This is a genomic window from Halopelagius longus (assembly GCF_900100875.1).
GTDB lineage: Archaea > Halobacteriota > Halobacteria > Halobacteriales > Haloferacaceae > Halopelagius > Halopelagius longus.
In genome coordinates this window covers 711,409-822,921 of the sequence record NZ_FNKQ01000003.1, presented here as the reverse complement: position 1 = coordinate 822,921, position 111,513 = coordinate 711,409, and the positions used below count along the sequence as shown (strand labels likewise).

General features: G+C 67.1%; 111 protein-coding genes, 1 tRNA gene and 1 pseudogene (2 of these 113 cut by a window edge). 54 read left to right on the top strand and 59 right to left on the bottom strand.

All coding sequences use genetic code 11. The annotated features are described in order from the left end of the window. From BLS11_RS14975 to BLS11_RS14955, 5 genes are all read right to left on the bottom strand, one after another. Positions 1-739 carry the 5' portion of a TrmB family transcriptional regulator gene (locus BLS11_RS14975; RefSeq protein ID WP_175454466.1) on the bottom strand. The gene continues 95 nt to the left of window position 1, outside the view, so the window shows 739 of its 834 coding nt (coding positions 1-739); the start codon lies at positions 737-739; its stop codon lies off the left edge, out of view. A 284-nt stretch (positions 740-1,023) separates the two neighbouring features. Continuing rightward, entirely contained in the window at positions 1,024-1,326 is a 303-nt protein-coding gene (locus tag BLS11_RS14970) for a DUF7344 domain-containing protein (RefSeq protein WP_139172805.1), read from the bottom strand. 128 nt (positions 1,327-1,454) lie between these two features. Beyond that, complete coding sequence (locus tag BLS11_RS14965; protein ID WP_092538538.1) at positions 1,455-1,694, bottom strand: DUF8001 family protein; 240 nt, start codon at positions 1,692-1,694, stop codon at positions 1,455-1,457. A 203-nt stretch (positions 1,695-1,897) separates the two neighbouring features. Then, a complete protein-coding gene (locus tag BLS11_RS14960; RefSeq protein WP_092538537.1) occupies positions 1,898-2,587 on the bottom strand; it encodes a DUF5828 family protein in 690 nt (229 codons plus the stop codon). A gap of 90 nt (positions 2,588-2,677) precedes the next feature. Then, on the bottom strand, positions 2,678-2,917 hold the full coding sequence (locus tag BLS11_RS14955) for a DUF8007 family protein (RefSeq protein WP_092538536.1): 240 nt from the start codon (positions 2,915-2,917) through the stop codon (positions 2,678-2,680). A 97-nt stretch (positions 2,918-3,014) separates the two neighbouring features. On the opposite strand from BLS11_RS14955, the gene BLS11_RS14950 reads away from it, so the two are divergent. Further along, entirely contained in the window at positions 3,015-3,392 is a 378-nt protein-coding gene (locus tag BLS11_RS14950; protein WP_092538535.1) for a cupin domain-containing protein, read from the top strand. Next, the gene (locus BLS11_RS14945; protein ID WP_092538534.1) at positions 3,389-4,054 is read left to right on the top strand and encodes a DUF8052 family protein; all 666 of its coding nucleotides are present in this window, start codon (positions 3,389-3,391) and stop codon (positions 4,052-4,054) included. The genes BLS11_RS14950 and BLS11_RS14945 overlap by 4 nt, the downstream gene beginning before the upstream one ends. 108 nt (positions 4,055-4,162) lie before the next feature. On the opposite strand, the gene BLS11_RS14940 is transcribed toward BLS11_RS14945, so the two are convergent. From BLS11_RS14940 to BLS11_RS14930, 3 genes are all read right to left on the bottom strand, one after another. Beyond that, a complete protein-coding gene (locus BLS11_RS14940; protein WP_092538533.1) occupies positions 4,163-6,001 on the bottom strand; it encodes a carbon starvation CstA family protein in 1,839 nt (612 codons plus the stop codon). Between the two features lie 137 nt (positions 6,002-6,138). After that, a complete protein-coding gene (locus BLS11_RS14935) occupies positions 6,139-7,107 on the bottom strand; it encodes an ArsA family ATPase (protein WP_092538532.1) in 969 nt (322 codons plus the stop codon). 1 nt (position 7,108) lies between these two features. Continuing rightward, on the bottom strand, positions 7,109-7,405 hold the full coding sequence (locus tag BLS11_RS14930; RefSeq protein WP_092538531.1) for a DUF7990 family protein: 297 nt from the start codon (positions 7,403-7,405) through the stop codon (positions 7,109-7,111). 98 nt (positions 7,406-7,503) lie between these two features. On the opposite strand from BLS11_RS14930, the gene BLS11_RS14925 reads away from it, so the two are divergent. After that, positions 7,504-8,841, top strand: a complete 1,338-nt coding sequence (locus BLS11_RS14925; protein WP_092538530.1) for a CobW family GTP-binding protein — start codon at positions 7,504-7,506, stop codon at positions 8,839-8,841. On the opposite strand, the gene BLS11_RS14920 is transcribed toward BLS11_RS14925, so the two are convergent. Both BLS11_RS14920 and BLS11_RS14915 read right to left on the bottom strand, forming a co-directional pair. Next, positions 8,842-9,249, bottom strand: coding sequence for an SRPBCC family protein (locus tag BLS11_RS14920; protein ID WP_092538529.1), 408 nt, complete (start codon positions 9,247-9,249; stop codon positions 8,842-8,844). Between the two features lie 20 nt (positions 9,250-9,269). Continuing rightward, positions 9,270-9,584, bottom strand: coding sequence for a hypothetical protein (locus BLS11_RS14915; protein ID WP_092538528.1), 315 nt, complete (start codon positions 9,582-9,584; stop codon positions 9,270-9,272). 61 nt (positions 9,585-9,645) lie between these two features. On the opposite strand from BLS11_RS14915, the gene BLS11_RS14910 reads away from it, so the two are divergent. The 3 genes from BLS11_RS14910 (at position 9,646) to BLS11_RS14900 (ending at position 10,934) form a co-directional block, all read left to right on the top strand. Continuing rightward, positions 9,646-9,828: a DUF8107 family protein gene (locus tag BLS11_RS14910; protein WP_092538527.1), complete on the top strand. Its 183-nt coding sequence runs from the start codon at positions 9,646-9,648 to the stop codon at positions 9,826-9,828. A gap of 117 nt (positions 9,829-9,945) precedes the next feature. Beyond that, positions 9,946-10,626 (top strand): uracil phosphoribosyltransferase, encoded by a 681-nt coding sequence (upp, locus tag BLS11_RS14905; protein ID WP_092538633.1) that lies wholly within the window; start codon positions 9,946-9,948, stop codon positions 10,624-10,626. Positions 10,627-10,715: 89 nt separating this feature from the next. Further along, a complete protein-coding gene (locus BLS11_RS14900) occupies positions 10,716-10,934 on the top strand; it encodes a DUF7569 family protein (RefSeq protein WP_092538526.1) in 219 nt (72 codons plus the stop codon). A 265-nt stretch (positions 10,935-11,199) separates the two neighbouring features. Here BLS11_RS14900 and BLS11_RS14890 read toward each other — a convergent pair whose 3' ends face one another. The 3 genes from BLS11_RS14890 to tenA form a co-directional block, all read right to left on the bottom strand. Further along, positions 11,200-12,501 (bottom strand): divalent metal cation transporter, encoded by a 1,302-nt coding sequence (locus BLS11_RS14890; protein WP_092538632.1) that lies wholly within the window; start codon positions 12,499-12,501, stop codon positions 11,200-11,202. 148 nt (positions 12,502-12,649) lie between these two features. Next, positions 12,650-14,191 (bottom strand): sodium:solute symporter family transporter, encoded by a 1,542-nt coding sequence (locus BLS11_RS14885; RefSeq protein ID WP_092538631.1) that lies wholly within the window; start codon positions 14,189-14,191, stop codon positions 12,650-12,652. Positions 14,192-14,298: 107 nt separating this feature from the next. Further along, a complete protein-coding gene (gene tenA / locus BLS11_RS14880; protein WP_092538524.1) occupies positions 14,299-14,964 on the bottom strand; it encodes a thiaminase II in 666 nt (221 codons plus the stop codon). Positions 14,965-15,100: 136 nt separating this feature from the next. On the opposite strand from tenA, the gene thiD reads away from it, so the two are divergent. Beyond that, positions 15,101-16,456, top strand: coding sequence for a bifunctional hydroxymethylpyrimidine kinase/phosphomethylpyrimidine kinase (thiD, locus tag BLS11_RS14875; protein WP_092538523.1), 1,356 nt, complete (start codon positions 15,101-15,103; stop codon positions 16,454-16,456). A 159-nt stretch (positions 16,457-16,615) separates the two neighbouring features. Here thiD and BLS11_RS14870 read toward each other — a convergent pair whose 3' ends face one another. Next, a complete protein-coding gene (locus BLS11_RS14870) occupies positions 16,616-18,739 on the bottom strand; it encodes a S9 family peptidase (protein ID WP_092538522.1) in 2,124 nt (707 codons plus the stop codon). Positions 18,740-18,903: 164 nt separating this feature from the next. Here BLS11_RS14870 and BLS11_RS14865 point away from each other — a divergent pair, with 164 nt between their 5' ends. Genes BLS11_RS14865 through BLS11_RS14855 form a run of 3 tightly spaced genes read left to right on the top strand, consistent with a single transcriptional unit; the run spans position 18,904 to position 23,392 of the window. Further along, positions 18,904-19,956, top strand: coding sequence for a TAXI family TRAP transporter solute-binding subunit (locus BLS11_RS14865; RefSeq protein WP_092538521.1), 1,053 nt, complete (start codon positions 18,904-18,906; stop codon positions 19,954-19,956). Between the two features lie 32 nt (positions 19,957-19,988). After that, the gene (locus tag BLS11_RS14860; RefSeq protein WP_092538520.1) at positions 19,989-20,489 is read left to right on the top strand and encodes a DUF1850 domain-containing protein; all 501 of its coding nucleotides are present in this window, start codon (positions 19,989-19,991) and stop codon (positions 20,487-20,489) included. Continuing rightward, a complete protein-coding gene (locus BLS11_RS14855) occupies positions 20,486-23,392 on the top strand; it encodes a TRAP transporter permease (RefSeq protein WP_092538519.1) in 2,907 nt (968 codons plus the stop codon). Before BLS11_RS14860 ends, BLS11_RS14855 begins: the two co-directional genes overlap by 4 nt. 3 nt (positions 23,393-23,395) lie before the next feature. Here BLS11_RS14855 and BLS11_RS14850 read toward each other — a convergent pair whose 3' ends face one another. The 4 genes from BLS11_RS14850 to BLS11_RS14835 all read right to left on the bottom strand — a co-directional run bounded on the left by BLS11_RS14850 (position 23,396) and on the right by BLS11_RS14835 (position 26,869). Beyond that, on the bottom strand, positions 23,396-24,532 hold the full coding sequence (locus BLS11_RS14850) for an NAD(P)/FAD-dependent oxidoreductase (RefSeq protein WP_092538630.1): 1,137 nt from the start codon (positions 24,530-24,532) through the stop codon (positions 23,396-23,398). Between the two features lie 62 nt (positions 24,533-24,594). After that, complete coding sequence (locus BLS11_RS14845) at positions 24,595-25,218, bottom strand: IMPACT family protein (RefSeq protein ID WP_092538518.1); 624 nt, start codon at positions 25,216-25,218, stop codon at positions 24,595-24,597. 71 nt (positions 25,219-25,289) lie between these two features. Further along, positions 25,290-26,291, bottom strand: a complete 1,002-nt coding sequence (locus tag BLS11_RS14840; RefSeq protein WP_092538517.1) for an arsenic resistance protein — start codon at positions 26,289-26,291, stop codon at positions 25,290-25,292. A 74-nt stretch (positions 26,292-26,365) separates the two neighbouring features. Next, complete coding sequence (locus BLS11_RS14835) at positions 26,366-26,869, bottom strand: TrpY family transcription regulator (RefSeq protein WP_092538516.1); 504 nt, start codon at positions 26,867-26,869, stop codon at positions 26,366-26,368. Positions 26,870-26,980: 111 nt separating this feature from the next. Here BLS11_RS14835 and BLS11_RS14830 point away from each other — a divergent pair, with 111 nt between their 5' ends. Continuing rightward, positions 26,981-27,727: a prolipoprotein diacylglyceryl transferase gene (locus tag BLS11_RS14830; RefSeq protein WP_092538515.1), complete on the top strand. Its 747-nt coding sequence runs from the start codon at positions 26,981-26,983 to the stop codon at positions 27,725-27,727. Positions 27,728-27,747: 20 nt separating this feature from the next. On the opposite strand, the gene hisB is transcribed toward BLS11_RS14830, so the two are convergent. Further along, entirely contained in the window at positions 27,748-28,344 is a 597-nt protein-coding gene (gene hisB / locus BLS11_RS14825) for an imidazoleglycerol-phosphate dehydratase HisB (RefSeq protein ID WP_092538514.1), read from the bottom strand. Positions 28,345-28,534: 190 nt separating this feature from the next. Between hisB and BLS11_RS14820 the strand changes: the two genes are divergently transcribed. Next, on the top strand, positions 28,535-28,741 hold the full coding sequence (locus BLS11_RS14820) for a hypothetical protein (protein WP_092538513.1): 207 nt from the start codon (positions 28,535-28,537) through the stop codon (positions 28,739-28,741). A 100-nt stretch (positions 28,742-28,841) separates the two neighbouring features. Then, the gene (locus BLS11_RS19510) at positions 28,842-29,012 is read left to right on the top strand and encodes a hypothetical protein (RefSeq protein ID WP_175454465.1); all 171 of its coding nucleotides are present in this window, start codon (positions 28,842-28,844) and stop codon (positions 29,010-29,012) included. Between the two features lie 27 nt (positions 29,013-29,039). Here the strand turns inward: BLS11_RS19510 and hisA are convergent, their stop codons facing one another. Beyond that, positions 29,040-29,780, bottom strand: a complete 741-nt coding sequence (gene hisA, locus BLS11_RS14815) for a 1-(5-phosphoribosyl)-5-[(5-phosphoribosylamino)methylideneamino]imidazole-4-carboxamide isomerase (protein WP_092538512.1) — start codon at positions 29,778-29,780, stop codon at positions 29,040-29,042. A gap of 210 nt (positions 29,781-29,990) precedes the next feature. Between hisA and glmM the strand changes: the two genes are divergently transcribed. Further along, positions 29,991-31,358: a phosphoglucosamine mutase gene (gene glmM, locus BLS11_RS14810; protein ID WP_092538511.1), complete on the top strand. Its 1,368-nt coding sequence runs from the start codon at positions 29,991-29,993 to the stop codon at positions 31,356-31,358. A 66-nt stretch (positions 31,359-31,424) separates the two neighbouring features. Here glmM and BLS11_RS14805 read toward each other — a convergent pair whose 3' ends face one another. The 5 genes from BLS11_RS14805 to BLS11_RS14785 are packed head-to-tail and all read right to left on the bottom strand — an operon-like array spanning position 31,425 to position 34,681. Then, a complete protein-coding gene (locus tag BLS11_RS14805; protein WP_092538510.1) occupies positions 31,425-31,673 on the bottom strand; it encodes a hypothetical protein in 249 nt (82 codons plus the stop codon). A 3-nt stretch (positions 31,674-31,676) separates the two neighbouring features. Further along, positions 31,677-32,843 (bottom strand): DUF7118 family protein, encoded by a 1,167-nt coding sequence (locus BLS11_RS14800; RefSeq protein ID WP_245698919.1) that lies wholly within the window; start codon positions 32,841-32,843, stop codon positions 31,677-31,679. 10 nt (positions 32,844-32,853) lie between these two features. Next, the gene (gene hisI, locus BLS11_RS14795; RefSeq protein WP_092538509.1) at positions 32,854-33,222 is read right to left on the bottom strand and encodes a phosphoribosyl-AMP cyclohydrolase; all 369 of its coding nucleotides are present in this window, start codon (positions 33,220-33,222) and stop codon (positions 32,854-32,856) included. A gap of 52 nt (positions 33,223-33,274) precedes the next feature. After that, complete coding sequence (locus BLS11_RS14790; RefSeq protein WP_245698917.1) at positions 33,275-33,628, bottom strand: hypothetical protein; 354 nt, start codon at positions 33,626-33,628, stop codon at positions 33,275-33,277. Between the two features lie 39 nt (positions 33,629-33,667). After that, positions 33,668-34,681, bottom strand: coding sequence for an A24 family peptidase (locus BLS11_RS14785; RefSeq protein ID WP_092538508.1), 1,014 nt, complete (start codon positions 34,679-34,681; stop codon positions 33,668-33,670). 253 nt (positions 34,682-34,934) lie between these two features. On the opposite strand from BLS11_RS14785, the gene BLS11_RS14780 reads away from it, so the two are divergent. The 3 genes from BLS11_RS14780 to BLS11_RS19505 all read left to right on the top strand — a co-directional run bounded on the left by BLS11_RS14780 (position 34,935) and on the right by BLS11_RS19505 (position 36,210). Next, positions 34,935-35,591 carry a helix-turn-helix domain-containing protein gene (locus BLS11_RS14780; RefSeq protein ID WP_092538507.1) on the top strand — a complete coding sequence of 219 codons (657 nt, stop codon included), beginning with the start codon at positions 34,935-34,937 and terminating at the stop codon, positions 35,589-35,591. 68 nt (positions 35,592-35,659) lie between these two features. Next, complete coding sequence (locus tag BLS11_RS14775; protein WP_092538506.1) at positions 35,660-36,070, top strand: DUF7344 domain-containing protein; 411 nt, start codon at positions 35,660-35,662, stop codon at positions 36,068-36,070. Then, a complete protein-coding gene (locus tag BLS11_RS19505; protein WP_175454464.1) occupies positions 36,058-36,210 on the top strand; it encodes a hypothetical protein in 153 nt (50 codons plus the stop codon). The genes BLS11_RS14775 and BLS11_RS19505 overlap by 13 nt, the downstream gene beginning before the upstream one ends. 200 nt (positions 36,211-36,410) lie before the next feature. On the opposite strand, the gene fer is transcribed toward BLS11_RS19505, so the two are convergent. The 6 genes from fer to BLS11_RS14745 form a co-directional block, all read right to left on the bottom strand. Continuing rightward, positions 36,411-36,800 carry a ferredoxin Fer gene (fer, locus tag BLS11_RS14770; protein ID WP_092538505.1) on the bottom strand — a complete coding sequence of 130 codons (390 nt, stop codon included), beginning with the start codon at positions 36,798-36,800 and terminating at the stop codon, positions 36,411-36,413. 113 nt (positions 36,801-36,913) lie between these two features. Beyond that, on the bottom strand, positions 36,914-38,071 hold the full coding sequence (locus tag BLS11_RS14765) for an inorganic phosphate transporter (protein WP_092538504.1): 1,158 nt from the start codon (positions 38,069-38,071) through the stop codon (positions 36,914-36,916). A gap of 107 nt (positions 38,072-38,178) precedes the next feature. Then, a complete protein-coding gene (locus BLS11_RS14760; RefSeq protein ID WP_092538503.1) occupies positions 38,179-39,486 on the bottom strand; it encodes an O-acetylhomoserine aminocarboxypropyltransferase/cysteine synthase family protein in 1,308 nt (435 codons plus the stop codon). Positions 39,487-39,584: 98 nt separating this feature from the next. Next, positions 39,585-39,935 carry a hypothetical protein gene (locus tag BLS11_RS14755; RefSeq protein ID WP_092538502.1) on the bottom strand — a complete coding sequence of 117 codons (351 nt, stop codon included), beginning with the start codon at positions 39,933-39,935 and terminating at the stop codon, positions 39,585-39,587. Between the two features lie 52 nt (positions 39,936-39,987). Further along, entirely contained in the window at positions 39,988-41,244 is a 1,257-nt protein-coding gene (gene metX, locus BLS11_RS14750; RefSeq protein ID WP_092538501.1) for a homoserine O-acetyltransferase MetX, read from the bottom strand. Between the two features lie 7 nt (positions 41,245-41,251). Further along, positions 41,252-42,541 (bottom strand): O-acetylhomoserine aminocarboxypropyltransferase/cysteine synthase family protein, encoded by a 1,290-nt coding sequence (locus BLS11_RS14745; protein WP_092538500.1) that lies wholly within the window; start codon positions 42,539-42,541, stop codon positions 41,252-41,254. A 137-nt stretch (positions 42,542-42,678) separates the two neighbouring features. On the opposite strand from BLS11_RS14745, the gene BLS11_RS14740 reads away from it, so the two are divergent. The 5 genes from BLS11_RS14740 to BLS11_RS14720 all read left to right on the top strand — a co-directional run bounded on the left by BLS11_RS14740 (position 42,679) and on the right by BLS11_RS14720 (position 50,742). Next, positions 42,679-45,123: a HEAT repeat domain-containing protein gene (locus tag BLS11_RS14740; RefSeq protein ID WP_092538499.1), complete on the top strand. Its 2,445-nt coding sequence runs from the start codon at positions 42,679-42,681 to the stop codon at positions 45,121-45,123. 86 nt (positions 45,124-45,209) lie between these two features. Next, positions 45,210-47,315 carry an NAD-dependent DNA ligase LigA gene (gene ligA, locus BLS11_RS14735; RefSeq protein ID WP_092538498.1) on the top strand — a complete coding sequence of 702 codons (2,106 nt, stop codon included), beginning with the start codon at positions 45,210-45,212 and terminating at the stop codon, positions 47,313-47,315. A gap of 326 nt (positions 47,316-47,641) precedes the next feature. After that, on the top strand, positions 47,642-48,865 hold the full coding sequence (locus BLS11_RS14730; protein ID WP_092538497.1) for a sulfotransferase family protein: 1,224 nt from the start codon (positions 47,642-47,644) through the stop codon (positions 48,863-48,865). A 245-nt stretch (positions 48,866-49,110) separates the two neighbouring features. Further along, positions 49,111-49,968 (top strand): adenylyl-sulfate kinase, encoded by an 858-nt coding sequence (cysC, locus tag BLS11_RS14725; RefSeq protein WP_092538496.1) that lies wholly within the window; start codon positions 49,111-49,113, stop codon positions 49,966-49,968. Between the two features lie 21 nt (positions 49,969-49,989). Then, positions 49,990-50,742: a YqcI/YcgG family protein gene (locus BLS11_RS14720; RefSeq protein ID WP_092538495.1), complete on the top strand. Its 753-nt coding sequence runs from the start codon at positions 49,990-49,992 to the stop codon at positions 50,740-50,742. Between the two features lie 180 nt (positions 50,743-50,922). Here BLS11_RS14720 and BLS11_RS14715 read toward each other — a convergent pair whose 3' ends face one another. The 3 genes from BLS11_RS14715 to BLS11_RS14705 form a co-directional block, all read right to left on the bottom strand. Then, positions 50,923-51,846: an ABC transporter permease gene (locus tag BLS11_RS14715; RefSeq protein ID WP_092538494.1), complete on the bottom strand. Its 924-nt coding sequence runs from the start codon at positions 51,844-51,846 to the stop codon at positions 50,923-50,925. Further along, complete coding sequence (locus BLS11_RS14710; RefSeq protein ID WP_092538493.1) at positions 51,843-52,781, bottom strand: ABC transporter ATP-binding protein; 939 nt, start codon at positions 52,779-52,781, stop codon at positions 51,843-51,845. Before BLS11_RS14710 ends, BLS11_RS14715 begins: the two co-directional genes overlap by 4 nt. A gap of 274 nt (positions 52,782-53,055) precedes the next feature. After that, the gene (locus BLS11_RS14705) at positions 53,056-53,340 is read right to left on the bottom strand and encodes a DUF7967 family protein (RefSeq protein ID WP_092538492.1); all 285 of its coding nucleotides are present in this window, start codon (positions 53,338-53,340) and stop codon (positions 53,056-53,058) included. Between the two features lie 120 nt (positions 53,341-53,460). Here BLS11_RS14705 and BLS11_RS14700 point away from each other — a divergent pair, with 120 nt between their 5' ends. The 5 genes from BLS11_RS14700 to BLS11_RS14680 all read left to right on the top strand — a co-directional run bounded on the left by BLS11_RS14700 (position 53,461) and on the right by BLS11_RS14680 (position 58,472). Next, positions 53,461-54,132, top strand: coding sequence for a DUF7344 domain-containing protein (locus BLS11_RS14700; RefSeq protein ID WP_092538491.1), 672 nt, complete (start codon positions 53,461-53,463; stop codon positions 54,130-54,132). Between the two features lie 77 nt (positions 54,133-54,209). Next, complete coding sequence (locus tag BLS11_RS14695; protein WP_092538490.1) at positions 54,210-55,943, top strand: excinuclease ABC subunit C; 1,734 nt, start codon at positions 54,210-54,212, stop codon at positions 55,941-55,943. A gap of 134 nt (positions 55,944-56,077) precedes the next feature. Then, positions 56,078-57,442: a COG1470 family protein gene (locus BLS11_RS14690; protein WP_175454463.1), complete on the top strand. Its 1,365-nt coding sequence runs from the start codon at positions 56,078-56,080 to the stop codon at positions 57,440-57,442. Positions 57,443-57,520: 78 nt separating this feature from the next. Next, positions 57,521-57,961, top strand: coding sequence for an FxLYD domain-containing protein (locus BLS11_RS14685; protein WP_092538489.1), 441 nt, complete (start codon positions 57,521-57,523; stop codon positions 57,959-57,961). Positions 57,962-58,064: 103 nt separating this feature from the next. Next, positions 58,065-58,472: a CBS domain-containing protein gene (locus BLS11_RS14680; RefSeq protein WP_092538488.1), complete on the top strand. Its 408-nt coding sequence runs from the start codon at positions 58,065-58,067 to the stop codon at positions 58,470-58,472. A gap of 9 nt (positions 58,473-58,481) precedes the next feature. Here the strand turns inward: BLS11_RS14680 and BLS11_RS14675 are convergent, their stop codons facing one another. Continuing rightward, on the bottom strand, positions 58,482-58,850 hold the full coding sequence (locus tag BLS11_RS14675) for a hypothetical protein (RefSeq protein ID WP_092538487.1): 369 nt from the start codon (positions 58,848-58,850) through the stop codon (positions 58,482-58,484). A 151-nt stretch (positions 58,851-59,001) separates the two neighbouring features. Between BLS11_RS14675 and BLS11_RS14670 the strand changes: the two genes are divergently transcribed. Beyond that, the gene (locus BLS11_RS14670) at positions 59,002-59,247 is read left to right on the top strand and encodes a hypothetical protein (RefSeq protein ID WP_092538486.1); all 246 of its coding nucleotides are present in this window, start codon (positions 59,002-59,004) and stop codon (positions 59,245-59,247) included. 38 nt (positions 59,248-59,285) lie between these two features. Here BLS11_RS14670 and mdh read toward each other — a convergent pair whose 3' ends face one another. After that, a complete protein-coding gene (gene mdh / locus BLS11_RS14665) occupies positions 59,286-60,200 on the bottom strand; it encodes a malate dehydrogenase (protein WP_092538485.1) in 915 nt (304 codons plus the stop codon). A 186-nt stretch (positions 60,201-60,386) separates the two neighbouring features. Here mdh and BLS11_RS14660 point away from each other — a divergent pair, with 186 nt between their 5' ends. Continuing rightward, positions 60,387-61,073 carry an Sjogren's syndrome/scleroderma autoantigen 1 family protein gene (locus BLS11_RS14660; RefSeq protein WP_092538484.1) on the top strand — a complete coding sequence of 229 codons (687 nt, stop codon included), beginning with the start codon at positions 60,387-60,389 and terminating at the stop codon, positions 61,071-61,073. Positions 61,074-61,244: 171 nt separating this feature from the next. Here BLS11_RS14660 and BLS11_RS14655 read toward each other — a convergent pair whose 3' ends face one another. The 4 genes from BLS11_RS14655 to BLS11_RS14645 form a co-directional block, all read right to left on the bottom strand. Then, on the bottom strand, positions 61,245-61,523 hold the full coding sequence (locus BLS11_RS14655; RefSeq protein WP_139172804.1) for a hypothetical protein: 279 nt from the start codon (positions 61,521-61,523) through the stop codon (positions 61,245-61,247). Positions 61,524-61,676: 153 nt separating this feature from the next. Further along, positions 61,677-64,193 carry a DEAD/DEAH box helicase gene (locus BLS11_RS14650; RefSeq protein ID WP_092538482.1) on the bottom strand — a complete coding sequence of 839 codons (2,517 nt, stop codon included), beginning with the start codon at positions 64,191-64,193 and terminating at the stop codon, positions 61,677-61,679. Between the two features lie 73 nt (positions 64,194-64,266). Next, entirely contained in the window at positions 64,267-64,413 is a 147-nt protein-coding gene (locus tag BLS11_RS19500) for a hypothetical protein (RefSeq protein ID WP_175454462.1), read from the bottom strand. Positions 64,414-64,477: 64 nt separating this feature from the next. Then, the gene (locus BLS11_RS14645) at positions 64,478-64,720 is read right to left on the bottom strand and encodes a ferredoxin (RefSeq protein ID WP_092538481.1); all 243 of its coding nucleotides are present in this window, start codon (positions 64,718-64,720) and stop codon (positions 64,478-64,480) included. A 26-nt stretch (positions 64,721-64,746) separates the two neighbouring features. On the opposite strand from BLS11_RS14645, the gene BLS11_RS14640 reads away from it, so the two are divergent. The 3 genes from BLS11_RS14640 (at position 64,747) to cgi121 (ending at position 69,137) form a co-directional block, all read left to right on the top strand. Further along, complete coding sequence (locus BLS11_RS14640; RefSeq protein WP_245698914.1) at positions 64,747-66,057, top strand: hypothetical protein; 1,311 nt, start codon at positions 64,747-64,749, stop codon at positions 66,055-66,057. A 72-nt stretch (positions 66,058-66,129) separates the two neighbouring features. After that, positions 66,130-68,640, top strand: a complete 2,511-nt coding sequence (locus tag BLS11_RS14635) for an ATP-dependent DNA helicase (RefSeq protein WP_092538480.1) — start codon at positions 66,130-66,132, stop codon at positions 68,638-68,640. Beyond that, entirely contained in the window at positions 68,637-69,137 is a 501-nt protein-coding gene (gene cgi121, locus BLS11_RS14630; RefSeq protein WP_092538479.1) for a KEOPS complex subunit Cgi121, read from the top strand. Before BLS11_RS14635 ends, cgi121 begins: the two co-directional genes overlap by 4 nt. A gap of 339 nt (positions 69,138-69,476) precedes the next feature. Here the strand turns inward: cgi121 and BLS11_RS14625 are convergent, their stop codons facing one another. Together BLS11_RS14625 and BLS11_RS14620 are read right to left on the bottom strand one after the other, a co-directional pair. Beyond that, positions 69,477-69,887: a DUF8048 family protein gene (locus BLS11_RS14625; protein WP_092538478.1), complete on the bottom strand. Its 411-nt coding sequence runs from the start codon at positions 69,885-69,887 to the stop codon at positions 69,477-69,479. A 68-nt stretch (positions 69,888-69,955) separates the two neighbouring features. Further along, the gene (locus tag BLS11_RS14620) at positions 69,956-70,705 is read right to left on the bottom strand and encodes a pirin family protein (RefSeq protein WP_092538477.1); all 750 of its coding nucleotides are present in this window, start codon (positions 70,703-70,705) and stop codon (positions 69,956-69,958) included. Between the two features lie 204 nt (positions 70,706-70,909). Here BLS11_RS14620 and sod point away from each other — a divergent pair, with 204 nt between their 5' ends. Next, on the top strand, positions 70,910-71,509 hold the full coding sequence (gene sod / locus BLS11_RS14615) for a superoxide dismutase (protein WP_092538626.1): 600 nt from the start codon (positions 70,910-70,912) through the stop codon (positions 71,507-71,509). 84 nt (positions 71,510-71,593) lie between these two features. Here sod and BLS11_RS14610 read toward each other — a convergent pair whose 3' ends face one another. Then, positions 71,594-71,986: a DoxX family protein gene (locus BLS11_RS14610; RefSeq protein ID WP_092538476.1), complete on the bottom strand. Its 393-nt coding sequence runs from the start codon at positions 71,984-71,986 to the stop codon at positions 71,594-71,596. A 146-nt stretch (positions 71,987-72,132) separates the two neighbouring features. Continuing rightward, a tRNA-Gln gene (locus BLS11_RS14605) sits at positions 72,133-72,205 on the bottom strand. Positions 72,206-72,338: 133 nt separating this feature from the next. On the opposite strand from BLS11_RS14605, the gene BLS11_RS14600 reads away from it, so the two are divergent. Next, positions 72,339-72,941, top strand: coding sequence for an IMP cyclohydrolase (locus BLS11_RS14600; protein WP_092538475.1), 603 nt, complete (start codon positions 72,339-72,341; stop codon positions 72,939-72,941). A 58-nt stretch (positions 72,942-72,999) separates the two neighbouring features. Then, a complete protein-coding gene (locus BLS11_RS14595; RefSeq protein WP_092538474.1) occupies positions 73,000-73,659 on the top strand; it encodes a metallophosphoesterase family protein in 660 nt (219 codons plus the stop codon). Between the two features lie 41 nt (positions 73,660-73,700). Here BLS11_RS14595 and BLS11_RS14590 read toward each other — a convergent pair whose 3' ends face one another. After that, positions 73,701-74,879, bottom strand: coding sequence for an aspartate kinase (locus BLS11_RS14590; protein ID WP_092538473.1), 1,179 nt, complete (start codon positions 74,877-74,879; stop codon positions 73,701-73,703). A 269-nt stretch (positions 74,880-75,148) separates the two neighbouring features. Here BLS11_RS14590 and BLS11_RS14585 point away from each other — a divergent pair, with 269 nt between their 5' ends. Then, on the top strand, positions 75,149-75,589 hold the full coding sequence (locus tag BLS11_RS14585) for a hypothetical protein (protein WP_092538472.1): 441 nt from the start codon (positions 75,149-75,151) through the stop codon (positions 75,587-75,589). A 30-nt stretch (positions 75,590-75,619) separates the two neighbouring features. Here BLS11_RS14585 and BLS11_RS14580 read toward each other — a convergent pair whose 3' ends face one another. Then, positions 75,620-77,194: a DNA-directed DNA polymerase II small subunit gene (locus BLS11_RS14580; protein WP_092538471.1), complete on the bottom strand. Its 1,575-nt coding sequence runs from the start codon at positions 77,192-77,194 to the stop codon at positions 75,620-75,622. 116 nt (positions 77,195-77,310) lie between these two features. Here BLS11_RS14580 and BLS11_RS19495 point away from each other — a divergent pair, with 116 nt between their 5' ends. Continuing rightward, positions 77,311-78,267 carry a S26 family signal peptidase gene (locus tag BLS11_RS19495; protein WP_175454461.1) on the top strand — a complete coding sequence of 319 codons (957 nt, stop codon included), beginning with the start codon at positions 77,311-77,313 and terminating at the stop codon, positions 78,265-78,267. Between the two features lie 52 nt (positions 78,268-78,319). On the opposite strand, the gene BLS11_RS14570 is transcribed toward BLS11_RS19495, so the two are convergent. Beyond that, positions 78,320-80,182: a Cdc6/Cdc18 family protein gene (locus BLS11_RS14570; RefSeq protein WP_092538470.1), complete on the bottom strand. Its 1,863-nt coding sequence runs from the start codon at positions 80,180-80,182 to the stop codon at positions 78,320-78,322. 1,707 nt (positions 80,183-81,889) lie between these two features. Between BLS11_RS14570 and BLS11_RS14565 the strand changes: the two genes are divergently transcribed. The 5 genes from BLS11_RS14565 to BLS11_RS14550 all read left to right on the top strand — a co-directional run bounded on the left by BLS11_RS14565 (position 81,890) and on the right by BLS11_RS14550 (position 85,239). After that, positions 81,890-82,531, top strand: coding sequence for an Era-like GTP-binding protein (locus BLS11_RS14565; protein ID WP_092538469.1), 642 nt, complete (start codon positions 81,890-81,892; stop codon positions 82,529-82,531). Positions 82,532-82,536: 5 nt separating this feature from the next. Next, positions 82,537-82,923, top strand: coding sequence for a DUF2073 domain-containing protein (locus BLS11_RS14560; protein ID WP_092538468.1), 387 nt, complete (start codon positions 82,537-82,539; stop codon positions 82,921-82,923). Positions 82,924-83,061: 138 nt separating this feature from the next. Next, positions 83,062-84,120, top strand: coding sequence for an OapC/ArvC family zinc-ribbon domain-containing protein (locus BLS11_RS14555; protein WP_092538467.1), 1,059 nt, complete (start codon positions 83,062-83,064; stop codon positions 84,118-84,120). A 141-nt stretch (positions 84,121-84,261) separates the two neighbouring features. Continuing rightward, positions 84,262-84,351: a hypothetical protein gene (locus BLS11_RS20100; protein ID WP_449404959.1), complete on the top strand. Its 90-nt coding sequence runs from the start codon at positions 84,262-84,264 to the stop codon at positions 84,349-84,351. Between the two features lie 27 nt (positions 84,352-84,378). After that, on the top strand, positions 84,379-85,239 hold the full coding sequence (locus tag BLS11_RS14550) for a DUF7089 family protein (protein ID WP_092538466.1): 861 nt from the start codon (positions 84,379-84,381) through the stop codon (positions 85,237-85,239). A gap of 73 nt (positions 85,240-85,312) precedes the next feature. Here the strand turns inward: BLS11_RS14550 and BLS11_RS14545 are convergent, their stop codons facing one another. Both BLS11_RS14545 and BLS11_RS14540 read right to left on the bottom strand, forming a co-directional pair. Continuing rightward, a complete protein-coding gene (locus BLS11_RS14545) occupies positions 85,313-85,891 on the bottom strand; it encodes a DUF7090 family protein (protein ID WP_092538465.1) in 579 nt (192 codons plus the stop codon). A gap of 106 nt (positions 85,892-85,997) precedes the next feature. Next, on the bottom strand, positions 85,998-86,456 hold the full coding sequence (locus tag BLS11_RS14540; protein WP_092538464.1) for a DUF2391 family protein: 459 nt from the start codon (positions 86,454-86,456) through the stop codon (positions 85,998-86,000). Positions 86,457-86,547: 91 nt separating this feature from the next. Here BLS11_RS14540 and BLS11_RS14535 point away from each other — a divergent pair, with 91 nt between their 5' ends. Further along, positions 86,548-87,228 carry a class I SAM-dependent methyltransferase gene (locus BLS11_RS14535; protein ID WP_092538463.1) on the top strand — a complete coding sequence of 227 codons (681 nt, stop codon included), beginning with the start codon at positions 86,548-86,550 and terminating at the stop codon, positions 87,226-87,228. A 23-nt stretch (positions 87,229-87,251) separates the two neighbouring features. On the opposite strand, the gene BLS11_RS14530 is transcribed toward BLS11_RS14535, so the two are convergent. From BLS11_RS14530 to BLS11_RS14520, 3 genes are read right to left on the bottom strand one after another with little or no spacing between them, the layout of a single operon-like run. Next, positions 87,252-88,484, bottom strand: a complete 1,233-nt coding sequence (locus BLS11_RS14530; RefSeq protein ID WP_092538462.1) for an ABC transporter ATP-binding protein — start codon at positions 88,482-88,484, stop codon at positions 87,252-87,254. Between the two features lie 52 nt (positions 88,485-88,536). Continuing rightward, entirely contained in the window at positions 88,537-90,264 is a 1,728-nt protein-coding gene (locus BLS11_RS14525) for an ABC transporter permease (RefSeq protein ID WP_092538461.1), read from the bottom strand. A gap of 1 nt (position 90,265) precedes the next feature. Continuing rightward, entirely contained in the window at positions 90,266-91,402 is a 1,137-nt protein-coding gene (locus BLS11_RS14520; RefSeq protein WP_092538460.1) for a thiamine ABC transporter substrate-binding protein, read from the bottom strand. Positions 91,403-91,545: 143 nt separating this feature from the next. Here BLS11_RS14520 and BLS11_RS14515 point away from each other — a divergent pair, with 143 nt between their 5' ends. Next, the gene (locus tag BLS11_RS14515) at positions 91,546-92,709 is read left to right on the top strand and encodes an AI-2E family transporter (RefSeq protein ID WP_092538459.1); all 1,164 of its coding nucleotides are present in this window, start codon (positions 91,546-91,548) and stop codon (positions 92,707-92,709) included. Positions 92,710-92,715: 6 nt separating this feature from the next. Here BLS11_RS14515 and BLS11_RS14510 read toward each other — a convergent pair whose 3' ends face one another. Then, positions 92,716-93,504: a sulfurtransferase gene (locus BLS11_RS14510; protein WP_092538458.1), complete on the bottom strand. Its 789-nt coding sequence runs from the start codon at positions 93,502-93,504 to the stop codon at positions 92,716-92,718. A 240-nt stretch (positions 93,505-93,744) separates the two neighbouring features. On the opposite strand from BLS11_RS14510, the gene BLS11_RS14505 reads away from it, so the two are divergent. Next, positions 93,745-94,614, top strand: a complete 870-nt coding sequence (locus tag BLS11_RS14505; RefSeq protein ID WP_092538457.1) for a sulfurtransferase — start codon at positions 93,745-93,747, stop codon at positions 94,612-94,614. Positions 94,615-94,770: 156 nt separating this feature from the next. On the opposite strand, the gene BLS11_RS14500 is transcribed toward BLS11_RS14505, so the two are convergent. Both BLS11_RS14500 and BLS11_RS14495 read right to left on the bottom strand, forming a co-directional pair. Continuing rightward, positions 94,771-95,037: a DdfA family disk-determining factor gene (locus tag BLS11_RS14500; protein ID WP_092538456.1), complete on the bottom strand. Its 267-nt coding sequence runs from the start codon at positions 95,035-95,037 to the stop codon at positions 94,771-94,773. Positions 95,038-95,238: 201 nt separating this feature from the next. Continuing rightward, complete coding sequence (locus tag BLS11_RS14495) at positions 95,239-98,676, bottom strand: MEDS domain-containing protein (protein ID WP_175454460.1); 3,438 nt, start codon at positions 98,674-98,676, stop codon at positions 95,239-95,241. A 283-nt stretch (positions 98,677-98,959) separates the two neighbouring features. Here BLS11_RS14495 and BLS11_RS14490 point away from each other — a divergent pair, with 283 nt between their 5' ends. Beyond that, positions 98,960-99,580, top strand: coding sequence for a transcription antitermination protein (locus BLS11_RS14490; protein ID WP_092538454.1), 621 nt, complete (start codon positions 98,960-98,962; stop codon positions 99,578-99,580). Between the two features lie 270 nt (positions 99,581-99,850). Here BLS11_RS14490 and BLS11_RS14485 read toward each other — a convergent pair whose 3' ends face one another. Then, a complete protein-coding gene (locus BLS11_RS14485; protein ID WP_092538453.1) occupies positions 99,851-100,120 on the bottom strand; it encodes a DUF7553 family protein in 270 nt (89 codons plus the stop codon). A gap of 168 nt (positions 100,121-100,288) precedes the next feature. On the opposite strand from BLS11_RS14485, the gene uvrB reads away from it, so the two are divergent. The 3 genes from uvrB (at position 100,289) to BLS11_RS14470 (ending at position 103,453) form a co-directional block, all read left to right on the top strand. Continuing rightward, the gene (uvrB, locus tag BLS11_RS14480; protein WP_092538452.1) at positions 100,289-102,379 is read left to right on the top strand and encodes an excinuclease ABC subunit UvrB; all 2,091 of its coding nucleotides are present in this window, start codon (positions 100,289-100,291) and stop codon (positions 102,377-102,379) included. 2 nt (positions 102,380-102,381) lie between these two features. Then, positions 102,382-102,765, top strand: coding sequence for an NUDIX hydrolase (locus BLS11_RS14475; protein ID WP_092538451.1), 384 nt, complete (start codon positions 102,382-102,384; stop codon positions 102,763-102,765). An 88-nt stretch (positions 102,766-102,853) separates the two neighbouring features. Beyond that, the gene (locus BLS11_RS14470; RefSeq protein ID WP_092538450.1) at positions 102,854-103,453 is read left to right on the top strand and encodes a flavodoxin domain-containing protein; all 600 of its coding nucleotides are present in this window, start codon (positions 102,854-102,856) and stop codon (positions 103,451-103,453) included. Position 103,454: 1 nt separating this feature from the next. Here BLS11_RS14470 and BLS11_RS14465 read toward each other — a convergent pair whose 3' ends face one another. Continuing rightward, positions 103,455-104,597 (bottom strand): SPFH domain-containing protein, encoded by a 1,143-nt coding sequence (locus tag BLS11_RS14465; protein WP_092538449.1) that lies wholly within the window; start codon positions 104,595-104,597, stop codon positions 103,455-103,457. A gap of 122 nt (positions 104,598-104,719) precedes the next feature. Here BLS11_RS14465 and BLS11_RS14460 point away from each other — a divergent pair, with 122 nt between their 5' ends. Both BLS11_RS14460 and BLS11_RS14455 read left to right on the top strand, forming a co-directional pair. Beyond that, the gene (locus BLS11_RS14460; RefSeq protein WP_092538448.1) at positions 104,720-105,574 is read left to right on the top strand and encodes a hypothetical protein; all 855 of its coding nucleotides are present in this window, start codon (positions 104,720-104,722) and stop codon (positions 105,572-105,574) included. Between the two features lie 43 nt (positions 105,575-105,617). Then, positions 105,618-106,118, top strand: coding sequence for a 2'-5' RNA ligase family protein (locus BLS11_RS14455; RefSeq protein ID WP_092538447.1), 501 nt, complete (start codon positions 105,618-105,620; stop codon positions 106,116-106,118). On the opposite strand, the gene BLS11_RS14450 is transcribed toward BLS11_RS14455, so the two are convergent. Both BLS11_RS14450 and BLS11_RS14445 read right to left on the bottom strand, forming a co-directional pair. After that, on the bottom strand, positions 106,115-107,482 hold the full coding sequence (locus BLS11_RS14450; RefSeq protein WP_092538446.1) for a cytochrome P450: 1,368 nt from the start codon (positions 107,480-107,482) through the stop codon (positions 106,115-106,117). The two genes, BLS11_RS14455 and BLS11_RS14450, sit on opposite strands and share 4 nt — an antisense overlap. A 75-nt stretch (positions 107,483-107,557) precedes the next feature. Continuing rightward, a complete protein-coding gene (locus tag BLS11_RS14445; RefSeq protein WP_092538625.1) occupies positions 107,558-109,714 on the bottom strand; it encodes an ATP-dependent DNA helicase in 2,157 nt (718 codons plus the stop codon). Positions 109,715-109,870: 156 nt separating this feature from the next. On the opposite strand from BLS11_RS14445, the gene BLS11_RS14440 reads away from it, so the two are divergent. From BLS11_RS14440 to BLS11_RS14430, 3 genes and pseudogenes are all read left to right on the top strand, one after another. Next, positions 109,871-110,710, top strand: coding sequence for a mechanosensitive ion channel family protein (locus tag BLS11_RS14440; protein WP_394327399.1), 840 nt, complete (start codon positions 109,871-109,873; stop codon positions 110,708-110,710). A 26-nt stretch (positions 110,711-110,736) separates the two neighbouring features. Next, positions 110,737-111,075, top strand: a pseudogene (locus BLS11_RS14435) (DUF6789 family protein); the annotation flags it as partial. A gap of 56 nt (positions 111,076-111,131) precedes the next feature. Next, a protein-coding gene (locus BLS11_RS14430; protein ID WP_139172803.1) for a DUF7537 family lipoprotein crosses the window boundary here: on the top strand, positions 111,132-111,513 show its 5' portion. The gene runs 362 nt beyond the window's last position; 382 of the gene's 744 nt are visible here — the first part of the coding sequence; the start codon lies at positions 111,132-111,134; its stop codon lies off the right edge, out of view.

The window sequence follows — 111,513 nt, the reverse complement described above, 5'->3', positions numbered from 1 at the left end:
CGAACACCGCTCGTTCGTACTCGACGGCCCCCGAATTGTCCTCCTCGACGGAACTGACGAGAATCGTGTTCCGGTCGACCAACAGCAGTCGGCTGATGGCCGTGTCGTCGGTGGGGTCGGCCGGAGAACTGTGTAGCCACGACAGTTCGGAGATGAACACCTTCGCGTCGGGAAGCGCCTCCGCTATCTGCTCGTGGAACTGCTCCGTGGTCGTTCCGACGAGGACGTCGACGCCGGACTCTTGAGCGCTCTGTAGCCGTTCGAGCAACTCGTCCGTGACCGTCCCTTCGCGCCCGAGGATGAGAACCACCTCCTCGTCGGCGTCGCCGACGAGTTGCAGTAGTCGGTTTCCGATGGCCGACTCCCCCGAGAGCGCCCACACTTCGTGGGTGACCTCTTCGTCGGAGTTGAGCGACGCCGACCCCATCGCTTCGAGCGCGTCGACCAGCGACTTCGTTCGAGACTCGTACTCCGCCCGAAGCGTCTCGGCCGCCTCCCCGATGGGGACGGACCGGAACTGCTGCGGGTTGCTGTGTTGAACCTCGACGAGTCCCTTCGTCTCTAAGACTCGAATCGCGTCGTAGACGCGAGTCCGAGGCACGTCCGACGTTTCGCTTATCTCCTTGGCCGTCGCCTTCGGTAGGCGCGACAGCGCCACGAAGCACTTCGCCTCGTACTCTTTCAATCCCAGTTTCTGAAGCAGTTCGACCGCCTCTTGATAGCTAGATAACTCTGACATGGGTCCCAACCATTCGACCGGCGCCTCCGGTACCGTCCGTAATAGCATGCGAGCCTTGATAAGTCACCGCCTCTCTCCCGCCCGTCGGCGACGACGCTCCGGGGCGACTCCCGAACGGCGAGCGTCGAACCGAGCCCGCGCCGCGAATTATGCCATTCACCCAGATAATCACAGTAGGGTTATACAGGGCCGGCCCGAATCGTCACTGGGCGTAGAGTACGGAGGGTCCCAACCAACCGCTAGTCTGCGCCTGACTGTCACCTCCCGGTGGCAGTTTCGAGCGACTAGTAACTGGTCTCGAAGCAGTCGTCGTACTCGTCCGTGAGATACCTCAACAGCGGTTCGATGTCCTCGAACCGAGTTCCCTCCGCGATGCGATCCGACTCCGGGTCCCAATCGATGAACTCCGCGGCGTCTAACTTCGGGAGGTGGACGTGCCTGAAGGCGATCTGCACCTTCCGTTGCCTCTCCGCGGAGACTTCACCCGTCGTTACCGGGAAGACGGAGTGCGGGTTCTCCTCCAACAAGGACGCCAGAATCCGCCGCCGGTGACCGTTCGCCAGTACCTCGAAATGATTGTCAGTCATCGATACCATATATAAGGAAATACAGTCCTGAGGGGATAACGTCCCGCGCTTTTCGATATTGTCTAACGTGTGAGTATCTGGGTGACTGTATTCGGAGCGACCGGTTCTCGACTCCGAAAACGCCGCCGTTACGCTTCCTTCGCGTACCCCATCTTCTCGATGCAGGTCCGCATCTCCTCGGCGTCGCTGTGCTTGTGAAGCGTCGTGGGCGTGTCGCAGTAGAACGTCGTGCCGTCGTGTCGGAGCGACAGTTGGCGCGTCTCGCCCATCATCTCCACCTCGACGAGGACGCGGCGGCCGTCGAGGAGGGCGTCGAGAATCTCCTCGGCGGACAGTTCGCCGGCCTCGACGCGGAGTGGTTCGGCCATACGACACCTTCGGACGCCCCGGATATGACTGTTGGCCGTGCGTGCGCCGCGTCTACGGCGTCTCGAAGAACAGAGCGTTGGCCGAAAAACCCGGCTCAGTTCGTCGTTTTACCGAAGTTCACGACGAGTGTTCGCCCGATAAACCCGGCTCAGTTCGTCGTTTTACCGAAGTTCACGACGAGTGTTCGCCCGATAAACCCGGCTCAGTTCGTCGTGAACTTCGACTCCTCTTCGGACTCGGGCGGTTCGACGCCCTCGGCGGCTTCCGCCGTCGCCGTCTCCTTCTCGGTGTCGACGTGCCAGCGGTCCACCTCGTCGTCGTACTGCCCGAGGCGGCGACTCACCTCCTCTTTCAGTTCGTCGTCGTTGACGTTCACCTCGAAGATGAACCGCGGTTCGTCGCTCTCGCCGCGCGTCGTCTTCTGGATGTTGGCGCTGACGAGTTCGCTGTCGAAGTAGTACGGCGCCAGTTGCGTCATCACCTTCTGGTAGACGGTGTCTTCGACCTTCCGGAGGGCCTTCCGACTGACCGAGTCCGCCGCGCGCGCGACGTACCCGATGGACTCGCTCCACCGTTCGACCGCACCGTCGTTGTCGCCCTCCTCTACCTTCTGGTACGACTCCGACAGTTTCTCTCCGGCGGTCTGGAGGTCCTCGTTCGGCTCTTTTCCGGCTTTCTCCCCCTCGCCCTCGCCGACGCTGGCCTGCTCTGCGGTCTTCTGACTCACGTCCTCGCCGAGGCGTTCGTGGGACTTCGGTCGCCACTCGTCCCACTGCTTGATCGCTTCCCTGTTCACGTCGGCGTCTCGCAGGGCTCGCGTGATGCGTTCGCCGTGCTCTACGACGTCGCCCCACGAACCACGGACTTTGAAGCCCGAAACGCTCTCTTCCATCGGCTTGGCCGAGGGTAGGAGTGGGCGGCTATAAAAGTCTATTCGCGTCTTACGCTACCTGACCGGTTCCGTGGATGTTTCCCGCGCGGTTCACCGACGCCCGTGGATGAAGGCCGCGGCGGCGTCGTCGAGGCGGGAGACGACGCCGGAGAACCACGCCGCGGGCGAGGCGGCGCGCACTTCCGACTCCGGGAGTTCGATGCGCCCGCCGTCCATCGGGTTCCGGGCGCTCGACTCCTCGTCGCCTCCGTCGGCGTCGCGCGCCGCCGCCGCGTCCACGACGGTGGACATCGCGCACCGACCGCAGCTCTCGGTTTTCTTCTCTGGCATGAGAACGACTCGCGCGAACTAGGAACCCTAACGATTAAATCCTTGTGTTCGGGGGTGCCCCGAGGCGCTTTTGTAGCCCTGCGAGGTGGAGACAGTCATGGGATACACCGTAGTCGACGCCGACGAGGTGGAGACGGAGGCGGACCGGCCCTGCGAGATGCGCCGTCTGAGCGAGGCGGCGGGTCTCTCGAAGATGGCGGTCAACCGCTTCCGCGCCGCGCCGGGCGAGGAGATTCCGCTGGCGTACCACTACCACGAGGAACAGGAGGAGGCGTTCTACGTCCTCTCGGGGACGCTGTTCGTCGAGACGCCGGAGGAGACGTACGAAATCGAGGAGGACGGCCTGTTCGCCGTTGAACCGAACAGTCCCCAACGGGCGCACAACCCCGCCGACGCCGACTCGGACGTGGTGGTTCTCGCCGTCGGCGCGCCGAACGTGGACGGCGACGTAGCGCCGTACGAACCCGACGAATGAGCGACGCCGAGGGCACAGACGGCGGCGAGGAGGGCGAGGGCGACCGGTTCGACCCGGAGGCCGTCGCCGCCGAGGCGGGCGTCGAACTCCCGGACGTGCCCGACTGGGACGACGAGTACCTCGATCGGGTGAGCGACCGGTTGATGTTCAACTACGACTTACAGAAGGACCGGCGCGTCCGCGGGGAACGGTTCGAGATGGTCGGGACGATGCGCGTCGAGAACCGCAAGCAGTTCTTCCACCCCGCGCTCAACTACGCGAACCACGAGATTCGAGAGTACGTCTTCGCGCGGCGCGCCCCGCGCGTGACCGTCGCCGAACTCGAACGAGTCGTCGAACTCGGACACGAACTGGCCGACGACGCCGAGTGGTTGGTCGCGGACGAGGAACACTACGGGACGGAGTTCACCTTCGTCGCCGTCGTCTCCGAACTGAGCGACGACGTTCGGGAGTTCGTCGCGTCGTTCTCCGACCGGACGCTCCTGAAGTTCGGCTACTACGGCCACTACGAGGTGAACCTCGCCGCCGTCGCCCCGGAGGCGCGGGAGGTGGTCGCGAGCGAGAACGCCGACGCGGCGCAGGCGTTCGCCATCTGGGACGACGTGCAACCGTCGGACGAGAGGGGACTCCTCGGCCGCATCGTGGACCGACTCCGCGGCTGAAACCGCCGCGACGCGTCGTCGCCGTCCCGTCGGGTCGAGACGGCTCTCTCCGGGCGAAAAAAACGGGAGAAGTCGGAGGGCTCGTGCGGGAAGAGCCGGGTCGGCGGTTCAGTCGTCTCCGGGCGTGAACTCGCCGGAACCGGGCTGTTCGCGGACCTTCTGAATGTTCTCGTACCCCAGCTTCACCAGCGACAGCGCGAGGTAGATGAGCGTGAACGCGATGACTATCTGCGCAACCGCGGACAGCATCGCGACCACGTCCGCGCTCGCCATCCACTGGGAGTCGAGGAACTTCGCGTAGATGTTGTCGTGGAGCGCGATCCAGAGCAGACCCAGCACCGTGATGGTCACCATGACGACCATCGGACCGCCGGTGCTGAGAAGCTGCTTGGCGTCGCTCCAGTTCGCGAGCCACACCGTGGCCGTCAGCAGCGCCAAGGCGGCCAGCAGTTGGTTCGCGCCGCCGAAGAGCGCCCACAGCGTCGTCCACGAACCGCTCGCGATGAGGACGTACGCGGCGAGACACTGCAGGCCGGCGTTGCCGTACCGGTCGGCCGCGAACGTCTCGACCGACGACTCGGGCGTGCCGACTATCTCCTCCATCATGTACCGTCCGAGGCGGACAGCCGTGTCGGTGGAGGTCAGAAGGAAGCTCACGAGCACCAGCGCCATGAACGGCGCGCCGAAGTCCGTCGGGATGCCGAAGCTCGTAAGCAGGATGCCGCCGCCCGTCGCGAACGTCGGAAGCGCGAGGCCGATGCCGCTCCCCACGTCGGGCGAGACGAGCGCGACGGTGATGAGCGCGACGGTGGCGAGCAGACCCTCGCCGAGCATGCCGCCGTAACCGATGGTCCGCGCGTCGGACTCCTTGTTCAACTGCTTCGACGTCGTCCCCGAGGAGACGAGCGAGTGGAAGCCGCTGATGGTCCCGCAGGCGATGGTGATGAACAGCATCGGGAACAGCGGGAGGCCGCCGCGTCCGATGAAGCCGTAGTACGGTTGGAGGTTGGTGACGAGCGGTTGGCTCGACGTTATCGCCGAGACGCCGAGGGCTCCGCCGACGGTGCCGACGATGACGGCGAGCAACGCGCCGCCGACGCCGGTGTACAGCAGGAACGACGAGAGGTAGTCGCGCGGTTGGAGCAGCACCCAGACCGGGAGGGCGCTCGCGAGGGCGCCGTACACGAGGATGACCGGAATCCACGCGGCGGCGTTCGCGCCGAACGCGCCCGCGGCCGGGAGCCACGACCCGTCCATCCCCAACAGGACGATGGTGCCGGCGGGGTAGGACGACCCCTCCGCCGCCGGGAGCAGAGCGAGGGGGTACTTGACGCCGACCCACACTCCGGCGAACATCGCCGCGACGAACGCGGCCGTACCGGGGATGAAGGGAAGGTCGAGTTGGTAGAGGTACGCGCCAAATAGCACGGCCAGCCCGATGTAGATCAGGCTCGCCGTCGCCGCCTGCGGGTAGGCGTCGAACACGATGGCGACGACGAGTGCGAACACGGCGACGACGAGGATGATGGTGATGAACGCGAACCAAAGGAGCATGTCCTTGCCCCGTTCGCCGACGTACTCGCCGATGATGTAGCCGATAGACTTCCCGTCGTGCCGCATGCTTGCGGACAGAGACGTGAAGTCGTGGACGCTCCCCATCAGGGGGTTCCCGATGGCTATCCACGCGAGGGCGGGCACCCATCCCCAGACGACGCCGGCCGTTATCGGGCCGACGATGGGCGCTCCGCCCGCGATGCTCGAGAAGTGATGCCCGAGTAGCACCGGCTTCTTCGCCGGTACGTACTCCTGTCCGTCCTCGTATTTGTGGGCCGGTGTGTCACGACTGTCGTCGAGTTCGACGAACTGCGCGAGGTACTTCGAGTACCCCAGATACCCCACGCTGAACAGCGCGAACACCGCCACGACGAGCCAAATTACTTGTACCATGGTGGCGTGCCTCATTGCATTTCATGAAAAACCGCCTATTAACCTTGTTGATTAATCCGGCCTTACCGAGGTGAAAAATGCAACACGCCGTCGGGCGAAAGCACCGTCGAGAGTCCGCATTCGGGCGGGAGGAGGCGCTACGCGTCAGCCTCGGGAGCGACGCCGATGTCGAGTTCCTCGGCCACCTCGCCGAGGAAGTCGCCCTTCACCTCCGCGACGCGGGTGGCGATCTCGGCGACGACCGGTTCGTCGAACTCCTCGCGCAGTTCCCGCAGGCGTTTTCGTTCCGTCTCCACCCTGTCGCGGAGGAAGCGCGCCCCGCGGCCCTCCTCGTGCGGTTCGGGTTCCGGCGTGAGGCGGTTGACCGCGAGTCCGCGCACGTCTAAGCCGTAGGAGTCCAGTTGCTCGACGGCGCGGCGCGTCTCTCGGACGGAGAGTTCGTCGGGGTTGACGACGAGGAAGAACGCCGCCCGTTCGCGCAACGCCTCGCCCGCGAACTCGAATCGCTCCTTTCGGGTCCGGAGGCGCGCGAGGATGGGGTCGCCGTCCATCACGCGCCGCGGTTCGTTGTTCCCGATGGCCGCCTTCTCGTAGAGGTCGATGGAGCGTTCGCGCTTGTGCGCGAGGCGGTCTATCCACCCCTCCAAGAGGTCCGGAAGCGAGAGGAGACGCAGGGTGCCGCCGGTGGGCGAGGTGTCGAAGACTACACGGTCGAACTCCTCGGACTCGCGCATCACCTCGATGAACCGGTCCATGAGGGCAGACTCGTACGCGCCGGGCGTCTGGTGGGCCATCTCTATCTGCCGGTCTATCTCGTTGACCATCGCCGAACTCACCTGGTCGCCCATCGCGCGTTTCGTCTCCATCAGATGCCGTTCCACCTCGGTGTCGGGGTCTACCTCCATCGCGTGGAGGTTCTCCTCGCCGGCGACGGCCGTCGGGTCGTCGCCGAACTGCTGGTCGAACACGTCCGAGGTGCTGTGGGCGGGGTCCGTGGAGACGACGAGCGTCTCCAACCCCTCGCGGGCGCACTTCAGCGCGTACGCGGCGGAGAGCGTCGTCTTGCCGACGCCCCCCTTGCCGCCGAAGAAGACGAACTTTCGCATCTTAGAAGTGGTACTGCTGGCCCTTTCGTTCGAGGAGCGACCCGCGGTTCCACATCCGCCGTTCCCACGCCTCGAACTCGTCTTCGAGGTAGGGGAGAAGCTCCGCGGTGTAGTACGACACCGGACTCGGGATGCCGAACGCCTCGGGGAAACACGCCAGCATGAAGGTGTCTTCGACGTCTTCGGCCTCCTTCTCTATCTTCTCGTACGCCGGGTGCGAAATCATCCCGTGGTACAGTCCGCGGAGCCACTCCGCGATGACCTTCCGGTACCGGTCGATTCGCTCCGCGAGTGTCATTCGTTCACGTCTCACCTTCCGTCGCTCAAAAGCGTGTCGCTCACGAACGTCCCGCCGGATTCCGTGCGTTGATATACCGTGACGCGCCATCTGCGGGCATGGGTCTGCGTTCGACGGACGAGACGCCGGTGACGGTGTTGAGCGGAAGCCTCGGCGCGGGCAAGACGACGCTTCTGAACCACCTGTTGCGGAACGCCGGCGACCGCTCTATCGCCGTCCTCGTCAACGACATGGGCGAGTTGAACGTGGACGCGGAACTCGTCAGCGAACGGTCGGAACTGTCCGTCGCCGACGGCACCGTCGCGGAACTGTCGAACGGGTGCATCTGCTGCGAACTCCGCGACGACTTGGAGACGGCCGTCGTCCGCCTCGCGCGGGAACGCGACTTCGACCACCTCGTCGTCGAACCGTCCGGAATCAGCGACCCCGCGCCCGTCGCCCGCCTCTTCACGGGCGGGTCGCCCGCCGCGGCGCGGTACCGCGTCGAGTCCGTCGTCGCCGTCGTAGACGCCCGCCTGTTCGCGGACACGTTCGACTCCGACGGCACGCCCTCGAAAACCGTCGCGGAAGGCGGCGAGGAGGGGACGCGCCCCATCTCGGACCTCCTCGTCGAACAGGTGGAGTTCGCCGACGCGGTGGTCCTCAACAAGTGCGACTTGGTGACCGAGGAGGAACGCGAACGCGTCGCGGGCGTCGTCAGAACCCTCCGCCCGGGCGCGGATATCATCCCGGCGACGTACGCCGAGGTTGACGTCGAAGGACTCCTCGGCGTCCAGCGATTCGACCCGCAGTCCGCCGCGGAGGCGGCGGGGTGGCGGCAGATGTTGAACGCGGCGGAGAGAGGGGACACAGAGAGCGCAGAAGGCGCGGAAGGCGGCCACGAAGCGGAACACGGACACGACGGCCACGAACACGACGGCCACGAACACGGCCACGGTGACCGCGCCGGCCACAGTCACCCGCAGGCCGCCTACGGCGTCGATTCGTTCACCTACCGGCGCAGGCGGCCGTTCCACCCCGGACGTATCGCCGCCCTCCTCTCTGACCTCCCCGAGAGCGTGATTCGGTCGAAGGGGGCGATGTGGGTCGCCGGGCGGGAGGAGACGCAACTGACGTACGGTCAGGCCGGCCCCTCGGCCTACGTGGAGGGGAGCGGTCGCTGGATAGCCAGCCTCCCCGACTTCGAACAGGACGCCTACCGGCGCAACCGCTCGGACCTCGGGTTCGAGTGGGACGACGAGTGGGGCGACAGGCGCACCGGACTCGTGTTCATCGGCCGCGAAATGGACGAGGAGGAACTGGTCGCGGCGCTAGACGACTGCCTCCTCACCGACGGAGAGATGGACGCAGACTGGGGCGACTTCGAGTCCGAGAACCCGTTCCCGGACGAACCGGGCGAGAGGACGGCGCTCTCGGAACCGACGCCGGAGGAGTAGTCAACAGTCCGCGGCGAGTGCGTCGAGGGCGCGTTCGAGTTCGCCGCGTCGCTTCCACGCGGCGACCCGGTCCGTCAGGGCGGGCGCGGGGAGGCCGAGACTCACCGACGACCGGGCGGTGACGGTCGACCCGCCCTCCGCCGGTTCGACGGCGACGACGGTCTCCATCGCGTCGAACGGCCCGGCCTCGCCCGCCTGTTCGTACCGCAGGCCATCGTCTGTCTCCTCGAACCGCAGGACGAACTCGACGCCGCCGCCCCCGACGGTAACGAGGGTGTCGCCGTCTCTCTCCCGCGCGTTCCGCACCTCGAAACTCCCCTCGTACTCGACCATCGCCTCGGGCGTCAGCATCCGGGCGACGGTGGGCGGCGACCGAGGGACGAACCGAGAGACCGTCACGTCGCGCATGCCCGGCGTTTCGCGTCGGGTCACAAAAGAGGCAGCGAGAGGAGACAGAAGAGGAGTCCGAGGGCGACCCCGGCGTACAGCATGCGCCGGAGTCGGAATTCGGGCGGAATCTCCGCGGTTCGGAGGGGCGTCCCGGTCCAGACCAGACGGTAGTACGCGCCCGCGGTCACGCCGACGGACGCCGCGGCCGAGGCGCAGACGGCGACGGTCCACGAGAGGCCGAGTGCCGCGACGTAGAGGGGGCCGAACGAGACGCAGAGCATCAGCCCCAACCCCGAGACGACGAGGAACGGAACGGGGTCTACGGCCTCTCCGCGGCGGTTTCGGAGTCGCATTCGGGGTTCGCTTGGGAGTGTATCGCAAAGAACCTAAGTGACGGAGGTCGGACGGGGAGGTATGGAACCCACCTCGCAGGGCGACCCGCGCGTGCTGTTCGCCATGAACCTCGTCCTCTCGACGGCCTTCGCGTCGGTCGTCATCTGGGGTCTGAGTTACATCGACGTGGTCCCGTTCACCCTCGTCAACGTCGCTTCGTTCGCCCTCGTGTTGATGGCGGTGACGTACGTCGTGACGCGGTGACCGAGGAGGGTCGAGTCGGATCCGGAGACTGACCGTGTGGCGTGAACCCACGGCAGGCGACGTGTGCGCGGCAATTCGTCGGACTTTATGTCCTCGGCGTTCCGCGTTTCGAACAAGATGCCCATCGAAGACCGAGACGACGCGTACCTCATCACCCACGCTCTCGCCAAGGACACACTGTTGCGCCTGCGAGACGTGGAGACGACGCAGGTCGCCTTCCGGAAAGGCCTCGTGAAACTCGGCCGCATCTGCGGCTACGAGATAATCGACGGCGCGATGGAGACGGAGTACGTCACCGTCCAGACGCCGTTGACCGAGACGACGGGCGAACGCGTCAAAGGACTCGACAACGTGGTTATCATCAACGTCCTCCGGGCGGCGACGCCGTTCGTGGAGGGACTGCTGAAGGCGTTCCCGCGGGCCAAGCAGGGCGTCATCAGCGCCGGCCGCGACGAGGAGGCCGGCATGGACGAGGAGGGCGAGTTCCCCATCACCATCGACTACGTGAAACTGCCCGAGATAACCGAGAAAGACACCGTCATCGTGGCGGATCCGATGCTCGCGACGGGTTCGACGATGTGCGCCGTCCTCGACCACGTCCTCTCGAACGCCGAGGCGGAACCGACGGACCTGTTCGTCCTCTCGGCCGTCTCCGCGCCCGACGGACTCCTCCGCGTCGGCGACCAGTTCCCCGAGGCCGACCTCCTGACCGTCTCCATCGACGACCACCTCGACGACGACGGCTACATCATCCCCGGTCTGGGCGACGCCGGCGACCGCGCCTTCCGGACGCAGTAGACCGACTCTCCTCTCTTTCGACCGCCTCGCTCTCTCCCTCGGCGGCGCAGAACAACGACTATACCGGAGCGTTACACACGTGAGGCCGTATGAGCGACGCCGACCCATGCGACGCCTGCGGCACGACCGTGGAGGACGCCCTCTCGCGGACGGTCCGTCTCAGCGTGGACCGCTCGGAAATCGACAGCCAGCGGCTCTGTCCGAACTGTTTCGCCGAGTGGATAGCCCGGTACCGCGAGGAGATGCAACCCGAATCGGAACGGGCACCCGTTCCGAAAGACGGCGACGCCGACATCATCGTGGACTGAGTCCGCGCCGTCGTCGGACCGAATCGCGGTCGTCGCGGACGAACGCCGGTCGTCGGGCCGAACGCCGTTCCGTCGGAGGCGGTGCCGACGGACGAGGAGCGACCGCGAATCCGCGGTTCGACGCCGGCTCCGAACCCCTTCGCTTCGGGTAGAGTTCGCCCGCGGTCGGGCGGTTTTCCTTCGAATCGAACCGAGTGGAAACGTACCACATACGTGCCCCGCGGGAACCATAGTCACGGGTGGCAGTACGGGACGCTACCGGCGACTACGCCTCGACTGCCGCGCCCGAACCGGCGAAGCGTTCTCGGAGGTACCGACCGACGAGCGCTATCGTCGCCGTGCCGACGAACAGCGAGAACGCCACCACGAACAGCGTCGTCGGATCCGCGAGTCCGCTCGCGATTTGTTCGCGGACGAACGACCCCGCCGTCGTCACCGCGACGACGAGGAGGGCGACGCCGCCGACGTTCGCGAGCGTCGAGTTCGACTCGGGGACGGCCTCGGAGTTCAGGAGGTAGAGGACGACGACGAGGACGAACGGCGTCCCGACGAGGCCGAACGCGAGGACGAGGACGAGGAGGGGGAAGAACGACCCGCCGACGAACGCGCCCGCCGCGGAGAGGAGCGCCACCGCCACCAACGCCGCGCGGTAGCGGCCGTCTTCGATGTCCGTCTCCCAGCCGAGTTTGTCCGCGACGAGGAACGGCGGGACGACGGTGTTACCGCCGAGCGTCGAGACGGCCGCCCCCCACAGGCCGAGCAGAAAGAGCCACTTCGCGTGCGGGCCGACGAGGGGGCCGAGCGTCTGCGCCGCGGCGACGGCGGTGAGTTCGTTCGCGGCGATAGTCGGGTCGTGGAGGACGCCCGCGGCGACGAGGAAGATGGCGACGCTGAACGCGCCGAACGCCCCGAGCATCGAGAGGCCCACGTCGAACGTTGCCAGCCCGTAGTCCGCCGTCGTCCACCCGCGGGAGCGCATCGTGTAGGAGTGCATGGTGACGAGGGTGATGTGAACCGCGCCCCCGAGGACGCCCGCGGCGACGAGAGCGCCGTCGACGCCCGCCGGAATCCGTGGGACGAGGCCCGAGGCGGCCGCGGCGGGGTCTATCGGCACGACCAGAAGCGACGCGAGGAACGCGAGGACGACGGCGGAGACGAGGAGTTTCGCGGCCGTCTCGACGAACCGGTAGCCCCGACCCGCGAGTCCGGCGGCGAGGACCACGGCCCACGCGACGCCCCAGACGCGGGCGTCGATACCGGTCGCCGCCGCGGACACGTCCGCCAAGCCCTTCATGATGACCAACTGCGCCAGACTCGCCGCGAGAACGGCGTCCACGACGAGTATCCACGCCCACGAGGGTCCGAGGTGGCGTTCGACGACGGAGACGATGCCGCCCTCGGTGAACAGGCCGAGTCGCATCGCGAGGTACTGCGCGAGTGCGCCCAGAACCGCCGAGAGGACGACTATCCACAGGAGTTGGTAGCCGAACGCCGCGCCCGCGGTGACGACGCTCGCCATCGTCGCCGGGCCCGCGGCCACCGCGCCGGCGACCCACGAAGGACCCATCTCCCGGACGTACGTTCCGAACTGTTCCGTATCGACGGCTGTGACGTTCGTCACGGCCTCGTCCGTGCGACCCATGGCCGGTCGGTGGCGGCACCGACGTAAGAAGTTTACCAAGTTGTAACACCGGAGAATACCCCCGGCGGGGGAGTCAGTCGTCGCTCTCTCGGTAGCCGACGGCCGAGTCGTCGAGGCTGTGGACGGCGTCGGCGAGGCGGCGGTGGTCGAACCGCGAGGACGAGGTCCGCACCGAGAGGGCGGTGACGAGTATCGAGACGACGGCGGTACCGACGAAGGCGGGGAGGAACGAAGGCGTCGGGAGGAGTTCGCCGACGACGGGGACGGTAGACAAGGGGCCGCGGACGAGCGGGTTCGGGAAGAAGGCGAGTCCGACGGCGAGACTCGACAGTCCGGCGGCGAGTGCGCCCCCGCCGGTGACGCGTTCGGAGTAGAGTCCCGACAGGAGGGGGACGGCGACGGCGACGCCGAAGAGGTCAGCCAAGAGGAACAGTTCGAGGACGCTCCGCGCGCGGAGGCTGACGTAGATGGCCGCGACGGCGACGACGACGGTGAGTACACGCGCGGACAGCGTCAGCGTCCGGTCGTCCGGGTCGTCGAGTACCCGCGGGAGGTCCGTCGTGACGAGGCTGGCGAGGGCGTTGAACAGGGTGTCGGCGGTGCTCATCACCAACAGCAGGGCGACGAGGACGACGGCGAGGGCGAACGTCTCGGAGAACGCCTCGGTGACGAGGACGAAGAAGGCGACGCTGGCGTTGTACTGGGCGCTCGCGGAGTCGGTCACGACGTTCACGTACCCGCGGGCGGCGACGCCGAACAGGCCCGCGACGAAGACGAGGACGAAGTTCACGAGGGCCGCGCGGTGGAAGCCCCGCCGGAGCGTCTCGGCGTCTTCGGCGGCGTAGATGCGCTGCCACCACGTCTGGTTGACGAGTTCCGCGCCGAGGACGGCGATTGCGACCCAGAAGCCGAACTGGAGGCCCGTCAGGAAGCCGGGGTCCAGAAGGGAGGGGTCGGCGGCGGCGACGTTCTGCTGGACCGCCGCGGGCCCGCCGAGGGCGACGAGGGCGGCGACGGCGCTCCCCAACAGGAGCGGAATCACGAGGACGGCCTGCACGGTGTCGGTGAAGATGCTCACGCGGAGGCCGCCGTAGCCCGTGTAGAGGAGGACGAACGCGCCGACGAGCACCGCCGTCTGCCAGCGCGGCACCTCTGCGACGAGTTGGAGGGCGCTCGTGATTCCGGTCAACTCCGCGGCGAGGAAGATGAACATGTAGGTGACGCTGACGACGAACACGAGGAGGTAGACGGCGGGGCCGTACCGGACGAGGGCGTACTCGGTCAGCGAGTGCCCTTCGGGCAGGAGTTCGCGGATGCGCGGGCCGAGGCGGGCGTACGCGAGCATCGGAATCGCCTCGCCGACGGCGTAGCCCGCGACGGCGGTGACGCCGCCGAACGCCGCGCCCGCCTCCGCCGGACTGAGCAGAATCCAGACGCCCATGACGGAGGCGACGAGCGTCGCCGTCATCGACCTCGACCCGACGCTGTTTCGCGCGGTGAGGAAGTCCTCGACGCTCCGGACGCGCCCTCGCCCCCGGGAGTACCAGAATCCCAGCGCAGTGAACGCCGAGAGCGTCAGGACGGTGAGTCCGAGCGCCACCGTCGTACTCACCACGCGCACCACCCCGCTCTCTCCGCGGCCGAACGTGGAACGTGTCGATTCACGTGCGTCGATACGCGAGATGAGGGTGATAAAACTTGGTAGTACAACCGGATATTATCCTACACCTGCCACGTCTCTCGCCGCCACGCGGCGTCCCAGAAGCGGTACTCGTACCGCGCGGAGGTGAGGAACCGCTCCCGGTACCGTTCCCTGTCGGTCGGCGCGGACTCGCGCGCCACCTCGTCCATCAGGTCGAGACACCACTCCGTGAGTTCGGTGAACTCCTCGCCCTCGTACATCTCTATCCACGCCGCGTACTGGTCGTGGTCCGGGACGCCGTCGGCGGCGAGTCTGCGCGCCGTCTCGTTGAACCCCCACATGCACGGGAGGATGGCCGCCACCGTCTCGCCGAACGTCTCCACCGACGCCGTCCGGACGAGAAAGTCCGTGTACGCCCGCGTCGTCGGCGAGGGGTCGGTCGCCTCCAGTTCCTCCTCGGTGATGCCGAACTCGGCGGCGTACGACCGGTGGAGGTCCATCTCCGTGTTCAACGTCGAGTGGAGGAGTTCCGCGAACGTCCCCATCCGGTCGAGACGCCGCGCCGAGGACGCCGCGAGGGCGAACGTCCGACTGTACTCCCGCAGGTAGTAGTAGTCCTGTCTGACCCACTCGCGGAACGGACCCTCGTCTAAGGTTCCCTCGCCCAACCGTCGGACCATCGGGTGTTCGACGATGGCGGTCCAGATTTCGTCGGCCTCCGGTTCGAGTTCGTCGGTGAACGCCATACCTCGGGGACGGAGGCGAGACACAAAATTATTACCGAGTAGTACAACCTTCAACTATGGCAGAACGCGCTCGTCTCTCCTTCCCCCTCCCGCACCGCGCGACAGACGACGGCCTCTCCGCGCGAGGTGAGACGTAATGCGGACGCCCGCGCCCGACGTGCGGCCCGTCGCACTCACCGTCGCCGGAAGCGACTCCGGGGGCGGGGCGGGCATCCAAGCGGACCTGAAGACGATGGAGGCGTCCGGCGTCTTCGGGACGAGCGTTATCACGAGCGTCACCGCCCAGAACACCCGCGGCGTCTCCTCGATACATCCCGTCCCGACCGAGGAGGTGCGGGCGCAGTACGAGGCGGTGACCGAGGACTTCGAGGTGGGCGCGGCGAAGACGGGGATGCTCGGCACCGCGGAGATGGTCGAGACGGTCACCGACTGCGTCGCCGAGGCGCCGTTCCCCGTCGTCGTGGACCCGGTGATGGTCGCCACCTCGGGCGACAGACTGCTCGACAGGGACGCCGAACGCGCCTACGAGGACCTTATCGCGGAGTCCGCGGTGGTGACGCCGAACGCCGACGAGGCCGCCGTCCTCACGGGCACCGAACCGACCGACGAGTCCGCGGCGCGAGAGGCGGGCGAAGCGTTGGTCGAGATGGGTGCGGAGGCCGCACTCGTGAAAGGCGGTCACGCTCCCGGCGAGGAAGTCGTCGACGTTCTCGTCACCGAGAAGTCGCGCGTCTCCTTCGCCCACGAACGCGTCGACACCGACGCGACGCACGGGTCGGGATGTACGCTGTCGAGCGCGATAGCCGCGAACCTCGCGCGGGGGATGGACGCCACCGCCGCGGTGGACTCGGCCGTGGCGTTCCTCCAACGCGCCATCCGCTACCCCCTCGACGTCGGCGAAGGGCCGGGGTCGGTCCACCACCTCGCGGAGATGCGCGACCGGGCGGGCCGCACGGAGACGGTCGAAGCGGTGGAGGGCGTCGTGGACAAACTCGTCAGCGCGGGCGCGCGCGCACTCGTCCCCGAAGTCGGCCTGAACGTCGTCGGGGCGACGCCGTACGCGGAACGCCCGGACGAACTCGCGGCGGTCGAGGGTCGAATCGCGCGGACGAAGTCGGGCGTGCGGCCGAACCGGGGCGTCCGCGTCGGCGCGTCGAGTCACCTCTCCGAGTTCCTCCTCGCCGTCCGCGAAGTCGATTCGACCGCCCGGTTCGCGGCGAACTGCCGGTTCGACGACGACGTGGCGGACGCGATGGACGCCCTCGGGTGGTCGGTCGCCCGCGTCGAATCCGCGGGCGAGGACGGTGACGGCGGCGAGAGCGTCTCGCGGGCGGCTGTGCGGAGAGCGGTCGAACCGCCGACGGAGACGCCCGCGGCGGTCGTAGACGGCGGCGCGGTCGGCAGAGAACCGTTGGCGCGCGTCGTCGCCGCCGACGCGGACACCCTCGCGGGACGACTGACGTCGCTGGCCGCCGAACTCGACTCGGCGTAGTTCGAGCCGACGCGAACCCCTTCGCTTCGGGTCGAAAAACGGGACACGGGGGCGAAGTTGGGGGTCGAGCCGATGCGGACGAAACGTACCCCCGAGGGGGTACCGAGACCGCTATAGATTCGGGAGGCGGGCGATTTCCGCGGCGTCTGCGATTCTCCGTCAGTCGTCGCCGTCGTCCTCGCCGCTCCCGTCCTCGTCGTTTTCGGCCGCCGAGAGGCCGTCGTCGCCGCGTTCGAGGGCCTTCGGAGCGTCGTGGTGGTCGGAGTAGCCGTCGAACCAGCGAACGGTGCGTTCGAGTCGGTCCACTACGTGCGCCGGTTCGCCCGACCGGGAGAGTTCGTGCCCCTCGCGGGGGTAGCGCACGAGGCGCGTCTCGACGCCGTTCTTCCGCAGGAACAGGTAGAACATCTCGCCGTTGTTGACCGGGACGCGGAAGTCGTTCTCGGCGTGCATCACCAGCGTCGGCGTCGACACGTCGGCGGCGCGGGCGACGGGCGACTGTTCCCAGAGGAACTCCGGTTCGTCCCACGGCGTCGTGTCGAAGTCGCCCTCGATCAGTTTGAACGCGTCCGTCGACCCGTAGAACGACGAGAGGTCGTAGACGCCGCGTTGGGCCACCGCGCCGCGGAAGAAGTCCGTCTCGCCGACCATCCACCCGGTCATGAACCCGCCGAAGGAACCGCCGGTGAGGAAGGCGTTCTCCTCGTCCACGTAGTCGCGTTCGCAGACGAGTTCGACGCCCGCCATCACGTCCGTCATCGTCACCTCGCCCCAGTTTCGCTCGATGGCGGTGGCGAACTCCTCGCCGTACCCGGTGGAACCGCGCGGGTTCGACCAGAAGACGACGTACCCGCGGGCCGCCAGCAGTTGGAACTCGTGCCACATGGTGCCCGTCGGAGACCACATCGCGTGCGGGCCGCCGTGCACCTCGACGGCGAGGGGGTACGTCTCCTCGGGGTCGAACTCCGGCGGAGTCAGCACCCACCCTTGTAGCTCGACACCATCGTCGGATTCGAACCGTATCTCCTCGGGTTCCTGCACGTCAACGCCTTCGAGGTAGTCGGCGTTGACGTTCGTGAGGCGGCGTTCCTCGCCCTCTCGCAGGCAGAACACGTCGCCGCGGTGGTCCCACTCGCTCTTTGCGACGGCGACCACCGGGTCGTCGGCCGGTCCGCCGACGGACACCGCCGTGGCGTGGCCCTCGCCGACGAGGACGTCCGGTTCGCCGGACGCGTCGCCCGGAACCCGGCGCGCCACGTAGTCGCCCTCGTCGGGCGTCAGGAAGTAGACGCGTTCCTCGTTCGGCCCCCACGAGAGGCCGCCTTGAAGGGCGATATCGCGGTCCAAGTTCTCCGTCGGGACGTACTCCTCGTCGGCCTCCCGGTCGTACACCACCACGTCGGACTGCCGCATCGAGATCTGCTCTTCGGGCGTCCGACCGAACGCGAGACGGCCGTCCGCAGTCGCGTCGAGGACGAGGCCCCACGCCGTCGTCCGCGTCACGTCCTCCGTCTCGCCCGTCGAGAGGTCGTGGGCCACGATGTCGATGACGGCGCTGTCGTCGGGTTCCGTGTCGCCCTGCTGGCGCTTGACGCCGAAGTAGAGCGTCTCCGAGTCGCCCCACGCGGGCGAGACGTGGCCGTACTCGCCGTCGGTGAGTCGTTCGACGCGGGGGGCGTCGGCGTTCGCGTTCTCGCCCGCGTCCGCCTCCGCGCCGCCTCCGTCCCCCGCCTCGTCGAGGTGGACGACGTAGACGTGCGGTTCCGCGCCGTCCTTGTACCGGCCGTGCTGACGGTAGACGAGTCGGTCCACGACGCGGGGGTCCGGCGCCTCGCGTTCGTACTCCTCGTCGCCGAGGTCGGTATCGAGGCCCTCCTCGCGTTCCTCGGCCGTCGTGGACTGCTGGAAGGCTATCTTCGACCCGTCGGGACTCCACGCGACGTTGCCGACGCCGCCGGGAACGTCCGTGACGCGTTCGGCCTCGCCGCCGGCGACGGGGAGAACCCAGAGTTGCGGCCGGTCGTCGTCCGCGCCCCGCGTGGAGACGAACGCGAGTCGGTCGCCGGAGGGACTCCACCGCGGTTGGGAGTCGACGCCCTCCGAGACGGTGAACCGTCGAGCCTCCCCCTTGCCGTCCGTCGGGACGAGGTAGACCGTCTGTTCGTACGATTCGTCGTCGGTCGGCACCTTTCGGACGAACGCGACGCGGTCGCCGTCGGGCGACACCCGCGGGTCTTCGACCTGTGCGATGTCGCGATAGTCGGTCGCGGAGACGCGAGTCATAGTCGGCCTTGACCGCCGTCACTGATAGAGTTACGTCACCCGGCGGAGAAATCCGGGACGTACGTCAACAGACGGCACGGATAATTTGTTAGAACGTTATCTCTTCCGGAATGTTCTGGACATAATTAGTAATAGTATTATGTGTGGATATTCATCTCACGGTTATGTCTCGAAAACTGAATCGACGTAACTTCGTTGCGGCCGCAGGCCTCGCTGGCATCGCCGGCCTCGCCGGATGTTCCGGCGGCGGCGGTGGCGGCGAAGGCACCGAGGGCGAAGAGACGACCGGTGGCGAGGGAACCACCGCCGGTGAGGAGACGACGGCGGGCGAGGAGACGACCGAAGGCGAGGGCGGCGACGGCGGCAGTTCGCGCCTCTCGTGGCACGCCGGCGGCACGGGCGGGACGTACTTCCCCCTCTCGAACGAGTTCAAGTCGGTCGTCGAGGAGAACACCGACTACAAACTGCAGGTCCAGTCCACCGGCGCGTCCGTCGAGAACGTCGGCAGTCTGGCCCGCGGCGACGCCGACTTCGCCCTCATCCAGAACGACATCGCCTACTTCGCGGCCAACGGCGAGGGCATCGACGCCTTCCAAGGGAGTCCCGTCAAGAACCTCCGCGGCGTCGCGACGCTGTACCCCGAAACCATCCACATCGTCACGCTGGCGAACACGGGCATCGAACAGCCCTCGGACCTCTCGGGTGCGACCATCAACACCGGTGACCTCGGGTCGGGCACGCAGGTGAACGCGGTCCAGATCCTCGAAGCCCTCGGCATCAGCGACTACTCCGAGCAGAACACCGGCTTCTCGCAGGCGTCCGACCAACTCCGCAACGGCGACATCGACGCCGCGTTCGTCGTCGGCGGGTGGCCCGTCGGCGCCATCGAGGAACTCTCCGCGACGAACGACGTGCGCATCGTCCCCATCGAGGGCGAGAACCGACAAGCCGTCATGGACTCCGCGCCGTTCTACGCAGAAGACGAGATTCCGTCCGGCACGTACGGCCTCGAGTCGGCCGCGCCGACGGTGTCCGTCCAAGCGATGATCGCGACGAACGCCGAACAGCCCGAACAGACCGTCCAAGAGGTCACGGCGGCCATCTTCGACAACGTGGACCAACTCTCCATCAAGACGGACTTCATCAGCAAGGAGTCGGCACAGGACGGCATGTCCATCGACCTCCACCCCGGGGCGCAGGCGTACTTCGGTAAGTAATTCCCCACGCTCCACCGTCTATCGCCCGGACAATGAACGGACGAACGCTCGGCCGGTTCGCTGCTATCTTTCTCGTACTCGTCCTGACGGTGGGGGCGAGCGCGGCGGTACCGGGAGGTAACGTACTCGTCGTCAGCGACGCCGAAACCGGCGAAGACCTGCTGACCGTCCCCGTCTCGGAGGGAACGACCGTCGCGATAGAGTACACTCACAGCGTCGAGAAGACGCAGGTGATAGACGAGTACACCGTCCGCGGCGACGAACTGGAGATGACGCGGATGGTGTTTCACTCGTTCGGCGCCGGCCTCCCCGCCCGCGCGGACGTCCGCCACGTGAACGGGTCGTACGTCTTCGACCCGCCGGGGTCCTACGAGGAGTTCTACGTCAAGCCCGGCCACGTCGCCGGCCACGAACTCCGCGTCGGCGACGAGACGTACGACCTCGTCGCCCTCTCCGACGCGCGGAGCGTTCGCCTCAGTATCGAGCAACGGTCGCTTCTGGACCGGGCCCTCCCCGCCTTCACACGACAATGACTGACTCACACGACGACGGTCGGTCCGCCGACCGACACGACGACCGAGAGTGCGCGAGCGACTGCCGTTCGGACGAGCGTTCCGACGCCTCGACGCCGGACGCGGGGACGGAGCGGTCGTATCTGACCGACGGCGGACGAGATACAGACGATACGAACGCCGAGGACGTGGACGCGGCGCCCGCGGGCGCGGCCACAGACGAGGTGGACGAGGAGATGTCCGAGGAGGAGGCCCAAGAGCTCATAGAGGAGATAGAGCGGAAGCGCTCCTTCGCCGGACCGGCCGCGATTCTCGTCTCCGCCATCGCCATCGCCTTCTCGCTGTTTCAGGTGTGGCTGGCCGCCCGCGGATTCGAGTTCCAAGCCGAACTGCCGTTCGTCGGCGAAGTCGGATTCGGCGCGCTCCAACTCCTGCAGGTCAACGCCGTCCACGTCGCCTTCGGTCTCGTCTTGGCGTTTCTCCTCTTCCCGCCGACCACCGGCGACGGCGCGATAGCGCGCAGGCTCGCCGCCGTCGTCCCCGCACTGGGGGACAGACTGGGCGACGACAACCCCGTCACCCGCGCGGCCGTCGGCGCGCGCCGCGTCGTCCGGTGGCTCGCGGTCGACCCCGAGCGAGAGCGCGTTACGCCGATAGACGCGGTGTTCGTCGTCTGCGCCGCGGCGACGGCGGCGTACATGGTGTTCGAGTTCGACGAGATTCAACAACTGCGCGTCCTCGGCCTCGAAGCCGGCCGGAGCGTCGCGCAGTATCTCGGCCCGCAAGGCCCGTTCGCGGCGGCGACGAACGTGATTCCGCTCGGCGAGATAGTGGGCGTCCTGCCGTTCTCGGACGTCGCCTACGCCTACGTCCTCGGCGTCGTCGGCGTCCTCCTCGTCCTCGAAGCGACGCGGCGGTCGCTGGGCGTCTACCTGATGCTCATCGTCGCGTCGTTCATCGTCTACGCGCGGTACGGCTACCTCATCCCGGGAAGCGCGCCCCTCGTCGGCGTCCTCTCCATCCCGGAGGGGTCGTGGGCGAACATCGTCCAGAACCTCTGGTACAACACCGAAAACGGGGTGTTCGGCATCCCGGTGACCGTCTCGGTGCAGTTCATCTACATCTTCATCCTCTTCGGGGCGTTCCTGGAGATGTCCGGCGCGGGGCAGTGGTTCATCGACCTCGCGTACGCGGCGACGGGGACGCGACGCGGCGGTCCCGCGAAGGCGTCCATCCTCGCGTCGGGGTTCATGGGGACGATATCGGGGTCGTCCATCGCGAACACCGTCACCACCGGCGCGTTCACCATCCCCCTGATGAAGAAGTCGGGCTACCGCCCCGAGTTCGCGGGCGGCGTGGAAGCCTCGGCGTCCTCGGGCGGGCAGATTCTCCCGCCAGTGATGGGCGCGGCGGCGTTCCTGATGATAGAGTTCATCGGCGTGCCGTTCTCCGACATCATCATCGCCGCCACCATCCCGGCCGTCGTGTTCTTCTTCGGCGTCTGGGTGATGGTCCACCTCGAAGCCGTGCGCGCCGACATCGGCGGACTCGACGCCAGCGACGTCGTCGCCGTGCCGAAACACCTCCGGAAGGGGTGGTTCTACCTCGTCCCCATCCTGCTTCTGCTGTACTTCCTCCTCGTCGAGCGCCTGACGGTCGCTCGCTCGGCGTGGTACACGCTGGTCGCCATCATGGCGCTCATCGCCGGCGTCGCCGCGTACAACCGGCGGACGCGCGTCCCCCTCGTCGGGAGCATCGCGGCGCTTCTGCTCGCGCAGTTCGTCTCGTTCCTCCTGACGGGCGTCGGCGTCGTAGACGCCGCGACGGGCGGCGCGGAGGGCGGCATGGCCCCCGCCGCCGCCGCCTCGGCCGCCGCGGGTGACCTCGGAACCGTCGTCGTCCTCGTGAGCCTCGCGTTCCTCGTCGTCCGCCGGCAGACGGAGTCGCCGCTCATGGACCTCGACCCGGCGGTGGACGAGACGAGCGAGCGACTTTCCGGGGCCGTGGGCCTCCCCCGACTGGCCGACCTGAGCGCCACCCGGTACGCGGCGTTCCTCGGCAAGTCGCTCGACTCGGGCGCGCGGACGGCGACGGAAGTCGTCATCGCCGTCGCCGCCGCCGGCATCATCCCCGGCGTCGTCAGCGCGACGGGCCTCGGCCCGAACCTGACGGCCCTCATCAAAGCCGTCGCCGCGGGCTCTATCGTCCTGCTGCTTCTGTTCACCGCCATCGCCTCCATCATCCTCGGGATGGGGATGCCGACGACGGTGACGTACATCATCCTCGTGTCGCTTCTCGGCCCCGCCATCGCCCAGTCGAGCGACATTCCGCTCCTGGCGGCGCACCTGTTCATCCTCTACTTCGGCGTCATCGCCGACATCACGCCGCCGGTGGCCGTGGCGGCGTACGCGGCGTCCGGCATCGCCCGCTCGGACCCGTTCAAGACCGGCATCGAGGCGTTCTCGCTGTCGCTCAACAAGGCCATCGTGCCGTTCGCCTTCGCGCTCACCCCCGGCATCCTCCTGCTCCGCGGGCGCGGCGCGGACGCGCGCGTCATCACGTTCGCGGACGTGGCCGACGTGGGCTGGTTCGTCCCGGAGGTGGTGATTCCCGTCGCGGGCGTGTTCGTCGGCGTCGTCGGCCTCGGCGTCACCGTCATCGGCCACCTGTACGGACCCGCCGACCGCTCGGACCGCGCCCTGTTCGCGGCGTCGGCGTTCCTGCTGATGGCTCCGATGCTGGTTCTCAACGCCTTCACCGACCTCACCGGCGCGGTGGGCCTCTTGGAGAACTTCGGCGACCCGGTGGTCGTGGACGTGGCGATGCGGTTCGTCGGCGGCGCTCTCTTCGGCGCGCTCGTCCTCCAGAACCGTCGGAGCGCCGACGAGGAGGCCGAGGCGACGGCCGTCTCGGCGAGCGACTGACTCTCAGAACCGTCCGATTCCGAACTGCGAGATGTCGGTGTCGGGCGTCTCGCCCCGAACCGCCTGCGCGAGTAGTTTTCCGCTGTACGGGCCGAGTTGGAGACCGGTCGGTCCGTGTCCGGTGGCGACGTACGCGCCGGAGACGCCGGGAACCTCGCCCAAGACGGGGTGGCCGTCCTCGCTCAGCGGTCTGAGCCCGACGCGCAACGTTCGGAGCGACGCGTCCGACAGTCCCGGCGCGACGCGGAGCACTTCCTCGAACACCTCGCGCAGGCCCGCGACGGTGGTGTGCGGTGCGAACCCCGCACCCGTCTCCCGCGTCGCGCCCGCGGCGACGCGCCCGTCGTCCCACGACACCATGTAGTGACCCTCGAACGGACTGACGATGGGCCACCCCTCGGTGTCTTCGTCCACGTCGAGGTGGACTATCTGCCCGCGTTGCGGTTCGACGGGCACCTCGACGCCCAACTGCGATTCGAACGCCGCCGACCACGCGCCGCCCGCGACGACGACGTTCTCGGCGTCGATTTCGCTCCCGTCTTCGAGCGTGACGCCGCGAACCTCACCGCCGTCGAGGCGTATCTCCGCGACGCTCGCCTCGCGTTCGGTCAGGCCGTGCGTCCGCCCGGCGCGCCTGAGGGCCGCCTCGAACGTCCGCCCGTCCACGCGGGCGGCGGCGTCGTAGTAGAACGCGCGTTCCGTCTCCGCGAGCGGCGGGAACCGCGATTTCGCCTCCTCGGCGTCGAGTTCGCGAATCGTCCCCGGCGCGGGCGTCCCGTATCGCTCCCGCCGTTTTCGGACGAGTTCGAGCGTCCGGTCGTACGCGTCGGCCTCCGCGTCGTCGACGGCGACGGAGAGCAGTCCGCGCTCCGCGTACCCGTGGGGGCCGTCCTGTTCGGCTTCGAGCGCCGACACCAACTCGTCGTAGTAGTCGACGGCTTCGACGGCGAAGCGGACCCACGTTTCGTCGTCTCTACTCGTCGTCGCCGGCGAGAGGATGCCCGCGCCGGCGTCCGTCGCGCGGCCCTCGTCGCGGCGGTCCGCGAGGAGGGCGTCGGTGCCCTCGCGAGCGAGGTGGTAGGCGACGGACGACCCGACGATGCCGCCGCCGACCACTACCGCATCGTAGCTGTCTGTCACGAACGGGGCGAGGGAATCCGGCGACGTGAGTGTACCGCTCCCGGCGGTTCGGGCGGGCTCCGTCACTCGATGTCGGCCCGACCGCTGGTGGCGCTTCGAATCTCGTCTCTGAGCGCCGCACCCTCCTCGGTCGGCGCTCGAACGTCGAAGGAGACGTCCGCCTCGTAGGCCGCGTCGAACTCGACGCCCGCGCTCTCCAACAGGCCGCGGACGGTCCCGGAGTCGTCGTACTCGACGGCGACGGAGAACGTCTCGTGGGGGAGTTCCTCGACGACGCCCGCGTCGTCGATGGCCTCCTTGACGCCGCGGGAGTACGCCCGCGCGAGTCCGCCGACGCCGAGGTTCGTCCCGCCGTAGTAGCGCGTGACGACGGCCACGACGTTCCGAATCTCCCGTTGGACGAGGACGTTCAGGGCGGGGTTGCCCGAGGAGCCGGACGGTTCGCCGTCGTCCGAGGAGTACTCTCGGAGCATCGTCCCCGCGCCCGCCGACTCGCCCCCCGCGGGGACGCGGTAGGCGGGGACGTTGTGCGTCGCGTCGGGGTGTCGCTCGTTTATCTCGGCGACGAACGCCTCCGCCTCCTCGACGGAGTTTGCGGGCGCGACGTAGCCGATGAACTCCGACCCCCGAACCTCGAATGCGGCCTCGCCGCGTCCGGCGACGGTGCGGTAGGCGTCGTCGCTCATGCGACGGGGTAGGGCCGCCATCGGCCAAAAGGTTCGCGCCTCGGGTCGCGGAACCGCGCCGCTCCGGAGCCTCACTCGCCCTTCGAGAGGCGAGGGAGCGACACCGGTCCGGGGGCGTCCGGTACGAGCCACGCCGGGACGACGCGTGTGAGAACGACCATCCCCGTCAGTTCGACGAGCGTCTGGGTCACGACGACGGCCGGAGCCAACTCGTAGCCCGCCGGGAGGGCCAACGCGAGGGGAAGGACGACGAGCGAGTTTCGCGTGACGGACGTGAACACGAGCGCGCGCCCCTCGCCGACGTCCATCCGGAGCAGTCCGGCCGCCACCCGCCCGAGCAGCGGGAGTATCACGAGAAACGCCGCGTACACCGGAACGACGGCCGCGATTTGGCCGGTGGAGTCTCGCACCCGCGGGAGTTGGGAGGCGACGACGACGAACAGCGTCGCGCCGAGCATCGGAACGGGCAGAAGCCCCATCCGCCCCTGCCACCGGTCGCCGGTCGCCGACCGCTCGGCCCACGCTTCGGTCGCCCACGCCAGCGTCAACGGGAGGGCGATGATGAACAGAAACGCCTCGACGAACGGTTCGGGTTCGATGACCGCCGCGACCCGTCGGCCCATGAACAGCCAGAGGTACGCCGGGAGCAACAGGAGTTGAACGAGCATCAGGGCGGGCGTGGTGGCGGTGACCTGTTCGGCGTCGCCGCCCGCGAGTTCGGTGAACGTTATCACGTAGTCGATGCACGGCGTCAGGAGAACCATGAACGCGCCGACGAGGACGACCGGGTCGGCGGGGAGAAACCGGGTGAGCGCCCAGACGACGGCGGGGACGACGAGGAAGTTCATCCCGAGGGCCGCCGCGAGAAAGCGTCCGTTCGCGAACGCGCGGCGGAGTCGAACGAACGGGATTTCGAGGAACGTCACGTAGAGCAGGACGACCAACGCGGGGTCGATGAACCGCTCGAAGGACGCCGCCGCGTCCGGACGAGCGACGCCGAGCCAAATCGCGGCCGCCACGGCGACTGCGTAGACGGCGACCTGATTCCGGCGGAGTCGAGTCCCGACGTCCATCTACGCGTCGTTCGGGAGTGAGACCGAAACCGTTGGCGCTCCGAGGTGGACGAGGGATGCGCGCGAGGGGCGACTCAGGCGATGGATATCTTCCGGACGAACTCCAAGGCGGAGAGTTCGTTCAACAGGTCCCCCGGAAGGGGTTCGTCGGTGACGATGTACAGCTTCGGGTCGTCGGTGAACTCGGGGTCCTCGCTTATCGTCTGCCGGATGGAGATGTCGCGCGCCGCGATTCGAGACGTAACTTCGGCGACGATTCCGGGTTCGTCGGCGTCGCCGGGTTCGACGGTGAGCACCGAGAGGTCCAACACGGGCGCGAGGTCCATCAGACTCGGGATGGAGGAGATGTTCTGGAAGATGCGGCGGAGTTCCTCGTCTTCGAGAATCGCGCTCGTCGTGGAGTCCACGACGCGCCGGTCGACGTCTATCTCGCGCGCGATGCCGGTGTTCGGAATCTCGATACCGCCGGAGACGACGCGCCCCTCGTCGTTCACCGAGAACCCGCGTTCGAGGAGGAGTCGGATGACAGCCTGTTGGCTGGGACTCCCCTCGAACTTCTGCATGATTTCGTCGAACATCCGTCGCCGGACGTTCGCGGCGGGCGGCTTTAATTCTGTACCACCGAGAGCGGGCGACGCCCCGTCTGCCGGGGGTTTAATCAGTCCGACGGCGAGAGGTGGCACGTGCCTATGCGCGAACTTCGCTCCTGCGACTTCTGCGGTGCCGACGCCGACGGCATCTACGAAGTGCTGCCACCCGAACTGTCCCCCGCCGAGGACGAACAGCGTCGCGTCGTCCTCTGCGGCGACTGCGCTTCGACGCTCGAAACCGTCCTCGAACCGCTCCTCGACCGTCTCGGCGTCGAGAGCGGTAGCGGCGGCGACGCCGGACGAGGCCAACAGGGGGGCGTCGAACGCGGACGCGACGACCCGACCGACTCGCTCGGGTCGAACTCCCCGATGGTGGCCGGGAGAGACGCCGCCGACGAACTCTCCGCGGCGGCGTCCGATGCCGACGCTTCGCCGGTCGAACCCGAGACGGCGGGCGACGCCGACTCCGGCGACGCGACGGTGGACGCCGAGACGACCGGCATCGCCGACGCGACGGACGAGGAGGCGGGCGAACCTCTTCAAGCGGCGGCCGCCGAAGACGCGGGCGAACGCGAGGCGACGGAGACGGACGCCGAACGGACGGACGAGAGCGCCGAAGACGAGAGCGCGGACTCGGACGCCGCCCCCGCGGGCGAGGAACCGCCGCAGTTCCGGAAGGTGATGCGCCTGTTGAACAACCGCGAGTTCCCCGTCGAACGGGCCGAAGTCGAGGAACTCGCCGCCGGGGCGTACGACTTAGACGACGACCACGTCCGCGACATCATCGACTACGCCGTCGAACGCGGCGTCCTCGCGGACGACGGCGGTACGTTGAGAAAGGCCTGACCGCTCCGTTTCGATCGTCGCTACAGTTCGCCCTTCGTGCTCGGCGTGTCGCTCCGCCGGGGGTCGACGCGCGTCGCGTCGTCAAGCGAACGCGCGAGCGCTTTGAACAGGGCTTCGACCTCGTGGTGGGCGTTGACGCCCGACACCTCCGCGTGGAGCGTCAGTCCGGCGTTCATCGCCAGCGAGTACGCGAAGTGCCGGGCCATGTCGCTCGCGAACTCGCCGATGCGGTCCTGCGAGAACTCGCCTTCGAACGCGAAGTACGGCCGACCGCTCACGTCCACGACGACGCCCGCGACGGCCTCGTCTAAGGGTACCTTCCGGTCGGCGTAGCGGACGATGCCGCGCTTCTCGCCGAGGGCCTCCGCGAACGCCTCTCCGAGGACGATGGCCACGTCTTCTACGGTGTGGTGGTCGTCGACGTGCAGGTCGCCGTCGCACTGGACCGTCAGGTCGAACAGGCCGTGTTTGGCGAACGCTTCGAGCATGTGGTCGAAGAAACCGAGGCCGGTGTCCACGACGGCGTCGCCGTCACCGTCCACGGCGAGCGTCAGGTCTATCGTCGTCTCCGCCGTCTCCCGCGAGACGGCCGCCGTGCGTTCCGCGTCGTCGCTCATGGCTCCCAGTTCTCGCCCTCCCGTATGACGATTGCGCTCGCGGCACTCGGTTTTTCGAGAGGTTCGTCGCTCGAACGCCGGAAGAAAACGTGACACGTCCGATTCCGGGCGTTATCCCTCCAGTAAGCACCTACCATCGTCAGACGGCTGTCTGCCGGAGATTAATTGGGGACGCGTACAGAGGGGCGGTATGGCCATGCGCTGGAAGGGGGCGGCGGTGGCGTTGTACACGCTCTGTCTCGGGAGTCTGCTGCTGTTCTCCCGGTCGGGCACGGAGACGGCGTTAGGTGTCGCGCTCATCGTCATCGCGTCCGCCGCCGTGGTGACCGCAGTGACGTACCGGTCCGCGGACGGAGTGCGACGCGACGGGCACAACCGCGGGACGCGGCGGGAGTGAACCCCTCCGTTTCCGGTCGAACGACCGGTCGCGCGAGCGTCGCGTCCGACCGAGGCGCGTCTGACGTAGATTGATACGAGGGCGGAGAGAGCGGTCGGATATGGGCCCGAAGCGGGCGGTGTTGACGGCGATATCGTTGCTCGTGAGCGTTCCGTACGTCACCTCTCCGACGCTCTCGGACGTGGGCGTCGGCCTCGTCGTCGCCGGCGCGGGCGTCTACGCGACGGCGGAGTACGTCGCCCGCCGCCTCTCGGCGTGGATTTCGCTGTGACCGCCCGCCCGCGGACGACGCCGACGCTTACTCCGACTCCTCCGCGGCGGCCGCCGCCTCGCGGAGCGTGAACGTCCCTTCGTAGAGCGCAGTCCCGACGACGACGGCGGCGGCCCCGGCGTCCCGCAGGGCGCGAACGTCGTCGAGGGAGGCGACGCCGCCCGACGCGACCACCGGGATATCCACCGCCTCGACGACGCGCCTCGTCACGTCCGTCTGGACGCCCTCCATCCGCCCTTCGACGTCCACGTCGGTGAACAGAATCGCGCCCGCGCCGAGTTCTTCGTACCGACTCGCCGCCTCCGCGGGGTCGAGGCCGGTGCTCTCCGTCCACCCCGAGACGAGCACTTCGCCGTCCTTCGCGTCGAGACTCACCACCACGCGGCCGGGGTAGTCGTCGCTTATCTCCTCGACCAGTTCGGGGTTCTCCACCGCCGCGGTGCCGAGGATGACGCGTTCGACGCCCCGTTCGAGGAGGTTCGACGCGTCGTCGGCCGTCCGGATGCCGCCGCCGAGTTGCACCGGCACGTCCACGGCGTCTACGACCGCCGCCACCGCGTCTGCGTTCTTCCGTTCGCCCTCGAACGCGCCGTCCAAATCGACGAGGTGGAGCGTCTCCGCGCCCTCGCGGACCCACCGTTTCGCGGCCTCGACCGGGTCGCCGTAGCGCTTCTCGGTGCCCCGTTCGCCCTGCACTAACTGCACTACCTCGCCGTCCTGCATGTCCACCGCGGGGACGACTTCGAACGACGGAAACGCGTCTGCCATGTGAACTCGTCCTCGTGCGCCGCGCCTAAAGGCTCCGGAGGCGGCGATTCCGAGTCGGCGTCGGCGGTAGGCCCTCGTCCACTTTTTCGCGCCGACGGTCCGCTCTCGTCCGCCGGAACGCCGACCGGTCGGACGAACCGATAACTCGGAATCGAAAGAGGTCGCTGTGGTTCGGAACGGCTTTGTCGCCGGGCGAACCAGTACCCCACGATGAAACTGTTCGGTTCGAGTGGGACGAGAGGGGTGGTCGGCGACGGCCTCTCCCCGGAGTTCGTCCTCCGGGTGGCGAAGGCGGCAGGGACCGTCTGGGACACCGACCGCGTGGTGGTGGCCCGCGACACCCGGACGACGGGGGAGATGCTGTCGAACGCCGCCGAGAGCGGACTGGCCAGCGTCGGGGTGGACGTCGACCAACTCGGCGTCGTCCCGACGCCGGGCGTCGTCCGCTACTGCGAAGTCGAGGAGGTGCCGGCCGTCGTCATCACCGCCTCGCACAACCCGCCGGAGTACAACGGCATCAAGTTAGTCGGGTCCGACGGCGTCGAACTGTCCGTCGCCGAACTCGAACGCATCGAGAACCACATCCTCTCGGAGGAGTTCGCGACGGCGACGTGGGAGGACGTCGGGCGCGTCCGAACCGTCGAGTCGGCCAACCGCGACTACGTCGCGGACCTCCTCTCGGCGGTGGACCGAGAGACGATAGCCGAGGCGGATCTGACCGTCGCCCTCGACCCGGGCCACGGCGCGGGCGCACTCACGAGTCCGCAGTTCTTCCGCGAACTGGGCTGTGAGGTCGTCACGGTCAACGCCACGCCGGACGGCACCTTCCCGGGGCGCAACTCCGAACCGGTCGGGAGCGAACTGGAGGACCTCTGTCGCCTCGTGACGGCCGCGGACGCCGACGTGGGTATCGCCCACGACGGCGACGCCGACAGGGCCGTCTTCGTGGACGAGAACGGCGAGTTCATCCCCGGGGAGTCGTCGCTCGCGGCTCTGGCCGCCGAGAACCTCTCTGAGGGCGACACGACGGTGGCCGCCGTCAACGTCTCGCAACGACTCGTGGACGTCTGCGACGAGGTGGGCGCGGACCTCGAACTGACGCCCATCGGCGCGACGAACATCATCACGCGCATCCAGGAACTGTGGGCGCGCGGGGAGTCGGTCCCCATCGCGGGCGAGGGCAACGGGGGCGTCTTCTTCCCGAACTTCCGCCTCGTCCGCGACGGCGCGTTCGTCGGCGCGAAGTTCCTCGAACTCGTCGCCGACACCCCGGCGAGCGAACTCGCCGCGCCGTACGCCGACTACCACAACGTCCGCGTGAATCTGGAGTACGAGACGGAGGCGGAACTGGAGGCGATGCTCGACGCCGCCCGCGAGTACGCCGAGAACTCCTCGGCGACGCCGAACACCACGGACGGCTACCGCCTCGACTACGGCGACGCGTGGGTTCTCGTCCGTCCCTCGGGAACCGAACCGAAGGTGCGCGTCTACGCCGAGTCCAGCGACCTCGAACGGGCGCAGGAACTCGCGGACGGGGCCGAATCCGCGCTTCGCGTCGCTCTCGACGACGCGCGCTGACTTCGGTCGCAGAGCGGACCCCCTCGACTTCTCTTCTCGCCGTCTCCCGTCGCCATCGAGCCTCGGTCAGAGACTGATGATGCCGAACAGAAAGCAGAGCAGGCCGAGAAACAGGAGCACCGCTCCGCGCTCTATCGAGATATCCTCGACGGGGTCGTCGGGGGCCTCCTCGCGTTCGTCGGGGGGGAGGAGCCACGCCGTGGGGTCCTCCTCGACGTCGAGGCGGGCGGCCGCCCGGCGCGTCCGGAGTGCTCTCGCCGCGTAGAACAGACAGATTGCGCCCACGACGAACGCGGTGGCGGCGACGACGACCATGCGTCAGTCCTCGTCCGTCTCGTCGAGGACCGCCGCGAGGCGGTCCCGTGACTCCCGGACGGCTTCGAGTTCCGCCTCGACCGCCCCCGACCGGAGACGGGAGAGTTGTTCGTCGGTCACTTCGCTGCGGGCGCGGGCGGCAGTCCGGAGGCGGGCGTAGTCGTCGCGGTACGTCAGGTCCCGCACGCGGCGCAGGGTGGCGACGGTGTCCTCGGAGGCGAACCGATCGAGGAGCGAGATTATCTCGTCGGCCCGGCGGCGGAGAACCTCCGCTTGCGGCGGCGGCCACGAGACGACGAGGGGGTCGGCGTCGAGTCGTTCGAGGTACGTCCGGTGGACGGCGACGGACGTCTGAAGCGCCGCCGCGTCGTCGACGTAGTGGTCGAGTTTCGACCCGGAGTAGCCGGTGTACTCGAGCAGTTTCGGTATCGGGTGGTCGCCGCCGGGGTTCTCGCGCACGTAGTCGAGAACGTCCCGCGGCGGCGACTGGAACTCGACTAACGGGTACGACTCCGCCGTCGCCGGCAGGTCGAGTACCTCCCGGGCGGGAGCCTCCTCCTTCCACGTCCGAAACTCCTCGCGGACCGCCTCGGCGTACGCCTCGATCGGCTCTTCGAGGCGTTCGACCGGCGCGTCCAAGTCCGCCTCGCCGAGGGAGACCAGATCCGCGAGTTCGTCCGCTCGCTCGTCTAACTCCTTCAGTCGGAGGGTGGCGTCGCGGCGCACCGCTTCGAGTTCCTCGCCGGCCTCCGCGCGCCGGTCGAGGAGTCGTTTGAGGTCCGCCGCCGGTTGGAGGTCCTCGCGCGCTCCGTCGAAGTCGCGTTCGCGGAGTCGCCTGCGGTCCATGCGCTCTGCGGCGTCCTCGAACGCCTCGCGGGCGGGGGCGTCCTCGGGGAGGTCCTCGACGAGGCCGAGGAACTCGTCTTGGAACTCGACGTACGCCTGGAAGTCGCCCGTCCCCGTCGCGGAGTCCTCGTAGTTGTCGAGGAGCGCCGTCGCTCGTCGGTACGCGCCGACCGCGCGGTTCACCGCGTCTTCGCCGTGGTCTTCGATGGCGGACTCGACGTCGTCGACGGCCGCTCTCGCCTCGCGGAGTCGGGCCACGAGGCCCGAAACGTCGGGGTGGGTCGCCTCGTTCTCGCCGACGTCCGCCGTTGTGGCGTCTGTCATCGTCTGTCGATCAGTCGTACACCTCGTCGGGGTCGAAGACGCGTTCGCCGACCGTCTCGCCGTCGACGGTGCGGTGGAAACACGAGCGGTGACCGGTGTGGCACGCGCCGCCGGTCTGTTCGACGACGTACAGGAGGGCGTCGGCGTCGCAGTCGACGCGCACCTCCCGAACGGTCTGGGTGTGTCCGCTCGTCGCGCCCTTCTCCCACAGTTCGTCCCGGCTCCGGGAGTAGTAGTGCGCCCGTCCGGTTTCGCGCGTCCGCTCTAAGGCCTCCGGCGAGACGTACGCGAGCATCAGCACCTCCCCGGAGTCGGCGTCCTGCGCGACTGCGGGGACGAGTCCACTCTCGCCGAACGCCACCTCCACGTCCTCGGTCATCGCGTCGAACCATGCGGTGCCGGCCGATATGTCTTTTGTACCGGCGGAGGAGTCAGTCGGCCGCCGTCCGTCGGCCGAAGCGGACGCCGGCGTTGGTACAGACCAAGAGTCCCCCGGCCGCGAGGACGACGAGCGCTATCCGCAGTCCGCCGTCGATGGGGAGTCCGTCGTGGACGCCGAAGATACCGAGCAGGAGCAACACGACCGCCGGAATCGCGTTTTCGAGGCCGCCCTCGTTCGGGCCGCCGGTCCACGCCTCCCCCTCCGCGACGGTCAGGCCCCCGCCGACGCCCCAGAGCGCCGCGTTGGTCGCCGCGAGGAGGGCGTCCGGAAACAGCAGGTACGCGACGGTCCCGCCGAGGACGGCGGCGACGACGCCGACGCCGACGGGTCGGTTCAGGGTCACGGGCGGGCGTTTCGTCGCCCGAAGAGAAAAAACGACGGCTCAGACGATACCGAGGGCACCGACGGCGCCGAACAGTACGTCGCCGTAGGTGAACGCGACGACGGTGCCGAAGAACATCGGGACGAGGAACGGGATGCCCGGCGAGATCCACACTTCGTCGGTCGTCGTCACGACGTCGAGGCCGCCCCGGAGTTTCTCCGGCGTCGTCCCGTACGCCGACCCTTCGATGGAGTCGAGGAACGCCTCCGCGCCCCACGGGTCCTCGGCGTCGACGATAGCCGCCGCGGCGGCGTGAGCATCGGCGTCCGACCCCGCGTCGGCGGCGACTCCACCGTCGGTAGCGACGCCGTCGCCGACTGCGCCGTCGGTGGGGTCGTACGTCTGCGAGATGCTGGCCGGGTCGCGGTGGCCCTCGGGGTCGTCTCTGAGTGCCGCGAGCGTCGTCCCGCGCCACCGCAGGTACATCCGGAGGGCGTCGATGTCGAGTCCGTTGCGGGTGTAGCCGTCGGGCGTCTCGAACAGGCGGCCGTGCGCCGTCGAGAGGTCGGCGGTGGCGATGCGCCGACCGAAGAACAGGAGCGGAATCTCCGTGTCGCCGTCGAGGACGTTCCGGACGGCCATCGCCAGCGGATAGCCGACGGCGAAGATGACCGTGTTCGTGAGGATGGTCATCGAGAACACGCCGAGCGTCGTCGCCTCCGCGGGCAGGGCGATTCCGGGCAGGTAGTACGTCGGAAACGTCGGCAGCAGTATCGAGAAGGTGATGAGCGCCTTCGCGTCGGCGCCGCCGAACCCGCCGAGATACCAGAAGGCGTACGAAAGCGGTGCGACGAACAGCAGGCTCACGCCGACGCGGACGAAGAACAGTCGGTCGGCTAACGTCGCGAACGAGAGGTGTCCGAGGGCGTCCCACGCGAGGAGGACGACGCCGAGTGCGACGAGCGGATACCAGGTGACGCTCGGAACGCGACGCGTCTCCACGTCACGCCAAGCCGCCCACCCCAACACCGGGACGACGAGGAGTCGGAGCAGGTCGGGTACGGTGGCGAACATACGGGCACACTGCACCGGGGGGAGTTATCGTTTTGGTATCCTGAAAGTCGAGAAACACGACGGGACGTCGGAGGCGCGAAGGCTCAAACAGCGGTAAATGCGCCGCTCAGAGGCGTCTCAGTCGGGGGCTCGCCGCGAACGCCTCTTCGGGACCGACGAGACGGGAAGCAGCGACGTGGGTGACCCGTTCTCTACCGCCGCCCCGTTCGTACTGTCAGCAGTCCTTTACTGATAGGGAGCGACGATTCGGAGTATGGCTACCGAGGCGACGTTTACGGTCCCGTCCAACAAGTTTCCGCTGGGAACCGTGTTCGAACGGTTGCCGGGGGTGACGGTCGAACTGGAGCGGATCATTCCCGCACGAGACGTGGTGATCCCGTACTTCTGGGTTCGGGGCGTGGAAACCGACGACATCGAGGGAGCGTTTTCCGAGCATTCGGGGGTGAAGCAGATCCAGTTCGTCGACGCCGTCGCCGACGAGTATCTGTTGCGTGTCGAGTGGGCGCTCGACTACGACGACGTGCTCACCATACTGACGGAGACGAAGATCGCACTGATCGAGGCCGTCGGCACGAACAAGCAGTGGACGTTCGACATCCGCGGAGACGATAGACAGGACATCGCGGAGTTCCAACACCGCTGCCGGGAGTTAGAGATACCGATCGCGCTCACCAAACTACACGCGCTCACGCCGATCGAGTCGGAAACCGAAGCCGCGCTCACCGACGCACAGCAAGAGGCACTGGTGCTCGCGTACGAGCGGGGATACTTCAACACGCCGCGCGACGTGACGATGGAGAATCTCGGCGACGAACTCGGAATCTCCCAGCAAGCGGTCGCGTCCCGGCTTCGTCGGGGAATCAGTTCGGTCCTCGGGAGTACGCTGCCCCAAACACGCCCTCCGGAGTAGACGAGTTTATAAATACCTTGTATACCCAAAAGAAGGGGTGAACTACGTAAGTCATCTACAAGAATATAATGAGCAGGAGTTTCTCCGAGTTCGATACGATTCTCACTCTCTGTGAAGACGAGCATCGCCGTCTCGTCCTCGCAGTCTTCGCAGAACAGCAGCGGTCGTTGACGGTTGACGACCTCACCAAACTGATCGTCAGACACGACCACCCCGCGCCACTGACAGAGGTTTCCGGCGAGATAGTAACGCGAATCAAGATCGGCCTGCATCACGCTCATATCCCGAAGTTAGAAGCGGCCGGACTCGTCGAGTACGACTCCGAACGGCAGTTAGTCGAACCGACAGCGGAGTTCGACCGGATAGAGCCCCACATTTCGGCGATTCTCGGTGCCGACCCCGAGCTTGCAACACCGCTGTGGAACGAACGGTCGGCCCGCGTTACCGAGTCGAACGAGGAAGGAGAATGGACCTACTGATGTGCCGGTCGTGCGGCGAGTTCACGGAGGCGGTCGAAGAAGACAGACGGTTGGTTCCCACGAAAGACGGATGTCCGCACTGCGGTGAGGTGGAGTTCAAGAACACCGGTACCGGAAATACAGTTCAACTCGGCGAGTAGCACGGCAACCGTAACGAGCGGTATCTCTCGAACACGGTTCGAGGACGGGTCGTGCGCCCTCTCCTGCTCAGATAGTTCTGGTCACTCCCCTACGAGACAGAGAGTGTGCGACAGATCCCACGAGGAAGACGCGACGCGGGCGATGAGTTCGGTTCGATAAAGAGAGTGTAATTGCGCGCACCTACTCGGGCGCTGCCGGGTTAGATGACGCGGTTCTGGAGGTAGTCGAGATGCTTCGCGTTGTAGACGATTTTGACCTCTTCGGCCTCGGGGGAACCGATGCAGGTCAGGCGGACGTTCTTCTCGGAGACTTCCTCGTCCGAGAGAATCTGCTGCATGTCCATCTCGATTTCGCCCTCGAAGAGGATGGCCGCGCAGTTCGCGCAGGCGCCGGCGCGGCACGAGAAGGGCCAGTCGTAGCCCTGCGCCTCGGCGGCTTCGAGGATGTACTCGCCCTGATTGACGTCGAGCGAACCGTAATCCTCGTCGCCGAGGTCGGCGTCGGCGGCCTTCTCGAAGAGGTCGTCGTCGTCCATGTCCCAGCCGTTGTCGTCGAGTACTTCGTAGTTGAGGTATTCTACCGTGGGCATCACGCCACGGTTGGAAACCCACACCATTAGACTTTGCTGTTCCTCGCGCTCAATGACGGCACAACCCCGCCGCCGTCACCGGACGCGCGTCCACCGTGTCCAAGCGAATATGACTAAAACGAAGTCAGCGCGAACAGCACGTACGACGCCGCGGCCGACAGCGAGGGGGTGAGGAGCCAAAAGAAGATGACTCGGCCGGTCGTCCCCGGGTCGAACAGGTTCCGGCCCGCGAGGTCGGTCTCGGACTCCTCGCCGACGGCGGGGACGTTCTCGTCCGTCTCGGCCGTCAGGGCGTTGACGGACATCCCCGGCGACTTGCCGCCGAGAGCCTCGCCGATGGTGACGGAGCGAGTCGCCCGCCCCCACCCGAGGCCGACGATGCACATCGTCGCGGAGACGGCCAGACTGGCGGGAATTCCCAGCCACGACAGCATGGCGATGAGCGACGCCGACACCGTCTCGACGACGAGGGCCGCCAGAATCGGCAGTTCGGTCAGGTCGTTGCCGACCGTATCCAGCGTCCGGCGCGCGATGGTGAACGCGCCGAGGCCGATAGCCCCCGCCGCAAGCAGGATGGCGGCGTCGATGCCGACTGCGCCGTTGCCGACCAACGGCGCGACGGCGTTTGCGGCGTTCGACGCGCCCGCGGAGAACGCCATGTAGCAGGCGATGACGACGACGAGGACGATGCTTCCGAGTTCTCTGGGCGTCGTGTTCGGCCCGTACGTCGGGCGGGGGACGGCCCCGGACCGGTCGAGCGTCAAGAGCGGACCCGGCGAACGGTCGAGTTTCAGCTTCGCGTCGAGATACGGGTAGACGTACCGCCCGACGACGGCGCAGATCCAGAAGGCGATGACCGGCGCGACGATCCACCACGAGATGATTTCGAGCATGACCTCGGCGTTGAGCGTCCCGGTGGCGACGCCGAGGCCGGCGATGGCGCCGACGGCAGTCATAGACGTGGAAGCGGGGACGCCGAAGGTGTTCGAGATGAGAAGCGCGAGGCCGACGAAGAACAGGACCGCCACGCTCGCCGCCAGCGTGAACTGACTCTCCGGGACGATCTGGCCGCCCATGGTCTCGATGACGTTTCGCCCGGCGGTCCACGCGCCGAGGAAGGCGAACCCGGTCATCAACGCCGCGGCGGCGAGTTTCGACACGATGTCGCTCCCGACGGCCGGGCCGAACGCGACGCCGGTCGACGAACCGCCGATGTTGAACCCGACGAACGCGGCGACGACGAGTCCGATAACGAGGAGTACTTCGACCACGTACGGGTACTCGAAAGCGGATGATTAAATTCCGACGGTTCTCGAAGGACCGAACCGCCGGACGCGGCGTCCGATTCGGGCCTCCTCGGGTCGGACGCCGGCGCGACTCAGTTCGTCGCCGCCTCGATGGCCTGTTCTAAGTCCGCGACGATGTCGTCTACGTCCTCGACGCCGACGGAGAGGCGCACCATGTCGGGGGTGACGCCCGCGGCCGCCTGTTCCTCTTCGGTGAGTTGCTGGTGCGTCGTCGAGGCGGGGTGGATGACCAGCGTCTTCGCGTCCCCGACGTTCGCGAGTAGGGAGGCGAGTTCGACCTCGTTGACGGTGCCTTTCGCCGCCTCGTACCCCTCCTCCAAGCCGAACGTTATCATGCCGCCGTAGCCGCCGTTTAAGTACTTCGACGCCTCCTCGTGGGTCTCGTGGCCCTCCAGTCCGGGGTAGTTGACCCACGAGACTTCGTCGTGGTCCTCCAAGAACTCCGCGACGGCCATCGCGTTCTCGCAGTGGCGGTCCATCCGCATCGGGAGCGACTCCAGTTTCTCGATGGTCGTCCACGCGTCGAACGGCGACTGGGCCCCGCCCAAGTCGCGCAGGCCGCGGGCGATGGCGGCGTACGTGAACGCCGCGTCGCCGAACGTCTCCGCGAAGTTGACGCCGTGGTAGGCGGGGTTGTTCTGCGCTATCTCGGGGTACTTCTCGGCGTGGTCGGCCCACGGGAAGGTGCCGCCGTCGACGAGGACGCCGCCGACGGTGGTGCCCGCGCCGTGGATCCACTTCGTCGTGGAGTTCCACACGATGTCCGCGCCGTGTTCGATGGGGCGACAGAGGTACGGCGTCGCGAACGTGTTGTCCACGAACAGGGGGACGCCGTTGTCGTGGGCGATGTCGGCGATTCGCTCGATGTCCGGCGTCACGAGGGCGGGATTGCCGATGGTTTCGAGGTGGACGTACGCGGTGTCGTCGTCGATGGCCTCCTCGTAGGCGTCGTAATCGAGCGTATCGACGAACTTCGTCGTCACGCCGCGGCGTTCGACGGTGTGGGTCAGGTACGTGTACGTCCCGCCGTACAGCGACGAGGCGGAGACGACGTTGTCGCCCGCCGACGCCAGGAGGAAGTTCGCCAGGTCGAACGCCGCCATCCCCGACGCCGTCGCCGCCGCGCCGACGCCGCCTTCGAGGGAGGCCAGACGCTCCTGCAACGTGGCGACGGTCGGGTTCATCAACCGCGAGTAGATGTACCCCTCCTTCTCCAAGGCGAACTGACTCGCCGCGTCGTCGGCGTCCTCGAAGACGTACGACGTGGTCTGGTAGATGGGCGGTGCCCGCGCGCCCGTCGCCGAGTCGGGTTCCTGTCCGGCGTGCAGGCTTCGCGTGTCGAATCCGAACTGCCTCTCCTCGCCGTTCTCGTCGGACATAGCGACCAGATTCGTCCCGGCGTGTGGTAAACACCCTCATCCTCACAAAATACGCCGGTGGCTCGGACGGGGAGAGAGGCGAGCGGGGACGAGGGGGTTCAAACCGCGCGCGCGTCGGCGACGGACGCCCCCGCGAAGAGGAGGACCAGACCGACTGCGCCGACGGCGAGTCCGACGAACGGCGTGAGGGACAGAAGCGGCGTCGAGAGGACGACGATGGCGGCGACGGCCAGTAAGCCGCCGAACGAGACGCCGATGGTTCGCGCGCCTAATCCGTCCGGGATGAGGGCGATATACGTCGCGCCGAGGGCGACGACGAGAGCGGCCGCCCCGACGGCAGTGACGCCGCCGACGGCGACGGCGTCCGTGAGCAGGAGGTACGCGACGTAGTACGCCGGAATAGCGACAAGGAGCGCCGCGATTCGGCCGGCCAGTCGGAGCAGAGGCATACCCGAGGCGTCGTCCGAGACGGACAAATTCCTTCGGGTCGAAGACGGCCGCTTACCCCGAAAACAGGCTGTTGTGGACGGGCGCGAACTGCTGGCCGTCGTCTACCTCCTCTTCCTCGTCGGTGTCGTGAATCGCCCGGCCCGAGACGCCCGAATCGAGGAAGTCCCGGAGGGGCGGGCCGACCTTCTCCGGTTCCACGAGGAAGGCGTCGTGGCCGTGGTCGGACTCGACGACGTGGTGGGCGACGGGCACCTCGGCGTCGCGGAACGACTCCGCGAGGGCCTCCGACTGCTCGGTGGTGAAGTGCCAGTCGCCGGTAAAGGACATCAGGAGCGCTTCGCCCTCGTAGGCGGCGACGGCGCGCGTGTCGTCCTCGTACCCCTCCGAGAGGTCGTAGTCGTCCATCGCGCGGGTGAGGTAGAGGTAGGAGTTCGCGTCGAACCGTTCGACGAACTTCTCCGCTTGGTAGTCGAGGTACGACTCCACGTCGCGGTACGGGAAGAAGGAGGCGGCGGGGTCCGTCGGGAACGCGTCGCGGGTGGCGTCCCGTCCCGCCGCCCGGCGGCCGAACTTCTGCTCCATCGAGGACTTCGAGAGGTACATGACGTGGCCGAGTTGCCGCGCGAGGGCGAGGCCGTTCGTCGGCCCCTGCGCGCCGTCCGAGGGGTTCCGCGACTCGTCGCCCTCGCCGCCCTCGCCGGAAGTGTCGTAGTAGTCGCCGCCGTTCCAGTTCGGGTCGGTGGTGATGGCGCGGCGGGCGATGGCGTCGAGGGCGAGACACTGCGGGTCGAGGCGCGGGGCGGCGGCGACGGAGGCGACGCGGCGCACGTCGTCGGGGTAGCGCTTCGCCCAGTCGAGGGCGTTCATGCCGCCGACGCTCCCGCCGACGACGGCGTGCAGGCGGCCGACGCCGAGTTCGTCCAAGAGCAAGCGCTGAGAACGCGTCCAGTCGCCGACGGTGACCGGCGGGAAGTCCGTCCCGTACGGTTCGCCGTCGGGGCCGCCGCTCGGCGGGCCGGAGGTGCCGTAACACGACCCGGGGACGTTCGCGCAGACGACGAAGTAGTCGTTCGTGTCGACGGCCTTGCCGGGGCCGACGATGTCGTTCCACCACGCGCGGGCCTGTCCGGTCGTCTCGGAGCCGTACCCCGCGACGTTCTGACTGCCGGTGAGGGCGTGGCAGACGAGGACGGCGTTGTCGCCGTCGAACTCGCCGTAGGACTCGTAGGCGACGCGAAGGTTCGGTATCTCCTCGCCACACTCGAAGTCGAACGCCCCCACGTCGATGGTTCCGCTGTCGGTCTTCATGGTGTCCTCACGCCCCCGTCGCCTCGTCCGTCGCGCGCCGAATCGCCTCGTCTAAGTCGGCGATGACGTCGCTCGCGTCCTCGATGCCCACCGAGAGGCGGAGCATGTCCGGACCGACGCCCGCGGCGCGTTGTTCCTCGGCGCTCAACTGCGCGTGCGTGGTGGAGGCGGGGTGGATGATGAGCGTCTTCGCGTCGCCGATGTTCGCGAGGAAGGAGGCGAGTTCGACGTTCTCGCAGGTGCCCTTCGCCGCCTCGAAGCCGGCTTCGAGGCCGAACGTCACCATGCCGCCGTAGCCGCCGTCCAGGTACTCTGCGGCCACCTCGTGCGTCTCGTGGTCCTCGAAGCCGGGGTACGACACCCACGCGACGTCCTCGTGGTGGCGGAGGAACGTCGCCACCTCGCGGGCGTTCTCGCAGTGTCTCTGCATCCGAAGCGGGAGGGTCTCCAACCCCTGAATCGTCTGCCACGCGTCGAACGGCGACTGCTGGTTGCCGAGCGTCCGGAGCGAACGCTGGCGGGCGGCGACGGCGAACGCCGCGTCGCCGAACCGTTCGACGAAGTTCACGCCGAAGGCGGGGTTCTCGCCGGAGAGTTCGTCGTAGTCGGCGTGCTCCCACGGGAAGGTGCCGCCGTCGACGAGGACGCCGCCGACGGTGGTGCCGGAGCCGTGAATCCACTTCGTCGTGGACTCCCAGACGACGTCCGCGCCGTGTTCGATGGGGCGACAGAGGTACGGCGTCGCGAACGTGTTGTCCACGACCAACGGGGCTTTCGCCTCGTGTGCGATGTCGGCCAAACGCTCGAAGTCGGGCGTCTTCAGGGAGGGGTTGGCGATGGTCTCGGCGTGGACGAACGCGGTGTTCTCGTCCACCGCGTCCGCGTAGGCGTCGTAATCGAGGGTGTCCACGACGCGGATGTCCACGCCGCGTCGGGTCGCCATCTTCGTGAAGTACGTGGAGGTACCGCCGTACATATCGGCGCTGGCGACGATGTTGTCGCCCGAACGGGCGAGGATGCTCGTCGCGGCGTCGAGTGCCGCCATCCCGGACGCGGTGGCGACTGCGCCGACGCCCGCCTCCAACGTCGCCAGCCTGTCTTCGAGGATTCGCGTCGTCGGGTTCGAGATGCGGGAGTAGACGTCGCCCTCGGCGTCGAGGGCGTACAGGTCCGCGGCGCGGTCCGCGTCCTCGAAGGCGTACGACGTGGTCTGATAGAGGGGCGGCGCGCGGGCACCGGTCGCCGAGTCCGGTTCCTGCCCGGCGTGCAGACTCCGGGTGTGGAAACCGTCGTTCATGTATCACACGCATATTCCCGCGTGTTCTTATAACCGGCGGTTACGGCATTCCGACGCGGACGCGGCGACGGCGCGCCGAAACCGCGGGCGGCGACCGCACCGAAGTGTTTTTTCCGGACTACGGTCGTCTCAGATGCATGTCGAAGGGGTCGGGAGAGACGGACGTGCGCGTCACCGTCGCGTACGATGCTACGGTGTACGACCGCATCCGCGGCGGGGACGCGGACCCGCCGGCGGACGTTCGCCTCGTCGTCGGGGGGCGAGAGGTCGGTCGCGGGAGAGACCACCTCCGGTGGCACCTCGACCAACTGCTCGCGGCGGTTTCGAGCGTCCTCGACGGCGAGTCGGGGGTCGTGGAGTTCTTCGAGGAACGCCTCGAGTTCCACTTCGAACCCGCGGGCGACGGCGTGGCGACGCGGTTCGTCTCCGACGAGTCCGGATCCGAGTCGGAGTTGGCGTTCCCCGACGGGACGACGCCCGAACCGGCGGACGCGGACGACGGCGACGAGACGGACGGATCAGACGACGAGACGGACGGTGCGGCGTCCGAACCGGACGAAACTGAACCGGACGGTACCGCACCGGGCGACACCGAACGCGTCGTCGTCGACCGGCGCGCACTCGTCGAGGAGGTGCTCTCGACCGTCGAGACGTTCTGTACCGCGGTGGTCGAGACGAACCCGGAACTCGCCGAGAGCGTCGCCGGCCTCCGCGCCGAGATGCGGTCGCTCCAACTCGCGGCCGCGGAGTTCGGCGAGTGGGGCCTCCCGGTCCGCCTCCTCGATTCGGGGGGCCAACGGGGGTCGCCGCCCCGAGAGGCGGAGTCCGACGCCGCCGAGCGACGTTCGACCGCGCGCCGGGCGGAGTCCGGGGGCGTCTCGGCCGCCGGTCGAGAGGCGGAGCGACGCCGAACCGTCGTCGCGGCCGGCGGCGCGCGCGTCGGCGTCTCCGACCCGGACGACCGGGCGGAGGCGGCCGAACGCGGGTCGCGCGCCGTCGCCCGTCTGTGGCTCTCCGATCCCTCGGTCGAACCGGTCCGCGGGGGCGATGCCGCCGTCGGAATCGACCCCGGGTCGGACGCGTTCGACGGGAGCGGAACCCGCTTCCGCGGCGAGGTGGTCGCCGTCGCCGACGGACGCGCCCTCCTCGACGTGGGCGAGGGAACCGTGGCGTTCGACCCGGCGGAACTCGGCGTCGGCGAGGAGACGCCGTCGGCCCGCGGGACCGCGGCCGGACGGGCCGCCGTCGGCGACAGACTCGCCGTCCGCGCCGGCCGAACGGAGCTCCGCGGCCTCGACGTGGTGGCCGAGCCCTCGGTCTGCGACTGGTCCGAGGAGCGACTCCGCGGGGCGTTGGCCGACGCCGACCGCCGCGCGGAGGCGGCCGCCGAACTGGCGCGACGCGGCGTCCGAACCGCCGTTCCGACCCTCGTCGAGACGCTTGAGGGCGACCGATCCGCGCCGGACCGCCGGGCCGTCGTCAGAGCGTTGGACGTGCTCGCGGACCCGAGAGGGGTGGACGCCCTCGTCTCGCGACTCGCGGACGACGACGACGCGGTTCGGCGGGCCGCCGCGACGGCCCTCGCCACCGTCGGCGACCCCGAGGCGTTGGACGCCCTCCTCGGGGCCGCAAAAGCGGAGGACGACGAGACGACGCGGTACGCGATGATCCGCGCCGCGCGCGACGTGGACCCGACGACGGCGATGGACCGCTTCGCGCACCTCCTCCGGACCGGCGACGACCCGGCGGTCAGAGAGACGGTGGTGCGCGTCCTCCGCGTCACGAACGGGGAACGCGCGCGCGGACTCGTCCTCGAAGCGTTGGACGACTCCGACCCGTCGGTCGCCCGCGAGGCCATCGCGGCGGTTCGCTGGGCGGACGACGAACGCGCCGTTCCCGCACTCCTCCGCCGGTTGAACGACGACGACGCCCTCGTCCGACAGGAGGCCGCGGGGGCGTTCGCCGAACTCGGCGCGCGCGCAGACGAGTTCCGCGACGGCGAGGAACTGTCAGATTCGACGCGCGAACGCGTCGTCGGAGCGCTCATCGACCGGTTGGACGACCCCGTCGCCGCCGTCCGGTCGTGGGTGATAGAGGCCCTCGGCGCGCAGTCGCACCCGCGAGCCGTCGGTCCCCTCTGTGACGCTTACGACGAGGAGTCCGAACTCCGGTGGAACGTCGTCGCCGCCCTCGGCCGAATCCGCGACCCGCGGGCGATTCCGACGGTGGTGGCCGCTCTCGACGACGACGACCCGAGCGTCCGGCGGCGGGCGTGCCGCGCCAGCGCGCAGTTGGGGACGGCCGCCGCGGTGTCGCCCCTCTGCGACCGGGCGACGTCGGACCCGAACGCGGACGTCCGCCGCGAGGCGATCGACGCCCTCGGCCGCCTCGGCGAGAACCCGGCGCGCGTCGCCGAGACGATGGCGTCGGTGCTGGAGGACGACCGGACGGCGCTTCGGCGCGCGGCGGTGACGGCACTCGGGCGAGTCGGCGGGTCGGAGGCGCGCCGACTCCTCCGGGAGACGGCAGAGAACGACCCGCACGAGGCCGTCCGCGAACACGCGCGGTCGACGCTGGAGTAGGCGAGACGTCCGAGACGGAGCGTCCGTCGCCGCTCGATCCCCGCGCACCCGTGGATTTTACCCCCCGGCGTACTCACCGGCGAACGATGAGCGAACAGTCGCCCGGCGACGCGGAGTTCGAGACGGCCTACGCCGACGCCGACAACCCGTACCTCGTCGAACCCGACACCGACTTCGAACCGGTCGAGGAACTCTCGCGCGAGGAGGCCGAGAGACAGGTGTCGCTCCTGCGCGACGCCGTGCGCGAACACGACTACCGCTACTACGTCGAGGCGGACCCCCTCGTCGCGGACCGGACGTACGACGCGCTGTTCGCCCGCCTGCAGGACCTCGAAGCGGCGTTCGGCTTCGACGACGAGACGAGTCCGACCGGCCGCGTCGGCGGGGAACCGCTGGACGAACTGGATACGGTCGAACACGTCGCGCCGATGCTCTCCATCGACCAGTCGGTCGAAGCCGAGGACGTCCGCGAGTTCGACCGCCGGGTCCGAGACGAAGTGGGCGAGGTCAACTACGTCTGCGAACCGAAGTTCGACGGCCTGTCGGTCGAAGTCGTCTACCGCGACGGCGAGTTCGAACGCGCGGCCACCCGCGGCGACGGCGTTCGCGGCGACGACGTGTCCCGACAGGTGCGGACGATACGCTCCGTGCCGCTGAAACTCCGCGGCGACTACCTCGACTCTCTCGCCGTCCGCGGCGAGGTGTACATGCCGCGCGACGCCTTCCGCGAGCACAACCGCGAACGCGTCGAGGAGGGGAAGGAGCCGTTCGCCAACCCGCGGAACGCCGCCGTCGGGACGCTTCGCCAACTCGACCCCTCGATTACCGCGGAGCGACCGCTCGCGGTGTTCTTCTACGACGTTCTCGACGCGACGGATGCGCCCGACACGCAGTGGGAGACGCTCGACCGACTCGACGCGTGGGGCCTCCCGACGAACGAGCGAATCGAGCGCGACGACGACATCGAGGGCGCGATGGCGTACCGGGACGCGTTGTTGGCCGACCGCGAGGACCTGAACTACGAGATAGACGGGACGGTCATCAAGGTGGACGCCCGCGAGAAACGGGAGCGACTGGGCGCGACGAACCGGTCCGTCCGGTGGGCGTTCGCCTACAAGTTCCCCGCCCGGTCGGAGGTGACGACGGTCACCGACGTGGTAGTGCAGGTCGGTCGGACGGGGCGTCTCACGCCCGTCGCCCTGTTGGACCCCGTGGACGTCGGCGGCGTCACCGTCTCGCGGGCGTCGCTTCACAACCCCGAGGAGATAGCGCGCCTCGGCGTGAACGTCGGCGACGAGGTGCGCATCAAGCGCGCGGGCGACGTGATTCCCGACGTGGCGGGAGTCGTGGAGGACCGCTCGGAGGGCACCTACGAGTTTCCCGACTCCTGCCCCGTCTGCGGCAGTCCGGTCGAACGCGACGGCCCCATCGCCTACTGCACCGGCGGACTCGACTGCGGCGCGCAACTCGTCCGCGCCGTCGGCCACTACGGGAGCAGAGGCGCGTTGGACATCGAAGGACTCGGGGAGGAACGCGTCGAACAACTCGTCGAGACGGGCCTCGTCTCGGAACTCGCCGACCTCTACCGCCTCGAACCCGAGGAACTCGCGGAACTCGACGGGTGGGGGAAGAAGAGCGCCGAGAACCTCGTCGCCGAGATAGACGACACGCGGACCCCGACGCTCTCGAACTTCCTCACCGCCCTCGGCGTCCCCGAGGTGGGCGAGGCGACGGCGCGGAACCTCGCCCGCGAGTTCGGTAGTCTCGACGCCGTGATGGACGCGACGGAGGAGGAACTGCGGGCGGTGGACGACGTGGGACCGACCGTCGCGGAGCGAATCCGGGAGTTCTTCGCGAACGACCGGAACCGGAGCGCCGTCGAGGCACTCCGCGAGGAGGGCGTCGAACCGGAGGCGCGGGCGGCCGAGTCCGGCGGCGACGAACTCGACGGACTCACGTTCGTCTTCACCGGGTCGCTGTCCGTGACGCGGAGCGAAGCGCAGGAACTGGTCGAACGCCACGGCGCGACGGCGACGGGAAGCGTCTCCGGCAACACGGACTACCTCGTCGTCGGCGAGGGCGCGGGACAACGGAAGCGAGACGACGCCGAGGAGAACGACGTGCCCGAGCTGGACGAGGAGGGATTCGCGGCGTTCTTGGACGAACGCGGTATCGACTACCCGCCGGAGTGAGGTTCGCGGTCAGATATCTTCTGGCGGACGAAGCATCTCGCGAGAGCGCGGTTACAGCCGTCGCCGTCCGATAATTCGCTGAGTAGCCGGTTCGAGTACCGGATCCGGATCGTTATGGCGGGAAGGGGCGTGCGCGACTAACTACGTCGCACGCTTCAGAGAGAAGGGAACCATCAGCTCGCTTCGTCCCCTCGGCGACTGCGACCGGGATTTCAATCACACGCCAGAATCGTTTTCGTGTCACTCGATATACTTCAAATCGTTATGGACTCGTCGGAGATCCGTCCCAGAACAGACAGGGTCGAGACGCCGGGAGGTGACAACCGGTGAGTGTCGAAGAGTCGTCAGTCGCTCTCCGAGAGCGAGCCAAGCAGAACTACGAACGCGTGAAAAACGAGGTTATCTCGGAGGAGAAGCGGTCGGTTCTGTCGGAGTACCGGGCCGACGACTTCGACGGCGTACTGCTCATCGCGACGGCACCGAGAGGGGGTAGCAGCCTCCTTTTCGATATCCTTCGTCACCACGAGGGAACGTGTAGTCTCGACGGAGAACACGACAGGTGGTTCACTCTACACGGGATCGGTTACCCCGCGCTGGAGTCCGACGTCGTTCCGGCCGACTTCGAGTCGTTCGATAGGGAGAGGCTCCTGACTGACCTCCTCGCCGAGGTCGGTGCGACCGACCGGCCCGGCGACCGAACGCACCGCGTGGATAACACGCTCGTCCGTCTTCCGTTGCAGTTCCCCGAGCGAGAACTCCCCTACGAGCAGATAGGCGAACAACTGCTCGAGGGAGCGTCGCTCGACGAGATACTCGAAGGGTTCGGAATCCCCCCGTTGCAGTACGATGAGTACGCGGAGCGAGATGCGAGCAGTCCGTTCGAGGCCGAAACGATCGAGGACCGACCGTTCGTCTCCTCGCATCGGTACAAGCGGGGACTGACGGCGGACGACTTCGATCGGACGCTCGTCCTGAAAGCGAGTGGCGACGCGTACCGGCTCCCGTGGATCCGCGAGCAGTTATTCCCCGAGACCGACGTCAAAGTCGTCCATCTCACGCGCAACCCGGCGGCGTCGATCAACGGGCTCTACGACGGGTGGCAGCTGAACAGGGGGTTCCAGACGTACGACGTGGGAGATCTGGATATCGACGGATACGACGGCTCGCTGTGGTGCTACGACCTCCCACCGGGTTGGGTCCGCGAGGGGGACCTCGTCGACGTCTGTCTGATGCAGTGGGCGCAAGCCCATCGCCACATCCTCGATACTCGCGACGCGTTCGACGGCGTCCTTCGAGTCCGGTTCGAGGATCTTCTGACCGACACCCGCTCGACCGTCGAGGAGATCGTCGATTTCGCCGACCTCGGCGCGTCGGAACTGCTCTCCGAGAACGTCGGAAACCCCAACAAGGTGATGACGACGAAAGAGCCGAGACACGCTCGCTGGCGAGATAGAGAAGAGTTTGTCAAGAGTGCGCTCGCGGAGGCCGACGAGCCGTATACCGAGGTCGTCCGGGAGTTGGGCTACACGGAGGAATCGGAGTGGATCTGAGAAACACGGCGAAGGACGAGACAGTAGCACGGCGAGTCGCGTCGTTCGCGGAGACGACGACCGTCGAGACCGATTGCGAGGAAGCCCACATCCCCAGTAAACGAGGCGAGATCCATGTCTAACGAGACGTCGAATACCGAATCGATACCGACCCGTGCGCACAGTATCGAAATCACCGCAGTCGGCGGAATTCAGAACAGCGTGGACGGACGCTGCCGTGTTTCGCTTGCGGGGGAGGTCGACTGATGTCCGGAGAGACGATATGGCTTTTCGGACTGCCGTGTTCCGGAAAGACGACCCTCGCCGAGGGATTGGTCGGTCCGAGCACGGTCCATCTGGACGGAGATTATCTCCGAAACACCCTCAATTCCGACCTCGGTTTCTCCAAGGAAGACCGAACCGAGAACCTCAGGCGAGCTGCCGGAGTCGCACAGGCGTTGAACGACCAAGGGTTCGACGTCGTCGCGTCGTTCATCACTCCGTACCGCTCTCAGCGAGAACTGATCGCCGAGAAGGTCGAGGACGTCTCGTTCGTCCACGTCGACGCACCCCTCGAAGTGTGCGAGGAACGCGATGTGAAGGGGATGTACGAACAGGCACGTAACGGAGAGATCGAGGGTTTCACCGGTATCGACGCGCCGTTCGAGGAGCCGGCGGAAGAGGGGGTAGAACTCGCGGTTCGGACGGCGAGGCGTTCAGAGGAAGAGAGTATCAAGGAGATCAACGGAGAACTGGGGTTCAAATTCGACCCGAGCCACATCTTCATCGGTCGCTGGCAGCCACTCCACGACGGACACCGGACGATCATCGATTCAGCCGCCGATAACGGAAAAGACGTCGTTATCGCCATCCGAGACACCGAACTCAGCGAGAAGAATCCGCTCACCGCACAGGAGCGCCGAGAACTGATCGAGGGCGTGTACGAGGACCATCCGAACGTGGAGACCATGATCATCCCGGACGTAGACACGGTCGCCATCGGACGGGACGTCGGGTATTCGGTCGTCTCGGTACCGGAAGAGGTCGCTGAGATCAGCGGAACCGAGACGCGCAAGCAATACGAGAAGAGCGAACTTCTCGCCGGACAGCATCTCGAGAAATGATTCGCCATCATCGCCTCGCTCATGGATAAGACAGCGCTGCTGTTCGACCGGTCCGAGTTACAGAACGCGATAGAGGCGGAGGAGCTCGCCGCGTGGAAGAAAAAGAGATATACTGCGTTCAGAGAGACGATGCGAGAGACCCGCTACCCGTGTCACTTCGCGGTGAACGCTGAACGGAACGATACCGCTCGTTACCTCTTCGTCGGGAGTCCTCGCGACCGTGATGCGCTCTTCAAACTAAAAGCGGGGTTGCAAGGATATCTCGAACAGCACCAGTCGATAGCCGACCGAACGACCTTGGTGGTGTTTTTCGAACCTCCCGACGAAGAGCGAAGCGAGCAGGAGTACCGTGATCGATTCTGGAGGGCGCTCGAGTTCCTAAACGAACGGGATCCGAAACCATGGCCTAGCGACGTTCCCGAGGACCCGAACGACCCGGAGTGGGAATTTTGTTTCTGTGGAGAGTCGATGTTCATCGTCGGGCGCGCTCCGTTCTATACGGATCGGAAGAGCAGATACACACCGTACGGACTAGAGATAACGATCCAACCACGGAGAGTTCTCGACGACATCAGCGGAGATACGGCGGAAGGCCGGCGCGCCCGCTCGATCATCAGAGAGCGACTGGATGAGTACGACGACGTTTCTCCTCATCCGGACATCGGTGACTACGGCGACCCTGACACGCGAGAGTGGAAGCAGTACTTGCTCCCGACGTCCAACGATGAAAGCCTCAGCGAGTTCCCCATCGAGATAGAAACTGAGGGGTCGTAGTGAGTATCCCGCTGTCCTGTCGGCACCAAGCGACGAACGCCTCCGTGTACTCGTCGGACGATAGCTCGTGCGTCCCGTACCGACGCCGCGAGTCAGAGACTCGACGGTACGGATAGAACGTGTGCGGCGTGCGAATTCGAGTGTGCCGGAGGCGCGGCGAGGACCGCGTGAGGCCGGTGTTTACAGGTCGCGCTTCTCGAAGACGTAGTAGCCGAGAGCGACCGGAGCGACCACCCACGCCAACAGCACGAGCATGAGGAACCAGCCGGTGAAGTAGAACGGCATGCCCTCTTGGAACACCGGGCCGAGAGCGACCTGTTCGCCGAAGGCGGCGGAGACGAGGCGGGCCTGTCCCGCGCCGTAGTACACCTGCGCCGCGAGCGTCTCGTACGTCTTCAGCGGGTTGACGTACTTCAGGAACAGGCCGATTTTGACCCGCGTGAGGTTCTCTAACGGCGAGACGAAGGGGGCCTGCTCGGCGACGTAGTTGATGAGTTTCGGAATCCCCTCCGCGATGGACGACCAGAGGATGCCGAAGATGAGGTACAGACCCAACGTCGCAAGCGTCGCCTCGCGATTGGAGTCGGCGGCGGCGGAGATGCCGAGGCCGATGGAGACGAAGGCGACGCCGAGGATGACCGTCAGGGCGACGTGCGGGACGAACGCGCCGTAATCGACGGAAGTTCCCGTCGCGAGGAAGCCGACGAACGCCGCGAGGAAGCCCGCCAGGAGGGCGACGGCGACGACGGCGCTCCGACCGAGGAGCTTACCGACGACGACGTCGCGCCGGGAGTTCGGGAGCGACAGCATCAGCTTCAGCGACCCGGACTCGCGCTCGTCGATTATCGCGCCGTACGAGGTGGAGAGACCGATGAATCCGAGGATGAGCGCCAACAGACCGGGGAACGAGAGGCTGAAGACGCCGAGGTTCGCGAAGAACCCGAACAGGTTCGACGCGTCGCGGGCGTCCGGCGGCAGGAGCATCCCGAAGAACAGGGCGGTGGCCCCGCCGACGAACAGGACGAAGAAGGCCGTCGCGCCGAACAGCCACCGCGACCGGATGGCGTCCCGGAAGTCCTTCTCCGCGACTGCGCGCCACGTCATGCGCGTACCTCCGCTTCGTCGGCACCTTCGTCGTCCCGACCGGTGTAGGCCAAGAAGAGGTCTTCGAGCGACGCCTCGCGCGTCTCGAAGTCGGTCACCTCGATACCTTGCGACTCGAGTTCGCCGATGACGGCCGTCTTCGCGTCGCCGTCGCAGGAGACGAGAAGCGTTTCGCCGTCGGTGGAGACGGAACTGACGCCGTCGAGGGCGGTGAGGGCGTCGGTGTCGGGGACGGCGTCGCCCGCGGTGGTGACGCGGAGCGTCGATTCCGTGCCGACGGCCTCGCGGAGGCCCTCGATAGTGTCTTCGGCGACGAGTTCGCCCTCGCGCATGATGCCGACGCGGTCGCAGACCGCCTCGACCTGTTCGAGGACGTGGCTGGAGAAGAACACCGTCGTCCCGCGTTCGGCCTCCTGCAGGACGATTTCGCGCATCTCCTTCGCTCCCGCGGGGTCGAGACCCGAGGAGGGTTCGTCCAAGATGAGGAGGTCCGGGTCGCCGATGAGGGCCATCCCGAGTGCGAGACGCTGACGCATCCCTTTCGAGTAGCCTCCCGCCTTCCTGTCCGCCGCGTCGGCGATGCCGACGCGTTCGAGGATCGCGTCGGGGTCACCCTCGACGCCCTTCGAGTCCATGGCGAACTCGATGTGGGCGCGTCCGGTGAGGCGGTCGTACACGTCGAATCCCTCCGGGAGGACGCCGGTCCGCGACCGGACGGCGACGCTCTCTCTGTGGGCGTCGTGTCCGAGGACGCGAACCGCGCCCTCCGTCGCGCGGACGAAATCCAGGAGGATGTTGATAGTGGTCGATTTCCCCGCTCCGTTCGGCCCGAGAAAGCCGAACACCTCCCCTTCTTCGACCGTAAGGGAGAGCTCCGAGACGGCGGTGACGTCTTCGTACCGCTTCGTCACCCCGTCCAGTTCGATGGCGGCCATGCCCGTGGGTAGTCAGGTCATCCGATAAAGGGTTTGGTGCGAGAATCAGGGCTGAGACTGAGACGCCCACCGCCGTCCGGCGGTTTCATATCAGACCGATATCACTCTTCGTCGGTTGGTGTACAGCCTGCATCCGCGAGCGAAGCGAGCGGTTCTCCGGCGGCGAGCGGCCAAAAGCCGCGACGTCGCCGGCATTTTTCCTCCAGATCTTTGCGGGGAGGGTTCCCCACAGCGCCCCGAAGGCGCGCGAGGACCCCCTCGAAAAAGGTGGGTGTTACACCTCGTCGTCCGGGTCGTGTTGCTCGCGCATCCGCGTCGCCTCCGCGGCGTACCGGTCGCGCGTCTCCGCGTCCGTCACCTCGTCTAAGTCCTCGGGGTCTACGTCCACGGCGGCGGTGGCGGAGATGCCGCGTTGGTGCATCACCGTCGCCGCCATTTCCTTCCGGCGGGCGCGTTCGCCGTCGGGCGTCGCGTACACGAGGATGATGAGGCCGCGGTCGTCGTACGTTCGGTCGACGAGCCACGCGCGAACGGCGTCGTCGGCGTCGGCGTCGGTCATAGTCGGCGTTCGGCCAGGCGCGGTTTGTACCTACCGACCGCGGTCGAAATGATAAAATAACAGACATACTCTTCGAATGCGAATAAAAATTAAGCGTCGGCAGAAATAGTCGGAAGTAGAATGGTCCCCTCCACTTGTGATACCCTCCACGAACTGCTCGCCGCCCGACGGCGACGCGACACCCTCGCCGCCGTGGTCGAGGCGAATCGACCGCTGACGCGGCGGGAAATCGCTCGTCGCGTCGCCGCCCGAACCGAAGACGGACTCCGCGGGCCGGACGACCACCCGGACCGGGAGATAAACGAACTGGAGGTGGAACTGCGCCACCGCCACCTCCCGCCGTTGCTCGACGCGGATGCGGTCACGAGAAGCGAGAGCGACCGCTTCGCCGCGACGACGTTGGGCCACGACCTCTACCGGGCCGAACGCGCGTTCCGTGCGGTGGTCGGCGACTCGGCCGAGGAACCCGCGGTACGCGGCCGGGCGTCGACGAACGGCGTCGACGAACGGCGTTCGTCGGGCCGTCGGGCGAACTCCGGAAACGTTGCCGGTGGGACCCCGGCGAGCAGTCAGGCTTCGCCTGACGACGTCGGCGAACGGAGTTCGGCGGGCCGCGCAACGAAAGTTCGCGGCGTCGCCGACGAGAACGGCACCGACGACGAACTCGTCCTCTCCGTCAGTTGGGCCGCCGTCGAGGCCATCGACTACCTCGTCGCGTCGGACGACCGGTGGTCGACGCACCCCGGGTACGACGAGGCCATCCGAACGGCCGTCCTCGAAGCGTCGAAGTAACGGGCGACGGCGGCGGGCGACGACCCCCGGACCCGTCGCGTCAGCCTCAAAGCCCGTCGGAACGTACCCGGGGGTAGATGGACGAAAGCGGCGTCAGAGCGCGCGCCAAGGACCTTCCGACGGAGCCCGGCGTCTACCAGTTCTACCGGGACGACACCGTCCTCTACGTCGGAAAGGCCGTGAACATCCGCGACCGGGTGCGGTCGTACGCCGACCCGCGCGGGGCGCGCATCCGTCAGATGGTCGAACGCGCCGACCGAATCGACTTCGCCGTCACGGACACCGAGACGCAGGCACTCCTCCTCGAAGCGAACCTCATCAAGCGCCACCAACCGCGGTACAACGTCCGCCTGAAGGACGACAAGTCCTATCCGCTGGTCCAGTTGACGGACCACCCCGTGCCGCGCATCGAGGTGACGCGCGACCCCGAGGAGGGCGCGACGGTGTTCGGCCCGTTCACCGACAAGGGACGGGTCGAGACGGTGGTGAAGGCACTCCGAGAGACGTACGGCGTCCGCGGGTGTTCCGACCACAAGTACGCCAACCGCGACCGGCCGTGCCTCGACTACGAGATGGGCCTCTGTACCGCCCCCTGCACGGGCGAGATTTCGGAGGCGGACTACCGCGAGGACGTGGCGTCGGTCGTCCGGTTCTTCGAGGGCGAGACGGGCGTCCTCGCGGACCCCCTGCGGCGGGCGATGGAGTCCGCCGCCCAAGAGGAGAACTTCGAACGCGCGGCGAACCTCCGGGACAAACTCGACGCGGTGGAGTCGTTCCACGGCGCGGGCGAGGAGGCGGTGGCCGCGCGGACGGACGAACGCGCCGTGGACGTTCTCGGCGTCGCCGTCGAGGGCGACGCGGCGACGGTGGCCCGCCTCCACAGCGAACGCGGACAACTCGTCGACCGGTCGAGTCACCGCCTCGACGCGCCCGAGGGCGGCGACAAGAGCGCCGCCGTCCTCTCGGCGTTTCTCACGCAGTACTACGCCGAACGGACGCTTCCGGACGCCGTGTTGCTCTCGGAACGCCCCGACGACGACGACGTGACGGCGTGGTTGAACGCCGAGGGCGTCGCCGTCCGCGTCCCCGGCGCGGGCCGGGAGGCGAGACTGGTCGAGCTCGCCCTGAAGAACGCCAGACGCGGGCCGGGTCGAAACGACGAACTCGGCGCTCTCGCGGACGCACTCGGCCTGCCGCCGATATCCCGCATCGAGGGGTTCGACGTGAGTCACGCCCAAGGCACCGCCGTCGTCGGGAGCGACGTCTGCTTCGTCGAGGGGTCCGCCGAGAAGTCCGACTACCGGCGGAAGAAACTCCCCGACCGGAACGACGACTACGCGAACATGCGCGAACTCGTGCGCTGGCGGGCGGAACGCGCCGTCGAGGGGCGCGACGACAGACCCGACCCGGACCTCCTCCTCGTCGACGGCGGCGACGGCCAACTCGGCGCGGCCTTAGACGCCCTCGCGGAAGTCGGGTGGGACGTACCCGCCGTCGCCCTCGCGAAGGAGGAGGAACTCGTCATCACGGAAGACGGGGTGCGCGACTGGCCGAACGACGCGCCGCACCTGCACGTCCTCCAACGGGTGCGCGACGAGGCGCACCGCTTCGCCGTCCAGTACCACCAGACCCTCCGCGACGAGGTGAAGACGGTGTTGGACGACGTGCCCGGCGTCGGCCCGAAGACGCGGCGGGCCCTCCTCCGGCGGTTCGGGAGCGTCGAGAACGTCCGCGGGGCGTCGGTGGGCGACCTGACGGACGTACCGGGCGTCGGCGAGGGGACGGCCGAGACGCTGAAAGAACGCCTCTGAGTCGGTCGTCCGGTCCGCCAGCCGAACGTATCATTCGAAAATTATTTCTACTCGTTAACATATTCGTCACACGTAGTACGCCCTCCGGCCGCCAGCCCTCCATCGCTGTGCGCGAGTGGCGGCTACGAAACACCATGAGAAAGGAAGTCCTGATCGCGGCACTGGTAGTGTTGAGTACGCTCCCGGTCGCCGCGGCACACAGTCAGTCGAACAGCCTCGACGCTCCGAACGTCGATACCGGCGCGGCGGCGCAGACGACGGACGTCGCTTCGAGTTCCGCGAGCGGTTCCGGATCGTCCGCCGCCGACGACGCGGAGTGGAACTACACGAAACTGTACGTCGATGCCGATAACGGGTACCTCGACCTGAAACCGGGCGAGAGCGAGACGTTCACCGTCACCGTCGGAAACGAGGAGGAGAGTGCGGTGACCGTGAACCCGCACCTGTACGTGCCGCCGACGACCCGAGACAAACTCGACGAATCGTGGGTCGAAATCGACGGCGAGACCGAAATCGCGCCCGGCGAGGAGTCCGAGTTCACGGTCACGGTGTCGGTCCCCGACGACGCCGAAATCGCCCGTTACAACGGAATGATAGCGTTCACCGACGAGCGGATAACCTACCCCGGTAGGCCCCCGCGTCCGGTGCACGCCGCCCACGTGGGCGTCGAAGTGTGGAAGGAACCGACCGTCGAGATAGTCTCCGATAACTACGTCCGCGGGCAGGTCGAAGCCGGCGACAGCGTCACCAGCCAGATAGTCGTGAAGAACACCGGCGACTCGGCGGTGCCGCTGAGTCCCGAACTCAAGCGAGAGCGCGGACACTGCGCCGGAAGCGGTTGTCCCCTCACGCTCGACCCGTCGTGGATAGACATCGACGCGCCGAGCGAAATCGCGCCCGGCGAGACGGCGACCGTGACGGTCACGATGTCGCCCGCCGAGGACGCCGAACGCGGTCGGTACGACACGCGGATCGACCTCGGTCTCAAGGACCCCGCCCGCGCCGACGACAGTAGCCACTGGCAGGAGGTCGACCTGAACTACGTCGTCTGGAAACAGCCCTCCGAACCGTTCGAGACGACCGTCGACGTGAGCGAGCGAGCGGACAACCTCACGCTCACCCTCTCCCCGCAGTCGTCGTACCGTTCGAACGCCGACAGCGACGGGGAGTCCGCGAGCTTCGACGTGGAGTTCGTCAGCCCCGACGGCGAGACGATCGAGGCCGAACGCGTCCGCGTGAGCGACGGCGGCCACGTCAACCTCGGGCGGAGTCGGCGCGGCGCGACGAGAGACGGCGAGTACGCCATCCGCGACGGCGGAAGCGAGTACGTCTACCGCCTCGACGACCCCGAGGCGGGCGAGTGGAACGTCCGGATTACGCCGCACAACGCCATCAGCTTCCGCTACGAGTTCGTCCGCGAGGAGTCGAGCGAATCCGTCACCGCCGGCGGGGCCGCCACGACGAACGACTCCACCGCGACGAGCGAATCGGCCGCTTAATTCCCCCACGACCACCCATTTTTCGCCCGACTTCGTCGGCTTCGGAACGTTTACCCGGAGCCATTGCGAGGGGCGCGTATGCGCCGCCGAGCCCTCCTAACTAGCCTCAGTGCCGCCGCCGTCGTCGGACTCGCCGGGTGTTCCAGGTCGGACGCCGACGAGGAGCGAACGCCAGAGGGAACCGAACCGACGACGACCACAGAGACGGACGCGACGGCCGCCGCACCCGCGTCCGTGACGCTCGCGGACCGCCGTCTCGTTCGCTCCAACCGCGATACGACGGACGAACTCGTCAGCGTCGTCGGCACCGCACGGAACGACGGGGAGTCGGCCCTCGCGGACCTCTCCGCCGTCGCTCGGTTCCTGAACGCCGACGGCGAGGAGGTAGGGACCGCAGACGCCGAACTGAACGAACTCGCGCCCGGAAAGCGCTGGCAGTTCTCGCTCGTCTTCCCCGGAAGCGGCGAGAAAGCCCGCTCCGTCGAGCGGTACCGCCTCCGGATAGACGCCGGCGAGTGAGTCGCGGGGCGGAGAGCGTCGGCGGGAGAACGGTGATCGACCCCACCGGCGCGAGAGTTCCTGAACGGCAATCGTTATGTTCTGACGGCCGGTAGCAAGTAGCATGGACGACATATTCGTCGCGCGACTCATGTCCTCGCCCGTGAAGACAGTCTCCCCCGACACCTTGGTCGAGACGGCCGCACAGTCGATGCTCGACGCGGAAATCGGGTCGGTGGTCGTCACCGACGAGGAGGGGAAACTGCTCGGGATACTCACCTCGACGGACTTCGTCAGAATCGTCGCCGAACGCCACCCGAAGGACGAGACGCCCGTCTCGGAGTACATGAGCACGGACGTCGTCGTGACGACGGCGCAGGAACCCATCACCGCCGCGGCGGACACGATGATAGAACGCGGCGTCCACCACGTGCCCGTCGTGGACGACGACGACGACACCGTCATCGGGATGATAACGACGACGGACCTCACCGCGTACCTCTCGCACGTCGAGAAGCCGACTCCCTCCTGAACTCGACTCTCAAACCGACGTTCGCGCCCACTCCACCGCCGCCGACGCCGTCTCGGGGGTCTTCACCGTCACGTCCGTCTCCGCGAGGCGGCCCCGAAGCGCGTTCCGTTTCACCGGCGGCGCGACGACGGCGACGCCGTCGAGTTCGTACTCGTCGATTCTCGTCAGGAGGTCGTCGAATCGCTCGAAGAACCAGGTGCTGAGGCCTCCGTCCTCGGCGAAGACGAGGACCGCCGCGGTCACGTCCGACCGAGCGATGGCGGCCTCGAACGCCTCGAAGAACTCCTGTAAGAGCAGTCCGCCGTTGACCGAAAACTCCGTGAGGTCGAAGACGGCGACACCCGCGTCGATCTCGTACCGGTAGATGTCGGCTGCCATCACTTGCTAGTGGAGCGAGACAGTCGTAACCGCTGGACCTAATCTATTAGGCGAGCGTCTGAGACGGGCGTTCGCTCCGTCTCCGGCCGAGGGGTCGCCGCCGAGGCGAGAGGCGCAGAAGGCATATATCGGTCCCCCGGGAGGCGAGTCCGTGAGGACGAAACGGCGTCTCCTCGCTCTGACTGCCCTCGTATTCCTCTCGGTCGGCGGCGTCGGACTCGCCGGCCCGCCCGGACTCTTCGGATTCGCCGCGACGGAGTGCGGCGGAGGCGGCGACTGCGCGAATCAGATGGCTCCGGTGATCCTGAGTCTCCTCTCCGCTCTCGTCGGCGGGTTGCTCGCGCTTTCGGTCGTCCGGTCGGTCGGCGCGGAACGGTGGCGAGAGACCCGAGCGTGACCGTCGGTCGAAAGAAAGAGGGGTTCGAGGCGGCGCGCTTACGCTATCTTCTCGTACTGGTCGCGGAGTTTCTCGGCGGCGTCGTCCATGAGGCCCTGTTCGTACTCGTCGAGGTCCCACTCGACGACTTCCTCGACGCCGTCGGAGCCGAGTTTGACGGGGACGCCGAAGGCGGTGTCCTGGTAGCCGAACTCGCCGTCGAGTTTGATGGATCCGGGCAGGACCGCGCCGGTGTCGTGGAGGACCGCTTCGACCATGTGGGCGACGCCGGTGGCGGGACCCCACTGGGTCGCGCCCTTGCGTTCGATGACGTCCATCGCGGACTCCTGTAAGTCCGAGAGGATCTCGTCTTTCTCGTCGTCGTCGAAGGAGAGGTCCCGGCCGTTCACGCGGACCTTCGAGAAGACGGGCACCTGCGCGTCGCCGTGTTCCCCGAGGATGGTCCCCTCGACGTTCTTCACGGGCGCGTCGAAACGCTGGCTGAGGACGTAGCGGAAGCGCGCGGAGTCGAGTCGGCCGCCGAAGCCGATGACCTTGTGTCGGTCCCGGTCGCCCGCCTCGTACAGGTGGCGGTTCAACAGGTCCACCGGGTTCGAGGTGGTGATAGAGACGAAGTCGTCGTTGTGCTCCGCCAGCGAGGAGCCGATGTCCTCCATGATGGGGGCGTTGTCGCCCGCGAGGTCGATGCGGGTCTGCCCCGGCGACCGCGGGATGCCCGCGGTGATGACGACGACGTCCGACCCGGCGGTGTCCTCGTAGCCGCCCTGATACACCTCCGTGTTCGAGTCGTACGCGACGCCGTGGTTCGTGTCGGCCGCCTGACCGACCGTCTCGTCCTCCTTGTCCGGGATGTCTACGAACACGAGTTCGTCGGCGATGTCCCGGAGTGCGATGTTGTACCCCGCGGCGGCGCCGACCGTCCCGGCAGCACCTACCACGCTAACTTTCGTCATACCACGTAAAACGAGGCACCGGATTCCGATTAAACGCTTCGGAACGTCCGTTTCTCGCCGTTTACGTCGAATTACGGTTCGTCGTTCGTCGAATCCGTCGGGGGACGGCGCAGGGGTCATCGGCGGGCGAACGCCGGGGAGAGCGGTCCCGGAGGCTTTTTCGACGCACGTCGCTTCCGTTGGGGTATGAGCGACTTCGACAAGGAAGCGGAGCGACGGCGACTCCGCGAGAAGTACGAACAGGACGACTCCCGCCGTCAGGAGACGGCGCGGATGAGCGAACTCCTGTTGAAGGGCGCGACGATGACGAACAGACACTGCGACGACTGCGGCGCCCCCATCTTCCGCTATCAGGAGCAGGAGTTCTGTCCGAACTGTCAGGGCGGCGGGTCACGAGACGCGAAGGCCGCCGACGCGGACGCGGCGAACGGCGACGCCGCCGGAGATGCGGAGTCGACCGCCGCGGACGCCTCGACCGCCGCAAACGCCACGGACGCCGCGGCGTCGAACGGCGTCCGAAGCGACCGTCAGGCGGAGGCGGGCGGCGAGACGACGCCGGCCGAGAACGGGGTCGAAACCGGACGGGGGTCGGCCGCGTCGCCGGAAACCGACGAGACGGTCACTTCGACGGGTACCGCCGGGCACTCGGGCGCGTCCGCCCGGCCGTCTTCGTCTCGGGGGTCGCCCTCGCCGTCGCCCGACTCCGCACAGAGCGACCGAACCGGGACCGTCACGGAGGCCAGAGAAGCGCTCCTCCGGGCGGTCACGACGCACGCGACGCGCGGCGAGTCGGCGGACGACCCGCGCCGCGCCCGCGAACATCTCGCCGCCGCGCGAGAGGCCGCCGAGGCACTCTCCGCACTCGACCGGTAACCGCCGGAACTCCCGTCACTCTCTTCTCTGACCGTCGGATTCGTCTCGCAACTCTCCGAGTCGAGAGGCCGAAATTGGAAAAAGGGGGAATGGGGCCGACGACCACTCGCCGGGTGGGGGAGTGGCGGGGGCGGGCCGACCGGGGGAGGGTCGGCGCCGGGTCGTCGGGTGTTACGCTGTCTGAGGGCCCACTATCGGGCCGACGCCGACCGTCGAGGAGTGGTCGTCCTCCTCGTCGTCCGCATCGACGCTGAAATGCTCGAACGACGTGAACAGGTCACGCTCCCGGGGAGGTTCGTCCTCCTCCACGTCGAACATCTCGCGGTAGGGGTCGTCGGGGGCGTCCGTCTCGTGTTGGGGGGCACCGTAGCGAACCCGCTGCGGGGGTTCCTCGGCGTCCGAACCATCACGGCTGACGGACGTTTCGTATTCCGCAGATGAGGTACTCATCTTCGAGTTACAGGTCTCGGCGCGACACATATAGCCGTTTCTCCTAAATCAAAGAAATGCGGAATGAACGCGTCCGATTCGAGAACTGTTCATAAATTCGGAGTGGGAGAATCGGACGTATGTTCAAAATGAAACGTGGAGCGGAGGAGGCGCTTACTCGTACGCCGACCCGACAACTTCGCGGATGCGAGCGGCCGTCACCTCGCCGACGCCCGGCACGTCGAGGAGGTCGTCCTCGCGGGCGGTCATGACCGCTTCGACGGTGCCGAACTCTTCGAGGAGATTCTGGGCGGTGACGGGGCCGATGTCGGCGATGGCCGAGACGACGTACTCCTGCTGTTCGGCCAGCGTCTTCGCGCTCTTGCCGCCGTGGACGCTGACTGAGCGTTCGCGTTCGGTCTGTTCGCGCGAGGCGATGGTGTCGAGCAGTTCGGCGGTGTCGTCCTCGCCTCTGGTCTGAAGGACGCTCACGTCGAAGTCAACGGCGAGAGACGCGAGTGCGCCGCGAATCGCGCCGGGGTGGATGTTGCGCTCCTCGTAGAGGCCCTCGCCTTCGAGGATGAGGATGGGCCGGGCGTACGCCCGCGAGAGGTCGCCTATCTGCTCGAATATCGACCGCTCCTCGCCGACGAGGGTGTCGAGGAAGTCGGCGACGGACTTCCGCTCGACGGCGACGCGGTCCGAGAGGACGTAGTCGCCGACGGCCAACGTCTCCAACCGCGTCTCGATGCCGTCGCGCGTCGAGAGGTCCTTGGCGATGGAGGAGTCCAGTTCTCGCTGGTCCACGACGATTTCGACCGTCTCGTCGTCGCGTCCGGCGGTGGCGACGACGCCTTCGTCGCCGTCTCCCGCGTCGTCCGTCTCTTCGCTCTCGCCGTCGGCCTCCCCCTCGGCGCGGGCAATCTCCTCGTCCGTCGCGCCGAAGTCGGTCAGCCCGACTTGGCCGTCCGATTCGTCCCCTGCGTCGCCGTTTTCGGAGGTGTCGTCGGCGGACGCGTCCGCCGACTCGCCGTCGTCGGCCGTCGCGCCGTTCTCGGCCGGGGGTGCGGCGGCGTCCGCCGTCGTATCGCCCTCCGCGGCGGAGAACGCTTCGAGCCCGGTCTGTGCGTCGTCCAGTTCGTCCTCCACCTCCTCGGCGACGCCCTTCAACTCACGCAACTCGGACTCCATCTCCTTCTCGCGGCGGCGCGATATCCAGAAGTACGCCTCGTCGCGGGTGTCCTCCGCGAGCAGGACGACGACGCGGCCCTTCGCCTGTCTGCCGGTCCGACCCTTCCGCTGGATGGAGCGAATCGCCGTCGGGACGGGTTCGAAGAAGAGCACCAAATCGACTTCGGGCACGTCGAGACCCTCCTCGGCGACGGAGGTGGAGACGAGCACCTCGAACTCGCCGTTTCTGAACTCGTCTAACGTCTCCTGTTGCTCCTTTTGGGTCATGCCCTCGGACCCGTCGGCGTCGCCCTGTCCGACGAACCGGTGCGTGTCGAAGCTCTCGCCGAGGAACTCCGTCAACGCCTCCGCGGTGTCTCTGGACTCGGTGAAGACGATGACGCGTTCGCCGTCCTCGATGCCGAGCGTCTGCGCAAGCAGGATGCGCGCGCGGGAGAACTTCGGGTGGATGCCGTCGAACGATTCGGCCTTCCGCATCGCCTCCCGAACCTTGGGTTCGGCGACGAGTCTCTGACTCGCCTTCGACGCGCCCGAGGACCGCGCGGCGTTTCGCTGGCGTTCGAAGTACCGGCGGACGGACTCGACGGACTGCGTCTCGACGAGTTCGACGGCGCGCCGGAGTTTCATCACCTCGGCGTGGGTGGACATCCCCTTGTACCCCTCCGATTTGTCGGCGTTCATCAGTTTCTGGAGTTCGGCGCGCATCCCGTTCAACTGCTTTTGGGAGACGTCGGGTTGGGTGGTGTTGGCGACGCCGAGGGACTTCAACATCTCCAGGCGGTCTTTGATGACCTCGTTGAGGGCGTCCCGCATCTCCAGAATCTCGTCGGGCAGGTCGATTCGCTCCCACTCCACGTCGGTGTCGTGGGTGTACTCGTCGACGTCGGCGTCCTCCTCGGTCATCACCTCGACTTCGGTGATGCCGAGGTTCTCGCACACTTCGAGGATGGCCTCCTGGTCGCCGCCGGGGGACGCGCTCATCCCCGTCACGAGGGGGTTCTCGGCGTCGTCGTGGTAGCGTTCCGCGATGTAGACGTACGCGTAGTCGCCCGAGGCGCGGTGGCACTCGTCGAAGGTGAGATGCGTCACGTCGCGCAGGGAGACGCGGTTGCCGATGAGGTCGTTCTCCACGACTTGCGGCGTGGCGATGACTATCCGCGCGTCCTCCCAGAGGGCCGCCCTGTCGTCCGGGCGGACGTCGCCGGTGAAGACGACTATCTCGTCGTCGGGTATCGAAAGCGCCTCGCGGTAGAAGTCCGCGTGCTGTTGCACCAGCGGTTTCGTCGGCGCGAGGAACAGGGCTTTGCCGCCGACGTCGTGGAGTCTGTCGGCGGTGACTAAGAGACTCACCGTCGTCTTACCGAGACCCGTCGGCAGGCAGACGAGGGTGTGCGCCTCGCGCGCGGAACCCGCGAGCCGAATCTGGTAGAGTCGGCGTTCGATGAACTCGGGAGTCAGGAGGGGGTGGTCGACGTATGCGGGGTCGTCGGTGGCCGCCATCGTACACGCTTCGGCGTCGTCGCGAATAAGGCTTAGCGAACCGCGGTGTAACTGAAAGCCGCCGTGTCGGCGGTCAGTTCGGGTGTCCGCGCTCTCCGTCTCTGCGGACGTCGGCCGCCTCGCGCGTCGCGTCCTCGGACTCCTCTCCGAGCGAATCCGGGAGCGACGCTCCGACGAGGTCGGCCCACTCCGAGAGGCGAGTGCGGTGGCTTCGGCCCATAGTCCTCCTTAGACGGTAGAGTCTCAACGGACGTACATAACGATTTTGCCCGGAGAGCGACGTATCAGACGACCTGTTCGCCGTCGTCGTCGTACAGTTCGATGGCGTCGACCGGGCAGACTCGGGCGGCGAACTCCGCCTCGAACTCCTCGCCCTCGGGAACTTCGAGGACGAACACGCCGTCTTCGGTCTCCTCCGCGCCCGCGAGGTCGGCCTTCCCGTCGTCTACGTTCTTCTCGAACGCCTCCCACTCGTCGACGCACTGGAACATGCCGATGCACGTGTCCCGGTCGTACTCGATTCGCATGCTCGCACTTGGTGGGTCCCTCACATATGCGTGACGACGACGGTCGGACGGCCCCGGCACTTTACGACCGCGCGGCCGTCCTACGCGACGTGGACCGAACAGCGTCTGACTCCGCCGCGGACGGAGCGAGCGAGCCCGTATCTCGGGAGGGCGGCGAGACGGTCGACGCCGGCGTGTTCGTCTCGCACTCGCCGTCGGCGGACGCGGACTCGCTACGGGCCTTCGGCGACAGGATGACCGCGGACGCGCGAGGCGAACTCCGGCGGGCGACCGGCGTCGAGTGGAAGTTCTACGAGGAGGACCCGAACCGCCTCAGCGACGGGGGCGCGCGCCGTCCGTCGGACTTTCTGGAGGAGGCGACGCTCAGGATGGTCGACGGCCCGTACGACGTGATGGTCGTCGTGACCGACGCGCCCCTCGTCTCGACGCGAAAGCGCGTCGTTCCGGGGTTGGCGTCGCCGGTCGGACGCGTCGTCGTCGTCTCGACGCGACGACTCGTCACGTCGCCGCGGGACCAACCGGTTCGCTCGCTCGACTCCGAATCCGTGCGCTGGAACGCCGCGCACCTCCTCCTCCACCTCCTCGGCCACGTACTCGACGCCGACCACGACGCCGGAGGCGGGGTGATGCGGCCGTTCAGGTTCGACCCCGAGCGTCGGAGCGCCGGGGAGTTCGGGTCGGCGGCCGAACGACGCCTCCGTCGAACCGGGCCCGACATCCCCGACACCGAGGACGTCGATACCGTCCGGAATCCGCTCGGCCGGGTCGCGTTCCACGCGAAGAGCGCCGCGTCGAACGCCGGCTACGTCGTCCGCTCTCTGGTTCGGAACCGCGCGCCACTGCTCTCCCTCTCGCTTCCGGGGTTGACCACCGCCGCCGTCGCGCCGACGCTGGTGCTGGTGTTCAGCGCAGAGACGTGGGACGTGGGCGTACACATGGGCGACGCGACGGCGGCGGGGTTCGCGGCGATGAGCATCGTCGCGGCGACGCTGTATCTGACGTTCGCGCAGAACCTGTTTTTCCCCCGCGACCCCCACCGGGTGGTCACCGAGCACATGGCGCTCTTGAACGTCGTCGTGTTGGCGACGGTGTTCGTCGCGGTCCTCGGCCTGTTCGCCTTGGTCGGACTGTTGATGCTCGGCATCGAACTGCTCGTCTTCCCGCAGGACCTCATCAGCACGTGGCCCTCCTTGGAGGACCCGGTGGTGACCTCGTGGGACCTCGTCCGGACGGCCGCGTTCGTCAGCACTATCGGCGTCGTCACCGGCGCGATAGCCGGCGGGTTGGAGAGTCGGACGGTCGTCCGCCACCTCGCGCTGTTCTTGAATCGCCCCTGAGTCGGCGACCGAGGGGGCGACGCGGGGGCGCGACCCGACAGTTTAAATCGGGTGACGCGCCAACCAAACACGATGAAGACAGCGGACCTCGCGGGACTCCCGCCGGGCGTCCCCGAGCATCTCCGCGACGAGGGTATCGAGGAGCTGTACCCGCCGCAGGCCGAGGCCGTCGAGGCCGGCGTGACGGCGGGCGAGAGCCTCGTCGCGAGCGTTCCGACGGCGAGCGGTAAGACGCTCGTCGCCGAGTTAGCGATGCTCTCGGCGGTCGAACGCGGCGGGAAGGCCCTGTACATCGTCCCCCTTCGCGCGCTGGCCTCCGAGAAGAAGGCCGAGTTCGAACGCTGGGAGGAGTACGGCATCGACGTGGGCGTCTCCACGGGAAACTACGACTCCAGCGGCGAGTGGTTGGCCTCGCAGGACATCATCGTCGCCACCTCGGAGAAGGTGGATTCGCTCGTGCGCAACAACGCGCCGTGGGTGGACGACCTCTCCTGCGTCGTCGCCGACGAGGTGCACCTCGTGGACGACAGCCACCGCGGCCCGACGCTCGAAGTCACCCTCGGCAAACTGCGGAAGATAAACCCCGGACTGCAGGTCGTCGCCCTCTCGGCGACGGTGGGCAACCCCGAGGACATCGCCGAGTGGTTGGACGCCGAACTCGTCGAGTCCGAGTGGCGACCCATCGACCTGAAGATGGGCGTCCACTACGGCAACGCCATCACCTTCGACGACGGGAGCCAACGGGAGGTTCGCGTCGGCAAGGGCGACAGGCAGACGCCCGCACTCGTCGCGGACATCTTAGACGACGACGGCGACGGGGAGGACGACGACGGCGGCGGGTCGAGCCTCGTGTTCGTCAACTCCCGGCGCAACGCCGAGGCGTCCGCGAAGCGACTCGCCGACGTGACGGAGAAGCGACTCACGAGCGAAGAGCGCGGCGAACTCGCGGAAATCGCCCAAGAGATTCGCGACGTGTCGGACACCGAGACGAGCGACACACTCGCGAACTGCGTGGCGAAGGGCGCGGCGTTCCACCACGCCGGCCTCGCCGCCGACCACCGCAGTCTCGTCGAGGACGCGTTCCGCGAGAGGCTGATAAAGGTCATCAGCGCGACGCCGACGCTGGCGGCGGGCGTCAACACGCCGAGTCGGCGCGTCATCGTCCGCGACTGGCAGCGCTACGACGGCGACTTCGGCGGCATGAAACCGCTCGACGTACTCGAAGTCCACCAGATGATGGGACGGGCCGGACGCCCCGGACTGGACCCCTACGGCGAGGCGGTCCTCTTGGCGAAGAACGCGGACACGCGCGACGAACTGTTCGAGCGGTACATCTGGGCGGACGCCGAACCCGTCCGGTCGAAACTCGCCGCCGAACCCGCGCTTCGGACTCACCTGCTGGCGACGGTAGCCTCCGGGTTCGCACACACCCGCGAGGGACTGCTGGAGTTCCTCGACCAGACCCTCTACGCGACGCAGACGGACGAACCCGGACGCCTCGAACGGGTGACCGACAACGTCCTCGACTACTTGGAGGCGAACGGCTTCGTCGAACGCGACGGCGACGGCGTCACCGCGACGAGCGTCGGCCACACCGTCTCGCGACTCTACCTCGACCCGATGAGCGCAGCCGAAATCATCGACGGCCTGCGGTGGGCGAGCGACCACCGCGAGGAGAAACTGCGCGAACTCGAAGGCGAGGCGGACGGCTCGGCGCGCGAGAACCGCGCCGACGCGGAGGTGGACGCGGACGCGGGGTTCCAACGCGCCAGCGAGATGGTGCCCGAGGAGGGAACCGACGCGGACGGCGACGGAGGCGGCGACGCCGAGAGCGACGACGACGTCGAGTTCGAGACGGACCGCACGTACCCGACTGCGCTCGGCCTGTTCCACCTCGTCTGCCGCACGCCGGACATGTACCAACTGTACCTGAAGTCGGGCGACAGGGAGGAGTACACCGAACTCTGCTACGAACGCGAACCCGAACTGCTCGGGAACACCCCCTCGGAGTACGAGGACGTGCGCTTCGAGGAGTGGCTCTCGGCTTTGAAGACGGCGCGTCTGCTCGAAGACTGGGCCGACGAGGTGGACGAGGACCGAATCACCGAACGCTACGGCGTCGGGCCGGGCGACATCCGCGGGAAAGTCGAGACGGCGGAGTGGTTGCTCGGCGCGGCCGAGCAACTGGCGGGCGAAATCGACGCCTCCGCCACCGTCCCCGTGCGCGAGGCGAAGATGCGCGTCCAGTACGGCGTCCGCGACGAACTCATCGACCTCGCGGGTATCCGCGGCGTCGGTCGGAAGCGCGCCCGCCGCCTGTTCGAGGCGGGCATCCAGACGCGCGCTGACCTCAGAGAGGCCGACAAGTCCGTCGTCCTCGCGGCCCTCCGCGGGCGGCGGAAGACGGCCGAGAACGTCTTGGAAGCCGCCGGTCGCAAGGACCCCTCGATGGACGACGTTCGGGAGGCCGACGCCGAGGACCTCCCCGAGGCGACGTTCGAGACTGCGAAGGACCGCCGCGAAGACGGCGACGGGGAGGCGGACGACCCCGAAGAGCAGGCCAGCCTGGGTGATTTCGGATGAGACTCCTGGAAGGCGTCGCGTCCGTCGCCGACGTGGGCGAGTTCGTGGCGACGGTGGGCGACATCTCGGAGGAGACGGAGACGACCGTACAGGCGTTCGACGCGCGGTACGTCGTGAGCGAAGCCCACCTCCGGCGCGCGGTGGAACTCGCCGACCGGTCGTTCGAGAGAGGCGAGAACGTCGCGCGCGACAGGGCCGTCGAGATACTGCTGTACGCCGCCGGCCGCAGGCAGATAGACGACGCCCTCGCGATGGGCGTCTCGCCGGGGGAGACGCCCGTCGTCGTCCTCGTAGAGGGGTCCGAGGCGGGCGAGGACGCCGCCGCCGCGGCAGTCGCGGAGCGACTCGACTTCGAACCGGCGGAGACGCTCGGCGACTACGACGAATCGCTCGTCAGGGAGTTCTTCGACGTCGGTGACGCGGAGTTAGCCACCGTGGACGGCGATTTGGAGTCGCTCGTCCTCGAACGGGTGGCGCTCCTCGTCGTCGAGAAGTGACGGCCGGAACCCCTTCGTTTCGTGTCCAGAGTCGGACCTGTTCGAGCACTGCCCATCCCCATCGTTTCGACTGGAAACCGGGAGCCGGCGCGTCGACGGGGCCGAAATACCCTCCAGTCGAAGCGGACCCCCGAATCCGCGCGCGGCGTACGAGAGCGGCGTCGGACGAGAACGGCGAGAGAAGTAGTCCCGTCGGGACTACCGGTGACTTCCTCGTAGCGGGTCGTCGGTTGAATACCTTACGATAGCGAGCACGGACGCCCGAGCGGAGTTCGGACGCGAAGACGGCGGGAGCGTGGGATAGCGGCGGGATTCGAGCGCGCTCCGGACGCCCCGCGCCTACACGGAGAACCCCTGTCCGAACCGCGGCGGTCCCTCTCCGTCGTTCTCCACGACGAGGGGTTCGTTCCCCTCCTCGAACATCTCTTCGAGGGAGTCCCGCCTGTCGCGTTCCGCCGCGGAATCGACCATCGCCCCGCGGTGAACGGCGCGGGCCGCGGCGAGGTTCTCCTCCGAGAGCGAGAGTTGCTCCCGGAGCGTCGTCCAGATGCCGTCCCCGTAGAGGTAGTAGGCGTCGTCGTCGTGCCACCCGTAGTTGTGTTGCGAAGAGAACTCGTAGGTGTCGTCGGTGCGTTCGAGCGCCTCCTGTACGCGTTCGAGCGTCTCCGCTACCTCCGCTTCCGACACGTCGTGCTCGTCCGCCGCGTCCGCGACTCGGTCGGACGAAAACGGGTGCTGGTGGTCTGTCACGGGTATCGAACTGGTTCACGCGGCACCCATAGAGAGTTAACGGCGACTCCGCGGTTTCGGGGCGACTCCTAGCGCACGACGGGGCCCCGCAGGCGAATCGGCTCCCCGTGCGGTCGTCCGGAGACGGCGACGGCGCGGAGGGTCGTCTCGGTCCGAAGTTCGACGTCTCGGGCGTCCGAAACGGGGAGCACGTCGCCCTCGCCGAAGGCGTCCCCGTCGGCGGTTCCCTCGCCGGAGACGCCGTAGAGGAAGCCCGACCACCCGTCCGGAACCGACCACGTCCACGCGTCGGCGACGCGGGCGTCGAGGTACTCCATCGGCGTGCGGAGTTCGAGGGGCGAACCGTCGCCGACGACGGTGGTCACCGTCGCGCCGTCCGACTCTTCCGTCGGGAGTTCCTCGGCCGACGCGTCCGCGTAGTCCGCGTCGGCGTCCTTCTCCGCGCGCGGGAGGTTCACCCACAGTTGCAGGCCGTTACAGGCGTCACCGTCCGCGGAGAACTCGGAGTGCTGGATGCCGCCCCCGGCCGTGATCTGCATCCCGTCGCCCGCGTAGGCGGTGTGTTCGACGCCGAGGGAGTCCTCGTGGTCCATCCCGCCCTCGAGCATGTAGGAGACTATCTCGAATCCCTCGTGGCGGTGCATCGGGAACCCGGCGTTCGGGTCGATGTAGAAGCGTTCGAAGAGGACGAACGGGTCCAGGTGCGCCGGGTACGCGTTCGTCGGGAACGCTCGATTCGAGTTCACTCCGCTCCCGTGTCGAACCGTCTCGCCCGAAACCGGGTCGGTCCGACTCGTCGCCGTCTCGTCTGTGTCCATACCGTCTCCGAGCGGTCGCCGACGGATAAGCGCCGAGTAAGCGGAAACCGAAACCGGTCGTCCATCGGACATACGCGCTCTCGGAACGCCTCAGACGGAGAGTTTCGGGTGTTTCCGGCCGGGATGGCGAAGAGACAGCGCGGCTACCAAAATGCGGTTCAGGAAATCTTCATGGCCGCACGAGCGATAGTCGAAGACGCAATAATGAGCTACGAACTCGACCCCCTTCCGTACGATTACGACGCGCTGGAACCGCACATCTCCGAGCAGGTGCTGACGTGGCACCACGACACCCACCACCAGGGCTACGTCAACGGCTGGAACTCCGCCGAGGAGACGCTCGAAGCCAACCGCGAGGACGGCGATTTCTCCTCCTCGCCCGGCGCGATTCGGAACGTCACCCACAACGGGTCGGGGCACATCCTCCACGACCTGTTCTGGAACTCGATGTCGCCGGAGGGCGGCGACGAGCCCTCGGGTGACCTCCGCGACCGCATCGAGGAGGACTTCGGCTCCTACGACGCCTGGAAGGGCGAGTTCGAGGCCGCCGCGGGTAACGCCGGCGGCTGGGCGCTCTTGGTGTACGACTCGTTCTCGAACCAACTGCGCAACGTCGTCGTCGACAAGCACGACCAGGGCGCGCTCTGGGGTTGGCATCCGATTCTGGCGCTCGACGTGTGGGAGCACTCCTACTACCACGACTACGGCCCGGCCCGCGGCGACTTCGTCTCGAACTTCTTCGAGGTCGTCGACTGGGAGGAGCCGTCCGCGCGCTACGAGCAGGCCGTCGAACTCTTCGAGTAAGCGTACCGCGGGGGAATCCTCTACCGTGGGTCCCTCTCTACGCTCGGTGCGAACGGGGTGACGTGGCGGTCGAACGGAACGCGTTCAGTTCTCGTTCGCCCGCATGAAGAAGGCGATAGCCGCGCCGAGCAGCGTCATATTCTGCAGGAACGACGTGAGTTCTTCGCCGCGAGACTCCTCGTCGACGGCCCAGAAGTCGTGCATGACGGGCGTCACGCCCGCGAGGAACGTCGCGACGCTCGCCGACGCGAGTCTCGGGAACTTCCACAGGCCGATTCCGATGCTCCCGCCGAAGAGGAGGCCGCTGGCGGCGGGGACGAGTTTGTCCGCCTCGGGGACGCCCTTCGCGTCGGCGTAGGCGATTCGGCCCTCCAAGTTCGTCAGGTTTCGGAGCGCGAGCGTCGCGAGTCCGCTCGCAAAGAGGAGGCGACCGAGACGGGACGGTGCACCGCGGGTCTGTGAGTCGGTTTCGGACACGAAACGGGGTACGGGCGGAGAGAGGATAACGGCCGGGCTTGCCGACGGACTTTCCGGTATCTGCGTCGGCGACGAATCGTTCACGAGTCTCGTCCGGTTGTGGTACGAAAAGCACCGCTACGCGGTTTGACGCCGTAGAATCGAAGTAGTCCCACCAGGATTCGAACCTGGGTCGTTGCCCCCAGAAGGCAACAGGATTGGCCACTACCCCATGGGACTAGGGTTGCACCCCTACGTACCCCGTCGGGGTTTGTAAGCGTTGCGCGTTCGGATTACCGTGCGAACACGCCCCACAGCGGCCGAACGTGCATAATCCACCATCTATTTACCCGTGTCCTGTACACCCTCGTGTATGTACGTCGGACGTTTCATCGTCGTCGGCCCCGACTTCGGCGCGTACCGCGTCTCGTCCCGTTCGTTCCCGAACCGCCGCATCGTCGACCGCGACGGAACGCTCACCGTCGCGCCGACGCCGGACGCCCCCGAGAGCGACAACCCCTACATCTCCTACAACTGCGTCCGCGAGGGCGGCGACGCCGTCGTCGTCGGCAACGGGTCCCACGTCGATCCTATCGCGGAGAAACTCGACTTAGGTTACCCCGCCCGCGACGCCCTCGCGGAGTCGCTTCTTGCCCTCGACTACGAGAAGGACGACTACGACACGCCGCGAATCGCCGGTGTCGTCACCGACGACGACGCAGAGGAGGACTCGTACGTCGGCGTCGTCCGCCGCGACGCCCTCCTCGTGAAGGCCGTCTCGGAACCGACGCTGGTCGCCACCTACGAGGAGGACGCGCCGACGCCCGTCGAGTTCGAGGCGTCAGACGCCGAGTCCGCGGCGTCGGGCGTCTACGAGATGGAGTACGAACACGCCGTCTGCGCCGCGGGCGTCACCTACCGCGACGGCGAGGTGGCGGTGGCCGTCGAGAACGGCCCCGACGGCGACGGGGAGTAGTCGCGGCGCGCGACGGAACGGACGCGAATTTTTCCCGCTGGCGACCCTACTCGGAGCCATGCGAGTCGGCGTCATCTCGGACGTGCACGGGAACAAAGTCGCGTTGGACGCCGTCCTCTCGGAGATGCCCGACGTGGACGCACTCGTCAACGCCGGCGACGTGGTGGGCTACAACCCGTGGCCGGCGGAGTGCGTCGAGGCGATGCGCGACGGCGGCGTCCCGACGGTGATGGGCAACCACGACCGGGCGGTGGCCTCGGGGTCGGCGTTCCGGTTCAACTCCATGGCCGCCGCCGGCGTCGAGTACGCCCGCGACCGGTTGGACGACGACGCCTTGGCGTGGTTGCAGGATCTACCCGACGAACGTCTCGCCTGCGACGGCCGCGTGAAACTCGTCCACGGCCACCCCGAGGACCCGGACCGCTACACCTACCCCGACGAGTTCAGCGCTCGGATGCTCGGCGACGAGGACGTACTGGTCCTCGGCCACACCCACGTCCAAGGCCACGAGACGTTCGACGAGGGCGTCGTGATGAACCCCGGCAGCGTCGGCCAACCGCGCGACGGCGACCACCGCGCCGCCTACGCGGTGGTCGATTTAGACGACCTGACCGTCGAAGAGCACCGCGTGGACTACGACATCGAGGAAGTCGTCGAGGCGGTGAACGACGCCGGCCTCCCCGAGCGAATCGGTCTCAGACTGTACGACGGGCGGTAAAGCGCAGAGTAGGTTACTCGCGAAAAGCGAGTGTCGCGAGTTCAGAACTCGTCTTGGACTATCTTGAGCGTCTGCTCGCGGTCCTCCCACGCGACGAAGATGGCGACGGAGGTGGCGGAGGTGATGACGTCGTGGATGTTGATGCCGGCCTCCGAGATGGGTTGGACGATGTCGAGGATGACGCCCGGACTGTTCGGGAGTTCCCCGCCCGTCACGCGGATGACGGCCACGTCGTCGTCGACGGTGACCGACGAGAGGGTGTCCTCGGCGACGACTTTCGAGTGAAGCAGGTTCTCGGCCTCCTCGGCGCGGTCCTCGGTGACGTAGAACGTCACCGAGTCCATCCCCGAGGCGACGGCGTCGATGTTGATGTTGGCGTCCCGAAGCGACTCCGAGAGGTCCGCGAGGATGCCCTGTCGGTTCCGAATCGACCGCCCGGCGACGGTGATGCAGGCGAGGGAGTCGTCCTGCATATCGATGAGGTTCTCGAACTCCCCCTCGATGAGGGTGCCGCCGGTCAGCAGGTCGCCGTGCTGGTAGTGGACGACGCGGACCGCGAGTTCGTCGTCCTTGTACGACAGGGCGGACGGCGCGACGACTTCCGCGCCGCGGAACGAGAGGTTGCGGAGTTCGTCGACGGTGATGCGCCCGACGTTGCGCGCGCCCTCGACGACGCGCGGGTCGCCGGTCATGACGCCCTCGACGTCGGTGACGATGACGACTTCGTCGGCGCCCATGTACTTGCCGAGCATCACGGCGGTGGTGTCGGACCCGCCGCGGCCGAGCGTCGTTATCTCGCCGTCGTGGTTCTGCGCGAGGAAACCGGTGATGACCGGGACGACGCCGTCCAACTCGGCGGCCAGTTCCGCCGCGCGTCGCCGAGTCGCCTCGACGTCCACCTCGCCGAGGTCGTTCGTGATGACGGGCCACTCGTCGCTACCGGGTTCGACGAACAGGGCGTCGACGCCGCGAGAGGAGAGGGCGGCCTTCAGCATGCGGACGCTGGTTCGCTCGCCCATCGAGACGATTTCGGCCCGGTCGCGGTCCTCCGCCTCGAACTGAATCTCCTCTAAGAGGTCGTCCGTCGTGTTCCCCATCGCGGAGGCGACGACGGCGATTTCGTGGCCCTGCCCCACCGCGGCGGCGATGGAGTCGGCCGCGCGGTTGATTCGGTCGCCGCTTCCGAGCGAGGTGCCGCCGAACTTCGCGACTACGCGCATCGGTCGACCCCCGGTTCGATTTCCGGACGAGAGCGTAGAGACTGGTGCTCGAACATGGCGGGGGCTAACGTGGGATAGCGTATAACTGTGTCTCCACGTTCAACCGTTGCCGAAGCCGACAGGTGCAGATACCATAGTATCCCGCGGGCGAGAACGCGACCCCCGGTGGGCGTTCGTTCCGCGCGGAAGCCGAAACGTCTCACCGAAATCGAGTGTCGCCTTCTCGGAAACGTACGTGTATTTAAGCCGAGTCGAACTGTACGACCGCCATGGACGCGGACGTGCGCGACGCTGTCGAGGCTGACGCTCCGGAACTCGCCGCCATCGCGGACTCGCCGGTGGACGTGATGCGAAACGTCGTCCACGACAGGACGGTCCGCGTGGCGGAGAAGAAACAGGGCGGAACCGACCCGAACGTCGACACCGACACCGACTCGGCCGACTCGTCGCTTCTGGGGTTCGTCTCCTTCGACGTGAGCGGTCAGACCGTCCACGTCACTCAACTCGGCGGGTCCGTCGAGGCGTGCGAACGACTCCTCGGAGAGCCGGTCCGGTTCGCCGCCCGCGAGGGGATGACCGTCGAGTTCGTCGTCTCCGAGGCGGACGACGACGTTCGGGAGGCGGTCGAGAACGCCGGGTTCACCGCCGACGGTCCCGGCCCGCAGTTCGACGGCGGGCCGACCGTCCGGTACAGTCTCGACCCGAACTGAAGGGGTCCGCCGGCGGGTCGGCCGGGAGGGTCAGGCGAACTTTCTGACGGTCATATCGAGCGTATCGAGGTCCACGATGGGCGCGTACCCCGCGTCGGGGTCGATGTTGACGGACTTCTGGAAGTCGGTCTGAGACTGCCAGCATCCGGAGTTGACCGCGAGGACGTTGTGGTACTTCCCCCAGCCGAGTTTGTGGACGTGGCCGGTGTGGAAGATGTCCGGCACGTCGTCGACGACGAGGTAGTCCTTCTCCTCGGGCGCGAGTCGGAGGTGCCCCCCGTACTGCGGGGCGACGTGGCGCTTCTTCAGCAGTTGGTACATCGCCTTGTGCGGTTCGTCGTAACTGGCCTTCTCCTCGGGGAGTTCGGCGATGACCTCGTCCAAGGAGACGCCGTGGTACATCAGCACTTTCACGCCCTCGACGGTGACGAGGGAGGGGTTCCCAGAGATGCGGGCGTCGTGGACGTCCATGATGTCTCTGAGCGTCTCGTCGAACCCGGGTTGCGGTTCCGCGAGGCGGACGGCGTCGTGGTTCCCCGGAATCATCACGATCTCGATGTCGCCGGGCACCTGCTTGAGGTACTCCGAGAAGCGTTCGTACTGGTCGTAGATGTCGATGATGTCGAGTTCCTCGTCCTGATTCGGGTAGACGCCGACGCCCTCCACCATGTCGCCGGCGATGAGGAGGTACTCGACGGCGTGGGCCTCCTCGGTGTGGAGCCAGTCGGTGAAGTTGGTCCACGCGTCGGCCATGAACTCCTGGCTGCCGACGTGGACGTCGGAGATGAGCGCCGCCTGCACGTGGCGGTCCGCCGTGTTCGGCGCGTGCGTCCGCGGCACGTCCGGGAAGTGCATCGAATCGACGAACATGATGCCGGAGTCGTCCGCGAGCGTTCCCTCCACGGCGATGCACTCGTCCATGAGGAGTTCGTCCACCTGCGAGGCGAAGTCGCGGTCTTTCATCACCAGACAGGGGAACGTCCCCGTCGTGTCCTCCAGTTCGACGAGCCAGTGTCCGCTGGCCGTCGAGCGGATGTCGTTGACGAGTCCGATCATCGCGGCGTCGCTCCCGCCGGACATCCGCTGAATCGCCTCGGCGGGGCGGTGGTTCACCCGCCCGCGGAGGTGCGAGGAGAGCCGCTCGTAGCGGTCCTTGAACACCTTCACGAAGTCGGCGTACTCGCCGGTTCCGGTGCTCTGCCCGGTGATGTCGCCCGCGATATCGACGGGAACCGGCGACCGGTTCGCCTCCCGCCTTCGCCGTCCTCCCGTCGTTTCGTCTGGAGTCTCTATCGCTCTCGCCGCGGCTCCGTCGCCCGGGTCTCCACTCGAAACGGAGGGGTCGGGGGCGGGTGTCGAATCGCCGGTCGGAGACGCCGTCGGCGAGGGCGTCGTCTCCGCGTCCGCCGAACGCGCCGCGTCGAGGACCGCCCGAACGTCGGCGGCGGTGACGCGGAACGCGTCGTCGCCCGCTTCTTCCACCGCGCGCGCCAGCGCAGTCGCCGGGTCGGCGGCACCGGCGATGAGCGTCACGGCCTCCCTCTCGGCGTTGTAGCCGTGACGAGCGAGTTCCTGCACGATGCGCGACGGCGTCTCCAGAGGCACACCGGTCGAAAGCGGAGGCACAAGAAAAGCGTATTGAAACGCTGAACGGAACGTCTCGGTCGGACGAGACTCCCTGCCCAGAAAGTTGAAACCCGGCGACGGCGAAGCCGGGAGCGATGACTCACGACGAGGAGGAGTCGGGCGGTGACGCGGACCCCCCGCCTCTCTCACCCGAGGCGAGAGGGGAGTCGGGGGATGCGGACGACTTCTTCACTCGACTTCGGACGGCGGAGACGGGGGCGTTGGTGTTCGTCCGCGAAGTGGCGGTCAGTCTCTCCGTCGTCGTCGCTATTGGCCTGTTGCTCTACCTCGTTAGCGGCGTCTGGCCGCCGATGGTCGCCGTCGAGAGCGGGAGCATGGAACCGCACATGGAGCGGGGTGACCTCGTCTTCATCAGCGACCCCGACCGGTTCAGTCCGGAGTACGCCGTCGAACAGACAGGCGTGGTTCCGGTGGAAGTCGGCGAGGAGAGGGGGTACCGAACGCTCGGCGGCAACGGGTCCGTCGTCGTCTACGACCCGCCCTCCCGGTTCGGGTCGCCGATAATCCACCGCGCTCACTTCTGGGTCGAGGAGGGCGAAAACTGGTACAGCGAGGCGAACCCCGACTACGTGAACGCGGACAACTGCGCGGAACTGGACAACTGCCCCGCGCCGCACGCGGGGTTCATCACGAAGGGCGACGCCAACTCGCAGTACGACCAAGCCAGCGATATCGCGGAACCGGTCAAGAAGGAGTGGATAGAGGGCGTCGCCCACATCCGCGTCCCGTACCTCGGCTACGTCCGACTGAAACTCGCGGGACTGTTCCTCTCGACGCCCGTCGATACTCCGGCGTCGGTGGACGAGCCATCGTCCGTGGGCGAGTCATCGGCCGTGGACGAGTCATCGGCCGTGGACGAGTCACCGTCCGTGGGTGAGTCACCGTCGGTTGACGGTCCCGCGTCGATTGTCGATTCCGAACCCCTTCGCTTCGAGTCCACGCGGGAGACACTACTCGAGGTGAGAACGCTCGATACGGGCGGGAACGCGACGGTGGAGACGACGTTCGGTCCGCGACTCGCTGGCGCGTAAGTTCCAGTCGAACGAATGGTTCAGACTGGTTGACTTACATCAGTGATGACTATTAGTTGTCGAACCGGGCTTGGACGAACGGTTGCGCGTTCTCGATATCGCCGAGTCGGGAGTCCGAGAGGAGGACCGCCTCGGTTTCGTCGATGGGGACCGAAAGCGAGATCTCCTTCGTGCGGCCGTAGCGTCCCTTCGAGACGACGACGGCGTTGACGATGCCGAGCATGTCGAGTTCCGAGATGAGGTCGGTCACGCGCCGTTGGGTGAGCACGTCGGCGTCTATCTCCTCACAGAGGCGCTTGTAGATGTTGAACACCTCGCCGGTGTTGATGTTGCGGACGCCGTTCTTCTCCAAGAGGATGGTCGAAAAGAGGACGATCTTCGACTGGGTGGGGAGCGTCCGGACGACTTCGACCACTCGGTCGAGTTCTATCTTGTCTTGGGCCTGCCGGACGTGCGCCTCCTCGACGGTGTCGGACTGGCCGCGTTCCGCGAGTTCGCCCGCGGTCCGCAGAAGGTCGAGTGCGCGCCGCGCGTCGCCGTGTTCCTGCGCGGCGAAGGCGGCACAGAGGGGGATGACGTCGTCGGTGAGTGCGCCGTCTTTGAACGCCACGTCGGAGCGGTGTTGGAGGATGTCGCGGAGTTGGTTCGCGTCGTACGGCGGGAACACGATCTCCTCCTCGCCGAGAGAGGATTTGACGCGGGGGTCGAGGAAGTCGGTGAACTTCAGGTCGTTCGAGATACCCATGATGGAGATGCGGGAGTTGTCGAGTTCGGAGTTCATCCGCGAGAGGTTATAGAGGGTGTCGTCGCCCGATTTCTCGACGAGTTTGTCTATCTCGTCGAGCATGATGACGACGACGCGTTCGTTGTAGTCCACCGCGTCGAAGAACGTCGTGTACACGCGGTCGGTCGGCCACCCCGTCATGGGCACCGCCTCCATCTCCTCTAAGTCCTCTTCGAGCTGCGAAATCCGCTGTTCGACGGCGGCGACGGAGTCGAAGTCGGTGTCGGTCAGTTCGTTCACCGACTCCGCGGCGCGGGCGCGCAAGTCGCGGAGGCGGTCGAGTTCGCGTTCGATGTACGCTTCGTTCTTCTCGATGAACTTGTTTGCCAACTGTGCGAGGACGCGGTACTGCGTGTCGGTCACCTCGCAGTTGATGTACTCCACCTCGCAGGGAACGTCGTACTTCTGCGAGGTCGATTCCAGTTCCTGACTGACGAACTTCGCGCTCGCCGTCTTCCCGGTCCCGGTCTTCCCGTAGATGAGGATGTTCGACGGCGTCTCCCCGCGGAGGGCGGAGACGAGAATCGTCGCCATCTGATTTATCTGCTCGGTTCTGTGGGGGAGTTCGTGCGGCGTGTACGAGGGGCGGAGAACCTCCTTGTTCTCGAAGATGGGTTCGCCCGACAGCAGGTCGTCGAACAGGCCGCGACTGTCGCCGTCGTCGTCGTCGAGGACGACTTCGTCGAGGCTCACGTCCGGCGACCCGTCGTCCGTCCCGTCCGACGCCGCGGAGGGGCCGATGCTCTCTCTGATGTCGATGTCTTCGGCCGTGACCGGGTCGTCCCCGGACTCCGGCCGGCGGTCCGACGACCCCCGTTCGGCCGCGTCGTCGGACTGCGTCCCGCGGGACGGCCCGCCTCGTTCGTCGCCGTCGACGGTCCGACCGGCAGTCTCGTCTGCGGCCGAGTCGCCGTCCGCGGTCGAGTCGCCGTCCGCGGTCGAGTCGTCGCCGGCCGATGCGTCGTTTTTCGATCCCTCCCCGGTCGGTGCGTCACTGTTCGATGCGGTGCTGTTCGATTCGTCGTCGTCCGATGCGTCGCTGTTCGGTTCGCTACTATGCTGTGGTTCCTGTCCGCCGCGCTCTGTGCCGTCTTCGTCTGCGTCCCTGTCGCGCGGAGTGTCTTCGTCCATACGTGCATACCCCCCAATTTCGAGTGGAAAGCGGGCCGCAGACGGTGCACAGTCGGCGGAAGACGGTGTAGGACACCGGTACTCCGCCGTCGCACCGAAGACGGCGCGTCCAGATGATGCAGACGAACCAGACGAACAGGTGGTACTAAAAATTGTCTATCGGCATCAACGTTGAACGGTACGCGATGCCCACCGGTACCGTCGTTCGACTGTTCACTCGAGTGGAGATTTCGGATGGAGTTTGGTGACTGCGGCGACTCTCGTCGAGGACTGAGAGAGTCGAAAAACCGATAGACGCCGCGAATCGGCCCCCAGACTTCGACTGCAAACGTATCTTCCCCGGATGCCGGTGTGATACGGCCGTCTCATCCCGCGTTCCTTCCCGCCAGGAGGCCACCGTTTCGACTCCACGCCGTCTCGTCGCTCCCACCCCCACCCTCGTTTCCACTCGCGGAGGCGACGACGACACTCGCGTTCGAAAACGCAGGCGGGTCTGAGAGACGCGTTCGGACGCTACACCCCTTCGTTTCGACTGGAAACCGACGGTGTTCGGCTCGAACGCGAAGGCACGTATCCGCCGTTTTCCGGCTCGAATCTGCAATTTCGCGACGTAGTGTGTCGAGTGTTCTCGGAGGACACGCTCCGTCGGAAGGTCGGTTCGGGTTCGACACGAAACGTAGGGGAGTACCCCCACACCCCTTCGTTTCGGGTGGAACTGCCGAAAGGGCGGGTGGGGGTAGAAGCCGTCTTTCGAAGCGGGTGGTTTTATCACGTTGCCGTGGAAACAGTATCCGTAGAACAGAAAAGAGAGATATTATTGGCCGGGTCGCTAGTTGTATTAACTAGCATAGCCGTCGACTCGGTGACCCACCCCCCACCCTCACGAGGGTTTCCAGTCGAAACGAAGGGGTGGGGGTGTTCCGCCGATCGGCTCGGATTCGCTCTCCGTCCCGCTCGCCTTCTCCGTCTCTCCGTCCGACGGGCCCTCCCTTTCGTGTCCAGTGCGTCCGTTCGACCCACCGTGTTCTCTCGTCCGTCCTGCGTGCCCCGTGCGTTCACCGTCGCGTTCGTGTTCACCTTCCTCCGTTCTCACCGCCGTCCTGTCTCTCCCGTCGTCTCGTTTCTACCGCCGTCCCGTCTCTCCCGTCGCCTCCACCGTCGCTTCGTTTCTTTTCCCTTTCTCACCTCGCCCGTTCCGAGACGGTTCGAATCGAAACGGAGGGGCGGAGCGAGTCGGACGGTAGCGGACCTGGATCGATTCGACCGTCTTCCTTCAGACCGAACTCGCGCGCGCGGTGACTATCCCAATTTAGGTGTCAGTTAGTCCCGTCCTTCGGTCGAGGGAGTCGTTCCGCGGCCGAGGAACGTATCGGAACGACGCCGAGGCGACGAGATTCGACGGCTCTCCACCCGAAACTAGGGCGTCGAGACGTGTCGGGAGGACGTCGGTTCGACCGGGCGTCGTCCGTCGGCGCGGCGGCGAACGTGGACCGGTCGGACGACGGACGGTACTACTCGGACGACGGACGGTACTACTTCGGGTCGAACGGCGGAGTACGAGGTCCTAACGCCCTGTTAAACCTATTTCAATTCGAATAAATGAGGTGTGAAAATGACTGCCGTCTGACGTAGTGTTTAAGTGGGCCCGGAAATGTGGTACCTCCATACGCCCCTCCACGACGGAGTCGGGAGGTGCGGGAGGCTAGGATGGGTCTGCTCACAGATTTAAGAGACAGTATCTCACGGGTCGTCGACCGGATGTTCTCGGACGCAGAGCCGAGACGGATCGGCATTTACGGACCGCCGAACGCCGGAAAAACGACCCTTGCGAACCGTATTGCACGCGACTGGACCGGTGACGCCATCGGGCCCGAGAGCCACATCCCTCACGAGACGCGCCGCGCGCGTCGGAAGGAGAACGTGGAAATCGAGCGCAACGGCAAGAAAGTCACGATCGACATCGTCGACACTCCCGGTGTCACCACGAAGGTGGACTACAAGGAGTTCCTCGACCACGACATGGAGAAGGACGACGCCGTTCGTCGCTCCCGAGAGGCGACCGAGGGTGTCGCCGAGGCCATGCACTGGTTGCGCGAAGACGTCGACGGCGTCATCTACGTCCTCGACAGCACGGAGGACCCGTTCACGCAAGTGAATACGATGCTCATCGGGATCATCGAGAGTCAGGACCTACCGGTGCTCATCTTCGCGAACAAGACCGACCTCGAAGACTCGAACGTCCAGCGCATCGCGAACGCGTTCCCGCAACACGAGACCGTTCCACTCTCGGCGCTGGAAGGAAACAATATGGACGAAGTGTACGACAAGATCGCGGAGTACTTCGGGTGAGTATCATGCCTGAAGTCACACCCGGCAACACGGACGGAGTTCAAATCGACCTCATAAGCGGCGCCCGCATGGAGGGCCTGACCAGCATGGAGAAGATCAGGCTCATCCTCGACGGCGTCCGCGACGGCAACATCGTCATCCTCGAAGAGGGACTGTCGCCGGACGAGGAGTCGAAGCTCATCGAGGTGACGATGACGGAGATCAGCCCCGACGAGTTCAACGGTATCGAGATAGAGACGTATCCGCAGTCGAAGGCCGGGAGCCAAGGGTTCCTCGGCCGACTGATGGGCTCGGAGGAGACGAAGAAGCTCACCGTCATCGGCCCGGCGAATCAGATAGAGACGCTCCACAAAGACGAGAACCTCATCAGCGCGCTCGTCTCCCGACGCTGATCGAACGCGCGCACGCACGCGACACGAGTTCCCTCGTTCGAGACGGCTCGAACCGGGGGAGCGACGGACGCGCGACGCGCACGCGAACGCGGAGCGATAGACCGGCACACCACCCACACACACTCACCGACCACACAGATGCCCCACCAATGTACGAACTGCGGTAAGGTGTTCCCCGACGGCTCGAAGGAGATGCTATCGGGGTGCCCCAACTGCGGCGGGAACAAGTTCCAGTTCCGTCCGTCCGGCAGCTCGGGGTCCACCGACGGTGCGGCGTCCTCGACGCGAACCGAGGGGACGGACCGCCCCTCCCCGAGTTCCGCTTCGACACCGACAGACGCCGACCGGAGTTCGGCGGCCGACCGCACGCAGTCCGATACCGACTCGACTCGCCGAAGCGAAACCGCCTCGACCGACTCGCCGGCGACCGGACCCGAACCCGGCGGCTCCGCCTCGGAGACGTCGGCGGACCGTCGGACCCGGTCCGAGGACGAGAAGTCCCCGACGTGGGCGCGCACCGCGGAACGCGCCGCCGACGTCGAGGACGACGACCGACCGGCGTCGAACGCGCCGGACGAAGCGACCCGGAGCGACGCCTCGCCCGAGGCGGCGGAGGGCGGCGGCGGCCTCTCGGGCCGTGCGAACCGCGCGGGCAAGTCGGTCCGCGACTGGGTGAGCTCCCGCGGTACCGACTCCTCGTCCGAGGGAGAGTCCGCGTCGGCTTCGGCCTCGGAGTCCGCTTCGAGCGCCGAACCCGAGTCCGGGTCGCCCTCGGCGAGCGACTCGCCGCAGGCCCCCGACGAACGGAGTCCGCAGACGCCGACAAACGCGCCCGCGCCCGGCGAACCCGACCCCGACCGCGAGGACTCCGCGCAGGCGAGCGCCAGAAGCGCGGTCGTCTCCCCGGACGAGATAGCGGCGGCGGCGGACCGCGCGGCGGTCGAGGAGGCGGACGGACCGCCGACCGACGCCGACGGCACCGTCATCGAACCGCAGAGCGACGAGCGACCGGAGCTCGACGAACTGCGGGAGGAGCTGAACAGCCAGTTCGAGAGCATCAAAATCGTCGCGCCCGGCGAGTACGAACTGAACCTGATGGAACTGTACGACCGCACCGAGTACATCATCTCGCTGCGCGAGGACGGACGCTACGTCATCGAAGTCCCCGACTCGTGGGATGGCGAACCCGACGAGTGAACTGACGACCGGTCGTCTCCGCTTCTCGCCGACTCGCTCCGCGCTCTTCCTGCAGTCGCAGTCGAGACGAGCGAGGTTGTGATTCCGGCGCGTTCCGTCGATATTGAAGGCTTTAAGCACCGCGGCGAAATGGGTGATACCATGAGTAAGGCGACCAAACTCGTCCTCGGAACCGTCGGCGTCTCGGCCGTCCTCTCCATCGCGCTCATCGCGGTCATCGCGTTCGGCTGAAGGGCCTCGAACCCCTACACCGAACAGATGTTCGAGACGCGCGAACTCCCCGACGACGTCGCCGCCGTCCGAGACGAGCACGCACCCGACAGCCTCGTCCTCGACGTGGCGGCGGATTTCGAGACGATACCGCCCGCCGCGGCGGAGGACCTCGGCCTCGTAGCCGACTCTCTGGACCCGGCGACGTACCCCGCCGAGTGGCTCCCCGACGACGCGCCGCAACTGCTCGTTCGCTACGCGAGCACCGACTTCACCGTCGGCATGCCGGGCGACGGCACCGTCGTCTGGACCCGACAGACCGTCCCGCCGACGGTGTTCGCGAAGGCGCGCGCCGAGGGGACGCCCGAGGAGTTCCTCGATTTCCTCTTGGCGGAGGCGTTCGTCCAACTCGGGACGGGCGCGCCCGAGCACTTCCTGCCGTTTTTCGGGGAGCAGTACCGCGAACTCGACGACGCGGTTCCCCTTCCGCCGAACGAGGTGTACCAGATAGCGACGGCCCTCTACGAGGCGTGGTTGGGCCTCCAGACGCGCCCGACGTTCGAGTCGTGGGCCGACGAACGCCCTCGACTGCACGACGCGTGGACCGACGCCGGGGCGCGACTGGAGGGGCGACTGACGAACCTGCCGCGGGAAGTCGCGCGCGGGCAGACGTCGTTCGCGGACGCGACGGAGTTCGCGTGTTCGGCCGTCAAGCACGGCCGCGAACTGCCCGCGCCGTTCGCGGCACTCGACACGCAGGCGTACGTGGAGTACGGCGCGTCCTACGGCGTTCGGTGGGCGCGGAAGACGTTCGAACGACTCGACGAGCGTTCGGAGGCGACGGAGTCGGCGGACGACTCGGAGTTAGCGGACGACTCGGAGTCGGCGGGCGAATCGTCGGAGGAGTAGCGCGCTTCGGCGGGGTCCGGTCGCGGTCGGTTTCTCGGAGTCGGCTTCTCGTGGTCGGTCTGTCGCCGTCGGTTCAGAAGTCGCCGGTGACGGTTCCGTCCACGGCGAGTTCGATGACGTGGTCGAACAGTTCGCGGAAGCGTCCGACCGTCTCCTCGCCGTGCACCTCGTTCGAGAGGTGGAACAGGCCGACGGCGTCGTGTTCTTCGAGGAGTTCGAGGAGTTCCTCCGTCGCCCGCAACGCCCTGTCGACGTCGGCGTAGTACGCCATCTCGGTCACCGAATCGACGCTGACGCGCACCTTCCCCTCGTGGGATTCGAGGAAGCGACGCGTCTGCGTGACGATACCGTCCAAATCGTCGGGCGAGGAGACGTAGTGGACGTTGTCGCTCCCGCGCCGGGAGTAGCCCCGTTCGACCGACAGGGTGTCGAGGATGACCGCGCGGGACTCGTCTACGTCGTAGTGTTCGAGTTTCTGTTCGACTTCCCGCGCCGTCGTGCGCGTGGAGACGACGAGGAAGTGGTCCGTATCGGTCTTCAGAAAGTCCGTGTCGATGCGGTCCGTCTCGCCGATGCTCGGATGGAGGAGCAGGATACCTGTCCCGCCGGGAATCGTCTCCGGCGTGTTTTCGATGGCGAGGGTGTAATCCATACGCAAGACTGCGAGCGAGCGAACTTAATTATGCGGGTGCGAGAAATCGACAGTCTCCGACGCTGCCGTGCGGTTTTTCCATCGAATCGCCTCGCCGACCGGCCGCTCAAAACAGCGTGTCGGCCGTCGCCGCGCCGATGACGCTGAACACCGACCCGATGCTTATCGCCTTCAGCGTCACCGAGATGACGTCCCACTCCAACTCGATGCCGAGTGCGACGTGGCCCCCGTCGTTCGCCAAATCGCTCAGGAACGTCCCCGGCGCGTTGAACGAGACGGCGAGGAGGAACACCGAGAGGTAGGAGACGAGTATCAGGGAGATGAACCGGACGGGAACCCCGGCCACGTCGTCCTCCCTGTCCGGGTCCCTCTCGTCGTCGGCCTTGTACAGCGTTCCGTACCCGACGGAGAACACGATGACGACGGTCAGGAGGGCCTGCAATCCCGACATCTGCCGGGCGAGTACCCACACTTCCTCGGTGACGACGAACGGTCCGGCGAGGAGGAACCCGCCGACTACCTGTTGCGCCGAATCCGAGAGGGCGTACCGTCGTCCACGTCCCATATGCCCCCGTTGGGAGTACGACTGATAAAGGACGCGCCACGTCGCCGGCCGGAATCCGGGAGATTTAGTCGCGGTGGTCCCTCCTTCCGGTATGAGCGTTCGAGAGGAGTTCGACGCGTGGGCCGCCGACGGCCGCGACAAGGGGATGGAGGACCGCCACTGGCACACCGCGAAGCACGCCCTCGCGCGCATGCCCATAGAGGAGGGCGACGTGGTTCTCGACTTGGGGTGCGGAAGCGGATACGCCGGCCGCGCCCTCCGCGAGACGAAGGACGCCGGCCGCGTGTACGGCCTCGACGGGTCGCCGGAGATGGCGCGGAACGCGCAGTCGTACACCGACGACGAGGCGGTCGGATTCCTCGTCGGCGACTTCGACGAACTCCCCTTCGCAGACGACAGTATCGACCACGTCTGGAGCATGGAGGCGTTCTACTACGCCGCCGACCCGCACCACACCCTCGAAGAAGTCGCGCGCGTCCTCCGCCCCGGCGGCACGTTCTTCTGCGCCGTCAACTACTACGAGGAGAACGTCCACTCCCACGAGTGGCAGGAGTTCATCTCCGTGGAGATGACCCGGTGGTCCGCCGCGGAGTACCGCGAGGCGTTCCGCGACGCCGGACTGCACGTCGCCGAACAGGACAACGTCCCCGACAGGGAGATAGAGATTCCGCCCGCAGCGGAGTTCCCCACCGACGACTGGGAGTCCCGCGAGGAGATGGTCGAACGCTACCGGACGTACGGGACGCTTCTCACCGTCGGCGTCGCGCTCTGACCGCCTCGGTTCCGTCTCGCTTCTCACTCGCCCACTTCGACGACGCGGGCGTCCGCCGCGTCGAATCCGACTTCGACGACTCCGTCGAGGGGGTCCGCCGTCCGGAGCGTTATCCGGTGTCCGTCGCAGTCCACTCGGACGCGAGTCGTCTCGCCGAGGAACTCCGCGTCCGCCACCCGCCCCCGTAGTCGGTTCTCCGGGGACGTCGCCGCGTTCGTCGTGCGGTCCGTCGCCGCCCGGCCGTCGGTCTTCTCCCCGCAGTCCGTCGGTTCGCCGCCGTCGGCGGTTTCCGCCCTCGGCGCCCCGCCCTCGTCCGAGTCCGCCCCGTCGTCGGACCCCCCCGCGAGGACGCGAATCTGTTCCGGTCGAACGCAGAACGTCACCCGGTCGCCCGCCTCGATGTCCCGGTCGGTCCGGACGATATATGTCTCGTTCCCGATAGTAATACGAACCTCCGACTCGGCCGCCCCGTCGTCCGTTCTCCCGTCCAACCCCTTTGTTTCGTGTGGAGATGTTGATTCTTCGGCGCGCCCGACGAACACGTTGTTGTCGCCGACGAACTCCGCGACGAACCGACTCCGCGGCCGGCGGTACACCTCCCGCGGCGCGCCGACCTGTTCGACCCGGCCGTCGCTCATCACCGCGATTCGGTCGGAGACGGCCAACGCCTCCTCTTGGTCGTGGGTGACGTACAGCGTCGTGATTTCGAGTTCCGACTGAATCTCCTTGACCGTCGCGCGCAGTCGTTCGCGCAGTTGCGCGTCGAGTGCGCTCATCGGTTCGTCCAAAAGGAGGAGGTTCGGGCCCGGCGCGAGTGCCCGCGCGAGGGCGATTCGCTGCTGTTGGCCGCCGGACAACTCGGTCGGGTCCCTGTCGGCCGCCTCCGGGAGGCCGACCAACTCCAGCAACTCCGCGACGCGTTCCTCGTCTGAGACGCCCCCCGGCGCGTCCGCAAAGCGGAGGCCGTAGGCGACGTTCTCGCCGACGGTCATGTGCGGGAAGAGCGCGTAGTTCTGGAAGACGACGCCGACGCCGCGTTCCTCGGGCGGCACGCCGCGCATCTCCCGCCCGTCGAAGCGAACCGACCCCGCGGTGGGTTCTTCGAAGCCCGCCACGAGGCGGAGCGTCGTCGTCTTCCCGCACCCCGAGGGGCCGACGAGGGTGAAGAACTCGCCGTCCTCGATATCGAGGCTCACGTCCGCGAGCGCAGTCGTCCCGCCGTACTCCCTCCGCACGTCGTCGAGTTCGAGTCGCATCTTAGTCTCCGTCTCCGTTGTCGTCGGTTCGCTTCGCGTCGTCCCGTCGCATCTACAACCCGCCTCCGCCGCGGTACCGGCCGCCGAACCGCTCTATCACGACGAAACTCAGGCTCGTCACGAAAAGCAGGATGCATCCCATCGCCGTCGCCGGACCGAGTCGCCGCCCGAGGTATCGCTCCACGGCGACGGGCATCGTGTAACTGGCCGACCCCTCCGCGAGGATGACCGTCGAGTCGAACTCGCCGACGCTGATGGCGAAGGCGAACGCCGCGCCGGCGACGACGCCCGAAGCGACCAGCGGAAGTTCAACGTCGAGGAGGGCGCGCGCCCGCGACGCGCCGAGACTGCGCGCGGACTCGACGAGTCGCGGGTCGAGGTTCCCCAAGAGGGGCGCGACGGTGCGCGTCACGAACGGGTACGCGCCGACGGCGTGGGCGGCGACGATGGCCGCCGCGCCCGTCACCTGCACCTCCCGTCCGAACGCCTCGACGCCGAAGACGAGTCCCCGGAGCAAGCCGAGTCCGACGACGATGCCCGACACCGCGAGCGGTGCCATCGCGAGGGCGTCCACGACTTTCCGGCCGCGGAACCGCCGCGTCGTCAACACGGCCATCACGACGCCCATCGGCAGGGCGGCGGCGAGGGTGGCGACGCCGAATATCAGCGAGTTGCGGACGGCCGGGAGCGGACGCACCTGAAACGACGCCCCCGTGCGCTGGCGTTCGAGCAGGAACAGGTAGTTGTCGAGCGTCAGTCCGCCCTGCGGGCCGGTGACGCTCGCGTACGCCATCGACGCGATGGGGACGAGAAACACCGCGACGACGACGGCGGCGTACGCCGCGGCGCCGACGCGGGGGAGGAGTTCTCGGAGCGACAGGTCCGGCGGCGAGAGGCGGCGGCGCGGAAGCGGACGCGCGCCCTGTCCCGCCCCGCGCTGTCGCCCCTCGTACCGGAGGTAGGCGTACGTCAGACCGAGCGAAATCGCCGTCTCTATCGCCGCGAGCGACGCCGCCCGGCCGTACTCCAGATTCTGCACCTGCGAGTAGATGAACACCTCCACCGTCGCGAGTTGGAACCCGCCGAGGGCGAGGACGATGGGGAAGGAGGCGAACGTGAAGATGAACGTCAGCGTCGCCCCCACCGCGACGGCCGGGAGCAACTGCGGGAGCACCACGTCGCGGAACGCCCGCGCGGGCGACGCGCCCAGACTGCGCGCCGTCTCCACGGCGGAGGCGTCCACGCTCTCCCACGCCGACGTGACGACGCGGGCGACGAGGGGGGCGTTGTAGAACGCGTGCGCGACGATTATCGCGGGGAGCGTGTACAGCAGGTTCACCTCCGGCAGTCCGAGCAGCCCGAGGACCCCGTTGAGCGTCCCGTTCCCACCGAACGTCGCCACGAAGCCGATGGCGACCATTATCGAGGGCATGACGAACGGGAGGATGGTCAGAGAGCGGAGCGTCTCGCGGCCGGGAAACTCGAAGCGCGAGAGAATCCACGCCCCCGGCAGGCCGAGTGCGACGGAGGCGACGGTGGAGAGAAACGCCTGATACGCGGTGAACCAGATGATGTCCCGGAGGTAGAACTCGGAGGTGAGAATCTCTAAAAGGGGCTCCGCCGACAGTCGCCCCTCGACGAGGACGGCGTCGGCGAACACCGTCGCCACCGGGTAGTAGAAGACGACGAGGAGGACGAACGCCGTGGCGGCGGCTACGAGAGCGAGTGCGCGTCGCTCGGCCCACCGAACCGCCGCGCCGAACGGGCCGCCGCCGCCCACGTCACTTGCTGGCGAACTGCTGGGCCCACGCGTCCGTCCACTCACTGAGATTTCCTTTCAGTCGGTCGTACGAAAAGGTGACCGCCTCGGGCGGTTCCTTCGCGTACTTGGCGAACTCCTCGGGCAGTTCCGCGGTGGTCGTCGCGGGGAACTGGACGTTCCGCACGGCGATTTCCGACTGGACTTCGGGTCGGAGCACGAAGTCCATGAACGTTCGCGCCAGTTCCGAGCGGTCCGTCCCGTCGAACAGCGCCATCCCCTCGGGGTTGGCGTAGCCTTGGTCGTTCAGGAACCGAACTTGGTGCTTCGAGAGGTCCTCGCCGGACTCGTTCGCGTACACTTGGTCCGTCGAGTAGGAGACGACCATCGGCGCTTCGCCGTTCGAGTAGGCGGCGTACGACGACTCCCAGTCGCCGAGGACGCGCACGTCGTTCTGCTTCAACTGCTTCCAGTAGTCGAGGTAGCCGTCCTCGCCCTTCGCCTTCACCGTGTGGAGGAGGAACGCCTGCCCCGTCGCACTCGACGTCGGATTCTGCGTCAACAAGTCGCCGGAGAATTCCTCGCGCAGGAGGCCGTCGAACGTCTTCGGCGCGGCGAACCCGCCGTCTTCCTGCGTCTCGTCGTACACCAGCGAGATGTACCCGGTGTCGTACGGGACGGCGCGTCCCTGCGGGTCGAACTCCAAGGACTCCTTCACGTCGCCGCGACGGGAGAGGCCGTCGGCGGCGGTAAAGAGCGGTTTATCGAGTTTCTCGTCGATGCGGATGAGCATGTTCACGTCGAGGCCGACGTACAGGTCCGCCGCGACGTCCTCGCCGCGCATCGCTCGCTCGATGTAGTGGTTGACGCCCGAGTCCGGCGTCTCGTAGCGTATCGTCGCGTCGTTCTCGGACTCGAACGTCTCTTTCAACCACGCGCCCGGACTCGAACTCGGCGAATCCACGAACGCGCCGTACGTCGCGACGACGAGTTCCGACGACTCATCGCCCGCCGCGCCCGTCGTCGTTCCGGCCGCTTCGGTCGTTTGGGTACCCTCGCCCGTCGTCTCCGTTGCGTCCCCGCCGCCGCCGCCGGAGCATCCCGCGAGTCCCGCGACGCCGCCGACGCCCGCCGCCCGGAGGAAGGTTCGTCGTTTCATTACCGAGTGATTATACTGGGTTGTATTTAACACCCGTGACCTCCGGTCGCGCGCCCGCGTCGGCAATCGCACGGCGGCGCGGCCGGGCGGCCGAACGAGACAGTCAGGGGAACCGTTTTCTTCCCCTACGCTAATCTGGTGCCATGTCTCTAAACCGCCGCTACGTTTTGGGCGGTCTGTTCGTGCTTCTCTCGGTCGCGGCGGGCGTCCTCCTCTGGCAGGTCGTCGGGACCGTCTTCTTCGCCATCACCGTCGCGTACCTCCTCTCGCCGGTTCGCCGCCGACTCGTCGCTCGGGGCCTCTCCCGGCGGTGGGCGAGTGCGGCGGCGACGGCGTTCGCCTTCCTCGCGACGGTCGCCGTCCTCTCCCCGTTGGCCGTCGCCGTCGTCCTCCGACTCGATACCCTCTTGGAACTGTTCGAACTCGTCCCCGAGGTCATCCACGTCGAACTGTTCGGCTTCGTCTACGAGGCGACGATCGACCAACTGATAACGCTCGTCTCGGTGTGGCTACAGGCGGTCGCACGGCAGTCCGCCGCCGCCGCGCCGGTGCTTCTGCTGAAGGCGACGCTGTTTACGCTCCTCGTGTTCTCGCTTCTGTTCTACGAGGAGGAGGCCCGGAGCGCGGCGTTGGCCGTCGTCCCGCCGTCGTACCGCGGCGTGGCCGAGGCGCTCAACGGCCGCGCCCGCGAGACGCTCCTCGCGATATACGTCCTGCAGGCGGCCACCGCCGCCGGGACGTTCGTCCTCGCGCTTCCGGTGTTCTACCTCCTCGGTTACGAGTACGCCGTGACGCTCGCCACCGTCGCCGCCGTCCTCCAGTTCGTCCCCATCGTCGGCCCGAGTTTCCTGCTCGCGGGTCTCGGGGCGTACCACCTCGCCGTCGGCCAGACGGTCCAAGCCCTCCTCGTCGTCCTCGGCGGCGGGTTCGTCATCGGCTGGCTCCCCGACGTGCTCATCCGCCCGCGCCTGGCGCGCCGGACGGCCGACATCCCCGGCAGCCTCTACTTCGTCGGCTTCTTCGGCGGCCTGCTCACCCTCGGCCCCATCGGCATCGTCGCCGGCCCACTCGTCGTCGGACTCGTCGTCGAGTCGGCGACGCTCCTCTCGGAGGAACTGAACGGCGGGGCGGCCGAAGAGACGGCGGAAACAGAGGAGACGGCGGGAACGACGGAGACACCGGAGACGACGGAGAGCGAGTCCGTCGCGGGGACCGAACCCCTCGCGGAGGACGAACCCCTCGCGGAGGACGAACCGCGCTCTGCGGGCGACTCGGGCGAGGAGACGCCCGGAACCGACGCCGAGTGACTCGGCTCAGTCGTCGGCGCTGACGAGGGGGCCGTCGCGCTCCTCCCACTCGGTGAGGCTCCCCTCGTAGAACGCGACGTTCTCGTAGCCGAGATGCCGGAGAACGGTGTAGGTGTGGCTGATTCGCCGGGCGGTGTTGCAGTACAGCACCACCGGCCGCCCGCGCTCGATACCGCTCGATTCGAGGGTGGCTTCGAGTTCGTCGCGGGGTTTCAGCCCCCGCGTCTCGTCGTCCACGAGTTCGCGCCAATCGAGGTTCACCGCGCCGGGGAGGTGCGCCTCGTCGTACTCCCACTCCTCGCGGGTGTCCACGACGACGGTGTCCTCGTCGTCGAGGGCGTCCAACACGTACTCGTAGCCGACGAGCGGGGTCGATTCCGGCTTCCGGACGACGTACTCCGTCGCCGCCACCTCGGTTTCGTCGCTCGTCGTCTCGCGTTCGCGGTTCCACGAACTGTAGTCGCCGTCCAGGAGGTGCAGACGCTCGGGCGGGTGGCCGTACAGTTCCGCGGTGACGAGAAACCGCGCGGCGAAGACGCCGTGGGTGTCGTCGTAGGCGACGACGTCGTCGTCCGCCGCCACGCCCGCCTCGCTCAACAGTTCCTCCCACGTCTCGACGCCGGGGAGCATCCCCTCGTCGCCCTCGGGGCTCCGAAAGGAGTCGAACGGCACGTTCACCGCGCCGGGAACGTGCCCGATGCCGTCGAACTCCCACGCGTCGCGCACGTCTATCACCCGAACCTCCTCCAGTCGCTCGTCGAGCCACTCGGCGGACACGACGACGTTCTCGCTCATACCGTCCCGTTGTCGCGGGGCCTCCTTAGACTCGCCCGTTCGGGACGACGTGGCCAACTGTCAGAGAAAGTCGATGATATTGCCGGTAGTTCGGGACCTGTTCGTCCCTGTGACTGTCCCGCGGTTACTCCGTGCCGCGAGCGACCGATAATCCGGCAAGAAATTCCTGTTGACACGATGGTGGGCAGTACACGCCGTGGCTGTGGGGATTAAGCCATTCGAGTACGAAGGCGTGTACGTATGACAGACGACGGCTACGCGAAGGACGTTCTCGTCTCGGCGGACTGGGTCGAGGAGCACCTCGACGAGTTCCAAAGCGACGACCCCGAGTATCGCCTCGTAGAAGTCGACGTCGACACGGAGGCGTACGACGAGGGTCACGCCCCCGGCGCGATCGGCTTCAACTGGGAGACGCAACTGCAGGACCAGCAGACGCGCGACATCCTCTCGAAGGACGACTTCGAGGAACTGCTGGGTTCCCACGGCATCTCCGACGACTCGACGGTGGTCCTCTACGGCGACAACTCGAACTGGTTCGCCGCCTACACGTACTGGCAGTTCAAGTACTACGGCCACGACGACGTGAAACTCCTCGACGGCGGCCGCGACTACTGGGTCGAGAACGACTACCCCCTCACGGACGAGGAACCGGAGTTCGACTCCGTCGACTACACGGCGAAAGGTCCCTTCGAGGGCATCCGCGCCTACCGCGACGACGTCGAGAACGCGGTGAACAAGGGCCTGCCCCTCGTGGACGTTCGCTCGCCCGAGGAGTTCTCCGGCGAGATTCTCGCGCCCCCGGGACTGCAGGAGACGGCCCAGCGCGGCGGCCACGTCCCCGGCGCGAGCAACATCTCGTGGGCGGCGACGGTCAACGACGACGGCACGTTCAAGTCGCCGGAGGAACTCCGCGAACTGTACGCCGACGAGGGCATCGACGGCGACGAGACGACCGTCGCGTACTGCCGCATCGGCGAGCGTTCGTCCATCGCGTGGTTCGCGCTCCACGAACTGCTCGGCTACGAGAACACCGTCAACTACGACGGGTCGTGGACCGAGTGGGGCAACCTCGTCGGCGCGCCCATCGAAACCGGCTCCGGCGACGAGTAATCGACTCGAACCCCGATTCGACTTCTCCGTTTTTGCGTCGGCGGTTCCACCGCGCCCGGAGCGCCGACACCCGGTATCGCGTCGTTTCCACCGCAGCGACTCCGCTCGACTTTGCCCGGACGACCGCAGACCGTAGACCGCAGATCGAAGACTCGCTTACGCGGGGGTGAGCGTCACTCGCCCGTCGCCGTGGACGCAGACCTCGTACCCGTGGTACTGGAACTGAACCTCCCCTCCGAAGGCCGGTCCGCCCTCCGACTCGAAGAGCGAATCCAACGCGTCGGGGTCGACGGCGGAGTAGAGGGGGCGGAGGGCCGTCGGTTCGACGCCTTCGGCGTCCGCGACCGTCTTCACGACAGTGAGACTGAGAGGTTCGTCCTGACCGAGAGAGTACGTATTACCATCGCGCGTGCACTGACTCATTCACTCTACTCCAGGGCCCCTTCCGGAATAGCGCTTACAGCTAGATAGAGAGCCGTCCGAAACTCCGGGGGCTATCTATCTAGACTAGTGGCGTCTGACTCCGAGAGAGCGGCGAAAAAACCGTCTGCCGGGCGTTCTCGGGATGATCTCACTGCGCAGTGCGGCCGGATAAGGCGTTCGGGTGCGACCCGCCGGCGCGGGTCAGGCCTGGATCAGTCCTTCCTCGAAGAGTTGGTGGTACAGTTTGCGCTGGGCCGCCCGGAGGTGCGTGTTCAGCGTCGGTTGCGAGATGTCGAGCGACGAGGCGATTTCGGTGCCGGTGCGGGTGCGCGGCTTCTCGAAGTAGCCGCTGAAGTAGGCCGTCTGGAGCACTTCCAGCTGTCGGGGGGTGAGCTCTTCGACCACTTCGGATTGGAACTCCGCCGACGTGCGCTGGACCTGTTGGCGGGTGTGTTGGGCGTGCAGCGTCGCGTTCGGGTATCTCGTCCGGAACATCTCCACGAACTCCCTCACCGCGGCGTCGGACGCGAGCGCAACCGTCACCCTCGCGTTACCGTCGTCGGCGTCGAGGCGGCGGAGCCTCCCCCCGTGTTGGAGGACGGTTCCGGCGAGGGAGTCCTCCGTGAGCGTCACGTCCACCAGACACACCCGGTCGTCGCCCTCGGAGAACTCCGAGACGACCGTGAGGTCGGCGGTGGGGAACTTCGGCGCGAACTCGCGGATCTCCTCGGTCGTCGTTCCGTGCATCGAGAAGAACGCGCGGAGGCCGCCGTCGCCCTGCGAGACGAGGTTCTCCAGCGACATGGTACAGTCGGCCTGCTCGACGAACTCCGTGATCCCGCAGCCGATATCTTCGACCGTGAACTCAAGTTCGGTCACCTCGTCGGTCACGAGCGCTTTCTTGCTCTCGACGGCGTTGATGGCGTAGGCGATGGTGTCGCTCAGTTCGGTCAGCACCGCCCGCTCTAAGGAGTCGAACACGCCCGGTTGCCCCGCGTACACGGCGAGGATGCCGTAGAGCGTGTCTTTGTAAGTCAGCGGTAACGCGATGCAGGCGTGGTAGCCCCGGTTGAGCGCCGACTGCCGCCACGGCGCGAACGATCGGTCGCTCAGGATGTCGTTGACGACCTGCGGTTCGCGCGTCTCGACGGCCCGTCCCGCCGGTCCGCGCCCTTCGGGGGTGTCGTCGACCGTCATCCGTTCGTCGTGGAGGTACCCGTTCTCGTCGCCGGCCCACGTGCGCGGTTCGATGACGTCGCTCACCGTGTTCTGCTCGCCGACCCACGCGAGTTCGTACGGGCCGACGTCCGCCAACTGCTCGCAGGCGACTTCCTCTATCTCCTCGCGGGTCGAGGCCTGCACGAGCGCTTGGTCGATGTTCCTGATCGTCGTGTTGATGCGGTTGAGGCGCTCGAGCGTCTCGTTTTGGTCTTCGAGCGTCTCCTCGCGTTCGTGCAACAACTGCTCGCGGTCGGCGCGGGTGCAGGCGGATTCGACCGTCGCGGCCGTCGTCTCCACGAAGTCGCGTTCGAGCGAGTCGAACTTCTCGGGGGAGGCGGTCCCGGTGAGGAACACGCCCTGCCGGTCGAGCGGAACGACCAGAATCTGCGTCAGGTCGTTCGCCGGCAGTCCGTCGTCGCCGCCGACGTCTATCGCGCGCATCTCGCCGGCGACGAACGCCTCCCACACCGGGCCGGAGGTGGAGTTACACAGCGTCGCGGTCGGCAGTTCGTCCTCCGCGCGCGTCGTCTGCGCCTCGGGCGCGAGTCGTCCGTTCTCCGCGTCGTACAGCGCCACCGCAGACAGCGGAAGGCGAAGCGACTCGTGGGCGTGTTCGACGGTCGTCTCCGCGATCTCCGACACCGTCTCGACGTTCATCAGGTCGCGGCTCATCTCGTTGAGGGCGGCCAGTTGCTCCTCCCGCCGTCGTTGCTCCAACTCGTAGTTGACCCACTGTCCCATCAACTCCAAGAACGTGTGCTCGGCGTCGGTGAAGGGGTCCTCGCGGGTCGACGTGTCGCAGAACGCGAGCGTCCCGTACGGTTCCGACCCGGTGGCGATTTTGACGCCGAAGTACGACTCGAACCCTAACTCCCGGTACACCGGGTCGTCGTCCCAGCCGAGTTCCCGCACGTCGGGCGCGCCCACCGGTTCGTCCGCGTCCATGGCTTTCCGGCAGTACTGTCCCGCCTTCGGTCGGACGGGGAACTCGCCCGGACTCACCCCTCCGTCTGCGGGACCGACCGTCGCCTCCACCTCGGCATCGTCGCCGTCGTAGCGGCCGAGTATTCCGTATTCGAGTCCGAACCGCTCGCAGCCGAGTTCCAGCAGGCGCTCTATCTTCTCCTCGAACGTCTGGTCGGGGTTCGACGTTATCTCGTACAGTTTCCGCTGGTAGCGTTCGCGCTCCTTCCGTTCGAGTTCGTAGCTGACCCACTGGCTCATCAGCTCCAAGAAGGTGTACTCCGACCGCGTGAACGGCCGCCCGCGCGACGACTCGGAGCCGAAACAGAGCGTCCCGTACTGCTTGCCGCCGACGACGAGCGACGTTCCGAAGTAGGATTCGAGGCCGTACGTGTCGTAGGCGGGGTCGCCCGTCCATCCCTCTTCCTCGGCGTTGAGGACGCTCACCGGTTCGTCGAGTTCCAGCACGTTCTGACAGTACGACACGGAGAGGTCGCCGGACGCTCCCGGTCGAATCTTCTCGTGTGAGCCGACGGCTTCGATCACCTCGAACTCGTCTTCGTCCTCGTCGGTGAGCGCGAAGTAGCCCACGTCGAGGTCGAACCACGCTCGGCCCAGTTCGAGCAACCGCTCGACTTTCGCGCCGAACGACAGCGACGGGTCCGCCGTGGCGTCGTATATCTCCCGTAGGAACCGCTCGCGGCTTTCGAGGGCGACTTTGGCCTCGGTGCGGTCCAGTAGCGTCCCCATCATCCGGTCGACTTCTTGCTCCGCGTCGTCGGGGTCGAAGAAGTCCTCCGGCGGCACGTGATAGAAGTTGTGACAGACCGTCCCGTCGTAGATGAGGTGGGGGTGCGTCCGGATGACGTCGCGGATGGTCTCCGAGGGGAACGAGCGCCGGTCGTACTGACAGAGCGCGATGCAGTCCTCCTCGTCGAAGAGTTCGTTTATCCTCGATTCGTACTCCATGAACTTCTCCAACGGCGTCCCGCCCTCCGCGAGCCACGATATCTCGGCGGATATTCGGAGCGCCGGATACTCCGCTTTGGTCTCCTCGATAATCTCCCCGTAGATGTCTATCATCCCGTCGGGCTCGAACGTCCCGTCTCTGAGGTACGTCTCCTCGACGGTGTGGAACGTCAACTGCCCGGACTCGACGGCCGCGTCCGCGTCGATTCCCGCGCCGCGCAGGGCCGCGAGCAACTCCGCCTCGGTGCTGTCGTCGATGACGCACATACACCGTTCGCCGCGCTCGATTCCCTGCCGCAGGTACGGGACGACGGCCGCGTACTGCTCGGTTTTGCTCTCGTAGATCAACGCGAGGTGGTCGTTGCAGTAGTGGCCGTCGAACGGTTCGACGGGCCCGCGGAACTCGGGACTCGATTGAAGCGCTTCGATACCGCTACCGAGGTCCAGTCGTTCCCGCGAACTACCGGAGAGGGGTGTCATGCTCATGGGAGTCGGGAAGTGGGAGTCGAGAGGAGGGCGTCGTCGCTCCGGAACGAAAGCGACCGTAGTGGTTCGACGTCCGCGTGTAGGGGGGTACGGAAGGACGGCGGCATCTGACTTCATTCGGAGCCAGACGTAGATAAGGGCAACGTCGCCCGTGATAGCGCGTCTCAAACGCGCTCGGGGGTCTCGCTCGGATCCGACGCCCGAACCGTCTCCCTGCGACGCGTACTTCCATCGCGTTCCCCATGTCGATGGTTACAAAGTCCGATACGCCGTACGACGGGGTATGAACGGTCAGGACCTCGCCGACGAACTCCGCGACGACCACGAGACGCCCTTCTCCCGACTCGGCTCCTCGAAGGCGCTGTACGCCCTCACCGGCGGCGAGATGGACGCCGGTCCCGTCCGCGCCGCCGCCGCGGACGACGCGCGCTCCCTCGCGTCGGTCCTCGACGAGTGGGCGGCCGACGAGGACGACGACGCCGCCGCATCGCTCTACGAGGAACTCGCGGCGACGGCCCGCGACCACGCCGACTCGGTCGCGCCGGACGACCACGAACGCGGCGAGACGCCCGAGACGGACGCCCGACTCGCCGAGTTCGAGGACACCGTCCCCCGCCTCGGCGGCCTCCTCGGGCGCTACCTCGTCGCGCAGAAACACGTCGAGCAGATGGTCGGCTTCTTCGTCGGCGACGCCGACCCCCGCACCGCCTCGGAGTTTCGCGACCTGCGCGGCGACGTCGAGGACGCCCGCGACCGAGTCGCGGCGGCGTTAGACGAGACGTGCGAGGGCGACGACGACTGGGACGTCGCCCGCGACGCCGCCGACGCCGTCGTGGAGGGCGCCTACGACGAGTACGTCGAGACGCTCGAGTCGATGGGCGTCAAGCCGAAGAACGTCTGCTAGGCCCTCCCCTTTTTACAGGGGGTCCTCGCGCGCCTCCGGCGTCACCGGACTTCGTCCGGTGGGCAGCCGAACGCAGTTCGGCGACGCGCTCGAACCCCCCAAAAATCTGGACCAAAAAGGCCGGTCGCTCACTTCGTTCGCTCCCGGTACGACTCGGTGTCCGATACCGCCTCCGCAACCCTTCCGCTTCTGCACTCCCACCCGATGCGAACTGTTCTCAATCTCCACTTGAAACGGAGGGGTTTCGGGCGGGAGAGGGTCTGACGACCGTCAGACGCCCGAGACGCCGGAGCGGTACTCCTTCACGTGGTCGTACGCCGACTCGACTCGTTCTTTCACTTCGCCGTCCGTCTCCTCTTTGATTTCGGTGAGTGCGTTCATGTGTCGGGCGAGTCGGCCGTGGTCCGGGCCGCGTTCGGCGGCGGCGAGGTCGGCCAACTGGTTCGACTGGTCGTAGATGCGCGACTGCAGGTCGCCGGACGCCGCTTCGGCGGCCGCGCGGAGTTCGTCGCTCGCGTTCTGGAGTTCTTCGTGCGCCATGTGTCGCCGTTCCCATTCCCCTCGCAAAATAGTTCCTCCGACGGCCGCCTTTGCGGCCGCCCGTGACGGACCACTCTCGCGGGGTCGGGGGGGTCTCGCGCGCGTCTCTCGCCGCCGAAACGGCGATGACCGTCTCCCTCAAGTACGTCGGACACGTACCGGCGAGCAATGAGCGACACGTCCGGTTCGGAGAAGGGACCGCTCTCTCCCGACCGCCCGGCGGCGGACCGCGACTTCCGCGTGGACGCCCCGTTCGACCCCGCCGGTGACCAACCGGAGGCCATAGAGAAGCTAGCTCGCGGCTACGAACAGGGGATGGACACCCAGACGCTCCTCGGCGTCACCGGGTCCGGCAAGACCAACACCGTCTCGTGGCTGATAGAGGAGATTCAGAAGCCGACGCTCGTCATCGCCCACAACAAGACGCTCGCCGCCCAACTGTACGAGGAGTTCCGGAACCTCTTCCCCGACAACGCGGTGGAGTACTTCGTCTCCTACTACGACTACTACCAACCGGAGGCGTACGTCGAACAGACGGACACCTACATCGACAAGGACATGTCGATAAACGAGGAGATAGACCGCCTGCGACACTCCGCGACGCGTTCGCTCCTCACCCGCGACGACGTCATCGTCGTCGCCTCCGTCTCGGCCATCTACGGCCTCGGCGACCCGAAGAACTACACCGACATGTCCCTCCGTCTGGAAGTCGGCGACCGAATCGACCGGGACGAACTGCTCGGCCGACTCGTCGACCTCAACTACGAGCGAAACGACGTGGACTTCCAGCAGGGTACCTTCCGCGTCCGCGGCGACACCGTCGAGGTGTTCCCGATGTACGGTCGCTACGCCGTCCGCATCGAGTTCTGGGGCGACGAGATAGACCGCATGATGAAGCTCGACCCCCTGCAGGGGGAGGTCGTCTCCGAGGAACCCGCCGTCCTCGTCCACCCGGCGGAGCACTACTCCATCCCCGAGGACAAGTTAGAGCAGGCCATCTCGGAGATAGAGGAACTGAAGGAGCAACGCGTCCGCTACTTCGAACGACAGGGTGACCTCGTCGCCGCCCAGCGAATCGAAGAGCGGACCACCTTCGACATCGAGATGCTCAGGGAGACGGGCTACTGTTCGGGCATCGAGAACTACTCCGTCCACATGTCCGACCGCGACTCGGGCGACCCGCCGTACACCCTGCTCGATTACTTCCCCGACGACTTCCTCACCGTCGTCGACGAGTCCCACCAGACGCTCCCGCAGATCAAAGGTCAGTTCGCGGGCGACAAATCGCGGAAGGACTCCCTCGTGGAGAACGGCTTCCGCCTCCCGACGGCGTACGACAACCGCCCGCTGACGTTCGAGGAGTTCCAAGAGAAGACGGACAAGAAACTGTTCGTGAGTGCGACGCCGGGCGACTACGAACGCGAACAGTCCGAGCAGATTGCCGAGCAGATCGTCCGCCCGACGCACCTCGTGGACCCGAAGGTGGAAGTCGAGGACGCCACCGGACAGGTGGACGACCTGATGGACCGCATCGACGAGCGAATCGAACGCGGCGAGCGAACCCTCGTCACCACCCTGACCAAGCGGATGGCCGAGGACCTCACCGAGTACCTCGAAGAGTCGGGCGTCTCCGTCGCCTACATGCACGACGAGACGGACACGCTCGAACGCCACGAACTCATCCGCGACTTACGCCTCGGGGAAATCGACGTGCTGGTCGGCATCAACCTCCTCCGGGAGGGTCTCGACATCCCCGAAGTCTCCTTGGTCGCCATCCTCGACGCCGACCAAGAGGGCTTCCTCAGGTCGGAGACGACGCTGATTCAGACGATGGGTCGCGCCGCCCGCAACGTCGAAGGCGAGGTGGTTCTGTACGCCGACAAGCGGACCGACGCGATGGAGTCGGCCATCGAGGAGACCCAACGCCGCCGCGAAATCCAACAGGAGTTCAACGAGGAACACGGCTACGAACCGACGACCATCGAGAAGGCCGTCGGCGAGACGAACCTCCCCGGGAGCAAGACGGACACCTCGAAGGCGACGGGCGACGCCCCCGGAAACGAGGAGGAGGCCAAACAGCAGGTCGCCTACCTCCGAGACCGGATGCAGGAGGCCGCCGACAACCTCGAATTCGAACTCGCCGCCGACATCCGCGACAGAATCCGGAAACTGCGCGAGGAGTTCGACTTGGACGAGGAGGAGGGCGTCGCCCCCGAGAGCGACCCCGACGACGGACTCGCGCCGCCGGACGAGTTCTGACCGTGGTGACGTTCGCCGCGGGCGGGTTGCTCCGCCGGGGCGACGGCCGCCTCTGTCTCGTCCACCGACCGCGGTACGACGACTGGGTGCTCCCGAAGGGGAAACTCGAACCGGGCGAGTCGCTGGTCGAGACGGCCGTCCGCGAGGTTCGCGAGGAGACGCGGTGCGCCGTCGAGTGCGGCCCCTTCGCCGGGCGCTACCAGTACGACGCCGGTCGGCAGGGACCGAAAGGCGTCTTCGTCTGGCGGATGTCGTTGGTCGAGGCGTACCGATTCGTCCCCGACGAAGAGATAGACGACCGGACGTGGCTCTCGCCGTCGTCGGCGACGGACTGTCTCACCTACGAGAACGAACGTTCGCTCGTCGGGCGGACGCTCTCGGAGTGACCGCGGCCGTTCCCGTCTCGCGGACTGACTCTCTCCCGAACCCGAACGTCGCCGTAGAGCCTTGAGGGTTCGCCGCGTTGCGCCCGGTATGGACGCCTCCGCTCCCCCGTCCGACTCCGGAACGGTACTCGTCGCCTACGCCACGACCGAGGGACAGACGCGGGCGGTCGCAGAGCGAATCGCCGTCGTCGCCGACCGGCGCGGCGCGGAGACGACGCTCGTGAACCTCGACGCCCCGCACGCGGACGTCGACCCCGCGTCGTTCGACGCCGTCTTCGTCGGCGGGTCGATACACGGCGGGTCCCACCAGCGGTCCGTCTCGGAGTTCGCCGAGAACCACCGAAACGCGCTCCGTTCGGTTCCCTCGGGCTTTTTCTCTGTCAGTCTCTCGGCGGCCAGCGACGACCCGGAGATTCGGGAGAAGGCCGAAGAGTACGTCGAACGGTTCACCGCGAACGCGCGGTGGTCGCCCGACCGGACGGCGACGGTCGGCGGCGCGTTGAAGTACGGCGAGTACGGCTTCCTCAAGCGGTTCGTCATGCGGAGAATCGTCGCGAAGATGGGCGGCGATACTGACCCGCGACGGGACTACGAGTACACCGACTGGACCCGCGTCGAACGGTTCGCAGAAGAGGTGTTGGACCTCGCGGCTGTCTCGTCGGTGTCGCGGACGAACGCGCGCGGGTGAGTCAGCGCTCCTCGTACTCGCTCTCCGTGGCGTCGGACCGCCCGGCGATGTTCTCGCCGTTTCCGATGTCGCCGTTCGTCCCGGCCAGAATCTCCTCGACGTCGTTCAGTCCGAGGAGTTCCTGCGTCTCGGCGTCGAAGTCGTTGCTCTCCAACGCCGCCGACTCCTGTAGGTCGCTGTCGGTGAGTTGCCGGCCGTAGCGCCCGAGAAGCGAGGTGAGTTCCTGCGGGAGGACGTACGTCGTCGAGGGCGACTCGCCGATGCGAGCGAGACTCTCCATCCCCCGTTCGACGATGGCGCGTTCGCCCATCGACTCGGCGGACCGCGCGCGCAGGACCGTCGAGATGGCGTCGCCCTGCGCTTCGAGAATCTGGCTCTGCTTTTCGCCCTGCGCGCGGATGATGTTCGACTGCTTCTCACCCTCTGCGCGTTCGACGGCAGAGCGACGCTCACCCTGCGCTTCGAGAATCATCGCGCGGCGGCGGCGTTCGGCGCCCGCCTGCTGTTCCATCGCGCTTTGGACTTCCATCGACGGCTTCACCTCGCGGACCTCGACGCTCTCGACGCGGACGCCCCACTCGTCGGTGGGTTCGTCGAGTTCCTCGCGGATTCGGCGGTTTATCTCCTCGCGGCGCGACAGCGTCTCGTCGAGTTCCATGTCGCCGATGACGGCCCGGAGCGTCGTCTGTGCGAGGTTCGACACGGCCCGCTCGTAGTCGTCGACTTCGAGGAACGCCCGCTTTGCGTCCATCACCCTGATGTAGACGACGGCGTCGGCGGTGACCGGCGAGTTGTCCTCCGTGATGGCCTCCTGCGGCGGCACGTCGAGCGTCTGCGTCCGCATGTCGAAGCGGTACGTCTTCGAGACGAACGGCGGGACGACGTTCAACCCCGGTTCGAGCAGCTTCCGGTACCGACCGAGGACGGTCAGCGCCCGACGCTCGTACGCTTGGACGAACTCGACGGCGCTGTAGAGGGTGGTGACGGCGAGCGCCAGAATCACTGCGCCGACCACTACCACCGGGTCGGGAGGGAGGACGAGGAGGGCGACTGCGACGGCGACGACGGCGGTCAGTGCGGTGACCAACCAGTCCGGCGGCCCGCGGGCCGATAGCCGTCCCAGCGTGCGGAAGACGCTTGCCATAGTGAAACGTTACCGTCGAGCAACATTAAGCGTGTCCCGTGGGCGGCACAAATATCGACGTTCGACTCGCCGTTCGTTCTCCGTCGATGACGTTATATCCGCTATAGTTGAACAGTCTCCAGATGACACGAGAGCCCTCCTCTCCGAACAGACGGCACTTCCTCCGCCGACTCGGCGGCACCGTCGCCGCACTCGGACTCGCCTCCGCCGCCGGGTGCGCCGCCCCCCGCGCCATCTCCTCCGAGGGCGGCGGGTCGAACCAGTTCGACGGGTCGGGCCTCGACGCCGCGGCGTTCCGCGACTACCGCGACGAGATGCGGGCGCGGTACGGAGACCACGGCATCTTCGGGGCCCGGAGTCCGCCGGACGACTCGTCGTTCGTGACCGCGTGGACGGAGGAGTTCACGACCGGACGCGAGTCGTGGACCGACGACGGCGACGGACTCGTTCGCGCCGACTTCGCCGTCGCGCGCTACCACCTCGGCGAGAGGCCCGACGGCGACAGGATAGACGCGTGGCTTCTGTGGGCGGGCGCGCGCCCCCTGACGGAGACGGCCCGACTGCCGGAACTTCCGGGCGGGTACGAACCGAAGACGAGCGTTCGCGTCCGCGCACTCGGCGTCAACCTCGGGTTCGCCGGGTCGCTGAATCTCGTCCACAACACCCCCGACGGCGACGTGAAGCCGTCTCAGGCTGGCAGGTACACGGTGCTGTCCGGCGGTCAGTCCGTCGTCGTCTCCGCGGACGCGCCCCTCGACACCGGAACGGTCCGACCGAAGGCCCCGAAGACGTGGGATTCGCCGCCGGTGACCGGATTAAAGGAAGACGGCTACACCGTCAGTTGGCAGGGCCGGTCGGCCGACGCCGTCTCCGTCGTCGCCGTCTGTACGACCGCGCTCCCCCCGAAGGCCGACCCCTCGGCCGTCGCCGTCAGCTTCGAACACCACGTCGCCGCCGGGGGCTACCTGTTCGATTGACGCGTCCCGACGCGTTCTTCACACGCCGGGGTCACTCGAAGACGTGTTCAGCCTGAACATCCTCGCCCCGGGGAGCGTCGAACGACTCGCCGAGGACCTGTTTCCGCTTCTCTCGCCGTTCGAGAAGGTCCGAGAGCGGCACACGCTCGTCGTCAAGCGACTGGAGGGCGAGGATTCGCTCCCGCACGTCAGAGAGCGACTGCGTTCGGTGCTTTCGGGGCGGCCGCCGTTCGAGGTGCGGACGGACGGCATCGACTTCTTCGAACGGCCCACCCGCGGGGAGGGGCCGGTCGTCTACCTCCGAATCGAGAGCTCTGGACTCTCCGACTTACATTACGACCTCTGCCGGGAGTTCGGCGTCGTCGAGGGGATGGAGGCCGACGAGTACACGCCGCACGTGACGCTGGCCCGCGGCGGGCGGGTAGCCGACGCCGAGGCGTTGGCCGACAGAGAGATAGACGACGTGCGCTGGACGGTGAACGAACTCGCCGTCTGGGACGCCCGCTACCGAGAGGCGGCGGCGCGGTTGCCGCTTCGGGGTTAATCGCGCGCCCGCAGTCGCATCCCCATCGGTTCGTCGGGGTGCATCGTCAGCGACCCGCGCAGGTCGAACGGTTTCTCGCGGACGTACTCCAGTTCGTACCGCTGAGCGACGGTGCCGAGTATCAGTTGCGCTTCGAGCATCGAGAACTGCTTGCCGATGCAGTGGCGCGGCCCGCCGCCGAACGGGAAGTACGAGAACCGCGGGCGCTTCGCGCGCCGTTCGGGGAGCCACCTGTCGGGGTCGAACTCCTCGGGCGAGTCGTACCACCGCGGCGACCGGTGGACGACCCACTGCGGCAGCATCACCGCGGAGCCTTCGGGCACGCGATAGCCGCCGAGGCGTACGTCCACCTGCGGTTCGCGGAAGATGACGTACACCGGCGGGTAGAGTCGCATCGCCTCCTGTAACACCCGCTCGATGTAGTCGAACCGCCGCACGTCGGCCATCGTCGGCGTCTCGCCGCCGCAGACGGCGTCGAGTTCCTCGTGAACCTTCGCCTCCGCCTCGGGGTGTTGCGACAGCAGGTACCACGCGTACGTCAGCGTCAATGCCGTCGTGTCGTGGCCCGCGAGTAGCATCGTCATCATCTCGTCGCGGAGTTGCTCGTCGGTCTGGTCGCCCCGCTTCTTCGCGCGCAGGAGCACCGACAGGAGGTCCCTCGGCGCTCTCTCCTCCGGCGCGTCGGTGACCGTCGCCGAGGGGTCGCTCTCGGTTCCCGTCCGTTCGGCCACTATCTCGTCGATGATACCTTCGAGAACCCGCACGGACCGCTTGTACTCGCGGTTCTCCTTCGTCGGGGCCCAGTCGGGGACGAGAAAGCGGAACGGGTCGGGCTCGAAGCGCCTCCCCAACGGTTCGAGGTTCGCTTGGACCACCCGCGTCCGTTCGTCGTCGATGCTCGCCCCGAACATCGCCTCGACGATAATCTTCACCGTGACGCGCGCCATCTCCAACTGCACGTCGCGTACGTCGCCGTCTTCCCACTCCTCGACCATCGCCGTCGCGTGGTCGGTCATCACGCCGGACAGCGACGCGATGCGCCGCGGGTCGAACGCCGGTTTCGCGAGTTCGCGCTGTTTGCGCCACGTCTCGCCCTCGCTCAGGAGCAGGCCGTCTCCGAGGAGCGTTCCGATGGCGTCGTCTTGGAAGTCCGGCTTGTGGAACTTCGCGTCCTCGGTCACCAACACCCGCTCTACGTCGGCGGGGTTGGTGAGCATGTACGTGTCGATGGGTCCGAGTCCGAAGTGGATCACGTCGCCGTACGCCTCGGCCACGTTCGTCAGGAAGGTGAAGGGGTCCCTCGCGTAGTGCCGACTGCTGCCGAACACCGGCACGCCCTTCGGTCCGGGGGGCTGGGTGCTCATCGTGTCCGTGTTGGGCCGAACGCGTATGAGCCGTTCGAAGTGGTAGCGGTTAGCACACCCTCCCGCGACTCGGCGTCAGGGGCTCGGCGGCGCGCCGTCGTAGGCGTCGTGGTCGGCGTAGAAGTTCAGCATCGCGAACTTCAGTTTCCCCGGCGCGACGTCTACGAGTTCCGCGCGCTCCTCCGGGGGGAACGTCGAACGGACGCCGTACTTGCCCATCTCGGAACTCGCCCGCGTGTAGCGTTTGTCCGCGACGACGCGCACGCCGAAGTCCTCCGGCGACCGGATGACGCGCCCGAGGGCCTGCCGCGTCTTCCGAATCGTCGGAATCTCGACGGCGTAGCGCCACCCCGCCTCCCGCCTGTCGCCGTACGCCCTGTCGTAGGCGTCCTGTATCGCCTCCATCCGTTCCGAGAGGTGCGGGTAGGGGACGCCCACGACGACGACGGTTCGCGCGTCGTCGCCGTCGAAGCTCACGCCCTCCGCGAGCGTTCCCCACAGGGAGGTCAAGAGGACGGCACCGTCGTGCGCTACGAACGTCTGCCGCAGTTCCTCGGTGGGCGTGCCCGCCTCGTCCAAGAGGAGTCGGTCGGTCACGTCCATCCGCTCCGTGAGTCGTTCGTGGTAGCGTTCGGCCTCGGAGTACGACGGGAAGAACACGAGCGTGTTCCCCGGCGTGAACCGGGAGGCGTCCGCGAGCACGTCCGTCAGTTTCTCTTGCGTCCGCGGTTCCTCGCGTTCGCTCTTGAACAGGGCGGGCGTCTCGACGGCCAGCGTCCGGCGGTTCTCCTCGGGGTACTCCAACCCGTAGGCCATCGTCTTCGGGTCCGAGAGGCCGAGAACGTCCTCGGCCACGTCGAACGGGCGGAGCGTCGCGCTCATCAGGATGCTCGCGTGCACCTCCTCGAACAGCGTCTCCGTCACCTCGCGTGGGATGCAGGTGTACAGTTCCGCGCGGCCGTACACCTCCTCGGTGCCGCCGTCGCGCCGGACCGAGCACATCGGGTGCTGGCCGAGTTTCGCGCCGTCGGCCATCCACGCCGCGACGAACTCCGCGGCCTGCAGGGTCTGACACTCCTTTCTGGTCGTCGTCTCGCCGTCCTTGTACGCCTCCTCGTACTCCCTGTCGAGGCGCTTGCCCAACTGGAGGGCGAGGTCCACCTCCGTGTCGATGCCGCGGCCCTCGTAGCGGTCGAGGAACGTCAGCGTCAACTCGTCGCGCCTGTCGCGGTTGGCGATGGAGAGGTCGTGCCAGTCGTCGCCGACCTGTTCTCTCTCGCCGAAGCCGAGGGCGTCGTCGTACGTTTCCCGGAGCGCACCGAGGAAGGCCGAGAGGACGTTCCGCGCCGACTCCGTGCGGGAGTCGTCCGCGTCTTCCAGTTCGCTCAGCGCCTGTTCGAGCGTGTTCTCGGTGAGGCTCCGACTCGCGTGGTCGCGGGCGGCCGACTCGATGTTGTGCGCCTCGTCGAAGACGGTGATGACGTCCTCGGGGTCGCGGTTCAACCAGCGGAAGAACTGCTCGCGGATGTTCGGGTCCAACAGGTGGTGGTAGTTGCAGACCACCAAGTCCACCTCCTCCATCCCCTCTTTCAAAAGCTCGTAGCCGCAGAGTTTCCGCTGGTCGGCGTACTCGTAGATGTCGTCGGGCGTCCGCACGTCGTCGAACAGCCACTGGAAGAACTCGTCGGTGTTCTCGGTGAGGTTGTTGTGGTAGTACTCGCAGATGTTCCCCTCCCGCAGTTCTTCGAGTTCCTCGTCTAACTCGTCGAGTTCGTCCGTCACGGCGGTTCGGGCCTCCGCCGCGCCCTGTTCGCCCTCCCGCATCCGTTCGACGAGTGCGTTCGCCTGCTCCGACAGTTCCTCGCGGTCCTCCTCTTTCTCGACTAAACTGCGCGTCGTGTCGCGGAGGGTCTGACACTCCTGGTACTCCACGTCGATGTGACACATCGACGATTTCCCCTTGAACACGACGGCGCGGATGGGTTCCTCGCGGGTGATGGCCCGCGCGTCCTCGACGAACTGGCGCATCTGCTGGTGGACGTTCGTCGTGATGACCACCGTCTTGTCCTCGCTCTGTGCGTACTCCAACGCCGGAACCAACGCCGAGAGCGTCTTCCCCGTCCCCGGCGCGCCCTCGATGAGCACGTCTCGCTCCTCGTCTAGCGCCTCGGCGATGCCCGACATCGCCTCGCGCTGATTCGGATACGGCCGTTCGTACGGGAAGAACCGCATGTGCCCGCTCGTCTCTGCCACGTCCGTCCTTTGCCCGTCATCGGTTATAACGTCCCGGTTGGGGGAATACGGTTCCGAGCGAGACTGTCCGGAGATGGATACAGTCGCGAACGGAGCCAAAATCCCGAACAGGCGGACGGGCGTACCGGCGTGCGAATGCCGTTCTCCCTCGCCGCGTCCTCTCCCGTCGCTCAGGGCGGCCCGATTCCGTCGTCCGTCGCGGAACTGCTCCGGTCGTACGGAATGCTCGTGGGGCGCGTCGTCGCCTTCGTCCTGGCGTTGCTCTTGGTGTGGACGCTCGGCCGACTGGTCGTCGTCCCCTTGGTGGGGCGACTGGTGAGAGAGCGCGGCTTCGACGCGACGGTACAGAGCCTCTCGACGGACGTGACGCACGCGCTGGTCTTCGTGCTCGCCTTGGCCCTCGCGTTCACCGTCGCCGGGTTCGGAAGCGTCATCGCCGCGTTCGGCACCGTCGCCGGTGCGCTCTCTCTGGCCCTCGGGTTCGCCGCGCAGGACCTGTTGAGCAACTTCGTCGCGGGCGTGTTCATCCTGAAGGACGAACCGTTCGAGGTGGGCGACTGGGTGGAGTGGAACGAACGGGCGGGCCGCGTCGAGGACATCGACCTGCGCGTCTCCCGCATCCGGACGTTCGACAACGAACGCGTCACCGTCCCCAACTCGGAACTCGCGGGCAACGCCGTGACGAACCCCGTCGCCTACGACACCCTCCGCCAACGCGTCGCGTTCGGTGTCGGCTACGACGAGGACGTCTCTCGCGTCCGCGCCGTCGTCCTCGAAGAGGCGGCGAAGAACCCCGAGATTCTGACCGACCCCGAACCGACCGTCCTCGTCACCGAACTCGGCGACTCGGCGGTCGAACTCGAAGCGCGCTTCTGGATTGCGGACCCCTCGCGGGCGAACTTCGTGGCGACGCGCTCCGACTTCGTCCAGTCCGTGACGGAACGCCTCGGCGGCGAGGCTATCAGCGTCGTCTGACCGTCGCGCTCGATGGACTCGTCGCCATCGAGGTGGCCATCCCCTCGATGTACTTCCTCTCCGGCGGCGCGACCGGATTCACCATCCACGTGGCCCACGGCGCGGTACTCGGCGTCGTCTTCGCCGCTATCGCGGCGACGCGAACGGATCTGACGACGGGGAAGAGCGTCGGACTCGGCATCGCATACGGCATGGCCGTCTGGGCCGTCCTCGCCGTCGTGGTGGTGCCTATCTGGCTCTCCGCCGTCGGGTCGCCGGCGAACCCGCCGCTTCCGAACGTGAACGTCACGAGTCTCGTCGGCCACCTCGTCTACGGCGCGGTGCTGGGACTGACGTACCCGACGTTCCGCGACGCACTCCGCTGAACGGAGCGAACTCCCCCTGCGAACCTATTTGTGGCACCGAAATGTCACTTCTCTCCGTGCGTCCCCGAACCTCCACCGTCACTGTCGCAGTCGCCCTCCTCCTCGTCCTCTCGGGGTGTAACGCACTCTCGGACTCGCCCACCGCCGGGAGCGAGTGGGTGTCGCCGTCGGAGTCGCTCCCCGAGGAGCTCCCGCCGGGCGTCTCCGAGTCGGGCGTCGACGCGGACGCCCTCATCGACGCGAACCGCGCCGCACTCTACGGCGAGGGGTTCGCCCTGCGGACGAACAGTATCGGTGGCGACGAGTCCGTGCGGGCCACCGCCGACCGCTCTCGCGTTCGGTACGACGTGAACACGTCCGGCCCCGACAGGGAGGTGTTCCTCGACGGCGAGACGATGCACGTCAGGACCCACCGCGGGAACGACACCGACGTGCGGA

Coding starts and splice junctions, on each gene's coding strand:
- BLS11_RS14855 (WP_092538519.1), top strand. CDS start 20,486: ATGACTGACTCACACGACGACGGTCGGTCCGCCGACCGACACGACGAC.
- BLS11_RS14830 (WP_092538515.1), top strand. CDS start 26,981: ATGCGCGAACTTCGCTCCTGCGACTTCTGCGGTGCCGACGCCGACGGC.
- tenA (WP_092538524.1), bottom strand. CDS start 14,964: ATGGCGTTCACCGACGAACTCGAACCGGAGGCCGACGAAATCTGGACC.
- BLS11_RS14970 (WP_139172805.1), bottom strand. CDS start 1,326: ATGACTGACAATCATTTCGAGGTACTGGCGAACGGTCACCGGCGGCGG.
- BLS11_RS14775 (WP_092538506.1), top strand. CDS start 35,660: ATGAGCAGGAGTTTCTCCGAGTTCGATACGATTCTCACTCTCTGTGAA.
- BLS11_RS14650 (WP_092538482.1), bottom strand. CDS start 64,193: ATGGCGGCCACCGACGACCCCGCATACGTCGACCACCCCCTCCTGACT.
- BLS11_RS14675 (WP_092538487.1), bottom strand. CDS start 58,850: ATGGCAGCCGACATCTACCGGTACGAGATCGACGCGGGTGTCGCCGTC.
- BLS11_RS19495 (WP_175454461.1), top strand. CDS start 77,311: ATGACTCACGACGAGGAGGAGTCGGGCGGTGACGCGGACCCCCCGCCT.
- BLS11_RS14745 (WP_092538500.1), bottom strand. CDS start 42,541: ATGAACGACGGTTTCCACACCCGGAGTCTGCACGCCGGGCAGGAACCG.
- BLS11_RS14490 (WP_092538454.1), top strand. CDS start 98,960: ATGAACGGTCAGGACCTCGCCGACGAACTCCGCGACGACCACGAGACG.
- BLS11_RS14660 (WP_092538484.1), top strand. CDS start 60,387: ATGAGCGACTTCGACAAGGAAGCGGAGCGACGGCGACTCCGCGAGAAG.
- BLS11_RS14565 (WP_092538469.1), top strand. CDS start 81,890: ATGGGTCTGCTCACAGATTTAAGAGACAGTATCTCACGGGTCGTCGAC.
- BLS11_RS14590 (WP_092538473.1), bottom strand. CDS start 74,879: ATGCGCGTAGTCGCGAAGTTCGGCGGCACCTCGCTCGGAAGCGGCGAC.
- BLS11_RS14740 (WP_092538499.1), top strand. CDS start 42,679: ATGTCGAAGGGGTCGGGAGAGACGGACGTGCGCGTCACCGTCGCGTAC.
- BLS11_RS14470 (WP_092538450.1), top strand. CDS start 102,854: ATGGACGCCTCCGCTCCCCCGTCCGACTCCGGAACGGTACTCGTCGCC.
- BLS11_RS14640 (WP_245698914.1), top strand. CDS start 64,747: ATGCGTGACGACGACGGTCGGACGGCCCCGGCACTTTACGACCGCGCG.
- BLS11_RS14440 (WP_394327399.1), top strand. CDS start 109,871: ATGCCGTTCTCCCTCGCCGCGTCCTCTCCCGTCGCTCAGGGCGGCCCG.
- BLS11_RS14520 (WP_092538460.1), bottom strand. CDS start 91,402: ATGAAACGACGAACCTTCCTCCGGGCGGCGGGCGTCGGCGGCGTCGCG.
- BLS11_RS14820 (WP_092538513.1), top strand. CDS start 28,535: ATGGCCATGCGCTGGAAGGGGGCGGCGGTGGCGTTGTACACGCTCTGT.
- BLS11_RS14720 (WP_092538495.1), top strand. CDS start 49,990: ATGGATAAGACAGCGCTGCTGTTCGACCGGTCCGAGTTACAGAACGCG.
- BLS11_RS14540 (WP_092538464.1), bottom strand. CDS start 86,456: ATGGGACGTGGACGACGGTACGCCCTCTCGGATTCGGCGCAACAGGTA.
- BLS11_RS14755 (WP_092538502.1), bottom strand. CDS start 39,935: ATGCCTCTGCTCCGACTGGCCGGCCGAATCGCGGCGCTCCTTGTCGCT.
- BLS11_RS20100 (WP_449404959.1), top strand. CDS start 84,262: ATGAGTAAGGCGACCAAACTCGTCCTCGGAACCGTCGGCGTCTCGGCC.
- BLS11_RS14570 (WP_092538470.1), bottom strand. CDS start 80,182: ATGGACGAAGACACTCCGCGCGACAGGGACGCAGACGAAGACGGCACA.
- BLS11_RS14840 (WP_092538517.1), bottom strand. CDS start 26,291: ATGGACGTCGGGACTCGACTCCGCCGGAATCAGGTCGCCGTCTACGCA.
- BLS11_RS14915 (WP_092538528.1), bottom strand. CDS start 9,584: ATGCGACTCCGAAACCGCCGCGGAGAGGCCGTAGACCCCGTTCCGTTC.
- hisB (WP_092538514.1), bottom strand. CDS start 28,344: ATGAGCGACGACGCGGAACGCACGGCGGCCGTCTCGCGGGAGACGGCG.
- BLS11_RS14510 (WP_092538458.1), bottom strand. CDS start 93,504: ATGAGCGAGAACGTCGTCGTGTCCGCCGAGTGGCTCGACGAGCGACTG.
- BLS11_RS14600 (WP_092538475.1), top strand. CDS start 72,339: ATGTACGTCGGACGTTTCATCGTCGTCGGCCCCGACTTCGGCGCGTAC.
- BLS11_RS14595 (WP_092538474.1), top strand. CDS start 73,000: ATGCGAGTCGGCGTCATCTCGGACGTGCACGGGAACAAAGTCGCGTTG.
- BLS11_RS14690 (WP_175454463.1), top strand. CDS start 56,078: ATGAGAAAGGAAGTCCTGATCGCGGCACTGGTAGTGTTGAGTACGCTC.
- cysC (WP_092538496.1), top strand. CDS start 49,111: ATGTCCGGAGAGACGATATGGCTTTTCGGACTGCCGTGTTCCGGAAAG.
- BLS11_RS14680 (WP_092538488.1), top strand. CDS start 58,065: ATGGACGACATATTCGTCGCGCGACTCATGTCCTCGCCCGTGAAGACA.
- BLS11_RS14535 (WP_092538463.1), top strand. CDS start 86,548: ATGAGCGTTCGAGAGGAGTTCGACGCGTGGGCCGCCGACGGCCGCGAC.
- BLS11_RS14845 (WP_092538518.1), bottom strand. CDS start 25,218: ATGAGCGACGACGCCTACCGCACCGTCGCCGGACGCGGCGAGGCCGCA.
- fer (WP_092538505.1), bottom strand. CDS start 36,800: ATGCCCACGGTAGAATACCTCAACTACGAAGTACTCGACGACAACGGC.
- BLS11_RS14555 (WP_092538467.1), top strand. CDS start 83,062: ATGCCCCACCAATGTACGAACTGCGGTAAGGTGTTCCCCGACGGCTCG.
- BLS11_RS14445 (WP_092538625.1), bottom strand. CDS start 109,714: ATGCGGTTCTTCCCGTACGAACGGCCGTATCCGAATCAGCGCGAGGCG.
- BLS11_RS14450 (WP_092538446.1), bottom strand. CDS start 107,482: ATGAGCACCCAGCCCCCCGGACCGAAGGGCGTGCCGGTGTTCGGCAGC.
- BLS11_RS19505 (WP_175454464.1), top strand. CDS start 36,058: ATGGACCTACTGATGTGCCGGTCGTGCGGCGAGTTCACGGAGGCGGTC.
- upp (WP_092538633.1), top strand. CDS start 9,946: ATGCCCATCGAAGACCGAGACGACGCGTACCTCATCACCCACGCTCTC.
- BLS11_RS14785 (WP_092538508.1), bottom strand. CDS start 34,681: ATGTTCGCCACCGTACCCGACCTGCTCCGACTCCTCGTCGTCCCGGTG.
- BLS11_RS14620 (WP_092538477.1), bottom strand. CDS start 70,705: ATGGACACAGACGAGACGGCGACGAGTCGGACCGACCCGGTTTCGGGC.
- BLS11_RS14485 (WP_092538453.1), bottom strand. CDS start 100,120: ATGGCGCACGAAGAACTCCAGAACGCGAGCGACGAACTCCGCGCGGCC.
- BLS11_RS14460 (WP_092538448.1), top strand. CDS start 104,720: ATGACACGAGAGCCCTCCTCTCCGAACAGACGGCACTTCCTCCGCCGA.
- BLS11_RS14655 (WP_139172804.1), bottom strand. CDS start 61,523: ATGAGTACCTCATCTGCGGAATACGAAACGTCCGTCAGCCGTGATGGT.
- BLS11_RS14530 (WP_092538462.1), bottom strand. CDS start 88,484: ATGCGACTCGAACTCGACGACGTGCGGAGGGAGTACGGCGGGACGACT.
- BLS11_RS14550 (WP_092538466.1), top strand. CDS start 84,379: ATGTTCGAGACGCGCGAACTCCCCGACGACGTCGCCGCCGTCCGAGAC.
- BLS11_RS14935 (WP_092538532.1), bottom strand. CDS start 7,107: ATGCGAAAGTTCGTCTTCTTCGGCGGCAAGGGGGGCGTCGGCAAGACG.
- BLS11_RS14760 (WP_092538503.1), bottom strand. CDS start 39,486: ATGTCCGACGAGAACGGCGAGGAGAGGCAGTTCGGATTCGACACGCGA.
- BLS11_RS14865 (WP_092538521.1), top strand. CDS start 18,904: ATGTCTCGAAAACTGAATCGACGTAACTTCGTTGCGGCCGCAGGCCTC.
- BLS11_RS14860 (WP_092538520.1), top strand. CDS start 19,989: ATGAACGGACGAACGCTCGGCCGGTTCGCTGCTATCTTTCTCGTACTC.
- BLS11_RS14705 (WP_092538492.1), bottom strand. CDS start 53,340: ATGACCGACGCCGACGCCGACGACGCCGTTCGCGCGTGGCTCGTCGAC.
- BLS11_RS14505 (WP_092538457.1), top strand. CDS start 93,745: ATGACAGACGACGGCTACGCGAAGGACGTTCTCGTCTCGGCGGACTGG.
- BLS11_RS14925 (WP_092538530.1), top strand. CDS start 7,504: ATGGGTCTGCGTTCGACGGACGAGACGCCGGTGACGGTGTTGAGCGGA.
- hisA (WP_092538512.1), bottom strand. CDS start 29,780: ATGGCAGACGCGTTTCCGTCGTTCGAAGTCGTCCCCGCGGTGGACATG.
- BLS11_RS14585 (WP_092538472.1), top strand. CDS start 75,149: ATGGACGCGGACGTGCGCGACGCTGTCGAGGCTGACGCTCCGGAACTC.
- uvrB (WP_092538452.1), top strand. CDS start 100,289: ATGAGCGACACGTCCGGTTCGGAGAAGGGACCGCTCTCTCCCGACCGC.
- BLS11_RS14560 (WP_092538468.1), top strand. CDS start 82,537: ATGCCTGAAGTCACACCCGGCAACACGGACGGAGTTCAAATCGACCTC.
- BLS11_RS19510 (WP_175454465.1), top strand. CDS start 28,842: ATGGGCCCGAAGCGGGCGGTGTTGACGGCGATATCGTTGCTCGTGAGC.
- BLS11_RS14910 (WP_092538527.1), top strand. CDS start 9,646: ATGGAACCCACCTCGCAGGGCGACCCGCGCGTGCTGTTCGCCATGAAC.
- BLS11_RS14900 (WP_092538526.1), top strand. CDS start 10,716: ATGAGCGACGCCGACCCATGCGACGCCTGCGGCACGACCGTGGAGGAC.
- BLS11_RS14960 (WP_092538537.1), bottom strand. CDS start 2,587: ATGGAAGAGAGCGTTTCGGGCTTCAAAGTCCGTGGTTCGTGGGGCGAC.
- BLS11_RS14940 (WP_092538533.1), bottom strand. CDS start 6,001: ATGGTACAAGTAATTTGGCTCGTCGTGGCGGTGTTCGCGCTGTTCAGC.
- mdh (WP_092538485.1), bottom strand. CDS start 60,200: ATGACGAAAGTTAGCGTGGTAGGTGCTGCCGGGACGGTCGGCGCCGCC.
- BLS11_RS14835 (WP_092538516.1), bottom strand. CDS start 26,869: ATGTTCGACGAAATCATGCAGAAGTTCGAGGGGAGTCCCAGCCAACAG.
- BLS11_RS14870 (WP_092538522.1), bottom strand. CDS start 18,739: ATGACTCGCGTCTCCGCGACCGACTATCGCGACATCGCACAGGTCGAA.
- BLS11_RS14500 (WP_092538456.1), bottom strand. CDS start 95,037: ATGAGTCAGTGCACGCGCGATGGTAATACGTACTCTCTCGGTCAGGAC.
- BLS11_RS19500 (WP_175454462.1), bottom strand. CDS start 64,413: ATGGGCCGAAGCCACCGCACTCGCCTCTCGGAGTGGGCCGACCTCGTC.
- BLS11_RS14920 (WP_092538529.1), bottom strand. CDS start 9,249: ATGCGCGACGTGACGGTCTCTCGGTTCGTCCCTCGGTCGCCGCCCACC.
- BLS11_RS14930 (WP_092538531.1), bottom strand. CDS start 7,405: ATGACACTCGCGGAGCGAATCGACCGGTACCGGAAGGTCATCGCGGAG.
- BLS11_RS14495 (WP_175454460.1), bottom strand. CDS start 98,676: ATGAGCATGACACCCCTCTCCGGTAGTTCGCGGGAACGACTGGACCTC.
- BLS11_RS14950 (WP_092538535.1), top strand. CDS start 3,015: ATGGGATACACCGTAGTCGACGCCGACGAGGTGGAGACGGAGGCGGAC.
- BLS11_RS14645 (WP_092538481.1), bottom strand. CDS start 64,720: ATGCGAATCGAGTACGACCGGGACACGTGCATCGGCATGTTCCAGTGC.
- BLS11_RS14515 (WP_092538459.1), top strand. CDS start 91,546: ATGTCTCTAAACCGCCGCTACGTTTTGGGCGGTCTGTTCGTGCTTCTC.
- BLS11_RS14635 (WP_092538480.1), top strand. CDS start 66,130: ATGAAGACAGCGGACCTCGCGGGACTCCCGCCGGGCGTCCCCGAGCAT.
- BLS11_RS14780 (WP_092538507.1), top strand. CDS start 34,935: ATGGCTACCGAGGCGACGTTTACGGTCCCGTCCAACAAGTTTCCGCTG.
- BLS11_RS14545 (WP_092538465.1), bottom strand. CDS start 85,891: ATGGATTACACCCTCGCCATCGAAAACACGCCGGAGACGATTCCCGGC.
- BLS11_RS14710 (WP_092538493.1), bottom strand. CDS start 52,781: ATGGCCGCCATCGAACTGGACGGGGTGACGAAGCGGTACGAAGACGTC.
- BLS11_RS14465 (WP_092538449.1), bottom strand. CDS start 104,597: ATGGCAAGCGTCTTCCGCACGCTGGGACGGCTATCGGCCCGCGGGCCG.
- thiD (WP_092538523.1), top strand. CDS start 15,101: ATGCGGACGCCCGCGCCCGACGTGCGGCCCGTCGCACTCACCGTCGCC.
- BLS11_RS14805 (WP_092538510.1), bottom strand. CDS start 31,673: ATGGTCGTCGTCGCCGCCACCGCGTTCGTCGTGGGCGCAATCTGTCTG.
- BLS11_RS14965 (WP_092538538.1), bottom strand. CDS start 1,694: ATGGCCGAACCACTCCGCGTCGAGGCCGGCGAACTGTCCGCCGAGGAG.
- BLS11_RS14890 (WP_092538632.1), bottom strand. CDS start 12,501: ATGGGTCCTTCGTGGGTCGCCGGCGCGGTGGCCGCGGGCCCGGCGACG.
- BLS11_RS14695 (WP_092538490.1), top strand. CDS start 54,210: ATGGACGAAAGCGGCGTCAGAGCGCGCGCCAAGGACCTTCCGACGGAG.
- sod (WP_092538626.1), top strand. CDS start 70,910: ATGAGCTACGAACTCGACCCCCTTCCGTACGATTACGACGCGCTGGAA.
- hisI (WP_092538509.1), bottom strand. CDS start 33,222: ATGACCGAGGACGTGGAGGTGGCGTTCGGCGAGAGTGGACTCGTCCCC.
- BLS11_RS14945 (WP_092538534.1), top strand. CDS start 3,389: ATGAGCGACGCCGAGGGCACAGACGGCGGCGAGGAGGGCGAGGGCGAC.
- BLS11_RS14685 (WP_092538489.1), top strand. CDS start 57,521: ATGCGCCGCCGAGCCCTCCTAACTAGCCTCAGTGCCGCCGCCGTCGTC.
- BLS11_RS14700 (WP_092538491.1), top strand. CDS start 53,461: ATGGTCCCCTCCACTTGTGATACCCTCCACGAACTGCTCGCCGCCCGA.
- metX (WP_092538501.1), bottom strand. CDS start 41,244: ATGAAGACCGACAGCGGAACCATCGACGTGGGGGCGTTCGACTTCGAG.
- glmM (WP_092538511.1), top strand. CDS start 29,991: ATGAAACTGTTCGGTTCGAGTGGGACGAGAGGGGTGGTCGGCGACGGC.
- BLS11_RS14955 (WP_092538536.1), bottom strand. CDS start 2,917: ATGCCAGAGAAGAAAACCGAGAGCTGCGGTCGGTGCGCGATGTCCACC.
- cgi121 (WP_092538479.1), top strand. CDS start 68,637: ATGAGACTCCTGGAAGGCGTCGCGTCCGTCGCCGACGTGGGCGAGTTC.
- BLS11_RS14800 (WP_245698919.1), bottom strand. CDS start 32,843: ATGACAGACGCCACAACGGCGGACGTCGGCGAGAACGAGGCGACCCAC.
- ligA (WP_092538498.1), top strand. CDS start 45,210: ATGAGCGAACAGTCGCCCGGCGACGCGGAGTTCGAGACGGCCTACGCC.
- BLS11_RS14715 (WP_092538494.1), bottom strand. CDS start 51,846: ATGACGTGGCGCGCAGTCGCGGAGAAGGACTTCCGGGACGCCATCCGG.